Raw genomic sequence first — 115343 nt, 5'->3', positions numbered from 1 at the left:
AGCGCCGTGATCTGGTCGCGGACCAGTTGCGTTTCATAGAAACCATCGCCAACACGCTTTTGCGTTTTCTGCGGATCGAGTCCCAACTCGCCCAGCATGTAATCGCTCGAAATGAACTTTCCGTATTCGGTGAAGCGAGGATCCGTCGCAACCAGATAGGTCTGTCCCGGTGCCGTACGTATTTGGAAAAGCGCGTTACGTGGCAACGTGAGGCCGGGAATGGCCTGCGCGGACGATCCCAGCGTCTGGCGGTTTGCCACCGTGCCGGAAAGGTTGCCCAACCGCGTTCCCGTGGCGTTGCCCCCCGTTACGCCGGCGCTACCGACGGTATTGCCGGAACGGTCAACGCTCGACACTGTGATATTGCGCCCGGAGGACTGAACCGACTGGTTGCCGACGGCAATCGCGGGAAGCGATGCAAGTGTCGTTGGCGGCAGCGGCGTCACTGGATAAGCGACCGTCACCTGATCGTCGTCGCCGCCAGACTTCTGGTGCCAGTAGAAGGTCGACGTCTGCGTCTGTGTCACCGTCTCCTGCAAGGTTATGCCCACGTCGTTGACGGACCCGCCTGTCGCGCGACGAATCAGATCGCGTCCCGCCGTCATCGTTGACGACTGATTGTTGATCGCGCCACCGTCGGCATTGATGCGAATGGAACCCTGGGCCTGGAGCTTCGCTTCGGGAGACGCGCTGATGAGTTCATCGCGCGTTCGCGTCGTCGTGACGACGCGCGTGATTTCGTTGTAGTCGCGCTGATCGATCCCCAGATCGCCGCGCGAGATCGCCTGATCCGGCCGAATCATCGTATTCGGGTCCCAATCCGGCCAGAACACGATTCGGTAACTATCCCCATTGTCGACGAGGCTGTTGAAGTATTGCGTCGGATTCTTGCCGACGTCTCGCGTCTTGGTGGTCGACTCGCATTGGCCATGGTCATCGCACGGCCCCTTTCCTTGCGTCGTCGCGTCCTCATACGACTCTTCGAGCGGCTTGGTCAGACTGAAGGTCTTGGCCGCAAGATCCACATTCGTCACCTGCGACTTCGGAATGTCGACGGTCAACGGTGTCGCAAGCGCTTGCAGCAGGGCCGACGATATCGGCGCGCGTCCTGCGCTCCATTTCCATTCGGGGAACGTCCGGCTCATGTGCATCAGCGTTTGTTCGCCGCTGGGCAACGCCGCCGTATAGAGACCGAAGCTCTGCGTCGTAGACTGCGGCGTTCCCGGCTGCGTCTCGATGCTAGTGCGCGAGTTGTTGATGACACGCGCCGCAATGTCCAGATTGCCGTCGGCAACGATGTTGGCCGAACGATTGGTCAGCAAGGCCATCTGATTGGCGAGCAGCCCCTGTCCGTCGCGTGTGCCATCCCGAGCAATCTCGATATCCCCGGTGCTGTAGAGCAGTGCGCCGTCGTAGTTGGCGACGGAATTCGACGCATACAATGCGAGTCGTCTTGCCCCGCCTATGACTGCCGAGGTGCCGTTGTTCTCGATATCGACAGCATTGACCTGTACGTCGTTGCCCAATACGCCGTAGCCGTTGTAGAAATGGCTCGCGTTGAGGCGTACCGTGTCGCCGCCGATGCTGCCGGAATTGGAGAATAGGCCTGAGGCACTTAACTGTGTCGTGGATGCATTGATCGCGCCATTCGCGTTGTTGACGAACTCTGCGGCGCGAACGTCCAGTGTGCCAGGGGCGCTTAGCACGCCATCGTTGGTGAAACGTCCCGTCGATGTCAGCGTGAGCGTGCCATCGGCCCGTAAGCGGTTGGCTGAGGTATTCGCGTAGTCGCCTACGGCGGAGAACGTGAGATTGCGACCGGCGGTCATCTGTCCGGCGCCGCTCATCGCACCGGCGACGCCGATGTCCCGATTCGAACGGATGATGCCGTTACCGTTATCAAGCGATGTGACTTGCAGTGAGACATCGCCAACACTCTCGATCGTTCCACCCGCATTCGCCACGCGTGTAGTCGCATTGGTCACCGTCACCGAATTGCCGCCAAACAACTGCCCTGCAGAGTTGTCGAGCGCACCGGCGATGCCCAGCAAGACGTCGCCGCCACCGACGATTCTCCCACCGGCAACGTTGCTCAGCGTGGCGGCGTCGACCGTCAATTTTCCGTTGCCACCGATCGTTCCGGCGGCGTTCTGCACGTCGCGAACCGCCGTGACGGCCGTTTCGCCGTCGCCCGCGTTGGTCAATTGCCCCGAGGTATTCGCCAAACTGCCGGCAGTGATCGACAGGGTGTCGTGCGCGCCGTTGGCACTGATGCGTCCTCCGGTGTTCGTCAATATCCCGTCCGCACGGAGGCTGACCGCACCGCCCGATTGCATCGATCCCGCAGTGTTGTCGACATTTGACGCTGCTGAAAGGGTAAGGCCGTTGGTGCCATACACCGCGCCATTGCGATTGACGATGTCAGCCGTCGACGTCAGCCATGTCGCGTTGCCCGCAGTAAGTTCGCCGCCCGTGTTGTCGATGCGGGCCGCATTGATCTTCAGAATGCCGAGGCTGCCGAGCAGGCCCGTCAGATTGGTGACATCGCCGCTCGACAGGACCGTGAGACTCCCTGCGCCGAGGTGGCGGATTTTCCCCTGATCGTTCGTCAGCGCCCCCACGTCCACGGTCAGATCTCTGGCGTTCGATGCAACCGTTCCAGCAGCGTTATTCAACGTGCCGCCAACGTTGATCGACTGGACCGAATCGCCGTATTGCCGGATCTCTCCGGAACGATTCGATGCTTCCCCCGACACTGCCAGAGACAAGGTATCCGCATCGATCAGCCCGTGGTCGTTATCGAGCTGCGCCGCCCTGATGGTCGAGGTCGACGCGGAAATCGCGCCTTGACGATTGGTCAATGTAGTGTCGACCGTCGCATTGATTTGCTCGCCCGAGAGCGTCCCGTTGGTGTTGTCGAGTCTCCCGGCCGACACATGAAGTTGCGTCCCGGCGACAATTTGCGCTGTATTGGTCACTGTGCCCGCGCGGACACTCAATTCACCATTGGCTCCGATGACGCCGCCAGGCGCGCCCGAGGCGCTCGTTCCCCCAGCGTTATTCAGGTCGCCAGCGATATCGACGGATGTGCCATCGCCCGAGAGCGACGCCACACGGCCGCCGGCGTTATCCAGCGAAGCACCTTTGACGTCGAGAAGCCCTCCAGACTGAAAAAGCCCGCGCTGGTTGTCGATGCGACCACCTGTCACGTCAAGGCGCGTGCTCGCAACCGATTGCGCATCCGCATTGTCAATCCGGCCCAACGCGGCCAGCGTGATCGTGTCGGCCGACAACGCCCCACTCGCGTTGAGAATGCCCTGCACTGCCCTCACGCTCAATGCATTCGAAGCCGTTACGATGGCACGTTGAAGATCGATATCGCCTAACTGCGACGTCAGCGAAAGATTGCGACTCGCATCTGTTCGACTGCCGGACAGGTCGAGCGCACCTGCCAGGAAAGACATGTCGCCACGAGCGACGTTACGTCCGGTGGCAGTCATTTTTCCAGACGCAGTCAGCGTAAGGTTTCCCGCGAGCGACGGCTGTCCGTCCGCGTCGATGCCCGCCCCCAGCGTTCCGTGGGACGTCACCGCAATCGCCTGAGCCGTGAGGTCGCCCGCAGCACTCAGCACACCGCCGTTGTCCAGCGTACCGCTCGTTCGTACATCGGCGCGCCCGCCCGCGTAGACACTGCCCTGATTGTCGATGCCGGCCTTCGCGTTGACCAGAACATCGCCTGTGGCTTCCGTCTTTCCCGACGTCACAAGCTTTCCTTCTGTGGTCAACGTCAGATCGCCGGCTTGCGCGGCAATCACCCCCTTGTTGGAAACGCCGACGCCGTTCTCGGTACCGACCAGGAAGATGCGTTGCGCATACATGCCGCCCAACTGGCCTACGTCGAGGGCCACGTCAGGCGCATTGGCGTCCGCCGTCGTCTTCTGTACGGAGAGGGTTTCGTGATCGACTCGGTTCGTCCCCGTCACCACATTGAGTTGCTTCGCGTGCAACGCGGCATTTACCTGAACCGCACGCGCGATGAGATCGACTTGATCGACATTTGCCGCGTTCAGACCGTCGCCTTGAATGACAAGTCGTCCGCCGTTGACCTGATATCCCGACAGGCTGCCGTCCGCCCCCATGATAGGTGTGCCGGTCGTCAACACGCCGCGCGTGGTGTTGATGAAGCCTCCGCCGTCGACCATGATGCCGGCGCTGTTCGCAACCACGACCTGTGCGGCTTTTCCTGCCACCTCCAGATAGCCACGCAACTGGCTGGGCGAATTGCTATTCACCTGATTCAGAATGACGCGCGCCGCCTGATCCCGCGCGAGGTTGGGGTTGCCGTTGACGTACCCCGCCTGCTGCGTATTCACAATGGTCGACGAGTTGTTCAGTATCACGCCCTGGCGCGGCACATCAAATTGCGAATAGACGTTTTTCGACACCCCGGCCGCCGTAGGTGCGGTGATGTTGACCTGCTGCAACCCATTGGCGGTCTGCACGACATTCGGGGCATTGGCGCCCGGCGCCGCCACGACCTGAGCGTGGACCGACACTGGGGCAATGATCTGGGCAAGCACGAGCGCGCGCACCATGGCACGCTGAAGCCCACCTTCCGCCCGACTTCCCCGGGGCACGCCGTGAGCACGGCGATTGACATGTGATTTCATCTGATCTTTGTACGACTATTTATATTAGGGTCTTTGCCCGTCTTGTACTTCTATCGATACAAACTTCGTAGGCCGAATATTACTCATTAATTAAGTATTTGTTTTCGTCTCGAAATCAGTCTTTATAAAATCGACCAAAATCTGTAGCATTCTGGAAAATAAATAATCCAAACTAATTTCAGCGGGGATCATGATAGAGTTCGACGCCTGACCTTGGGCAGTCCGATTCAGGACACGCCTTTCACGCTTGATTTCGCTTTTCGACCCGACACTTCAGGTCTGGATCGGCTCGCCCCGTCGCGGCGGCATCACCTTCGACGTTTCACGATGAATCTCGCTTCGTATCGCTTTGTCACGCCTGTCCGTCGTCTGCTTTTTGTCATCGCATTGACGTCTTCCACGCCCTTTGGCGCGGCCGTCGCGCAAACGCCGCCACCGGCAGTGGACGCGGCGGCGACCAATGCCCGCCAACAACAACTGCTTGAGCAGCAGCGCCAGGCACAGGAGCGAGCCGCCGCAGTCAACGCACCCTCGGTACGCACCGAAGTTCTCGCCGCCGATGGCTTCCCTGCCCTGCCTGAGGAATCTCCGTGCTTTGCGGTGACATCGTTTTCTCTGGAAGTGCCCGCGGCGCTACCACCGCGAGCGCAGGCTGCGGGAGCATCGACTTTGCCACTCGACCCGTTCGCCTTTGCGCATGAATGGCTCGATCATTACCGTGGACAATGCCTCGGCCAGCGCGGCATTGCTGCGATCACGGCCGGTCTGACGAGGTTGATCCTGTCGAAAGGTTATGTGACCACACGTGTTCTGATTCCCGAGCAGGACCTGTCGACCGGCACACTCAGGCTCACGCTGATACCGGGCTTGATCCGCGACATCCGCTTTTCGGATGCATCGCAATACGGCACATGGCGCACTGCTTTCCCTGCATCGCCGGGAGACCTGCTGCAATTGCGCGACCTCGAACAAGGGCTGGAGCAAATGAAGCGCGTGGCAAGCCAGGATGTGACCATGCAGATCGTGCCGGCCGACGCGCCCGGGCAGAGTGACGTCGTCATCGAGGTCAACCGTGCGAAACGCTGGAGCGTCGTCGCATCGGTGGACAACGGCGGCTCGCGCGCCACGGGGAAACTGCAAGGCAGCGTCGCTCTCGGCATCGACAATCCGTTGGGGCTTAACGACATTTTTAATGTCGGTGCGACACACGATCTCGCGTTCGCGGACAAACGTTTCGGCTCGAACGGGTGGAACGCGTTCTATTCGATTCCATGGGGATACTGGACTGCCACGGTTTCGGCCTATGCCAATCGTTATAACCAGCAGATCGCCGGGGTCAACGACACATTCACGACACGCGGCGAATCACAGACCCTCGACTTCAAGCTGTCTCGTGTCATACAGCGTAGCCAGAGCAACGTACTCAGTGCACAGATCCGACTAAGCAAACGCTTTGGGAAAAGTTATCTCGAAGACACGGAAATCGATCAGCAGTATCGCAACAACACTTTTGTCGAGTTCGGCTTCGTGGATCGCCACTATGTCGGAGCCGGACAGTTCGACGGCAGCCTGACGTATCGGCAGAGCGTCTCCGGGCTGGGGGCGGCGTCGGAGAATGCCAGCCCCGGCACACCGACGTATCGATTCGGTGTGGCGGTTCTCGACGCGAACCTCTCACTGCCGCTGGGGCAATCGCCGCTTCGGTACGTGACGACCTTTCATGGCCAATACACAAACGATGTTCTTCACTACATCGACGATCTGACCATCGGCAGTCGCTATACGGTTCGGGGCTTCGACGGAGAATCGTCGCTTGCGGCAGAGAAAGGCTTCTATTGGCGAAACGAGTTGCAGTGGGCCTTGGGTGCGTCCGGCACGTCATTATTCGCCGGCGTGGACTACGGCCGAGTGAGTGGGCCTTCCGCGCAGTACTTGGCGGGAACACAGCTTGCCGGAGCCGTCATCGGAATGCGCGCAAGCGCGAGGCTCCCTGTCGGGTTCGTCTCCGGGGAAGTCTTTGCAGGCACGCCAATTTACAAGCCTTCGTCGTTCCAGACTGCGCACACCACCGTCGGTTTTTCCCTCACCGCTCAATTCTGAGAGTCCGGAGGGCTAACGACCTGATGGCCCCTGAGCCACCGTCAACCCCAACGTCTCGCCCACCGTCGCAGCGAGGAAATCGGCCAGTGCGCGACGCGGTGCCGACGCGGGAGCGCCGCCTTCGACCAGCGCAATCTCGGCAGGCGGCGGCGGGGGCAAGGCATCGCAAATCCGGTGGTCGCTCAACAGCACCGTCTCCGGCAACACCGAAACGCCCAGGCCGGATGACACCGCTGCCTGAATGCCCGTCAGGCTGTGGCTGCCGAACGCCGTGCGCCACGGACGTTGCGCCGCATCCAGACTTCGGATCGCGCGCTGGCGGTAAATGCAACCTTGAGGAAATAGCGCGAGCGGCACCGGCGCATGCGCCAGCTCGTCTGTGTCGGCATTCGCCGCCATCGCCCAGACCAGCGTCTCGGGCCACGCCATCAATGCATCTCCCTGCCCCGGCTCGCGCTTGACGAGCGCAAGCTCGAGGTCGCCCGCACTTAGCCGCTCGCGCAGGTCGACGCTCATGCCCGCTACGATGTCCAGCCGAATGTCGCGGTGCCTCTGCACGAACCGCGACAGCATATCCGCCATGCGGCGCGCATCGATGTCCTCCGGCAGCCCGACTCGCACCGTCGACACGCGAGCGTCGTTCTCCATCGCGTCGACAGCCTCCATCGAGATTGCCAGAAGCTTGCGCGCGTATTGGGCAAGCAGTTCGCCGTGACGCGTCGGGGTGACGTTCACCCCGGAGCGGTCGCGCATCAGCAACTGGCGTCCGACGTCGTCCTCCAGCCGCCGGATCTGCTGACTCACCGTCGACTGCGTTCGGTGCACCCGTTGCGCTGCCCGCGTGAAACTGCCCTCGTCGACGACCGCGACCAGTGTCTTGAGCAAGCCGAGATCCATCATGGCGGCACCATATTTACATGTTCGATAAGTGGGTGATTTTAATTTAATTTCCAAACATCAAAGCGAATGACTACGCTGACGACATTCCCACTTCCTTCGAGCGTCATCATGTCCTCTCCCTGCGCTTCACCCAACGCCTCGCTGCAACACAGCACGCGCGCGCAATGGCTCACCTTCGACTGCTACGGCACCCTCATTCAGTGGGATGAAGGCCTGCGCGACGCCGTCACACGCATCCTGCAGAGCAAGCCCGGTCACAACATCCGGACGGCAGACCTGATTGCGACCTTCGATCGGCACGAGCACGCGCTGGAGCAAAGCCCGCCGCATCGCCGCTTCCGTGACGTCGCGGGCGAGGGGCTTCGCCTCGCGTTACAGGACCTCGGGCTGCAAGCCTCGCCGCAAGACATCGAAGTGCTGACGGGCAACATCTGTGCGATGCCGCCGTTTCCCGAAGTCGTGCCGACGCTCGCAGCCCTGAAGGCGCGTGGCTACCGGCTGTGCATCATCTCGAACACGGACGACGACATCATTGCGGGCAACGTCGCACAACTGGGCGGGCACATCGATCGCGTCATCACGGCGCAGCAAGCGGGGGCGTACAAGCCGAACCGACGCCTGTTCGATTACGCACACGCTCAGCTCGGCGTGACGAAAGACGACGTGGTGCATATCTGCGCCAGCCCCCATCTCGATCACGCCGCCGCGCGCGACATCGGGTTCCGGTGCGTGTGGGTGGATCGCGGCACGGGCCGCCGTCCGCTGCCCGATTACACGCCCGACGCCACCGTCGCCACGCTCGACGCCGTGGTACCGTTATTCGATTCGTTCGGGTGGTGACGGTGGTGACGGACTGACTTTGCTACGTCAGTTCCTCAGCCCGTACGACCGAATGACCGAATGACCCTGCGAACCCGTGAACCCGTGAACACGAGGAGACCGACATGGCGCATACGCTCTCGTTGAGTAACAACGGCGCATCCCTTCACATCGACAATATCGACCTGGATTCGCCTGACGTACGCACCGCCCGTGAAGAACTCGCAGCGTGCTTCCGGCTCGCTGCGATGCACGGCTTCGAGGAGGGCATCTGCAATCATTTCTCGGCGATGCTGCCGGGTAGCGACCGATGGTTCCTGGTCAACGCTTTCGGACTGGCGTTCGAAGAGATCACGGCGTCGAATCTGCTGGTGTGCGACGTCGACGGCCATGTCGTGGCCGGCGACGGTGTGCCCGAAGCCACGGCCTTCTACATCCATGCGCGGCTGCACAAGGCAAACCCGCGCGTGCGCGCCGCCTTTCACACCCACATGCCGTGGGCAACCGCGCTCGCGATGAGCGAGGGCGAACCACTCGTCTGGGCGGGACAGACCGCGCTCAAGTTCTACGGCCGAACCGTCGTGGATACCGATTACAACGGTCTGGCGCTGGGCAACGAGGAAGGCGACCGCATCGCTGCGGCCATGGGCGACGCCGATATCGTGTTCATGAAGCATCACGGCGTAATGGTCGCAGGAACGAGCATTGCCGAAGCCTGGGACGACCTCTACTATCTCGAACGGGCCTGCGAAGTGCAATGCAAGGCGATGAGTACCGGGCGCGAGCTGCGACCGGTCGCCGAAGCCATCGCCCGACGCACGGCCGCGGAAATGCGTGCGGGCGACCCGCACAGCGCCCGCGCGCATCTGGACAGCGCAATGCGCCGTCTTCGGGCGGCCGGGGTGCCGTTCGACCGCTAAGGCCGATACAAGACAAACGCAAGACCGGAAAGATCCCCGCAACAGGCGCCCGACGATTCGGTCGGAGCGGGCATCTCACCCAGTGAGAACGCCCGCCCAGCAAGGCCCACGGGCCGACGAAAGACACACAACAGGCCAACAGCAGACCGACAATCGCCCCGCACCTGTCGTGAGCGGCTCACAAGCGCACGTGCGGCACTAAGCAAAGCAAAAAGCATCAGTTGGACTGACCCCGGCACGCTTCTAGAATGGGCAAGTCGTCCATTTTCTGCCGGGAGCTGTCGTGTCCAGTCGTTCTGTTTCGGGTGTGTTCGTTGCCGCCACCACCCTCACCGCCCTCACCGCCTCAGTCGCGTTTGTGTACCCTACCTCCATCGTTTCCTTCCCGCATCAACGCATTGGAGGTCTGGCATGAGCAAGCTCCCCGCACCGGTTCTCGATCACGTCGTCATCAACGTCAAGGGCGAACTCGAAGCATCCGTCGACACCTACCGCCGGCTGGGCTTCTCGCTGACGGAAAGAGGTCATCATTCGCTCGGCACCAGCAACCATCTGGCGATCTTCGGCGAGAACTATCTTGAGCTGCTCGGTTACGAAGCCGGCAAATCGACCGCCCGACCGGACGTGACGCAAGCCCCGCTCGGCCTCACCGGTCTCGTCTTCAAGACACAGGACTCGCTCGGTCTGTTCACCGAATTGCAGGCGCGCGGCATCGGCGTGGAAACGCCCGCCGAGTTTTTCCGTCCGGTGCGCCTGCCCGACGGCACCACGCAGGACGCCCGCTTTCGCACCGTTCGACTGGCCAGCGAACTCGTGCGCAATGGCCGCACCTTCTTCTGCCACCACTTCACCCCCGAGCATGTCTGGCGCGACGAATGGCGCGACCATCCGAACGGGGTGACGGACATCGTCGGATTCGTGATCGCGTCGCCAAATCCGGCCGTTACCGCAGCGCTCTACGACCGTGTCTTCGGCCCCGGCATTCTGAGCGCCAGCGGCGACAAGGGTTTCTCGTTCACCGCCGGTCGCGCCCGCGTGCACTTCGTCACGCCGACAGAAGCCGAGCAGCGCTTCGGCCGTGTCGAGACGACAAACGACGGCAGCGAGCGCAGCGTCGCACTGATTCTGCGCACACGCTCGCTTGCCCAGACGCAAGCGACACTGCGCGAGAATGGCGTGCCGTGGACCACGCTCGACGACGGCTCGGTACTCGTCGCCGCAGCCGACGGTTTCCACGTCGCGCTTCAGTTCGTGGAAGGGGAAGCGGCATGAGCGGACAACCAACCTGGTGGCAGGCGTTCGGCGTCGACTATGCGGACGCGCGCCAACGCTTTCGCAGTGCCGCCGACCGTGCGGGCGCGAGCCTGACGAGCTACGTCCACCCCGACGCCAAAGCGCCTGACGGCAGCGAACTCAGTGTGGATGTCGCGCGTCTCGGGCCAGCGCACGCGGCGCATCAGTTGCTCGCCATCAGCGGCACGCACGGTCTCGAGGGCGGCGCCGGCTCGGCGGTGCAAACGGCCTGGCTCGCACACGCCGCCGACACGTTGCCGAACGACGTCGCGGTGACGTTCGTGCACGCGATCAACCCTTACGGCTTCGCGCACGCCACGCGTACCACGGAAAACAACGTCGATCTGAATCGCAACTTCATCGACCATGGTTTACCGCATCCGGTCAACCCGCACTACGCATCGCTGCACGAGCATCTGATTCCCGCGCAGTGGACAACCGAAGGTCTCGCGCAAAGCGCCCGCGCCATCGACGCATTTCGCGCCGAGCATGGCCCGGATGCCCTCTTCAACACGCTCGCCAGCGGTCAGTACACGCACGCCGACGGCCTTATCTATGGCGGCCGTGCGCGCGAATGGTCCAACGTCACGTTGCAGACCATTGTCGAGCGCGAGCTCTCGCAAGCCCAGCGCATCGGCCTGATCGACTGGCATACGGGGATCGGCGAATACGGCGAACCATTCTTCCTGTGCTTCAACGCCGAAGGCAGCGAGTCGCAGCGCGAAGCCGCTCGCTGGTGGGGCGCCGAACGTGTGCTGGACCAGCGCCCGCACGGGCTGCAGCGTCCCGACTATCAAGGACTGGTGTTCCGCGGCGTGGAGCAGTTTGCCCAGGGACGTTCGGTCATCGGAGCGGTCGTGGAGTTCGGCACGCGTGGCTCGAACGCCAGTCAGGCGAACCGGCTCGACCAGTGGCTGCGCTCGCGCGCCAAGCACCACCCCGACGCCGTTCGTGATCGCCAACTGCGCGCCGACGTGCTCGACGCGTTCGTGCCCGTCTCGTCCGTGTGGCGCAACAGCGTGCTCGCGCATGGGTTGCAGATCACGGCACAAGCGCTGCAGGGGCTCGCCACGCGCGCATAGGTTCAGGCACGCGCAAGCGTACAGAACGACCTGACTCTTTCCGTTTTTTGACAAGCATCGGCGTCTGCCCGAGGGAGACGCTCATTCTGAAATTGACACTCGAATCGACATGAAAGCCATCGTATTGCGTGAACACGGCGACAACAGCGCCCTGAAATTCGAAACCGACTTTCCCGATCCCGTGGCGGGCGAAGGCGAAGTGGTGCTGCGCGTGCGCGCCTCGTCGCTGAACTACCACGACGTCTTCACGCGCCGCGGCATGCCCGGCATCAAGCTGCCGTTCCCGGTCATCATCGGGCTCGATGTCGCAGGCGAGATCGCGAACATCGGCCCCGGCGTTCAGGGTTGGTCCGTGGGCGATCGCGTACTGGTCGACCCGATCAATCGCGTGACCGGCGGTCTTGTCGGCGAAACGACGCACGGCGGGCTGGCCGAACTCTGCCGCGTGCCCGAGCATCAGCTGGTGCGACTGCCTGATGGCGTGTCCTTCGACGACGCTGCGGCGCTGCCGGTCGCCTACGGCACGGCACTGCGCATGATGCAGCGCATTGGTCAGGTCAAAGCCGGTGAGCGCGTGCTGATTCTCGGCGCGAGTGGCGGCGTGGGGGTGTGTGCGGTGCAACTCGCCAAGCTGGCCGGCGCCGAAGTCATCGCCTGCGCCGGTTCGCGCGAAAAGGGCGAGCGTCTGCGCGAGCTGGGCGCGGACGACATCATCTACTACACCGAGGAAGACTTCGTCGAGGTGGTGCGCACGCGCTACGGCAAGGCCGCGCGCCGTCGCGGCGCGGCGAACAACGGCGGCGTCGACGTCGTGGTGAACTTCACCGGCGGCGACACCTGGACACGCTCGCTGCGCACACTGCGTCAGGGCGGGCGAGTGCTGACATGCGGCGCGACGGCAGGCTTCGATCCGAAGGAAGATCTGCGCTTCATCTGGACGTTCGAATTGCAGATTCGCGGCTCGAACGGCTGGGAGCGCGAAGACCTGCACGAACTGCTCGATCTGGTCGCCAGCGGCAAGCTGCGCGTGCTGGTGGACAAGAAGTGGCCGCTCGAAGACGGCGCAAAGGCGCTCGCGTCGCTGGAGAACCGCCAGATCGTTGGCAAAGTGCTGGTGGGCGCATGAGTACGACGACCCACACATCCCAGACGTCCCAAGCGACGCATTCGACGCAATCGACGCAATCGCCCTCCACCCTGTCTGTGGAGCAGGTGCAGAAGGCGTTCGATCATTCGACGTTCATCGCCTGGCTCGGCATGCGCGTGACGTCGCTCGATCACGACGCGCAGGTCATCGAAGTCGAAATCCCGTTCCAGGATGCCTTCGAGCGCGGTAAAGGCACGCGTCAATGGCACGGCGGACCGCTCGCCGCGATCATCGACACGGTCGGCGACTTCGCCGTCGGCATGCTCGTCGGACGCGGACTGCCGACGGTCAACTTTCGCGTGGACTACTTGCGCCCGGCCATCGACACAGATCTTCACGCGGTCGCACGGGTGCGGCGGCTCGGCAAAAGCATCGGGGTCGCCGACGTCGACCTGTTCAATGCGAAGGGTGCGCTCGTCGCCATCGGGCGCGCGAGCTACGCCACGTTGCCGACCAATTAAGGAAGCCGGGCGGACCGAGCCGTCGGTCGCGCCATCTGCCATCACGGCCTAGCCGATTGAAGGCGCCTCGCGAGATCGCCCGGGCGCCGAGTTTTCCGGAGTTCATCATGCGCAAGTCCCGGGGCCTGTCCCGTCGTCAGTTTCTCTATCGCAGCGCCAGCGGCACGCTGGCTGCCACCTCCGCCGTGCTCGCGGGCACCGCGGGTTGGCTGGTGTCTCCCACGCGCGCCGTCGCAGCGGACGGCGTACCGCGTCGCGGCGGCACGCTCGTGGCAAGCTGGGGCGGGCTCGAACCGCAGGCGCTCTTCGTGCCGGGTGGTGGCGGCTCCAGTCCGTTCATGACGTCGACCAAGATTCTCGAGCGTCTGCTCAAGATCGACGAGAAGCTCGCGTTCCAGCCGGTGCTGGCCACGGACGTACGCGCCTCAGCCGACTTCAGGACGTACACGGTGTCGCTTCGCAAGAACGTGCTTTGGCACGACGGCAAACCGTTCACCGCCGACGACGTGGTCTACAACGTGCAGGAGCACTGGAAGCCGATCGCAGCGGGCGTTGCGCTGAAGTCGCTCAAGCGGGTAAGCGCGACCGACGCCCATACCGTCAAGCTCGAATTCTCCAGCCCGGTACCGGAGTTCTTCTTCAAGTCCATCCTTGCCGGTCAGTATCAGGTGGTCGTGCCGAAGCATCTCTATGCGGGCAAGGACATCATTACGAACCCACTGAACAACACGCCGGTCGGCACGGGACCGTGGAAGTACGGCCAGTGGGTGCGCGGCAGCCACGTCGCGTACACGCGCAACGAGCAGTACTGGAACACGGCCCAGCCCTACCCCGAAAAGCTCATCATTCGCTGGTGGGGCGATCCCGCGTCGCGCTCGGCTGCGCTGGAGACCGGCGAGTTGCAGGTGGCCTTCTCCAACCCGGTGCCGGCACGCGACATCGACCGGCTCGTGAAGACGGGCAAGGTCGCCGTCGACACCCGCGGCTACGAGAATGCCGCCTGGACGGTGACCGCGGAATTCAACCAGCGACGCGAGCACGTGAAACGTCGCGAAGTGCGCCAGGCGATTCTGCACGCCATCGACCGCAAGTTCATCATCGACACGATCTACTTCGGTCGTGGCAAGCCGGCCGTCTCCCCGATCTTCCGCACCAATTCGTTGTTCTTCACCGACGACGTGCCGAAGTATCCCTTCGATCCCGCCAAAGCGAATGCGCTGCTCGACGCCGCCGGTCTGCCGCGCAAGAACGGCTCGCGCTTCTCCGTCAATCTGGTCGCTGCCGCGTGGTTCGAAGAAAACGCCAAGCTCGGGCAGTACCTCAAGCAGGCATTGCAGGACATCGGCATCACCGTGAAGCTCGATTCGCTCGATCGCGCGACTGCGCTCAAGCGCATTTACAGCGATTACGACTACGACATCGCCGTCTCCAACTTCACCGCGCCGCTCGAACTCGTGCCGGTCGTGACGCAGTTCTTCACCACGGACGGCATTGTCAAAGGTGCGGCGTTCCGCAATGCCACCGGCTATTCGAATCCGGCGATGGATGCGCTCGTCGACAAGCTCACCGTCGAGACCGACAACGCCAAGCGCCAGAAGCTCGCACACGAGTTCGCACGCCTGGCCGCGACGGACGTGCCGCTGGTGCCGCTCGTCGAGATGGAGTCGTTCACGCTCACGCGCACCAACGTGCGCAGCGCCACGACGAGCGCCAACGTGCAGGGCGACGCGCTGGCCGACGTCTGGCTCGCGTCTTGAGGAGACGGCTGTCATGGTGACGCGTCTGCTGCTGCGCCGGGTCCTCCAGGCAGTGCCATTGCTGCTGGGGGTGATCGTCATGAACTTCTGCCTGATCCAGTCGGTGCCCGGCACGTTGCTCGACGTGATGACCGCCGAGCAGCAGGTGACCGACCCCGCGCTGATCGAGCGCTTGCGCGTGACCTACGGCATGGACAAGCCGCTGTGGCAGCAACTGCTGCACTACATCAACTCGGTCGTGCATCTCGATCTCGGGTATTCGTACCGCCACAACCTGCCGGTGTTCGACGTCATCATGGCTCACCTGCCGGCCACGCTGGTGCTGATGCTCGCGAGCCTGCTCATTGCCGTCATCGTCGGCGTGACTGCAGGGGTCATCGCAGCGGTCAATGTCAATACGTGGCGCGACACGCTGGTGTCGGTGGCGGCGGTGGCGTGCTTCGCCGCACCCAGCTTCTGGCTCGGCATCATGCTCATCATTCTGTTCTCGGTGAAGCTCGGCTGGTTCCCGGTCGGCGGCATGACGACCATCGGCATGGATTACGGCACCGGCTTCACGGGGGCATGGCATGCATCGCTCGATGTCCTGCATCACCTCGCGTTGCCTGCCCTCACGCTTGGCCTCTTCTACGCCGCGACGTACGCGCGCGTCATGCGCGCCTCGATGCTCGAAGTGGCGCGACAGGATCACGTGCGAACCGCTCAGGCGAAGGGCCTCACCCGCCGCGCGGTCATCACGCGCCACATGGTGCGCAACGCGATGTTGCCGGTCGTCACGTTGCTCGGACTGCAACTCGGGACGGTGCTCGGCGGCAGCATCGTCGTCGAGGCCGTTTTCAGTTGGCCCGGCATCGGAGGCGTGTTGTTCGACAGCGTGATGAGCCGCAACTATCCGGTCGTGCTCGGACTGCTCGTACTCAGCTCCGCCCTGGTGATCGTCGCGAATATTGCCGTCGATCTGATTTACACACGGCTCGATCCGCGTATTCGTACGCACGCTGCTTAATGTTCTCGTAGCGTCCTCCTTCTCATGCGCTTGTCATGCTCTCGCTTCGTCGAAACGAACTGGTTTTTGCTATGACGCCTTCCGTCGACTCCACTCTCGATGCGCTCACCGCGAGCGCCGCCTCCGATTTACCGCGTGCGCCACGGCGCGGCGTGCGTGCATGGCAACAATTCGCGCGTCATGGCGGCGCCGTCGCCGGCGCGCTGATGCTCGCGCTGATCGTGATCGTCGCCCTGTGTGCCGGATGGTGGTATCCGGGCGACCCGCTGCGAATCGTCGCTGCGCCGGAGATCTGGCCCCTGGAACAGTGGCAATACCCGCTGGGCACCGACTCGCTCGGACGCGACATCGCCGCCATGCTCGCGCACGGCGCGCGGGCAACGCTCGCCATCGGTCTGGTCGCGAGTGTCGCCGCCACGCTCATCGGCGTGTCGATCGGTGCGATGGCCGCCTGGTGGGGCGGCTGGATCGACGAAGTCCTCATGCGCGTGACGGAACTGTTTCAGATCGTACCGAACGTGGTGTTCGTGCTCACGGTCGTGGCCATTCTCGGCCCGCGCATCGAGAACACGATCATCGCCGTGGCGCTGGTGTCATGGCCCGCCATCGCACGACTGACCCGCGCCGAATGCCTGTCGTTCAAGTCGCGCGAATTCGTGCAGGCCTGCCGCACGGTCGGCCTCTCGCCGTGGCGCATCGCCCTGCGCGAAGTCTTGCCGAACGCGCTGCCGCCGGTGCTCGTGATGGGCACGCTGGTCGTTGCCGGGGCGATTCTCTACGAGTCGGTCGTGTCGTTTCTCGGACTGGGCGATCCCAACATCGCGAGCTGGGGGCGGCAGATCGGTGAAGGCCGCACGCTGATCCGCTCCTCCTGGTACCTGTGCGCCGAGCCGGGCGTGGCCATCATGCTGGCCGTGCTGGCCCTGAATCTCGTGGGCGACGGCCTGAACGACGCCCTGAATCCGACGTTGCGCAAGCGCTGAGCGCTTTCCATCGCCCCTGTTTCACGAAATTCCATGTTCCTTCGAATCCTATGACGCACCGCTGGCACAACCTGGGCGACCTCGTCGACCGGTCTCTCGATCTGGACACGACGGCCATCGTCGACCTGCGAGACGACACCCATCCGCACACTTACACCCATGCCGACATCGACCGTCTGGCAAACGGCGTCGCGGCAACCCTGCGCGCGCGCGGTCTGCCCGACGGCGCGCACGTCGCCATCGCCTCGCTCAACCGCGCGGAGTACCTGATCGCCTACTTCGGCATCATGCGCGCGGGCTACGTGGCGGTGCCGATCAACATCAAGCAGTCGCGCGAGATCCTGGACTACGTGATCGACGACGCCGGCATCTCACTGGCCTTCGTCGACGGCGCACGCCGTGACGCCCTTGCCGCACGCGTGCCCGTCATCGACTTCGACGACGCGGGCCCTGCGGGCTTCGCCGCGCAAATCCGGCCGACGGATTTCGACTCTGTGCGTCCCGCCGACGATCACGTCGCACAGATGCTCTACACGTCGGGCTCGACGGGTAAGCCCAAGGGGGTACCCCTCACGCACGCGGGACAACTCTGGGCATTGGGCGCCACCTATGTGCGCCCCGAGAATCCGGCGACAGAACGCTACCTGCTGGCCCAGCCGCTGTTTCACATGAACGGGCTGTTCATGGCCAAGCGCGCGTTCTCGGTGAACGGCACGCTGGTGATCCTGCCGTCGTTCGACGTGGCGTCGTACGTCGACGCGCTGGAGCGCTATCGCATTACCGTGCTGACCGCCGTGCCGACAATGTTCGCGCGTCTGGTCAAAGACCCGCAGACGCTTGCCGGGCGCGACGTGTCGTCGCTCAAGCGGGTGATGCTCGGCTCCGCGCCCATGAGCACGGCGTTGCTCGCCCGTATTCAGGCGGCGTTCCCACAGACCCATATCCACCACGGCTACGGGACCACCGAAGCCGGACCGAGCATCTTTGGTTCCCACCCCGACGGCATTGCGCTGCCGCCGCTGGCGCTCGGCTATCCGCTCTCGCCGGATGCGGTGAAGCTCGTCGACGGTCCCGATGCGAATCAGGGCGTGCTCTGCATGCGCAACCCGGCGGTCATGCGCGGCTATCACCGTCTGCCGGAAAAGTCGGCGCAAGTGCTCGACGACGGCTGGTACTACAGCGGCGACGTGATGCGTCGCGACGCCAACGGCTCTTACTACTTCGTGGGACGCGCCGACGACATGTTCGTCTGTGCCGGCGAGAACATCTATCCGGTCGAAGTGGAAAAGCTGCTGGAGGCCCATCCGGAAGTGCGACAGGCAAGCGTTGTGCCGTTACCGGACGAGGAGCGCGCCGCCGTGCCGGTGGCGTTCGTGGTTCGTCAGCCCGGCAGCACGCTGAGCGTCGACGCCCTCAAGCAACACGCGCTCGCGAACGGTCCGGCATATCAGCACCCGCGTCGCGTCGCCTTTGTGGCCGAGCTGCCGTGGGCCGGAACCAACAAGGTCGACCGGCACGCACTGCTGCAACAGGCACGGGCACTTGAGGCCGCGCAGGCATGGAGCGACCAACGAGTCCATGCGCCCTCGCTCACATCTCTCACGTCTTCTACCGGAGTCATCCGCTCATGAGTCAGTTGTCCGAATCCCAGGATCCGATCCTTCTCAACGGCAAGGTCGCGCTGGTCACTGGCGCAAGTCGCGGCATCGGACGCGCCATCGCCACGGCGCTCGCCTCGCGTGGCGCAAGCGTCGCCGTGCATTACAACGCTGCGGCCGATGACGCCGAAACGCTCGTTGCACAATTGCGCGCCAGTGGCGCCCGCGCCTTCGCCGTGCAGGCCGATCTCTCGTCGCCGGACGGCGCGCGTCTGCTCGTCGAACGCTTCGTCGAGGCGCTGGCCGCGCACGACCTACCGCCGCAGTTCGACATTCTCGTGAACAACGCCGGGGTCGGCCTTCGTGCGCGCATCGACGCCGTGACGCCGGACGATTTCGACCGCGTGCTGCAAGTCAATCTGAAGTCGCCGTTTTTTGTCATCCAGCATGCGCTCGGGCATCTGAAGTCCGGCGGGCGCATCGTCAACGTCTCATCGATCGGCACGCGCGCGGCCTACCCGGAGATGAGCGTCTACGCGCCGGCGAAAGCCGGACTGGAAGCCCTGACGCTCTCGCTCGCCGCCGACCTCGGTGCACGCGGCATCACCGTCAATGCCGTGCTGCCCGGCGCCACCGCAACCGAACTGAACAAGCGCGCCAGCGATCCTGTTGCCAGCCAGGCGATTGCGCAGACGGTGGCGCTCGGACGTGTTGGCGAGCCTCGCGACATCGCACAAATCGTGGCGTTTCTCGCCAGCGATGCCGGTCGGTGGATCACCGGTCAGGCCATCGATGCGAGCGGCGGCCAACGCCTCTGAGCTTGCGCCGAGACCACTCCGGGACCTTTCCTCCGGGACCTTTCCTTTTTGTCGCGAACCTTACGGACCGCCATCATGACGACACTTCTGGACGTCGAACACCTCACGCTCGACTTGCCGCCCAATGCGGATCGTCCGCATGCGCTTCACGACGTCTCGTTCTCGCTCGCGCGCGGCGAGATCCTCTGTATGGTCGGGGAAAGCGGCTCGGGAAAATCGATGACCGCCAGTACCCTGCTCGGTCTGCTGCCCCCGGGCGTACGGGTGAGCGGCGGACGCATCGCGTGGGAAGGCGCGGGCAACCTGCTGGCGCTGCCCGAGGCAGAGCGTCGGCGCTGGCGCGGCTCACGCATCGGCATGATCTTTCAGGAGCCGATGACGGCGCTCAATCCGCTGCGCACCATCGGCGATCAGATCGCCGAGGTCTATCGCACGCACACCCGCCTGCCCGGCAGCACGATTCGGGCGCGCACTCTGGAATGGCTGGACGCCGTGCAGATCCCGTCGCCCAACGACGCCGCCAAGCGCTACCCGCACGAGTTGTCCGGCGGTCAGCGTCAGCGTGCCATGATCGCCATGGCGCTCGCGCTCGAACCCGAGTTGCTGATCGCGGATGAGCCGACGACCGCGCTCGACGTCACCACGCAGGCGCAGATCCTCACGCTGATCCGCGACTTGCAGCAACGCAAGGGAACGGGCGTGCTCTTCATCACGCACGACTTCGGGGTGGTGGCGGAAATTGCGGACCGCGTGGCGGTCATGCGCCACGGCGAGATCGTCGAACAAGGGACCGCGCAGACGATCCTGACGCAGCCGTCGCACGAATACACACGCACACTGATCGCGGCGGTGCCTGCATTGCCTGCATTGCACGCTTCGTCGCGCACGGGCGCGGCCGTCGCGCCTGCGCTCGCCCCGGCAGTCGCCGAGACCGCACCGCCCGTCCTACGCATCGAACAGGTGCACAAGACGTACGCCAAGCACGGATGGCTCGGCAAGAAGGCGCAGGCGCACAGCGCGGCATTGCGCGACGTCACGCTCGATGTCGGCAACGGCAGGACATTGGGGATCGTCGGCGAAAGCGGCTCGGGAAAGTCGACGCTCGCACGCTCGATACTCCGGTTGATGACGCCCGATGCCGGGCGCATTCTCTATGGCGACACGGACCTCGCCAGCACGTCGCTCGACGCCGGGGCGCGTCGCAGGGCGCTCGATATTCAGATGGTGTTTCAGGACCCGTTCAGTTCGCTCAATCCGCGCCGGCGTGTGGGCGACATCGTCACGCAAGGGCCGATCGCACGCGGTGAGCCGGCGCGCGAGGCGCACGCGCACGCGCTGGAACTATTCGAACTCGTCGGTCTGAGTGCGGACGCCCTCGATCGTTTCCCTCACGAGTTCTCCGGCGGACAACGTCAGCGTATCGGCCTTGCCCGAGCGCTGGCGATGCGCCCGAAAGTACTCGTTGCCGACGAGCCGGTGTCCGCGCTCGACGTGTCCGTACAGGCGCAGGTGCTGCGCTTGCTCGCTCGGCTCAAGGCCGATCTCGGGCTATCGATGATTTTCATCACGCACGACCTGCGTATCGCCGCGCAGTTGTGCGACTCGCTCGCCGTGATGAAGTCGGGCAGCGTGGTCGAGTACGGCGACACGGCAACGCTCTTTCGCGCGCCGTCGCATCCGTACACACGCGCGCTGCTCGACGCGATTCCGGGCCGACGCCGCGAACTTCAGGCGGCCGCCTGATCATTTGCGCAAGTCGGCAATCGAGAGGTAGGGCAGCCACGTGCCCGAGGCCGACAGGCTCGCGAAGACGTGTTCTTTCGTCTGCTGGAGAAACGTCTCGATGTGTTGTCGGGCAAGCGCCTCCGCGCGCGGCGCGTTGCCGGTGACCAGCGCGCCGATGATGCTCTCGTGATCGTGTTCGATGCGCGGGCGCACGCCCTGTACGCCGAAGCCCAGCGAGACGAGGCGCGCCATGTCGTCCATCAGCCCGGCAAGCGTGCGATACAGACGCGCATTGCCGCTGGCCGCGGCAATCGTCAGATGGAACTTGCGGTTGGTGTGAAGGAACCATTCGATCTGATGATCGATGGGCTTGTCCGCGAACGGCGCTTCGCACGCTTCGTCGAGCCGCTGAAGGAGTTCGGTGTCGACGTTGCCGCACGCGAGCCGCGCCGCCATCGGCTCGATCTGCGCGCGCAACGTGAATATTTCCTCGACGTCCGCCAGCGTGATCGGCGAGATCCGGTACCCCTGGCGCGGAATCGCCCGGGCGAATCCCTCGTGAACCAGTCGCACGAGCGCCACGCGGCAACTCGTGCGGGCAATGCCGTAACGACGCATCAGCTCCGCCTCGCTCACCACGGCGCCCGGCATGATCACGCAGGTCAGCACGTCGTGGCGGATACGTTCGTAAGCGTCGTCGCCTCGCGCAAGCGCGACGGCTTCTTCGCTGTCGTGTGACGCGACCGGCGATGCCGAGACGCGAGACGATGGTGAGGATGAAGAGGATGGCGAGGCAGGAGACATGCGTCAGTATCCTTTGTGCACGTCGTAGACGAACGGCAGCGGTGCGCCACGCGCATGTGCCCCCAGCACATCCGCCACCTGACGCGCCCTTGCCGCATACGACACGGTCGAAGCGATGTGGGGAGTGACAAGCACCTTCGGATGCCGACGCAGGGCGTCTTCCGGTGGCAAGGGCTCCAGATCGAAGACGTCGACGACTGCCGAGCGCAACCGGCCGCTATCGAGCGCATCGAGCAGCGCCTGACGGTCGAGATGCGCGCCGCGTCCGACTTGAATCAGACTCGCGCCGCTCGGCAACTGTGCAAACAGCTTGCGGCCCAGAATGCCGCGCGTCGCCACGGTGTCGGGCAACAGATTGACGAGAATGTCGGTCTCGGCGAGGAGCGCATTGAGTTGGGGTTCACCGGCAAAGACGTTCACACCCGGGATCGATTTCGGTGTGCGCGCCCAACCGTTCACGCGGAATCCGTTGGCCTGCAGACGTGCCGCGACGGCACGGCCCAGCTCGCCGAGACCGAGCACGCTCACGCGCGTGTCGCGTGCGAGCCGTCCCGTCAGTTCGTTGGCCCAACGTCCGTCGCGCTGCGCGGCCACCAGCGCCGGCATGTCCCGCACGATAGCCAGCGCGGCGAACGTCACAAAGTCGCTCATGCGCTCGCGCGTCTCGTCGGTGACCATGCGCACGATGGGCACGTTCGCCGGCAGCGCCGGATCGGCGAGGATGTGATCGACGCCCGCCGCAGCGCTCAGAATCAGCTTCAGACGGGGATAGTGCGCGAGACGCCCATGATCGGGCTGATAGACCAGCGCGTACTTGACGTTGCGCGGATCGATGAACGGGTCGTCCCAGCCGTAGACGCGCAGGCCCGGGAGCAACCGCGCGAAATGGTGCTGCCATTCGGTCAGCGCGGCAGCGCCGCCCGACTTGATCAATAACGTATCGCCTTGCATGACTTCGGGGGATCGCGCCTCGCGCCATGGCGCAAGGGCTTCAGGATGGAGCGGCATCTCATCGTAGCGGCCACCCCGCGCTGCGCTAAGCATTTGTTATCGAAAAGCTTATGAATCGATGCCGGAAATGCACCTGGCATCCCGGCATAAGGGACACAAGTCCTCCATCCGCAGACAAATTTGCATGGGAATTCATCATTTTTCGGAAGCCGTAGCACCTCCCAAAATCAGCAGGGGATCTGCGTAGACGTCCGTCCCATGGGCGTCATCACCATGCTGCGACGCAACAATTGAATCGATTGTTTCTATATTCACAATAATCGATCCATAACAAGGGCATTGTCTGCCCCCACTGACACCCGCTATAGTTGGCCCGCCCCCGCGACGCGATGGCCCATTCCTTCACATCGGAAGCACCGGTGAGGTGCACGGGCCTGTCAGCGTCATGTTGCAAACGTGGTAATTAATGCGATGCCCCCATCGCCAGTAGAAATGAGAGAGACAGCGACAAACAATGCCGGAATCGGCAACACGCCCCCCACGCCCGAAGAAGTCCGCAAACGCGTATTCGCGATTGTGGCGGCGTCGTCGGGGAACCTGGTCGAGTGGTTCGACTTTTACATCTATGCCTTCTGCGCGATCTACTTCGCCCCGGCGTTCTTCCCCAGTTCGGATCCCACGGCGCAGTTGCTCAACACCGCGGGCGTGTTTGCTGCGGGTTTCCTGATGCGCCCCATCGGCGGCTGGATTTTTGGCCGTATCGCGGATCGTAACGGCCGCAAGAACTCGATGGTCATCTCCGTGATGATGATGTGCTTCGGCTCGCTGCTGATCGCGGCACTGCCGACGTACGCGAGCATCGGCAACTGGGCGCCGGCGCTGCTGCTGTTCGCACGTCTGCTGCAAGGCCTGTCGGTCGGTGGCGAATACGGCACGACGGCAACTTACATGAGCGAGGTCGCGCTCAAGGGCCGTCGCGGCTTCTTTTCCTCGTTCCAGTACGTGACGCTCATCGGCGGTCAGTTGCTCGCCGTGCTGGTGGTCGTGATTCTTCAGCAATTGCTCAGCGAAGCGGAACTGAAGGCATGGGGCTGGCGCATTCCGTTCGTGGTCGGGGCGATCACGGCCGTGGTCGCGCTGATGCTGCGCCGTACGCTGCATGAAACGTCGACCGCGGCGAGCCGTAACAACCGCGACGCGGGTTCGATCGCCGGTCTCTTCCGTCATCACAAGGCCGCGTTCTTTACGGTGCTCGGCTACACGGCCGGCGGTTCGCTGATCTTTTACACGTTCACCACCTACATGCAGAAGTATCTGGTGAACACGGCAGGCATGCCGATCAAGACCGCGAGCTACATCATGACGGGCTGCCTGTTCGTCTATATGTGCATGCAGCCGATCTTCGGCATGCTCTCCGACAAGATCGGCCGTCGTAACAACATGCTGCTGTTCGGCGCACTCGGCGCCATCGCCACGGTGCCGATCCTCACGGCGCTCAAGACGGTGCAAAGCCCGACCGCCGCGTTCCTGCTCATCTGCCTGGCCCTGGCGATCGTGAGCTTCTACACGTCGATCAGCGGTATCGTGAAGGCGGAAATGTTCCCGATCGAAGTCCGCGCGCTGGGCGTGGGTCTGGCCTACGCCGTCGCCAACGCCATCTTCGGCGGCTCGGCCGAATACGTCGCCCTGGGTCTGAAGAAGGCGGGCATGGAGCCGACGTTCTACTGGTACGTGACGGGCATGATGGTGCTCGCGTTCCTCGTGAGCCTGCGCCTGCCGCGTCAGGCGAAGTACTTGCATCACGAACATTGACGGCGACGGGCGGGCGCGTGCATCGAGCAACGCGTCTGCCCTGAGCGCAATGGATCGATCGGATACCTCGTGCGCATGCGTGGGCATGCGCACGACGGCCAAATACCTCTGCTGTCCCCTGCCCGCCAGATCCTTCTTGTCCTTTCTGTCCCCGCTTGTCAGGCGTCGTCGCCGGCGGCCGAACGCGCACTTTGCCAGATGGCATCGAGCACGTGATGCGGCTGGTGACGCCGTCGGTATAGCGCAATGTCGAAGCCGATCTGCCAGTCCTTGCCGCCGACGATGGCCAGCGTGCCGCGCGACACGTCGTCGGCCACCAGACGTTGCGGCAGCCACGCGATGCCCGCCCCGCGTCTGGCCATCGCGAGAATGGCTTCGTATGAATCGGCCTGATAGACGGGTTTGAGCGTCGGACGATTCGGCATCTCCGCCAGATGACGGGCGAGCACGGCACGCAGTGTCAACGTGCGGGTGAAGGCGAGCCATGGAATGGGAGACGGGCCGGCGGATAAGCGATACCGGGCGCGCCCCCTGGCATCGAGCGCACTCACGGGCACCAGCACTTCGCGCGCCACGCTAAGCCAGTCGAAGCGTTCCTGGTCGATGAGCAGGCGCGTGTGGGCACTGGAGTAGACGATGAGCAGATCGACCTCTCCCGCCGCGAGCCGAAGGATGGCTTCCTCTGCGCCGCCGGTCGAGAGCGTTGCCGTAAAGAAGCCGATGCGCGCGACGGTTTCGTCGTACCAGTCCGGAAAGAAAGTGGCGGCCAGCGTGCGGCCGGTCGCGATTTTCAGGTTGTTTTCGAGCGTGGGAGCGGCGTCCTGCAACTGCGTGCGGGCGCTGTGAAGAATGTCGAGCGCGTTCGTGGCCGCATCGAGAAACACGGTGCCGGCGGCGGTGAGTTCCAGCGGTTTGCTGCGCTCGACGAGTCTCGTGCCGACCCACTCTTCGAGTGCGCGAATGCGTCGACCGAATGCCGGATGCGTGACGAAACGGTTTTCCGCCGCCCGCGTGAAGCTGCGCGTGCGTGCCAGTTCGACGAAGTCTTCAAGCCATCGCAGTTGCATACCGTCTCCTAGCGAGCGATCCGCGCACCTGTGCGCACGACTGTCGGCCATGCGGCGCGTAGTGCTTCGGCGCGTCAGTGCATCCGTGCGTCAGTGCGTCGTGGATGCAATCGCGAAATTACCCGAGCGAAGCTGATTAAGCGTGGTTAAGCCCGGTTAAGCCTGGTTAAGCCTTCGAGAGGGACTTGAGCGCGTGCTTGATGCCGTCGGAGACCGTCGTGCCTTCGGGCACGGTCTTGACTGCCGCGAGCGCTTCCTTGTCGGAGTAGCCCAGCGCCAGCAGCGCGTTGACGACGTCGCTCTTGTGATCGTGCGGCGCAGCGGCGCCCGCGACCGTGCCGAGTTGCGCGCCGAGCTTTCCCTTGAGCTCCAGCAGCAGCCGTTCGGCCGTCTTCTTGCCGATACCGGGGATCTTCGTCAGACGCCCCGACTCTTGCAGCGTCACTGCCTGCGCAATGTCGGCGACGCTCATCCCGGAGAGAATCGCCAGCGCCGTGCGCGCACCGACCCCCGAGATCTTGAGGAGTTCGCGAAAGGTGTTGCGCTCGTCCGGCGAACCGAATCCGAAGAGCAGCTGGGCGTCTTCGCGCACGATGAACTGCGTGAGCAGCGTGACGCGCTCACCGACGTTCGGCAGATTGAAAAAGGTGCTCATCGGCACCGAGATTTCATAACCCACACCCTGGCAATCGACCAGGATGTGCGGCGGATTCTTTTCCAGCAGCGTGCCGGAGATGCGACCAATCATTGGTGCCCCGAGAGAATGACTTCGACAGGCGGCAAGTTTAGCAAACCGCCCGATTCGCTTTGGGGTTTGTCATGCGGCTTTGCGTACGCGACACGGCAGGCATGGGCAACGTCGGATAAACGAACACTTCAGGCCAACGCTAAGCCCTTGAAGCGTATGCGATTTCTGGGGAACGAGCGACGTTCGAGTGTCAGCGCGGACGGGGCATCCTTGCGAGACTGTGCGCTCTCTTCAATTACGGATCTCGACGTGATGAATTTGCAGTCCTGGCAGTCGCGGTTTCTGCAACATTTGGCGCCGCATGCTCGCCCCCCCATCTCATCCACGCAGGAGCGAAAAATGGTTAAGCGTCTGGTGCTGTTCAACCCCAGCGGCGGCGTAAGCAACACGATGCCGATCTATAACCTCGGCTGGTCGCTCGCAGAGAAATATCGCGTGCTGCTGGTCGATGCGGATCCGAAATGCGATCTGACCAGCTTGATTCTGCGTGACGACTTCGATGCGCATTACTCGAACGAGCGCACGCGTCGACACAACCTGAAAGACGGCACCAGCGCAGCCTTCGTCATGGACCCGCTGCTCATCAAGCCGATCGACTGTCCGGCAGCCTCGCGATCTTCGAATCTTCGCGTGCTGGCCGGTCATCCGAATTTATCCGACTGCGACCTCTATCTGACGCTCGTTCAGGACGCAGGCGACAGACTTCCTTCAATTCAGAACACCCCCGGCGCGTTCAACCGGCTGATCGAATTGAGCGAGCGCAAATACGACATCGACATCACACTCATCAACCTCGCGGCGGGACTCAGTGCCATCAATCAAAATCTCTTCCTGCACAGCGATTACTTTGTGGTGCCGATAACGTTGGATCGATTCTCGTGGTTAGCGCTGAAAAAGATGAAATATACGGTTTCGCGCTGGCTTCAGTGGAAGCGCAATACCTTCCGCGAACTTGAAGACGCTATCTATGCGCTTCGCCCCGGCACGCCGAAGTTCGCCGGGATACTGTTTCATCAAGTAGATAACCGCATCGGACGGACGAAAGCGCCTGCTGGGCACACCATCGATGACATCAAGTCGGTGGTGCTCGATGACTTCTTTCCCCATATTCGCGACCGGGGCATGACCCTTGCACCTGAGCAGTATTCACAAAGGTGTCATACGAACGGATACGTTCTCGAAGAGATTGTGGACTTCAGTGGATTGCTTGCCAAAGCCATCGACGTTGGCATTGCGCCCCTCGCGCTCACGGATCAGGATCTTGAGGACATCCGACATCATGTCCCGGACGGCAGTGCCCGGCGCGACCTTTTGCGATCCCAATTCCAGAATCTGACTGCCGCACTCGACGCTTTAATGGAATATGCATAACGCACTGGTTTCCTTCCGATCCAACATGGACGATGTGGACGCGCTCACCAGCGTGTACGACTACGTTCGCCAAAACCGCCTCACACGAGGCGGCGCGCCCCCATCCCTAACCCGCAACCGCTAACGCCCTCACCCTTAGCCTTCATCACCCTCAGCCCTCACCCCTCCCCCCCGATCCCCTCGATGAAGTCCCCGGTCGATCGGGTCGCCGCAGAGCGCAGGCATTCGAGGGCTTCGGCCACGGCCGCGCGATTTGCGCCGTCGTCGCGCCAATACATCGAGACGCCGCCGAAGCCCGCCAGGCGTAACGGCACGATGCGCAGCGCGCCTAACGCCTGGAGCCGACTCGCCGTGCGATGCGATGCCAGGCCGATCATGTCGCTGTTGTTGAGCAGCGTGAGATTGAGAATGGTGGAATTCGATTCGACCGTGTCGTTCGGCAACGGATACCCGGCCTCGGCCAGCGCCGCCTCCAGCGCGTTGCGAATCGGCGTGCCGCGCGGCCAGACGACCCAGCGGTAACGCTGCATGTCGGACCAGTCGACCTGCGCGATCGAAAACACCGGGTGCCGGGCACGCGCCACGAAGTGCAACGGCTCCAGGTACAACGCCTGCGCGCGCACATTGCGGTCCTGCAACTCAGGGGCCGAACGCCCGACGACGATGTCGATCTCGCTGTGCGCCAACTGGTTCATCAACCGATCCATCGTGTTTTCGACCACCCGCGCCTGAACACGTGGCATCCGCTGCAAGAGCAGCAGCACCGCCAGAGGCACCGTGTCCGCCGAAGACGCCCCGGACGTGCCGATCGCCACCAGTCCGCTGCCGCCCTCGCGCATGGCGTCGAGATCGTCGCGCGCGGTATCGAGTTGCGCTTCGATACGCCGTGCATGCTGAATCAACGCCTCACCATAAGACGTCGGACGCAGCCCCCGCGCCTGACGCTCGAACAGCGGCAGGCCGATATCGTCCTCCAGATCCTTGAGCCATTTGGAAAGCCCGGGCTGGGTCGTATTGAGCAATGCCGCAGACTGGCTCATGTTCCCGGTCTGCGCGAGTGTCAGCAGCATCTGCAAATTACGCAAACGCAATCGGTGCGTCCAATCCATACGCGATCTCCCAACTCCTCCGCGATACCCCTAAATCACCCAACCCATATGATTTTTCGTATGGATCCGATGATTTATTCATTTCAAATAATATGTCTCGCCGAGTATAACGCTATCCATAGACCCGAAAGCCACGGCCAGTCCGCATGGCAGCGCTCGCTAGACGAGCAGACCGGGCTCCCATCCAACATGGAGACAAGCATGTCCGATCGCGCCCCCAGCGCCGAACGCGCCGCCTATTACGAACACATCGGTCGTAACCACATGGCTCCCCTGTGGGAATCGCTCCACAGTCTCGTGCCGCCGCAACCGCGCCCGCGCGTGGTGCCCGCCATCTGGAAATACAACGAAGTGCGTCCGCTGGTCATGGAAGCGGGACGCGTCATCAGCGCCGAAGAAGCCGTGCGACGCGTGCTGATTCTGCAAAACCCGGGCACGCCCGGCTCGTCGAGCATCACCGGTTCGCTGTACGCCGGTCTGCAACTGATTCTCCCGGGGGAGATCGCGCCGAGCCACCGTCATACCCAGTCGGCGCTGCGCTTTATCGTGGAAGGCCGTGGCGCGTGGACCGCCGTCAACGGCGAGCGCACCACCATGCACCCGGGCGATTTCATCATCACGCCGTCGTGGACGTGGCATGACCACGGCAACCCCGCCGACGGCGAGCCGGTCGTGTGGCTCGACGGACTCGATATTCCGCTCGTTCAATACTTCGACGCCGGTTTTGCCGAAAATTACCCGGAATCGCAACAACCGGTGCAGCGCCCCGAAGGCGACAGCTTTGCCCGATACGGCTACAACATGCTGCCCGTGCACCACAAGGTGAGCGATCCGACTTCACCGATTTTCAGCTATCCGTACGCGCGCTCGCGCGAAGCGCTGGATACCCTGTTCCGCAACGGCGAACTCGATCCGTGGGACGGCATCAAGCTGCGCTACGTCAACCCGGCGACCGGCGGCTGGCCGATGCCGACGATGGCGACGTTCATGCAATACCTGCCGGCCGGTTTCCAGGGCAAAACCTACCGCAGCACCGACGCGACCGTCTTCTCCGTGGTCGAGGGGCGAGGCACCGCACGCATCGGCGACGAGGTCTTCCAGTTCGAGCCGCGCGATCACTTCGTGGTGCCGTCGTGGGCGCCCGTGCAGCTAGCCGCGCTCGACGACGCCGTGCTGTTCAGCTATTCCGACCGCCCCGTGCTCGCCGCGCTGAACCTGCTGCGCGAGTCTCGCACCTGAGTCGTTCACCTCCGAGTCGTGCACTTGAGTCGTACACCCGAGCCGTGCGTTTGAGCGACACACCCCTTCGCACCAGCTAAACACCGGCCGCCCGGGCGGCCCCCGTCTTCTCCTTCATTCGACGAGTCAACCACCATGTCCTACGTCTTCACTCCGCCGGCCGTCGTCGGCATTCCCGTTGTCGGCAGCCAAGACCTGTTCGCCGTGCGCCGCGTGTATTGCGTTGGCCGCAACTACGCCGCGCATGCCCGCGAAATGGGCTTCGATCCGGATCGTGAGCCGCCCTTCTTCTTTTGCAAGCCCGCCGACGCGGTAGTGCCGGTTGCGTACGGCGACACGCTCGAACTGCAGTACCCGGCCCAGACGAGCAACTATCATTACGAAGCCGAACTGGTCGCCGTCATCGGCAAGGCCGGCTCGGACATTGCGCTCGATCAGGCGCTGGAGCACGTGTGGGGGTATGCCGTGGGTCTGGACATGACGCGTCGCGATCTGCAAATGAAAATGCGCGAGATGGGCCGTCCGTGGGAAATCGGCAAGGCGTTTGATGCCTCGGCGCCGATCGGTCCGATCCATCCCGTGTCGAGCGTCGGTCACATCGAGAAGGCCGGTATTTCGCTGACGGTCGACGGCGTTCAAAAGCAAAAGAGCGACATCACTCACCTGATCTGGTCGGTCGCCGAGACGGTGTCGTATCTGTCGCAATTCTTCCGACTGGAGCCCGGCGACCTGATCTACACCGGCACGCCCGAAGGCGTAGGCCCGGTCAAGGCCGGCGAGACGATGGTCACCGCCGTCGAAGGACTCGGCGAAATCACGGTGCGCGTGGTCTGAGGTTCGTCCATGCAGCTCTACAGTTTCTTCAACAGCTCGACTTCGTACCGCGTGCGCATCGCGCTCGCCCTCAAGGGGCTGGCCTTCGACACCGTGCCGGTGAATATCCGTGTGGGTGAGCATCGTGCACAACCGTACGTCGACGAGGTCAACGCGTCGGCAACGGTGCCCGCCATCGTCGACGGCGATTTCTCGCTGGGGCAGTCGCTGGCGATCCTCGACTATCTCGACGCGAAGTACCCGCAGACGCGACTGGTGCCGCAGGACATCGAGGCGCGTGCCCGCGTGCTCGAACTCGCAATGCTCATCAGTTGCGACATTCATCCGGTGAACAACCTGCGCATTCTCAAGTACCTGCAAGGGCCGCTCGGGCTGTCTGCCGAGCAGAAAGACGCCTGGTATCGCCATTGGGTGGCCGAGGGCATGGCCGGAGTGGAACGTCTGCTCCTCAGGCATGGTCATGGCGCGTGGTGCTTCGGCGACGCGCCGACGCTCGCAGACGTCTGCCTGATTCCGCAGATTGCCAACGCGCAACGCATGGGCTGCGACCTGTCGCCGTATCCGCGCGCGATGGCGGTCTACGAGAAGGCGGTGACGCATCCGGCATTCATCGCGGCAGCGCCGAGCCGTCAGCCGGACTACACGGCATAAGTATGAGCAGCGAGGGCCGCAGAGTGCCCGAGGAGACAAGCATGACGCAATCCCATCAACCCAAAGCGCTCGTGGTGGGCGGTGGCATCGGCGGTCTGGCCGCCGCGCTCGCCCTCGCCAATCAGGGGGTACGCATCGAGCTACTGGAACAGGCCGAGACCATCGGCGAGATCGGCGCCGGCATCCAGCTCGCCGCCAACGCGTTCGCTGCGCTCGATGCGCTCGGCGTTGGGGAAGCGGCGCGTGGGCGTTCGGTCTTTACCGATCACATCACCCTGCGCGACGCCATCGATCGCAGCATCATCGCTCAGGTCGACGTGGGTGCGCCGTATCGCGAACGCTTCGGCAATCCGTACGCGGTGATTCATCGCGCCGACATCCATCTGTCGATTCTCGAGGCCGTGCAGCGCAATCCGCTGATTCAGTTCCGCACGGCAACGCGCGTCGTCTCGCTCGATCAGGACGCCAACGGCGTCACCGTGACGGATCAACACGGCGAGCGCCACACCGCCGATGCCGTGATCGGCTGCGACGGCGTGAAGTCCGCCGTTCGCGCTGCGCTGATCGGCGACGAACCCCGCGTGACGGGTCACGTCGTCTACCGGGCCGTGGTCGACGTGGAGAACATGCCGAAGGATTTGCAGGTCAATGCGCCCGTCGTCTGGGCGGGCCCGCACTGCCACCTCGTGCACTACCCGTTACGCGGCGGCAAGCAATACAACCTCGTGGTCACCTTCCACAGCCGCGAGCAGGAGGTCTGGGGCGTGCGCGATGGCAGCAAGGAAGAAGTGCTGTCGTACTTCGAAGGCATCGATGCGCTGCCGCATCAGATGCTCGATCGCCCGACGTCGTGGCGTCGATGGGCCACTGCCGACCGCGATCCGGTCGAGCAGTGGAGCTTCGGTCGCGCGACGATCCTGGGCGACGCAGCGCATCCGATGACGCAATACATCGCGCAAGGCGCCTGTCAGGCGCTGGAAGATGCCGTCACGCTGGGCGCCGCCTACGCGGCGACGCGCGGCGATTTCACGCAGGCGTTCCAACACTACGAGCGCGCCCGGATCCCCCGCACAGCCCGCGTGCTGTATGGCGCGCGCGACATGGGGCGCGTCTACCACGCGAAGGGCGTGGATCGCTGGGTGCGCAACTCGTTGTGGAAGGGCCGTACGCAAACGCAGTTCTACGACGCCCTGCAATGGTTGCACGGCTGGCGCGCCGAAAACTGCCTGTCGCAGACCCCGTGGCTGACGAGCGAGTAAGTCGGCGCGTGTAGCACTGGCTTCCCCCGTATCACCCATTGCGCGGAAATCAAAAACAACAACCGCCGATGGTCCCCGCAGCGCGACGCGCGCTTGCCGTCGCGCTGCTTCTGGCACCTTAGAGGAGACAACCATGCCAGCCAGTCCCATCAACGTAACGGCGTTCATCGACCGGCATCGCATCTCGCGGTTCCAGATGATGATCGTCGTGCTGTGCTTCCTGATCGTGGCCATCGACGGGTTCGATACCGCCGCCATCGGCTTCATCGCGCCGGCCATCCGCGCGGAATGGTCACTCACGCCGGCCCATCTCGCGCCGCTCTTCGGCGCAGGTCTGGCTGGCCTGATGGCCGGTGCGTTCCTGTTCGGACCGCTTGCCGACAAGCTTGGCCGCAAGACGATTCTCATCTTCTCGGTACTGTTTTTCGGCGTGGCAAGCCTGGCGTCGGCGTGGTCGGTGGAACTCTGGCAACTCATCGTGTTGCGCTTCCTGACGGGACTGGGCCTCGGCGGTGCGATGCCCAACGCGATTACGCTGACCTCGGAGTACTGCCCCGACTCACGCCGCTCGTTCCTCGTGACGACCATGTTCTGCGGCTTCACCCTCGGATCGGCGCTCGGCGGGCTCGCCTCCGCCGGCCTCATCGAAGCCTTCGGCTGGCGCTCGGTGCTGATCGTCGGCGGTGTCATGCCGATCGCGCTCGCCGTGATTCTGATGCGCGCCCTGCCCGAATCGGTGCGCTATCTGGTCATGGCCGGCAAATCGCCGGAACGCGTGGCGGCCTCGCTCCAACGCATTGCACCGCATGAGGATTTGCGTGGGGCAACGTTCAATGTGGCGACGAAGCCCTCGACCACGTCGCCCGTGCGTCATCTCTTCAAGCCCGAACTGCTGCGCGGCACGCTGCTGTTCTGGGTCACGTTCTTCATGAGCCTGCTGGTGATCTACCTGCTCTCGAGCTGGCTGCCGACGCTGCTTCGCACGAATGGACTGACGTTGCGCAACGCGGCCATTGTCACCGCGATGTTCCAGGTCGGCGGCACCCTGGGCGCCATCGTGCTCGGCTGGTTGATGGATCGCTTCAATCCGCACTACGTGCTCGCGGCGGCCTATGTTCTTGCAGGCGTTTGCGTGGCAGCGGTCGGTCCGCTGGCGAGCTCGCCGGTGCTCGCGTCGGTCGCGGTCTTCTGGGCGGGCTTCTGCGTATCCGGCGGTCAGGTCGGCGCGAACGCGCTCTCAGCCGAGTTCTACCCGACGGATTGCCGTGCCACGGGCGTGAGCTGGGCCAACGGGGTTGGGCGCATGGGGTCGGTGGTCGGATCGGTCGGCGGAGCCTCGATGCTGGCCATGGGCTGGTCGATGCCGGCACTGTTCGCAGCCATCGGCGTGCCGGCCGTGCTCGCCGGTCTCACGATGCTCACGCTCGGCCGCTTGCGTCACCGTCAGGCCACCGTCGCGATCGGCGCGGCCGTTTGATGTCGGGTCGAATGGGAAAGCGAACGGCAGAGCAGCGCTGAGCGTTTCGACACGCGCAACCCACTACAATCCGTTCACCTCGACGTTGAACCCCAAACGGGCGTCATGCGCATCCCGCGATGACGCCCGTTGGCTGTCGGGTCTGCGTCGGGTCGCCGCAATTCCGTGCAGCGAGCCATGGGCTTCGTGTTGCGTCGCGCAATTCGTCGCGGATAGGGATAGAGTGTCGTCTGACGGCGAACGCGAGTGGCCCGCGCGGCCCCGACGCCGTCAATCCCAATACCCCCAGACGGAGATTGAAGGTGTCGCTGCCCCCCTTGCTGGTCATCATCCCGATGCACCCCGAGCAGTTGTCCGAACTGCAAACCCGTTTCGAAGTGATCTATCGCCCGAGTCACCATTCCACGCCGGAAGGCTGGGGTGCAGAGGGCCAACGTGCGCGCTTCGTGCTCACCAACGGTTCGCGCGGTATGAGCGCGGCCGAACTGACGCACCTGCCGAATGTGGAGCTGGTCAGTGCCTTGGGCGCGGGCTTCGAGAATCTGGATGTGCCTGCCATGCGGGCGCGCAACATCGTTGCCGTCAACGGCGCCGGGGCAAATGCGCCGACGGTGGCGGACCAGGGCTTTGCGCTGCTGCTTGCCGCGATGCGCCGCATCCCGGAGTACGACGCCGCTTGCCGCAAGGGCGTGTGGCGCGACGCGCTGCCGATGCAACCGGGCGTTGCGGGCAAAAAACTCGGGATCATCGGCCTGGGCGCGGTAGGACGCCAGTTCGCCAAGCGCGCCGAAGGCTTCGACATGCAGATCGGTTACCGCAACCGAAATCGCCGCGACGATCTGCCGACGCACTACCGCTACTTCGATGATGTGCTGTCGCTTGCCACGTGGGCCGACATGCTCGTCGTGACGGCGCCCGGCGGCGCGGAGTCGCACCACATGGTCAACGCCGATGTGCTGCGCGCCCTGGGCAAGGACGGCTTCCTCGTGAATCTCGGGCGCGGCAGCGTCGTCGACACCGCTGCGCTGGCCGACGCGCTGCGCAACGGCATCATCGCCGGGGCGGGCCTCGACGTCTACGAAGGCGAACCCGCGCCGCCCGCAGCACTCATCGACTTGCAGAATGTCGTGCTGAGTCCGCACGTGGCTGGACGCTCGCCCGAGGCGGAAGCGGCGACCGTTACGATGTTCCTTGAGAATACGCGCCGACACCTGGCGGGCGAGCCCGTGATGACGCCGCTCTGAGCGCACCTGAGCCCGTTCTGAACGGTGACGCGCGCTTCATGCTCGTTCATACTCGTTCATGCGCGTTCATGCACGCTTAGTGATTGTCGAGCCCGTCGAGACTTCTTTCCGGTGATGGTGAGAGCGTCACGCCGTCGTTGACGGGCTCGAACTCGATGCTGCTGCGCGCAGTGCCCGTCGCGAAGCGCGTATTGCACGTCGGGCATTTCACTTCGGCTTCCGAATGGAGATAGTCGTACAACGACTGGACGCTCGGCTCACTTGCGGCCACGGCAAAGCGCGCCTTGCAGGTGGGACATACGACGAAACCGGTGTGGATCGACAACATGGTCTAACTCCTTGGCGCTCATCGGGTGTTGCGGCAGATGTTACAGCCAGTCGGTGCGCCGAGGGCTTCGGCGCGTGGCGTCGGAACGATCGCCGGATTCGCCGTATCCTGCGGATCCGCTGGATGCTGCCGGCGCCACGGTACGGTCGTTCGCGGCAACGCCCACGGTGGGCTCGGCGCGTGCGGCCTGAGCGCTCGACACGCGCTCGTCCGGCAGGTCGTGCGCGCGTTTGACGGGATCGAAGTCGCGCCATTCGCCGCCTTCCCATACACCGTCCGCCTGCTCGATCTCGGCGGCGCCAGCATCGCGCAGCACGGCAATCGCCGTGCCGACCGTCGACTCGCTCACGTGGGTGGCAAGCATCACGCCGGCGTCTCTCATCCCCGCCTCGCGTGCCGACACACGCTCACGGCTGCGCATGCGCTGCAGCGCACCAAGAAACGCGCCGAGATAGGCGCCAGCCATCATGCCCACGACGGGCACCAGCCAGAAGCGCCAGACGGCCGCGAACAGCAGCGCGCCCAACGCGAGTCCGAACGCGCCGCCCGCGATCACGCCCTGCGCCGCGCCCTTGCCCGCAGGGCGGGCGGCCGCGTCTGCGTCGACGTCGCCCCCTATTGGAAATCTGGCGTGCTGACCGGTGGGATTCAAGAAGAAGACTGAAACATCGGATGGCCGGAACGCACGGTCGTATAGCCGGCTGGCCACGAGGTTTGCCTGATCGAACGTCGTAAAGCGTCCTGCCACGATCATCGCCATCACCACCTCCCTAAGCTGGTTTCGTGAATACGTGAATCGATTCCTGTGGGATGGAGCCGTCACCCGTTTGTTTCATCAAGGAATTCTGTTGGTCACCGATCAGGCATTGAGAAAATCAATGCAGGGGAACCGTTCCCCGCTGCGCTGGATCGCATCGACATGCGGCAAGACCTTCGCATCGAACCCCACCTTGGGAGCATCTATGGCTCGCGCGATATGGAAAGGTGCCATCAGCTTCGGGCTGGTCAACGTCCCGGTCACGCTGTTTCCTGCGTCGACAACGCACAAACTCGATCTCGACTGGTTGGACAAACGCACGATGTCGCCGGTCGGGTACAAGCGCGTTAACAAGGAAAACGGCAAGGAAGTGCCTCGCGATCAGATCGTGCACGGGTATGAATACGAGAAGGGCAATTACGTCGTATTGAGCGACGACGAAATTCGCGCGGCGAATCCTGCCGCGACGCAAACGGTCGACATTCTCGCGTTCGTCGATGCGTCCGACGTCTCGTTCATGTATCTCGACACGCCGTATTACCTCGTTCCCGAGCGTGGCGGCGCGAAGGCTTACGCGCTGCTGCATGCGGCCCTCGTCCGCGCGGGAAAGCTCGGCATCGCGCGCGTGGTCATGCACACCCGTGCGCATCTGGCCGTCCTCGCCCCTGCAGGCGACGCGCTCGTGCTCGACACGCTGCGATGGCAGGACGAGATGCGCGACCCCGCCGAAGTCGGCCTTACCAAGGAAAAGCTGGGGAAGCTCGCCGCCCCCGGCGATCGTGAGCTCGACATGGCGATCCGGCTGATCGACGAAATGTCCGGGCCGTGGCGCCCCGGCGATTATCACGACACGTTCCAGGATGACCTCAAGGCGCTCATCGACCGCAAGATCGCATCGGGTCAAACGCGCGAAGTCGCGCAGATCGAGGCCAGTGCGCCCAAGCTCTCCGGCGGTAACGTGACCGACCTGATGGCGCTGCTCAAGCAAAGCCTGGGCACGAAGGGCAAGCGCGAGAGCGCCACACTCGACGCCGAAGACGTGGAAGAGAAGCCGACGAAGAAGACCAGCAAAAAGACGGCAGCCGGGAAGACAGCAGTCAGGAAAACGGCAGCGGGCAAGGCCGCGTCCAAACGCACCAAAACTGCAAAAAGCCGGTGAGCGCGACCATGCCAAGACACAGCACAAGCACGCCCTCCGAAGCCAAGGCAAAGGTGAAGGCGAAAGCGCAAGCGCAAAGAAAAGCGAAGGCGCGACGCGCCAGTTCGGCCGACCCGCTCGCGGCCTATGACGCCAAGCGCAACTTCCGCGCGACACCCGAACCGCGCGGCAAGCGTGCGGCACGTGGGCCGGCGCTGCGCTACGTGATCCAGCGCCACGACGCGAGTCATCTGCACTACGATTTCCGCCTTGAGCTCGACGGGACACTCCGCTCGTGGGCGTTGCCCAAGCAACCGAGTCCGGACGTGAGTCGCCCGCGTCTGGCCGTTCAGGTCGAGGATCACCCGCTCGCCTATGCAGACTTTGAAGGCGACATTCCTGCAGGTAACTACGGCGCAGGACACGTCGACATCTGGGATAGCGGCACGTGGACACCCGACGGCAACGCGTCGCGCGACTACGCGAACGGCAAATTGTCGTTCACGCTGCATGGCAAACGGCTGAGCGGACACTGGACGCTGGTGCGCACCGACAAGCCCGCGCGACAGTCTCAGTGGTTGCTGATCCATCGACATGACGACGCCGCATCGGCGCCCGTTGCGAAGACGCCGGAGACACCAGTCAACGCGCGCAGGTCTTCGACAATGCCGCCTGACGACATGCGTCCCATGTTGGCGACGTTAGTCGATCAAGCCCCCAACTCCGACGGATGGCATGCCGAGATCAAGCTCGACGGCTATCGCGTACTCATTCGTATCGCGGGCGACGACATTCGGGTCTTTACCCGCTCGGGACAGGATTGGACGCATCGCTTCCAGCCCGCAGTCGACGCATTGCGAAAACTCAGGTTGCGCGGGTTGCCCAATGCGTGGCTCGACGGGGAGGCCGTCGTCGCGAACGAACACGGGCTACCGGACTTTCAGGCGCTGCAACGCGCGTTCGACGAAAACGCCCAGAGCGATATCGTCATTTATGTTTTCGATCTGCCATGGTGTAACGGACAGGATCTGCGCGAGACGCCCCTGCGCGAGCGACAGTCCATGCTCACCGCGCTCTTCGACGGCAAGCACACGGATGCTGTGCGCGTGCTCCAGCCGGTCGCCGGCGATCTCGTCTCGCTGTGGCATGGCGCTTGCGAGGCCGGGCTGGAAGGCATCATGGTCAAGCGCGACGACTCGCCTTATGTGAGCGGACGAAGCGATGCCTGGCGCAAACTGAAGTGCTCGCAACGCCAGGAGTTCGTGGTGGTCGGGTTCACGGATCCGACAGGCGCCCGGCAAGGCTTCGGCGCACTGCTGCTCGGCTATTACGATGACGACGGCAAGACGTTGCGCTACGCCGGCAAAGTCGGCACCGGCTTCGATACCGACGCGCTGCTGCGCCTGCGAAAGCAACTGGACGCCGCCGAGACGACAACGCCCCCCTTGTCGCCAGCACCGCGGCCGGGCGGCCGGGCGCGGGTGCACTGGTTACGGCCGACACTCGTTGCCGAAGTCCGTTTTGCCGAATGGACGCGCGATGCGCACGTGCGTCAGGCCTCATTCGTCGCACTGCGCAACGACAAACCGGCGAAGGACATTCGTCGGGAGGTGCGCCGCCACGGTTCTGCCGGTTCTGCCGGTTCTGCCGGTTCTGCCAATTCGAAGGAGACGCCTGCCATGCCCAACGCCGCGACCAAGGCATCAGCCAACACAGCGAAGACCACCACCACTACGGCAACGCGCACCGCCTCGTTGCCCATGAAGATTTCGCACGGCGATCGCGTCATGGACACGCATTCGGGCGTGACGAAGCTGGCCCTGGCCGATTACTACAACGCCGTGAGCCGGTGGATGCTTCCTCATCTGGCGGACCGTCCGGTGGCGGTCCTGCGTGCGCCGGAGGGCATCGGCGGCGAGATGTTCTTTCAGAAGCACGCGGCGAAGACGATGACCGGCGTGCGCATGCTGGACGCATCGCTCGATCCGGATCATGAGCCATTGATGCAGATCGACGACGTGACGGGTCTCGTCGGTGCCGTGCAGATGGGTTCGGTGGAATTTCACACGTGGAATGCACGCAGTGACCGGATCGAGCGTCCGGACCGGGTGATCTTCGATCTGGATCCGGGCAAGGGTGTCGAGTTCGCACAGATCGTGGAGGGCGCACAGCTCATTCACGGACTATTGGACGAACTGGGCCTCGCGGCCTTCGTGAAGACGAGCGGGGGCAAGGGCCTGCATGTGGTGACGCCGCTTGCGCGCCGCCATACGTGGGACATGGCCAAGAGTTTTGCGGAAGCCATCGCCAAGCACATGGCGCGAGTCTTCCCGGATCGCTTCACGGCTACGATGGGGCCGAAGCATCGCGTCGGGAAGTGTTTTATCGACTATCTGCGCAACTATCGGGGTGCGACGACCGTGTGCGCTTATTCGGCCCGCGCCCGCGAAGGCATGGCCGTATCGATGCCGGTGCATTGGGAGGAATTGTCCGATTTGCCCGGCGCCGACGCGTGGAACGTGCACAACGCCGTGGACCGTCTCGAAGCCTTGAAACGCGACCCGTGGGCGGACTACGAGAAGGCCTCGCAGCAACGGGTGACGAAAGCGGTGCTGGACCGGTTGGCGAAGTGAAGTCGGTCAGGTACGGCCGCTAACGCCCATCACCCCCGCGTCGTGCCTGCGTCGCCCTCCTGCAACCAGCGCCGCTTGTCGCGCAGCGGGGCCTCCCCGAACACTCGGGCGTATTCGCGGCTGAACTGGGACGCACTCTCGTAACCGACCGCCTGTGCCGCTGTCGCCACCGCAATATCGGCGGCGAAGATCAGGCGCCTCGCCTCCTGCAAGCGTAGTTGCTTCTGATACTGCAGCGGGCTCATCGCCGTCACGAGCTTGAAGTGGTGGTGCAGCGACGACACGCTCATATGCACTTCCTGCGCCAGCGCCTCCACGCGCAACGGCTGCGCATAATGGTCGCGCAGCCAGCGCACTGCGTTCGCGATGCGATTCATCTGACTGTCCTGCAACGCCATCTGACGCAACAACACCCCCTGCCCGTTCATCAACAACCGATAGATGATTTCGCGCTTGATCATGGGCGCGAGAATCGGAATGTCGCGCGGCGTGTACAGCAATCGCAGCAGACGCAACACGGCATCGAGTAACGCCGCATCGAGCCGGTTGACGTACAGCCCGCGGGCCGTCGACGACGGCGCCGGGGGCGGCAGATGCTCGTCGCCGATGAGCGAAGTGATATCGTCCGCGACCAGATCGAGACGCATGCCCAGATAGGGCGCCTGCTCGCTCGCGCCGCAGACTTGGGCCACCACCGGCAGATGCACCGACGACACGAGGTAATGCATCGGATCGTAGGCATAGTGCTCGTCGCCGATCTGCAGGCGCTTCTCGCCCTGCGCGATGACGGCGAACGCCGGCTGCTGCAGGACCGGCCTTGGCCCGCCCGGATGCAACACACGGTTCACGAACAGGCCCTGCACCGCCGTCGGCGAGGTGCCCTCAAGGCCGTGCGTCGCGCCTTCGAGCAACTGCACCAGTTCGGCGCGCGCCGCACGCGACGGGTCATCCGCGTGCGCACGGGTCGGCAGCGCGTCGTGAGGGGATGTTTTGACGAGATGCATGCCGAAGTCCTCGATCCTTGATCCTTGTTCCGCTTGATCTGTTTGGGCGCACAGACGACGGCAATCGGGTTGCGCGCCCTCAATTCGTGACAGCATACGCTCGTCGCGAGAACTTGCCCGATTCTCCGCCATCAGATGGGCACGATCAGGCACGAAATTCAGAGAATCCAACCAAAAATGCGGAAGACACCGCGGCATCGGACTGCGATGCCCCGGCGACACGCCCCCCGAACGCCCCGCCGCTCAACGCTTTATCTCGCTTTTCCCCTGGGTTCGCGGCGAGCCAACCACGGGCTTGCAGAATCAGGCAAAAAATGTGCAGGAACAGGTACTGCTTGCCCGATACCCCGCGCCGCATAATGCATCCCATCCCGTGCAAGCCGTCACTCTTCCGGCGGCCTCCTGCGACGGGCGGCAATTTCTACGGAGCGACGCAATGCGACAACGCAAACTCGGCAACACCGGCCTCTTCGTCTCGGAACTGTGCCTCGGCACGATGACCTTCAGCGGACAGGGCGACTTCTGGAGCAAGATCGGTCAATTGCAGCAGAACGACGTCGATGCGCTCGTCGGCCGTGCGCTCGACGCGGGCATCAACTTCATCGACACCGCCGACGTCTACTCGGAAGGCCAGTCGGAAGTGCTTACCGGCCAGGCGCTGCGCAATCTCAAGGTGCCGCGCGACAGCGTGGTCGTGGCAACCAAGGTCTTCGGTGTCACCGGCGCGCAAACGAGCAATTCGCGCGGCCTGTCGCGCTATCACATCATGGACGGCATCAAGGCCAGCCTCAAACGCCTGCAACTCGATCACATCGATCTGTATCAGGTGCATGGCTTCGATCCCGCCACGCCGATCGAGGAAACGCTCGGTGCACTCGACACGCTGGTGCGTCAGGGCCACGTGCGCTACATCGGTGTATCGAACTGGGCGGCATGGCAGATCACGAAGGCGCTGGGCATTTCGGCGCGCCTGAATCTCGCGAGCTTCGCCTCGCTTCAGGCGTACTACACGGTCGCGGGACGCGATCTCGAACGCGAAATCGTGCCGATGTTGCGCAGCGAGAATGTGGGTCTGATGGTGTGGAGCCCGCTCGCAGGCGGTCTGCTCTCCGGCAAGTACACGCGTGACGGTCAGTCGGAAAACGGCGCTCGCCGCCAGACCTTCGACTTCCCGCCGGTCAATGTCGAGCGCGCTTACGACGTGATCGACGTGATGCGCGGCATCGCAGCCGAGAAAGGCGTTTCCGTGGCGCAGATCGCGCTGGCCTGGCTGCTCGCGCAACCGGTGGTCTCGACCGTCATCATCGGCGCGAAGCGTGCCGATCAGCTCGACGACAACATCGCCGCCACACGCGTGACGCTCAACGAACGCGAATTGTCGGCGATCAACGCGGCCAGCGCCCTGCCCAGCGAGTATCCGGGCTGGATGCTCTCGCGCCAGGGTGACCCGCGTCGCGCACAACTCGCCGAAGCCGGTCTGGTGTGATGCGATGTGATGTGATGTGAGCGTTGAAACATCGCCCATGAAAAACGGCGCACCGGACTCACCGGTGCGCCGATTTTCGTTCCTTGCCAGTTCCTTGCTCGTTCATCTGCCCACTGCGGGTTCAGGACATCAGAACGTATGTCGCATGCCCACGTTCACGCCCAACTGGCTCGTGCCGGGGGTCGGTGAACCACCCGCACCGCCCGAGCTGACGGAATACGCGGCATGCTCGCTATTGCCCAGCCATGCGAGCTGCGTATAGACCGCCGTGCGCTTCGAGAGGAAATACGTACCGCGCAGGGTCGCCATCGTCGCCCGGGCGTTCTGACGCGAGTTCAGCATCCGAAAGACCTCGCCGTCGACGGCGAACGTCGGCGTAAATTGATACAGCGCGCCGAGGTAGAACATGTCGGAGTTCACGTCTGCCACCGCCGCCGACGCTGTCTGCACGCGACGACCGAGCCAGCCCGCCCCCGCCTTCCAGTTGCCGCCCTTCACATAACCGTTCAGTTGCCAGCGCGTGTCCTTGTCCGACGAACTCGTGAGCGGCACCGCCGCCGCGCCGTTGAAGAAACTTGCCGCAGCGCCGGCACCGCCGCGCTGCTCGTCCCATGCGCCCGCCACGCCGAACCATGCCGTGTCGTACTTGAGCATTGCCGAGACCTGACGGCACGCAGTCATCTGTCCCGGCGTCTGTCCTGCACACGTGCCTTGCCCCGGCGAGTTGCCGGTGCCGCCGCTGTCGCGGCCGAACGAGTACGTCGCGCCGACGGTCAGCCCCTGAAACACGCCCTTGTAGGCGACCGTGTTGTCGCTGCGCGCGTTGGGAATGTAGCTGTCGAGCGAACCGCTGCCGTAAAGGTCCGGCCCGAGAATGTCCGCATCCGCCATGACCCAGAACGTCATCGAATACTGACGCCCGAACGACAGCGTGCCGTACCGGTTCGACAACCCGACCCACGCCTGACGGCCGAACAGGCGTCCGCCCTGATTCAGGTCGCCCGCACGCACGTTGAAGCCGTTCTCGAGCGTGAACAACGCATGCAGACCGCCGCCGAGATCTTCGTCCCCGCGCAAGCCCCAGCGAGACGGCAATGACCCCGTGTTGGCGGGCATGCGCACGAGCGAACTGTTGTTGGCGCCGGCGTGCGAGATATATTCGACGCCGGTATCGAGAATGCCGTAGAGCGTCACGCTCTGGGCCGAGGCGGAAGTGGTGGCCAATGCGAGGCCGGCAGCCAGCGCGAGCGCAGGCAGTCCCTTGTGGATCACGGTGATGTCTCCGAAGATGCGTGTGGTGGCCTGACCTGTGCCGGTCAGTTTGCAGCGCCGCCGCATGATCGTCGGGGGACGAGCGTCGCGGCGGGTCCTTCATGGGCGAACGAGTGTCGCTCGCCCCGGTGCTCTCGTCAGACGTGGCCCGTCGCCGGGTTCGTCGGCGGCTTGGTGGCCGATGGGGTGGCCGATGGGGTGGCCGATGGGGTGGCCGACGCGGTTGCCGATGGGGCAAGCGATCCGCTGCGCGCGACGCGACGACGCATCACCAGCATGAGCCCTGCCGCCAGGAAAGCGGGGATAGCCACGATCTGGAACGCCTGCGCCGTGCTCGACGCCGTTGCGATCAGCACGCCGCCGAGGCTCGAACCGAGGATGGAGCCCAGACGCCCCACCCCCAGCGCCCAGGCCACCCCGGTCGCGCGCGAGGCCGTCGGGTAGTAGGCCGCCGTCAATGCATTGGCGCCGGTCTGCGAGCCCGCAACACCGAAACCCGCGAGGAAGACGACGATCATCAGCCAGCCGGCCTGATGCGTCACCGAACCCAGCACGCACAGTGCAATGCCCGCCATGACGTATGACGCCGCGAGCACACGATACGGACTCGTGCGGTCCATGGCAAAACCGATCAGCACCGCGCCCACCGTGCCGCCAAGGGGCAGCATCGCGCCGATACGTGCCGCTTGCGCGAGCGTATAGCCAGAGTCCTTGACGACCAGCGGCAGCCAGCTGGTGAGCAGGTAGAACGCGCACAACGTGCAGAAATACGTCGCCCAGAGCAGCATCGTGCCCACCACATAGCGGCGCGTGAACAGGCCACCCACCGCCGAACTCGCCGCACCGGCCGGTGCGACTTCCGGATCGATACGTGTGACCGTCGGATCGATGTGGCGCGCAATATCCAGTAATTGGTCCGCACGGTCGCCGCGCGCTGCGAGATAGCGCATCGATTCCGGCAGCCAGCGCATCAGCACCGGCACGACGAGCAGCGGCACCACGCCACCGGCGATCAGCACACCACGCCAGCCGATATGCGGCAACGTTTGCGCGACGATCTCTCCGCCGATGGCGAATCCGAGCGTAAAGCCGCAGAAGGTAGCCGTGACGAGCAGCGAACGCATGCGCTCGGCGCAGTATTCCGAACTGAGCGTGATGGCGTTGGGCATCGCGCCACCCAGTCCGATACCGGTGATGAAACGCAGAACGGCGAGCTCCGTCGGGCTATGGACGAACGCCGAGGCAATGCTGCCGAGCGCGAACAGCACCACCGAGAGAATCAGCACGCGCTTGCGCCCGATACGGTCCGCGAGCGGGCCGAAGATGAAGCAACCGAGCATCAGGCCGCCGAGGCCTGCACCGAACACCGTGCCGAGACTCGTCGTCGCCATCGCCCACTCGCTGCGGATAGCCGGTGCGAGATAGCCGATCGCGGCGGTATCGAAGCCGTCCAGTGTGACGATGAGAAAGCACAGGGCAATCACGCGCCATTGGAATGGCGTGATGCCCCTGCGATTCATCAAAGCGGATATTTCCATGTCTGTCTCCTGTGCGGCAACTACCGCAGACTGAGCGACGGGTCGTGGCGTCTGTGTCGGTGCACGACGCTCTATGTCGACGCCGCCGCCGGTTGGGGGCGATTACATCGAGAACCTTCGGGTGACGGGCGCGCGGCGCCCGGCGTGCGTGACGCTTGCAGTGCTTACGACGTTGACGGCACGTTGGCGGCATGGGTGGCATGGGTGGCACAGGTCGCATGCGCACCGGACAGCTCCGGGTCCCCTGCCGACAGGTACTCCCACATCCGCTCGATGATCCGGCCCGAGCGCGTGGCCCGCGCGCGGCATTGCGCGTCGTCGAGCACCGCTGCCGCGAACTTGCCTTCGAGCGCGAGTACGTCGAGATCGACGCGCGCAGCGTCTTCCAGATACCAGGTGAGGGCGACCATCGCTTCGAGCGTGTCGGCAGCGACCACTGCGCCATTGCCACGCATGACAACGGCAGCGTTCGTGCCCATGCACGCAACGACCGCCGCCGCCTGTTCGTCCGAGCGGATCAGTTGCGGGTCGTCCCACAGCGGCACGCCCGGTGCGAAATAGGTGCCCGGCCCGTGCAGCGCACGCGGTGTGCGGCGCAGCGTCGAGAGCGACATCGTTTTTGACGGCATCGTGCGCGCGACTGCGCCGATCTCCGGGCGCGCGCGGTAAATCTGCTGATGCAGGCGCACTTCCCCCAGCACGCCCTCAGGCAGCGGACCGTCGATGGGCACGACGGTACCCGTCTCGCCGACACCGATCAGTCCCATCGGACGTGCGGCGCAGACGACGAAGTGAGCGTCGTCGATTCGCGCGCTGCAATGGCCATACGCGTGGGCGAGTCCGGCGCGCGCCAGCGTCCGCGCGGCCACGCGCACTGCGCGGTCGAGTGCGGCGACGCTCGCGATATCCGGCATGCCGGCGGTGGGAAGCGTAGTGTGAGTCATGGGGATACCGCCGGGCATGTCAGGACGAAAACTCGGGAATCTCGGGCTTGGCGCCCCACATGCAGAATCCGGTCGGATCGAACGGGAACTGGCGCGGCACGTACGTCGCCTCGTCCTGCGGCGCGATCTTGCGCACGCCGGTCGAGTACTCGTAGACCATGCCGTCCGGTCCGGCGAAGTACAGGAACATCGCATGCGACGTCGGATGACGCCCCGGACCGAAGCGAATGGGTACGCCCTGCTCGCGCAGGAAATACCACGACCGCATCAGGTCGTCGATGCCGTTGACCTGAAAGTTCACGTGCTGAATGCCCGCGCGTTTGGCCGGAAACAGCGCGATCTTGTGATGCACGTCGTCGATGCGCAGCAGCGGTGCGTCGCCGATACGGTCCGACACCCGGGCGTTGCATACGCTGGTCCAGAACGCTTCATCGCGGCGCGCGTCGGTCGTACACAGCCCAACGTGACTGAACGAGTCGATGCCCGCGTCGCGCTCGCCGTGATAGCCGCGACCGGTCTGGGCCGCGCGCAGCACGAGTTCGATCTGGTTGCCCGTGGGATCGCGGAATGTGAGGAAGTCAGCCACGCGACGCATGTCGGCTTCGTCGCGCGTGCCGCGACGAAATGCGATGTGCATCGCTTCGAGTTGCGCAGCGGCCGCATCGAAATGCGCATCGCTCGCGATGTCGAACGCCACCGTGTGGTCCGTGGGGTCGCCTTCGAAGTAGCACACCGAATGGTCGCGGCTGTCGCTGCGAAGGAATACGTAACCGGCCTCGCGACGCACTTCCTGCAACCCGAGAATGGTGCGCGCATAGCGTGTGGCACCTTCGAGGTCGCGCGTGCCCAGCCGCACATAACGAATGTCGTGCAGATTGATCACCGCTTGTCTCCTGCGGATGTTGTTCGTGTCCCGGACTGCCGTCCGGCGACGTCGGTTGGACGACGTCGGTCTTGTGAGGGATACGATAAGGATGCGCGCCGCATGACGCCAACAAATTACGTAAATGTCCGGTATTTACGCTGTGAATTGGGTGTGCAGCATTGGGGAATGCGCGCGCTGTCGAGGCAAGGGACAAGGCACTTCGACGCGGCGGCAGTGCGGGCGCTCGGCAACGTGCGTGCCGGCTCGGGATTCAGTCTTCGCCGTGGAACAGTTGGAAGATCGTGTTGCGCAGCCAGCGATGGCCGGCGTCGGTGTGAAAGCGCTCGTGCCAGAGTTGCGAGATGTCGAACTCGGGGCTCTCGAACGGCAGCGCGTAGGTTTGCAGGTCGGCGTTGGCGCTCAGGGCGCGGCCCAGCCGCGTCGGCACGCACACCACCAGATCGCTCGCGGCGATGAGCGCGGAGAGCCCCATGGAATGCGCCATGCGCAGCGCCACGTGACGCTGGTGCCCCGAGCGGGCAAACCACTGCTCGACTGCCGTCTCGAATACGTCGTGGTGGCCGGCAGTCGGACGATAGACCGCGTGCGCGGCATTGCGGAAATTCTCGACCGTCAGTTCGCCATGGATCGTCGGATGCCCGTCGCGCACGAGCGCGACGTAATGCTCGCGAAACAGCCGCTGCTGATGAAACCCCGACGAGAACCGCGTGAACAGCCCGAGGGTGAGATCGATGTCGCCCATCGCCATGGCGCTTTGCGCTTCGCGCGGGGTGGTGTCGACCGTCACGATGCGCACGCCCGGCGCCTGCGCCGCCAGCGTGGCCATGAGTTTCGGCATGAAGATCAGCTGCCCGATGTCGCTCAGATACAGGCGGAAGGTGCGTTGCGCCTTGGCGGGAACGAAATCCTGCGGCGCTTCGATGGCGCCGCGAATCAGCCCAAGACCTTCGGTGACCGGTGACGCCAGCGAGGCGGCGAGGTCGGTGGGAAGCATGCCTTGCGGTGTCTTCACGAACAGCGGATCGCCAAACGCCAGCCGCAGTCGCTTGAGCGCATTGCTCACCGCCGACTGCGTGAGGTTAAGTTCCTCGGCCGTGACCGTCGTGCTGCGCGTACGCAGCAACGACTCGAACACGAGCAACAGATTCAGATCGAGCGAGCGTAAGTTCATCCCCAGCCGTGCAGTTCTGCCAAAAGCGTCCCGCATTTTAGGCAACGAGCCGCAACGCGCGCAGTGCGGGAAACCCCGCCCCTGCGCGATGTCGCGATCATGGTATTTACGTGCGCGCGCTGGCGTGCAGACGCGCGATCACTTCCAGTACCTCCGGACGCCGCTCGCGTTTGGCCGTCACGATGTGGTACCGCAAGGGACATTCGACTTCCACGTCGGACAGTCGCACGAGCCGGCTGCGAGCGATCCAGTCCTGCGCGAGCGGCGCGCGCGCAAGCGCAATGCCCAGCCCCGCCTCGGCCGCCGCGAGCACCACCGTATAGTCTTCGAAGCGTCGATCGCGCGCACGAGGACGCAGCGACACGCCCTGCGCCCCGCACCACGCGCGCCACCCCGTCAGATCGGAGTCGTGCAGCAACGGCATCGTCAGCAGTTCGGACGCACTCGCGCCCTTCAGACGCTGCGCAATTTCCGGCGACGCGATCGGATACAGCGTCTCGCGCATCAGCGGCTCGGCATCGACGCTCGCCCAGCCACCACGACCGTAGCGCAGCGCAATGTCGACTTCACCCGCGCCCACGTCCGCATTGCGGTGTTCGGTGGCGACCTGAATGTCGATGTACGGCTGGCCCGACTGGAGCGATTGCAGCCGCTCCAGCAGCCAGAGTTTGGCGAACGACGGCACCACGCTCAGCCGAACGGCAGGCACCTTGCGCGACTGATGCCACTGATCGGCAGCGGCGTCGATGACGTCGAACGCGTGCTCGATGCGCCCCAGAAAGCGCTGCCCGTCGCACGTCAGACTGACGCCTCGCCCGTGACGCTCGAAGAGCGCGCAGCCGAGCCAGTTTTCGACGGCCCCGACCCGGCGGCTGATAGCGCCGTGCGTGAGTCCGCTTGCCTCGGCGGCGGCGGTGAACGAACCGTGCCGCGCCACCAGGCAGACGGTTTCCAGATTTGCCAGCGGCGGACGGGCGCGGTGCTCGGATGTCATGGACAGGAACGGCGACGGAAATTGGGGGTGAGCCGGAACGCAAACGGCGGCAATGAGCTGTGATCCTGGCTCACAGCTTGCCATCGATTTGTGCAGTAGCTTATCACCGCGCGGGTGCGGCAAGATAGGCGTCCGGGAGGCCTTTGCCTTCGCATCCTTTCCGCATGTTCCGCTACAGGAGTTCACCGTGTCAGCCGCTGCCCCCGCATCGTTCACGCTCTACGTCGACGCACAGTTCACCAGCCCTTATGCACTGTCGGTTTTCGTCACGTTGCGCGAGAAAGGAATTCCGTTCGATCTGCGCACCGTGGACCTCGATCAGGGCGCCCATCACGAAAGCGGATTCGCTGACCTGTCGATCACACGTCGCGTGCCAACGCTCGTGCATGGTGATTTCACGTTATCCGAATCGTCGGCGATCGACGAATATCTCGAGGCGATTGCGCCGGAGGTTCCCGTGTATCCGGCCGACGTGCGCGACCGCGCCCGGGCCCGTCAGGTCCAGGCCTGGCTGCGCAGTGATCTGGGCGCCCTGCGTGAAGACCGCTCGACGCAGGTCATTTTCTACCGCCCGTCCGACAAGCCGCTGACCGACGCCGGTTACGCTGCCGCAAACAAGCTCATCGCCATCGCGCAAAGTCTGTTGCCGGACGGTCGCATGTCGCTGTTCGACAAGTGGTGTATCGCGGACGTCGATCTCGCCGTCATGCTCAACCGTCTCGTGTACAACGACGACGTGGTGCCGCAGAACCTTGCCGAATACGCCCGTCGTCAGTTCCAGCACCCTGCGGTGCAGGAGTGGCTTGCCATGCAACGCCCGCCGCTCGCCTGATCTCACTACGCTGCCGACCGACGGCAGCCTGCGCCGATCAGCGCCGACGAACGCAGACACACACGGATTAACGCGGATTAACGCGGATTAACGCAGATTAACGCGGACCAACGCCGGAACGCCGTCACAGCGCGACCATCGCCAATTGCTGGCGATGGATGCGCAGGTGAAACAGGACAAGCAACCGGTGTGGGCAGTCCTCGCGTACCGCGACCGTGCGCTGTCGGCTCTCGCCGCCCAGTGTCACGTGGCGGCTCGCGAGCGCCGCCTCATAGGCGGCCTGCGCCACCGAGCGCGCCGCGAGCACCAGCAGCAGCAATGACCCGGCCATTGCGATACGAAAATCGCCCGAGGTGAAGATACGCTGCGGTACGTCGAACACCAACATGGCGATCACCACGCAGGCGTCGATGCACATGGCCCCCAGCGACGCCACGAGCAGGTAAGCGCGCAACATCCGAATCGTCGTCGACTTCATGCGTCTCCTCTCCCTTTGCGCATATCGGGTGGGAACGTCCAGCGCGCGGCGATGCGGTCGCAGAAGGCAACCGTTGCGCGACTTCAACGCCAGGAGCGTCCCCGACATGATGCGCTTTCGATATTAAATGTCGAGCGCAGTCCGCCTCGTGGTCGGAAATGTTTTTTTACACACTTTTGACCCGACCCGGGAAGCGCCGCGGCGCCTCCGAGAGCGAAAATTCCGGCTAACGGCGCAGAATTCCAGCAAAAATTCGCCAATTTTCGACATTTTCCGGCACAAATTCCGAAAGAAGCCCGCCGTGACGTGAGAAGCGGTGAATTCAGTCGACAGGCAGGCCCCGAAAGGAGGAAAATATGCCACCTTGCCGTTTACGTTAACGGCACAGACGAATCAAGCCACCTCTGCCGAGACACTGAAGAAACATGAGCGCTGACAACCAATTGCGTTTTGTCGTGGAGCCGCACGCCAACCCCACCCCCGCCGACCAGATCACCGCCGCGCTGGCGAATCCGGTGTTCGGCCGTGTATTCACGGATCACATGGTCACGATCCGCTGGACCGAAGGCAAGGGCTGGCACGACGCGAAGGTGGAAGCCCGCCGTCCGTTCCAGATCGACCCCGCATGCGCCGTGCTGCACTACGCACAGGAAATCTTCGAAGGCATGAAGGCCTATCGGAGCGAGGACGGCAAGATCTCGCTGTTCCGTCCGCAAGCCAACGCGAAACGCTTCCGCGAATCGGCCCAGCGCATGTCGATGGCCGACCTGCCGGAAGCCGTGTTCCTGGAAGCCGTAGAAAAGCTCGTCGACATCGACCGCGCATGGATCCCGGGCGCCGAAGGCAGCAGCCTCTACATCCGTCCGTTCATGTTCGCCTCGGAGAGCTTCCTCGGCGTGCGTGCCGCACATGAATACATCTTCTGCGTGATCGCCTGCCCGGTCGGCCCGTACTTCAAGGCCGGCAAGTCGGCCGTCACGGTGTGGGTGTCGGACCAGTACACGCGGGCCGCCCCGGGCGGCACCGGCGCCGCCAAGTGCGGCGGCAACTACGCCGCCAGCCTGATCGCGCAGACGGAAGCGAGCGCCAAGGGCTGCGATCAGGTCGTGTTCCTCGACGCCGCACAACACCGCTGGATCGAAGAACTCGGCGGCATGAACGTTTTCTTCGTCATGGACGACGGTTCGCTTCAGACGCCCCCCCTCTCGGGCACGATTCTGCCGGGCATCACCCGCGCGTCGATCATCGAACTGGCGCGCCGCGAAGGCCTCACGGTCAACGAAGCGCCGTACGAATTCGCCCAGTGGCAGGCCGATGCGGCCAGCGGCCGCGTGAAGGAAACGTTCGCCTGCGGCACCGCTGCGGTCGTCACGGCGATCGGCCAGGTGCGTCACGCCAACGGCGAATTCAACATCGCCGACGGCGGCGAAGGCCCCGTCACCAAGCGTATCCGCGATCAACTGACGGGCATTCAGCGCGGCAAGATCGCCGATCCGTTCGGCTGGGTGCACCATATCGCCTGATCGCGCGTTGTATCGGTCAATTACCGCATCGACATAACAAGCTGTGAAGCTGCGCGTCGCCCGAGACAGCGACGCGGGAAATCTCTGGCGGCGTGTCACGACAACAGGAGAGTCGGGCGCGCCGTCCTGTTGTTCCTGACTTACAGATCATGAAACACGACACGGGCGCCGTATCCGGCGCCATTGCGGCAACCGACACAATCGGCGTTCCGCACTCCGTGCTCGAAGACATCTATGCGATGGTCATCGGCATGGCATTCGTGGTGGTCGGTTTGGTGCTGCTCAAGGCTGCCGGGTTGGTCACCGGCGGCGTGGCAGGCATCGCACTGCTCGCCTCTTACCTCTTTCCGCTGCCGGTGGGCACCATCTTCACGCTGGTGAACATACCGTTCTTCCTCTTCGCGTATTTCACGATGGGCGCGCGCTTTGCGCTCAAATCAACGGTCGCGAGCTTCGGTATCACCTTCGCCCTCGCGGCCATGCCGCAGACGTTCAACGTCGCCTTCGTCAACCCGCTGTTCGCGGCGTTCGTGGGTGGCACGCTGTGCGGCATGGGCATTCTGGCGCTCGCGCGTCACGGCGCGGGCGTTGGCGGCACCGGCATCGTGACGCTGTGGCTGCAACGCCGACGGGGCATCAACGCCGGCATCACGCAGGTGTGCATCGACACGACGATTCTGCTCGTCTCGCTAAGCGTCATCCCCTCGGGCCGCGTGGCCTGGTCGGCCCTGTCCGCCATCGCGATGAGCGCCATGGTCGTGGCATGGCACAAACCGGGACGCTACACGGGACGCTGATACAGCGCACGCCGCCCGAACCTAGCCAGGCCGGTAGTCGGGACGGTACGTCGGCCGATAGGCCTTGGCCTGATCGAGCAGCCACTCGCGAAACACGCTGAGGGGTTGTCCGTGCGTAAGCTCGGTCGGATAGACGAGGTAATAGGCCGACTCGGCCACACTTTTCACGTCGAATGGAATCGTGAGGCCGAGCGTCGCCAGTTGCCCCTCGACGAAGAACTTGGGCACCAGCGCAATGCCCAGCCCGGCCGCCGCGCCGGCGATCAGCATCGTGTGCAGTTCGTAGCGCACGCCCTGCAACGCGCGATGGTCGTCGATGCGCTGTTCGGCGAACCACTGCGTCCAGGCGCTCGGGCGCGTGGTCGAGTGCAGCAACGGATACGTCAGCAAGTCGGCGGCCGTGCGAACCGGCCCTTTCAATATCGACGGTCGACAGACCGGCACGACCTCTTCCCCGAACAGGTAGTCCGACGATGTGCCGGGCCATGTCGGCTGCCCGAAGTGAATCGCCGCCTCGAAGTGCGTCTCGCCAAAGGCGAAGAGGTCGGTGTGCACGCCCATGTTCACGCGAACGTCCGGGTGTCGGTCGTCGAAGTCCTTCATGCGCGGAATCAACCATTCCGACGCGAATGTCGGCAGCACCGCCAGTTCGAGAGACCCACCGCCGCTGCCGTGCGCCATGATCGCCAGCGTGTCGCGATCGAGTTGCTCCAGCGTACGCCGGACCTGTGTGCCGTACAGCCGGCCGGCGCGCGTGAGCACGACGCGCTGCTTGGCGCGTACGAACAGGCGTACGCCCAGTTGCGTCTCCAGCGTGGCGATCTGACGCGAGACCGCGCTCTCCGTGAGAAACAGCTCGCGCGCCGCGTGGGTGAAGCTTTCGTGCCGGGCAGCGGCCTCGAAGGCAAGCAGCGCCGCCGTGCCGGGGGTCTTGAATTTGCGCATGTTGATTCCAAAAACGCATCAAGTGGCAATTTTATCTCGCTTTACGGGCAAGCCATCCGTTCCAATAATGCTGTCACTGCAAGATGGCATGGCGCGATGGTCCTGTGATTGCATCATGTCCTTCATGCCCTCCCCTGATACCCTGCGGCGCTGACGAAGACGGCGCCCCTGCCTGTGAGACTCACCGATGCGCAATGCCAACGTGGAGTCGCTGCTGGTTTCCCTGATCGGGAAGGCCCGTACCGACGCCCTTTTCGCCACGCTCAACGCTCCGTCGATCCTCGCCGACTTCGAATTCGGCCGCGTCACCCGCGCCGAACTCGCGCAAGCCATGAACATGGCGCTGTTCGAAGGGCTGCTGGAGCGCTCGCAGAACGGCCGTACCTATACCGAAGAGACGATTGCCACCGGCGGCAGCGTGTACTTCGACCATGGCGCGCTGCGCACCGTGCGGTGGGACGAGAACGGCGCGCTGCCCCCGGGAGAAGCCGCGTTCACGCGCATTCTGCGCCCGCTCGGCTTCCGGCTGAACGGTCGCTACCCGCTCGACCGGCTGGGCATGACGGGCCGCGCCTACGCCCACGAAGACTGTCCCGACGAAATCTCGCAGTTCTTTGTGAGCGAGTTGCACCCGGAGCGCTTCTCGGAGACGTTCCAGCAAGCCGTGTCGCGCGTGGTCGGCACGTCGAAAGACCCGCTCACGCCGACGGCCGTCGCTCAGCTATGGGAACTGGAGCGCGACGGCACGCTGCCGCTCGAACGCGCCCAGAGCCTGCTTCCCGTCATCGTCGGCGCATTCGCCCGCCAGCATGATGTGCCGAGCGAAGCCGACTACGAACTGTTGCTCGCCGAATCGGCCGAAATGGCATGGATCGCGACGGAGGGCAACGCTTTCAACCACGCCACGGACCGCGTGGAAGACGTCTTCGCCCTGTCGGACGCCGAGAAGGCAAAGGGCCGGCCCATGAAACCCGAAGTCGAGCGCTCGCGCTCGGGGCGCGTGTTCCAGACCGCCTACCGCGCCGACACCGTGCGTCGCGAATTCCGTGGGAAGAACGGCGAGATCGTCACGCGCGACGTGCCGGGCTCGTTCTACGAATTCATTACGCGTCATCGCGAGTACGACACTGCCGGGCGTTGCTGGAAACTTGACCTGCGTTTCGACGCAGGCAACGCCCAGGGCATTTTCAAGATGACGGCGAACGCCAAGTAACGACCAACGCGCAGATTTTCAGCAAATTCCAAAAGGATATTCACGTGAACGCGACTTCCATTCTCAACGAACTGGGCATTGCCAAACTGGCCGAGACGGGCGACATCGCCGTGCACTCGCCGATCAACGGTGAGCTGATCGGCCGCGTGGCGAGCGCCTCGGTGGCCGATGCACAGGCCGCGCTCGCGCGCGCGCAAACCGCCTTCACCGCATGGCGCAACGTGCCGGCCCCGCGTCGCGGCGAGCTGGTCCGCCTGCTCGGCGAAAAGCTGCGCGAGCGCAAGCAGGCGTTGGGCGCGCTCGTCACCCTCGAAGCGGGCAAGATCCTGCAGGAAGGCCTGGGCGAAGTGCAGGAAATGATCGACATCTGCGACTTCGCCGTGGGCCTGTCGCGTCAGTTGTACGGTCTGACGATCGCCTCGGAGCGCCCGGGCCACCGCATGGCCGAGACGTGGCATCCGATGGGCGTTTGCACCGTCATCTCCGCCTTTAACTTCCCGGTCGCCGTGTGGTCTTGGAACGCTGCGCTCGCCCTCGTGTGCGGCAACGCGGTCGTGTGGAAGCCGTCGGAGAAGACGCCGCTGACCGCCCTCGCCGTCAATAAGTTGATGGAAGAAGTCATTGCCGAATTCGGGGACGCCCCGCAGGGCCTGACGGCGCTCGTCATCGGCGGTCGCGACGTCGGTGAGGCCCTCGTTGCCGACCCTCGCTCGGCGATCGTGAGCGCGACGGGCAGCACCGAAATGGGCCGCAAGGTCGGCGTGGAAGTCGCGCGCCGCTTCGGTCGTTCGATTCTCGAGCTCGGCGGCAACAACGCCGGCATCGTGACCGAGAGCGCCAACCCGGAACTCGCCCTGCGCGGCATTCTGTTCTCGGCCGTCGGCACGGCCGGTCAGCGCTGCACCACGCTTCGTCGCCTGTTCGTGCATGAAAGCGTGTACGACAAGACCGTCGAGCGCCTGAAGACGCTGTACGGCAAGGTCGCCATCGGCAACCCGCTCGAGCGCGGCACGCTGATGGGACCGCTGATCGACGAAGGCGCATTCAAGCGCATGCAAAGCGCGCTCGATCAGGCGCGCGCCCAAGGGGGCAAGGTGACGGGCGGCGAGCGTCATGTCGTCGCCGGCAACGAAGGCGGCTTCTACGTGAAGCCTGCCATCGTCGAAATGCCGTCGCAAACGGAGGTCGTGCTCACGGAGACGTTCGCGCCGATTCTCTACGTGCTCAAGTACAGCGACTTCGCACAGGCCATCGACGCCAATAACGCGTCGTCGCACGGCCTGTCGTCGTGCGTGTTCACCAACGACCTGCGCGAAGCCGAGCGCTTCACGTCGTCGGCCGGTAGCGACTGCGGCATCGCCAACGTCAACATTGGTCCGAGCGGCGCGGAAATCGGCGGCGCATTCGGCGGGGAAAAGGAAACCGGCGGCGGCCGCGAGTCGGGCTCGGACGCGTGGAAGGGCTACATGCGCCGCGCGACCAACACCGTGAACTACTCCTCCGCCCTGCCGCTCGCGCAAGGCATCGACTTCTCGATCGAGTAAGTCGCGCCGGCAGCGCCGGGGCGCCAATCATCGTCCCTCGCGATGATGCACGATGCCCCGGCGCTGCCGCACCCTCTGCCGCACCGTCGGCCGTGCCGGACGCCCGATGGCGTTCGGCCACAACGCTCTCTCACCAGCCTTCTCACGTCACGCTTCGATCAGCGAGGCCCCCATGTACGCTTTCACGTCTTCCTTCGCCAATCCGGCGGGTTCGCCGATTCGCGAACTGTTCAAGTACCTGTCCGAGCCGGGCATGATCTCGTTTGCGGGCGGATACCCGGCGAGCGAGCTGTTCGACGTCGATGGTCTTGCCGCCGCACAAGCCCGCGCCTTCTCCCTGCCGACGCGCTGTCTGCAATACGGCCCGACGGACGGACTCGCGGAACTCAAGGCACAACTCATCGCCTTGATGGCGCAACGCGGTTCGCCCTGTGCCTCGGAAGAACTGCTGGTGACGACGGGCTCGCAACAGGGCCTCGATCTGCTGTTGCGCGTCTTGGTCGCCCCGGGCGACGTGGTGGTGACCGAGCAACCGGCCTATCCCGCCACGTTGCAAGCGCTGCGTCTGCAGCAGGCGACGATCGTGACCGTGCCGGTCGACGCCGACGGACTGGACGTCGGCCATCTGGAAGCGCTACTGCGCGAAGGGAAGATCGCCACGCCCAAACTGCTCTACACCGTGCCGACATTCGCCAATCCGACCGGCGCGACGCTCTCGCGCGAACGACGTCTCGCGTTGCTGAAACTGGCGGTGGAATTCCGCTTCGTGATTGTCGAGGACGATCCCTACGGCGACCTGCGCTTCGCTGGCGAGGCCGTACCGACGATGCTCGGCCTGACGGCAGAGGTGCCCGGCTCGCGCGACTGGGTCGTGCACTTCTCGAGCCTGTCGAAGATCGTGGCGCCGGGATTGCGGGTGGGCTGGACGGTGGCGCCGCCGGAGATCGCGCGACGCTGCGTGGTAGCCAAGCAGACCGTCGATCTGTGCAGCGTGCCATGGACGCAGGCGGTGGCCGCCGAGTATCTCGCGGAAGGCTCGCTCACGCGCCACCTGCCGAAGATCACCGAGGCTTACCGTCTCAAGTGCGACGCCCTGTGCCAGGCGCTGCAAGCCAAACTCGGCGACGCCATCCGGTTCCATATCCCCCAGGGCGGGATGTTCGTGTGGGCGCGTCTCGCGGCGCTCAAGACAAGCGAACTGCTGCCCAATGCGATTGCGGAAAAGGTGTTGTTCGTGCCGGGCACGGCGTTCTTTGCCGAGCAGGCCGACGAGGCTTCGCTGCGACTGTCGTTCGCGGCACCGGCCGTGACGGCGATCGAAGAAGGCGTGACACGTCTGGCACGTGCGATGCAGGTGACACTCGGGTAAGTCAAACTCGTATAAGACAGGTAAGCGCCCCGTCGTAACGCAAGGGCCTCGTCAGCTCCCCAAGGGATGGCTGACGAGGCCCTTGGCGCTTTCATGTGCGCTGCTTACAGCTTCACGCAGACGTTGCGCAGTTCGGTGTAGAACTCCAGCGAGTGCACACCGCCTTCGCGACCGATGCCCGACTGCTTGGCGCCGCCGAATGCAGTGCGCAGATCGCGCAGGAACCATGCGTTGATCCAGCACACGCCGACTTCGAGCGCGGCGCCCATGCGGTGCGCCCGACTCACGTCCGACGTCCACACAGTGGCCGCCAGACCGTACGGCGTGGCGTTCGCCATGGCAATCACTTCCTCTTCGGTATCGAACGGTGCGATGTGGCAGCACGGTCCGAAGATTTCTTCACGAATGACCGAGGCCGTTTCCGGCAGCCCCGTCCAGATCGTGGGCTGCACCCATGCACCGTCCTTCATCGACGCCGGCATGTCGGGCACCCCGCCGCCGGTCACGACCGTCGCCCCTTCCGCACGGGCCTTCTCGTAGTACGACAACACCTTTTCGCGATGGACCTGCGAGACGAGCGGACCGAAGTTCGTGCCTTCGGCGTACGGGTCGCCGATCTTCAGCGATTCGGCGCGCGACTTGAGCGCCGCCACGAAGCGCTCGAAGATCGGGCGCTGCACATACACCCGCTCCGTGCCCAGGCACACCTGACCGCTGTTATCGAATGCCGAACGCGTGATGCCTGCCACGGCCTTGTCGAAGTCGGCGTCCGCGAAAACGATGCCCGGATTCTTGCCGCCCAGCTCGAACGACACCGGGCGCACGCCGTTGGCCGCGGCTTTCATGATGGCTTCGCCGGTGCGTGTCTCCCCGGTGAAGGTGATGCCGTTGACGCCCGGATGCTCGGTGAGGAACGCGCCCGCCGACTCGGGGCCGAAGCCGTGCACGACGTTGTACACCCCGGCAGGCACTCCGACTTCGTTCATTACCTCGCCCAGCAGCGTTGCCGTGGCGGGCGTTTCCTCCGAGGGCTTGACGACCACCGTATTGCCGAACGCGAGCGCAGGACCGACTTTCCAGGTCATCAACAGCAACGGCAGGTTCCACGGGCAGACCACCGCGATCACGCCGCGCGGCGTGCGTACGCCATAGTTCAGCGCGTTGCCGCCGTCGGGGGTCGTCATCGCAAACGATTCCGTCGGCACGTTCTTGATCATGTCCGCGAACACCTTGAAGTTCGCGGCGCCGCGCGGGATGTCGAGATGGCTCGCGAGGCCATGCGGCTTGCCGGTATCCGCGATCTCGGCGGCGAGGAAATCGTCGAAGCGACGGTTAATGCCGTCGGCGACGGCGTGCAGCAATTCCACTCGCTGCGCGACCGTCATGCTGCCCCAGGGACCTTGCAGCGCCGCGCGGGCCGCACGCACCGCGGCGTCGACTTCGTCGCGTCCGGCTTCGTGGACGTGGCCGATCAGGCTGTTGTCGACAGGGTTGCGGTTCTCGAAGGTACGGGCGGTGGCGACCCACTCGCCGTTGATGAAGTTGCGGAAATCCTTCATGTCTCACTCTCGCTGATGTCTTGGATGGATGCGGGCGACGCCGCCGCCTCACGAGAGAAGCGACGCCGACATGACGCACACGATAAATCCGCCGACCGATTCCCGTCAATATTTTCTCGAGAATTTTTTATTATCTCGATTATTTGTCAACTTTGCGAAAATCCCCCGGAAGCTCCGTATAATCTCGACACGCCGCGCCGACCGGCACTTTCCTCCTGAACCGCCGTAACACCGCTTACCCATGCACAGTCCCCAGTCCTCCGTTCCGAGCGCCGATGCCACGCTGGCCCAAAGCGCCTACCTGCGCTTGCGCAGCGACATCGTCGACGGGCATCTCGCGCCGGGGGAGAAGCTGCGCGTCGAGCACCTGAAGGATCGTTACGAAGTGGGCGCGGGAACCTTGCGCGAGGCGCTGGCGCTACTGGTCGCAGACGCCCTCGTGGTCCAGCACGGACATCGCGGCTTTCGTGTCACGCCCATCTCGCTGGCCGACTTCATCGACATCACCGAGACACGCGTGCAGTTGGAGACCGAAGCGCTTCGTCAGTCCGTGGCGCTTGGCGACGACACGTGGGAAGCCGACCTGACGAGTGCCTTCCATTTGCTCACGCTCGCCGAGGAGCGGCTGGGAGATCCGGCGAACGACAAGACCGGCGACGGCGGCCGGTTTGCCCAATGGGAGACGCGCAACCGCGCGTTTCACGAAGTGTTGATTCGCGCGTGTCCGTCGCGCTGGCTGCATCACTTTCTGGCGATTCTCTATCGCCAGTCGGAGCGCTATCGCCGCCTGTCGATCACGCACCGTCCGGTGCCGCGCGACGTGCATGAAGAGCATCAGGCGATTTTCGACGCCTGTCTCGCACGCGACGCCGACAAGGCGGCGGCGTTGCTTGCGGCACACATTCGCAAGACGCTCGAAGCGGTGCGCGAGTTGCCCGACGCCGTGATCAACGCCGGGACCGTACCGCTCGCGACCGTTCGCTAACGGCCGCAGCCACCGCTCCCGCTACCGCCCCGCAGCCGTTCAGCGCGGCAGACTGTCGCGCACGATCTGTGCGAAGTAACGCGCGCCGAGCGGCAGAATCGCGTCGTTGAAGTCGTAGCAGGCGTTGTGCAGCGGAATCGCCCCCGGTTCGTCGCCACTGCCGTTGCCGATGAAGGCAAAGTTGCCCGGCACGTGCTGCAAGAACACACCGAAGTCCTCCGACGCCATCACCGGCGCGACGTCTGCGTCAACCATCGCCTCGCCAGCGACGACCGTGGCGGCACGCACGGCCAGCGCCGTGTTCTCCGCCCAGTTCATCGTCGGTGCGAACTCGTGCGTGTACTCGAACTCGCAATGCGCGCCGTGCATGGCGCAGATACCCATGCAGATCTCGCGCATGCGCGTCTCCAGCAGTTGCTGCACGTGGGGTGTATAGCTGCGTGTGTCGCCTTTGATCACGACGTTCGTCGGGATCGCATTGCGGATGCCGTCCGTGATGAACTCGGTGCACGACACCACCGCCGATTCCCCCGGGTCGACACTGCGCGATACCACCGTCTGTAGCGCCACGACGATCTGCGCGCCGATCACCAGCGGATCCACCCCCATGTGAGGCCGCGCCGCGTGCGTGCCCCTGCCGCGGATGCGGATGACAAAGTTGTCCTCGCTCGCCATGATCCCGCCGGTGCGCGTGGCAATGCGTCCCGTCGGTATGCCGGGCATGTTGTGAACCCCGTAGATTGCATCGATGGGGAAGCGCTCCAGCAGGCCGTCCGCGATCATCGCCTTCGCGCCACGGCCGTGCTCCTCCGCCGGCTGGAAGATGAAGCGCACGGTGCCGTTGAAGTCGCGCGACTCGGCGAGCAATTTCGCCGCGCCCAGCACCATCGACATATGGCCGTCGTGACCGCATGCGTGCATCTTGCCGGGCACTTGCGACGCGTAGCTGCGCCCCGGCGCGTGCTCGGCGATCGACAGCGCGTCCATATCGGCGCGAATGCCGATCGCTCCGTTGCCGCTACCGCTTCCGTCCGCATTACCGACCCGCAGATTCGCCACGATGCCCGTGCCGCCAATGTGCCGATGCACGTCCAGCCCGAGGCTTTCGAGAATCGTCGCGACCGTGTGCGACGTCGAGACTTCCTCGAATCCGGTCTCCGGCTGACGATGAAAGGCATGCCGCCAACCGGTGAGCGCCTTTGCGAAATAGGTGTCTTGCACGATGTCCTGACGCATCCCTACCCCCTGCCGTGATCGATGGTGACATCGATGGTGATGTTAACGTGCCAGCCACGCCTGCTGGCGTTGCGTGACCGACGATGCCGACTCTCCCACGAGCGCGGCATAGACCGACGGCGCTGTCGCGCCCTCGGTACTGATGAGCAGCACGCGCGCGTCAGGCGTGAGGCCCAGCGCCGCCGCCGTCGCCGGTGTTGCCGCCGCGTGCATCAGTCCGGCAAGCCCGGCAACACCCGATTCGCCCGCGACGAACGGCACGTCGTTGTCACTGCCGCGCGCGAGTTGCTTCATCGCCTGCACGGCCTGCGCATCGGTGACCGTCATGAACGCATCGACCGACGATTGCAGGAAGCGCCAGGCGAGCGGCGATGTTTCGCCGCAAGCCAGCCCCGCCATCACGGAATCCACCGATCCGGAAGCCGATGCCGGCTTGCCTGCCAGGGCGCTCTGATACAGACAGTCGGCCTGCTCCGGCTCCACGACCACGAACGTCGGGCGCCACGCACCCCATCGCTCCCAGAGATAACTCACGGCCCCCGCCGCCAGGCCGCCCACGCCGCCTTGCACGAAGACATGCGTGACCGGGCACGCCGCGTCCTGTTGCGCCGCGCCGTGCGCCAGCGTCTCGCAGACCTCCGCCGCCACGATGCCGTAGCCCTGCATGACGTCGCGCGGAATGACCTCATATCCCTCGTAGGACGTATCGGATACGACATACCAGCCGTTGCGCGCGGCCAGCGCCGCCGCTTCGGCGACGGACTCGTCGTAATTGCCCGCGATACGTACGATCTGCGCGCCGTACGCGGCAATCGCCTGCTCGCGCTCGTCGCTGACATGCGCGTGCAGGACGATGACACAGCGACAACCGATGCTTTGCGCCGCTGCGGCCAGCGCGCGGCCGTGATTGCCGTCCGTGGCGCTGATCGCCGTAAATCCGCTCAGTGCGTCGCGATGCTCGCCCCTGAACAGCGACCGGGCCGTGAAGCCTTGCCCTTCGAACCGACGCAACAGCAGGCGAACCAGCGCGATGGGCGCACCGAGCGCCTTGAAGCTGCCGAGCGCGGCGCGCTGCGCCTCGTCCTTGACCAGCACGCTGCGCACCCCGAGCGACGCCGCCAGATCGGGCAACGAACGCAGCGGCGTGCTGCCGGGCGTCAGACCGTCCCAATGCGAAAGCCATTCGCGGCTCTGCCCGGCGCGGGCAATGCTCATGATGTCCTGAAGATCGGACGGATATGGCGCACGCGCGGCATGCGGATTGAGGTAAAGCATTCGGGGGGCTCCGGTAGGGCGAGAGATACGAAAAACGCTCACGCAATTACTACGCGATTACTGCGCGACGCCGAGACGTCGGGCCACGACATCGAGCAGCACTTCGGCACCGCGTACGAGCTGATCGTCGTCGGTATGCTCGCGCGGGTTATGGCTGATGCCGCCCCGGCTCGGCACGAAAATCATGGCGGCAGGCGCGATGCGCGCGATCATCTGCGCATCGTGACCCGCGCCCGACGTCATGCGCCGGTACGACAGCCCCATGCGCTTCACGCTGGCCTCGATGGCATCTGCCAGTTCGGCATCAAAGACAACCGGCGCGAATCGCGCGAGCCGCTCGGTCGATACCCGAACCCCTTCCTGGGCCGCCATCCTCGCGAGAAAATCGGCCAGCATCGCTTCGCTTTGCGTGAGACGTTCGTCGTTCGGGTCGCGCATGTCGACCGTGAATACCGCCTTGCGCGCAATTACGTTGATGACACCCGGCTCAAACTTCATGGTGCCCACGGTCGCGAGCGTCGTGCCGGACTCGACCGCAATGCGCCGAAGTTCGGCCACGGCCGCGGCGGCGACGTAACCGGCATCGTGACGCAGGTGCGTCGGTGTGGTGCCCGCATGGTTCGCGTTGCCCTGCACCGTGATCTGTTGCCACGAGATGCCCTGCAAACGTTCCACGACGCCGATCTCCAGCCCTTCCGCTTCCAGAATCGGGCCTTGTTCGATGTGTAGTTCGAGATATTCGTGCGGCACGAGCGTGCCAGGCTCCATGTCGCCGGCATAGCCAATGCGAACGAGTTCGTCGCCCAGACGAGCGCCATCCGTGCCGATCGCGTCAAGCGCCTCGTCGACCGACAAGCCCCCCGCGTGCACCAGCGACCCCATCATGTCGGGGTGAAAGCGCGCGCCTTCCTCATTGGTGAATGCCGCGACCGTGATCGGACGCGACGGCACGATGCCCGCCTCGCGAAATGCCCGCGCGACGGCCAGACCGCCGAGCACGCCATAGCAGCCATCGAGCGCACCGGCGTTGATGACGGTATCGATGTGCGAGCCCATCATCAGGGGGCGCGGCTTCGCTCCGGAGGCGTCGCGCGCACCGCTCTCGCCCGGCAGCGTGCCGAAGATGTTGCCGATGCGGTCGATCTGTACATCGAGATCGAGCGCGCGCATCCACGCAACGACGCGATCGCGACCCGCCTTCTCGTCATCGGTGAGCGCAACGCGCGTACGGCCGCCTGCCACCGGGTCGGCACCGATTTCGCCGAGTTCGCGTAGTTGCTGCAACATGACGGGGCCGTTCAGACGGAGGGCGCAGGCTTTCGTGTCGGACATGAGTCGGTCGTTGTACTTGTCGGAATGGGAAGACGTTCAGCAAATGCCGCAGATGATGTGCCACTGCGGCGATCCGCGAAGTTACCGCTAGCGGAGTATCATCCGGCTGCCTGAATAATATTCCGGAGAGCGCGTACGATTTTCGCGTTTTTGGCGTCCCGATCGAATTTTTATTGCGCACCATGAGCCTCGACAGCTACGACATCGCCCTGCTCGCGGCGATCCAGCAAGACGCGACGACACCCCAGCACGCGCTCGGCGCGCAGGTGAATCTCTCGTCGGCCGCCGTGAACCGGCGACTGAAGAAACTGGCGGACGAAGGGGTGACGCGCAAGACGGTGTCGCTCGTCGACCCGGAACAGGTGGGCTATCCGCTCACGATCATTACGGAAGTCGAGGTCGAGAATGAGCGCCTCGACCTGCTCGACGCGATGAAGCGCAGCTTTCTGGCGTGCCCGCAGGTGCAGCAGTGCTATTACGTCGCAGGCGAATGCGACTTCGTGGTGATCATGGTCGTGCAGAACATGGCGCAATACACGGCGCTCACGCGAGCGCTGTTCTTCGAGAGCAACAACGTCAAGCGCTTCAAGACGCTGGTCTCGATGAGCAACGTCAAGGTCGGGCTGGAAGTGCCGCTCGACGCCGTCGCCGCGCGCTGACGGGCACTGGGCGCAGAGCGCCGATATCGATCGACGAGCGGCGGCCGGCGAGCAAAACGCCGCGAAGCGCGCGCTCAGGACGTAGCGCCGATTTCCTCTCGCAGCATCTCGACGAACGTGCGCATCGTTGCGACGCGTCGCCGCGCGATGGCCTTGCTCGCGTTCGTCGTGAGCCCGTCCTCAAGATGAAAGAGCTTTGCCTCGAAGTGATCGAGTGCGAAGCGGCGATCTTCCAGCGCCCGGTCCCCGGCAAACGGATCGATCGGGTCGTACAGGCGCGAGCCCATGCGCCCCGCGACATAGAACGTGCGCGCGATGCCGATGGCGCCGATGGCGTCGAGCCGGTCGGCGTCGCGCAGGATACCGGCTTCGCGCGAGTTCGGCGCAATGCCCGCCGAAAAGCTATGCGCCTCGATGACGTGCGCCGTGGCGTCGATACGCCCGGCCGCCCAGCCCATCGCCTGCAGGATGCCGCGCGCCTTGTCGGCTGACAGGCGCGAGGCCTGCGCGCGACGCGGATCGTTCTTCTCGACCGCCACGCAATCGTGCAGCAGCGTGGCCACTGCGAGCATTTCCAGATCGATCGCCGATTCAGACGATTCGGACGATTCGGACGATTCGGACGATTCGCGCGCGTCGTACGCTTCACGCGCTTCCTGCGCCGCGATCTCCTTGACCAGCGTCCACACGCGAATGAGATGCGACCAGTCGTGCGAACCGTCGTCGCTGTCGGCGTGTGCCGCCATGCCCAGCGTGTCCAGCACGGCGGTAATCGTCGACTCGTAGGGGGTGAAGGCGTGCGCGAGCATGTGATGTAAAGACCGTCGATGCAAAGCACACGATTTTACCCGCGGACAACGAAAAAGCCCCGAAGACCTTCCGATCTTCGGGGCGCGTCCAACGTTACCTGCCGTTGTACGTCAAAGGCGCTTTGCCTGACGAATGCTGCGCAGGAACGCGCGCGTGCGCTCCTGCTGCGGATCGCCGAAGATCTGCTCCGGCGGCCCTTCTTCGCAGACCGCTCCGTCACACAGGAAGCAAACCTTCGACGCCACTTCGCGTGCGAATCCCATCTCGTGCGTGGCGAGCAGCATCGTCATGCCTTCTTGCGCCAGATCGCGCACGATGTTGAGCACTTCGGACACCAATTCGGGATCGAGCGCCGACGTGATTTCGTCGAGCAACAACACCATCGGATCCATCGCCAGCGCGCGTACGATGGCCACGCGCTGCTGCTGTCCGCCCGACATGCGGTCAGGGTACTCGTTCGCCTTGTGCGCAAGACCGAAGCGTTCGAGCAACGCCATCGCACGGGCCTGCGCCTCGCGCCCGGGTTGCTTGAGCACGCGGATCGGTGCAAGGGTCACATTCTCCAGCACGGTCATGTGCGGGAACAGGTTGTAGCCCTGGAACACGATGCCGATATCGCGGCGCAGGGAATTGACGTCCACACCCGGGCCGGTAATGCGCTCGCCGTGCACGAGAATCTCGCCCGCGTCGATCGGCTCCAGGCCGTTGATACAGCGCAGCAGCGTCGACTTGCCGGAGCCGGACGGCCCGATGAGGCAAACCACCTGATGCTCTTCCACCGTCATCGCCAGACCGTTGATGACCGACACGTCGCCATACGACTTGGCAATGTCGCGAATCTCGATGAATGACATGGTCGTTCGCTCCTCAGGCGCCACCCGCACGCATGCGGGCACGGTCGCGTTTTGCCATCCGTTCCACGAAACGCACCTGCGGAACCGAGATGATGATGAACAGAATGGCTACGGTCGTTGCCGCCGACAGGTTGTAGTGGTTCGACGCGATCACCATCGACTGATTGAAAGCGTCGATCACGCCGACCACGTTCACGAGCGCCGTGTCCTTCTGCAACGCGATGAAGGCATTGAGCAGCGGTGGAATGATCTGACGAATGCCCTGAGGCAGCACCACGAAGCGCAGCGTCTGCGTGTACGACAGGCCGAGCGAGCGGGCTGCGGCGACCTGAGACCAGTGCACGCCCTGAATGCCGGCGCGATAGATCTCTGCGACGTAGGCCCCGACGGTCAGCGTCAATGCGATCACCACGTAGGTGGTCAGCGACAGATCCTTCAGGATCGGCACGCCGGTGAGCGGCAGACCGAAGCCGACCAGATAGATCACCAGCACGGCAGGCATCGCCCGGAAGATGTCCACATAGGCCGTGGCGATGAAACGTAGCGGCTTGCCGGCATTGCCAGGGGCGAACATCGCCAGCGCAACGATCAGTCCCCAGATCAGCACGAAGACTTCCGCAATCAGGAAAATCTTCACGTTCACCCAGAAGGCTTCGAGCACGAGCGGGAACGTCTTGACGATCAGCGGCACGAGGAAGAATGTCTTCGCCACCGCCAGATCGTTCGCCAGGACGAACTGCAACGCGAGCACGACGATCAGTTGCGCAAGCGTGTAGCCCAGCGTGATCCAGCTTTGCACCCCGGCTTCCGACTTCGCGACGCGCGCCGCCACGACATCGCGCCGCGACGTGGCGCGCCCGAAGTCCCGATAGCGCGCAAACGCACGCGCGAGCGGCCAGAGCACGACTAGCGACGCCACTCCGAGCACGCCGGTGCCCACCGGCACCCACCAGCCGCCGAGCTGATTGGCAAGCAGCCCCTCACGAAACGCGATGATCGTATAGATGCTGCTGGCGATGGCGAGCGCCGCCCCCAGTAGGGCACACAGACACAACACCGTGGGCGCGGCGGGCATGCCGCCGATGTTCAGGCGACGCTCCCGGCCCATGCTGCCGAGGATCGCCCCCGGCGCCTTTTGCGTGGATTGGCTCATGGTCGTGGCGACCTCACGGCGTCAGGACAGGCAGCTTGGCGGGATCGGCACCGAGGCTCGGCACGAGATACTGCGTGGCCAGACGGTCGAACGTGCCGTCTTTCTTCATCTCGGCGATCAGTTTGTTGAACGCCGCGAGATTCGGCGAGTCCTTGTTGACGAGGCCGCCCCATTGTTCGCTGGTGTCGTAACGGCCCACCACTTCGAAACGGCCTTCCGACTTCTTCGCGATGGACAGCACGTTCGGCGTGTCGTACAGCACGGCATCGACCTGACCGGCAGCAAGGGCGGCGTACATGGCGGCGGCGTCGGTGTAGACCTTGGGATGCTCGGCGACCTTCACCTTGTCCGTCAGGTACGGCAGGATCGTGGTGCCCTGCTTCACGCCCAGACGCATCTTCTTGATGCTGTCCTTGTCGACCTTCGTGCCGGTCTTCACGAGAATGCCCTGATCGGAGCTGAAGTACGGATCGGTGAAATTCACGACCTTCTTGCGCTCATCGGTGATGGTGATTTCGCTCAGCGCGATATCGAAGCCCTTGGCCTGTCCTGCCACCACCTGCGCAAACGAGCGGTTGACGACGATCACGCGATCGAGACCGGCGCGGTGGGCCATGTTGGCGGCCATGCAGTACTCGAAGCCGTCTTTGATGGTGTCGGGCGAGTCGCCGTTCCACCAGCCCGGCGCCGGTAGCACGGGACGCACCGACAGTGCGCCCGGCGTTACCGTTTCGAGCTTGACCGAACCGCGCGTGCCGGTGACCTGACAGTTGCCGTAGTCGGGAGCCGCCGAGGCTGCCGTCGACAACGCACAGAGGCCGCCCAGCATGAGCGGAATGAGCAGTGTGCGCAGCGGGGCGGTCTTGCGGATTGCGCGTTTCTTGTCCTGCCGTTCGATCGGGGTCATGGGGAAGTCTCTCCTTGCGTCTTGCGTTTGTGGGTCCGGCGCTGCGAGCATCGCCGCATCGCAGCGTTGCAGGGGCACAGCATCACAGGGTCATGGGGTCTTGGGGGATTGGGGTTACAGGGGCAACGCGGCGGCGGGTTGGGCAATGCCGCCATGCGGCTTGCCGGCGCCGACGTCGCCCCACAGGACGGCGTGGTCTTCGGGCAACGCGCGCGAGTTCGGCATCGACAGCCACAGACGCATGAGCATGCGATCCTGACCGGTCTGCACGTCGTCCACGAAGGCGGTGCGGCCGTGGTACACGATGTGATTGTTCAGCAGTTGAATGTCGCCCGGGGCGAAGCGCATCTGGAAGCACTCTTCTTCGGCCAGCGCCAGGAGCATCTGGATCGCTTCATGCTCGGCGTCGCTGAGCTTGCGCACGCCCGGAAGCATCTGGGCGTTCTCAATATAAGTGAGCGAGAAGTGGCTCGTCAGCTTGCCGTCTCGCACGCCGAAAATCGGCAAGTCGTAGGCAATGTGCTCGCCGCCGGCTTCTTCGCCGAAGCGGCTGCGCGGGATCGGCTTGCACAGCAGAGCGTGCAGGTCAGGGCGACGCTTGAGCATCTCGTTGTAGACGGTCGCACTGCTGGCGAGCTTGCTCACACCGCCTTCTGACGCCTGACGCACACACAACAGGCCCACGACGTCGCAACGATCGGTGTGAAAGCGCAGTTGGCCGGGAGACAGCGTACGGGCGCCCGACGAGAGGAACTGCTTGCCCGAGCTGTCGACGGTCGCGCCATACAGCTTCGCGCCCACGCCCATGCCTTCGTCCTTGATTTCGCGCATGACTTCGCCACGGCAGTTCTGGAACATCGGCGTGCCCAGATGCGCACCGAGCGCGTACCAGATGCGACGCAGTGCTTCGGCGTCGTAGCGGCTCACGTCGAGGCCGCGGATCTTCACCATGCCCGAACCGTTTTCGAGTTCTTCGCGAACGTCGTCGAAAAATGCGCCCGCGTCGGGCAGCGGAAAGTTCTGACGATTGATGTCGCGCCAGGCGACGTTGCGCGTCTGTTCCACCGCCGCATCGATCTGATTGAGCACCACCGCCGGGAACGTCTTGACCCAACGGTCGTTGTTCAGCATTTCGGCACCGCGCCACACGGCAGCCCCCTGAAGACGCTTCGATTCAGACATGAAATCCTCCTGATAGATGTGGATGAGTCGTTCGCCCTACGTTGTATATACATGTAAAGACATTACACCCAGGTTCTCGATTCCGGCAATCAGGGGTTGCGTCGGATCAGGGAAAGTCCTAGCCCTGGAAAACAACACAGCGGCGAGGTGTCCTGGATACGCTTCACATGGCCACGCGGGCGCACACAGCGCCTCGTCGGCACACAACGGGCGAGACAGGTGACGGGCTCGACATCCCACGCGGGACGGCCCGACCGCCCGGGCACACATGACCCGGGTCACCCGGACTATACGCGAACAAAAATGGGGCCGTATATTATTTATTCATTTCGTATACGATTTGACGCAACCGACGACCGCCGGGAGTCATGAAACCGTATGACGAAAAGACTGGGGTAACGCTTACGCCTTCGCGTTCAGCCGGAAGAACGCCATCACTTCGCGTTGCGTTTGTTCGAGGTGTTTGCGCAGTAGTCGGACAGCGGTTTTGGTGTCGCCGGCGGCACAGGCCCGATGGATGGCGATGTGCTCGTCGGTGGAGCGCTGGTGATCGTTGACCGCAGACAGATGCGCGCGCAGAAATCGCCCCATGCGTTCCTGAGCGGCATATGCCGTGGCAACCAGACGCGGACGATTGGCCGGCGCGTACAGCGCCTGATGGAAGGCGAGATTCAGTTCGCTCCACGACTGTGGCGTGTCCGCGTTCGCATAGCGTTGGAGCCACTGCTCCGCTACGGCCAGATCGCTGGGCGCCATGTTGGGCACGGCCAGTTCCAGCGCGCGACATTCGAGCGCGATACGCATGTCGAGCATCTCGACGCAGTCCGTCACCGTGAGCGGCGTGACAAACGCCCCGGCATTGCGCCTGAGGACCACCCATCCTTCCGATTGCAGACGCATCAGCGCTTCGCGCACCGGAATCTTGCTCACGCCCAGATGCGCCGCAATCTCGTCCTGACGAATCGGCGCGCCCTCGGACAGTTCGCCCGACAGAATCTGCCGACGAATTTCCGCATAGGCGCGTTCTGCCGTCGATAGCGAGGCGGTATCGCTGTTGGCGGGCGAGTGCGCGGGAATGAATCGGGTCACGGAGACGTCGGACAAGGCCGGAGTGAATGGCACGGGGATTATACAGTTGCGCCATTCCGTATACGTTTGAGTACCCGACGGAGCGTCTGGCTTCGTCATGTCGCGAAGCACCGAGCGCGGGTGCAGGACGTCGAGGGACGCAACGCCGGAGATCGGTGGCTCGCGGCGTCGGTCGTTCTCGCTGACATCAGCCGCGACGCGGCGTCTCGACGGGTGGGGTGCCGTCGTGAAAGAGCGTTTTCAATTGTGATCGAAGCTCGGGGGAGTCGGCGTGCTTGTGGACCGTCACCGCATGCTGAACGGCAGCCTCCAGCAGCTCGCTCTCCGAGTCCGCGCTGAGGGCGACGGAGCAGTTCGTTTCACTTGGAAATTCCCGGCAATCGATGTATTTGCGGGTCATGATGGTCTCCTGATACCGAACGAAGCGACGGGGCGAGCGAACACGGCGTTCGCTCAAAAAAAGTATAGGTCGCAGGCGCCCCGCGCGACACTCGTTGCGCTCGGGGCACTTCGTGGTATTCGCGGCTCACCTCGCCCAGACGACGAGCAGATGCAGAGGCAATGTCACCGCAGCGGTCAACGCGACGCCCGCGCACCACAGGGCAACGAACCATAACGCCTGTCGACGTCGGCGTCGGGTCCTTTCGTGAATATCGTCGGCATGTCTCATCGTGCATCTCCCGGCATCGCGCGGGCCATCAGAATCTCCGGCATGCATTTTCGGATCTCATCGACGGCCAGCCGAATCCGCAAAGGAAACGGATGCTTCGACTGGATCAGAAGATGCAGGTCCAGCGGACGCACTTCGTAGCCGGGAAGCACCGGCACGAGGCTGCCGTCTCTTAGCGAATCGATACACGCGGGCACTTTGACCACGCCGATGCCCGCCGCGCTGCGCAGCATGTCGTACATCGGCCGCCAATGGCTCGTCGTCATTGCCGTGCGAATCGGCGTGGCGCGTTCGTGCCCCCAGGGATCGACCAGCGGCAGCAGTTCGTTGTCGAAATCGCCTTTGATGCGAATGAACGGGTGGTCCGCCAGGTCGTCTTTCCCGTGAATGGCGCCAGCGCGTGCCAGGTACGACGGCGCGGCCACGAGCATGCGTGGCACCTGCCCCAGCTTGCAGGCAACGAAACTCCCGTCCGTCAGTCGTCCAAGTCGAAACGACAGGTCCACCCCTTCCGAGATCAGGTCCAGGGCACGATCCTCCAACACCAGGTCGAAGGTCATCGACGGGCAAACGTCACGCAGGTGGCGCAACGCCTCGGGAATGATGCCTTCGCCGAGGCAATGCGGCGCAGATATCCGGAGGTACCCCTTCAACAGCGCATGGTCTCGCGACACTTCGGAAACCGCTTGCGCGGCGGCCTCGACCACCTGCTTGCTGTGCGTGTAGAAAATCTCCCCTTCCGGCGTGCACTTGAACGCCCGGGTACTGCGTTGCAGCAACTGACAACCGAGAAACTGTTCGAGACGCTCGATGCGCTCGCTCACTGCCGATTGTCCGATGCCGAGATCGCGTGCCGCACTCGAAATGCCGGCACGCTCGACGACGCGCGTGTATACGCGCATGGCCTCAAGCAGGTTCATCGCAACCTCCCGCTGTGGGCGTTCGAACGGGAACGGGCAAGCCCGCTCGCGTGATTTTCAGTCGTCCTTTTCCGGTTGCCATGATCGTGCCTTCGATATCTGTTGACTGAAGGTTAGCGCTCGAAAACCGATGTGTGAGTGCACAAAAACGGCGACATCCGAAGAGTACAGTTCTGATAGAGTTGTGCGAGCCCCGCGCAGACCATCGGAATCCGGGGCGCAGGGCGGGACGTCGTCAGGGAGCGAGCACGAAATGAGACTTTACGAGACGCTGGCAGGCGACATCGAAGGCCAGATCCGCAAAGGTGTCTATCAGCCCGGGGAACGTCTGCCTTCGGTGCGGCAAACGAGCCAGCAGCGCCAGATCAGCATTACAACGGTGATCCGGGCCTACCTGCTGCTCGAAAGCCGTGGCCTGATCGTCAGTCGCCCGCAATCGGGATACTTCGTCAGCCCGCACGAGGGCGGCGGCGCGCAACTCGCCTCACCGGCCAGCCCAAAACCGATCGCCATTTCGGCTTCCGTCGACGTGAGCCGGCTGGTGCTGTCCACGCTTCGATCGATCTCCGCCAACGACGCCGTTCCGCTGGGGTCGCCCTATCCGGACCCGGCCGCGTTTCCCTTCGAGAAGCTCAACCGCTACGCGTACGCCGCCGCGCGCGACGATTCGTTGCGCGGCATGAAGAACGCACTGCCTCCCGGTCACCCCAAGCTGATCCGACAGATCGCCAAGCGCTACTCCGAGAAGGGGGTGAGCGTCGATCCTGCCGAGATCATCGTGACGGTGGGCGCGACGGAAGCCATCAATCTCTGCCTTCAGGCCGTGGCCAAACCGGGGGACGTGGTGGCCGTGGAGTCGCCGACCTTCTACGCCATGCTGCACGCGATCGAGCGCATGGGCATGAAGGCCATCGAGATTCCGACCGATCCGGCGCGCGGCATCGACGTGCAGGCGCTCGCCGCCATCGCGAAGGAACAGCGCATCGCCGCATGCATGGTCATGCCGAATTTCCAGAATCCGCTGGGTTTCGAGATGCCGAACGATGCCAAGCGGGCCCTGGTGGCGCTGGCCACCGAGCTGGAGATGCCAATCATCGAAAACGGCGTATACAACGAGCTGTATTACGGCGAGTCGTATCCGACAACGCTCAAGCAGTTCGACACCGCCGGACTGGTACTGCATTGTTCATCGTTTTCGAAGACGCTGGCGTCGGCCTACCGTATCGGCTGGGCGCTGCCGGGACGATACCGGGATCAGGTCGAGAAACTGAAGTTTCTGAACACGCTCACGACGGCGTCCATCCCGCAGATCGCGATCGCGGAGTTTCTGGAGCGCGACGGATACGAGCATCATCTGCGCCGACTTCGCAAGACCTACGCCCAACAGGCCAATCTCATGAAAGCCATCGTGACGCGCTTTTTCCCCGAGGGGACGCGGCCTTCGAATCCTGCCGGCGGCTACGTGCTGTGGGTGGAGTTGCCCCGCACGGTCGACGGCATGAAGCTCTATGAGCAGGCGCTCGAACGCGGCATTACCATCGGGCCCGGATACATGTTCTCGGCCTCCGGCAGCTACCCCAACTTCATTCGCCTGAACTACAGCACACCGTGGTCGCCCGAAATCGAGCAGGCCGTCATTACGGTCGGCAAACTGGCAGGCACCTGCGCACGCCAGCGCGTGCCGACGCCGGGCGCGCGGTGAACGGTGAACAGCGAGCGGTGAGCGGTCTCATCGCTCGCGATTCGCGCGCATGGATCGCAACACGCCTGAGGGGACGAGGCATGCGCTACGGCCACCTCAGCCGCCCACCAATGACATGCGAATCGTCGGATACTGACGTCTGTCGCCGTGCGCGCCGCGCTGGCCCCTACGTTCGGAATAGTTGTCGCCGCGTGACTGCCAACGGGTGCGAACCGCCTCCGCGAGTCGCGCCGGCGACGCCCCGTCGCTCAGCCACGGCCTGAGGTCCATGCCCTGGGTGGCGAACAGACAGGTATAGAGCTGCCCGTCGGAGGAAACCCGCGCCCGTGTGCAATCGCCGCAAAACGGTTGCGAAACGCTGGCAATGAAGCCGACTTCCGACACAACTTCCGAGCCGTCGTCCTCATGCCGATAATTGACGGACGTGCTGCCGGGTCTCACGGTGTCCGTCGCCACGAGCCGATACATCGAAGCCACCGTATCGCGCACTTCTTCGGCCGTCATGACACGCGACATGTCCCAGCCTTCGGCACCACCCACATCCATGTATTCGATAAAGCGAAGCGCCACCCCGGTGCCTTTGAAGTAGCGCACCAGCGGCACAATCTGACTGTCGTTCACGCCGCGCTCGATCACCGTATTGACCTTGACCGGTGAGAGCCCCGTCGCACTGGCAGCGGCGATACCCTCCAGCACCCGTGCGACCGGCGTATCGGTGTCGGTCATGCGCCGAAACACGGCGTCGTCGAGTGCATCGAGACTCACGGTCACGCGGGTGAGTCCGGCATCGCGCAGGGCACGCGCCTTGTCCTTGAGCAGCACGCCATTGGTGGTCAACGCAATCTCCATAGGTCGGCCGTCCCATGTCGGAATACGGGCAAGCCGCTCGATCAGATGTTCGACACCGCGCCGCAAAAGCGGCTCGCCGCCGGTAATGCGGATCTTGTCGACGCCCAGCGACGCAAAGGCGCGTGCAAGCGTCTCCATCTGATCGAACGACAGGCGCGCCGACGCCGGGAGGAAGGGATACCCGGCGCCAAACGTGTCGCGCGGCATGCAATAGGTGCACCGAAAATTGCATTGATCGATGACGGACAGACGCAGATCGCGAAGCGGCCGCCCGCGCAGGTCCGCGACGGGCGCGCCGTGCGCAACCGGTTGCGCTGACGCAGCGGACACGGAAACAGGGAGGGCTTCGACGATGGCGTTCACGAGACGGACCGTATTCGGCTAGACAAGAGGAGTGATGTCCACAGCATAGGCGCGCCATCCGTTACCAAGGATGACAATTCGCCGCTGCGTGGCGAAGTACAGTTGCGCCCCGCCATCCGGCACCCGCTCAGGTCAGCTGATAGGGAAACCTCGGGGTCACGGGGTCAGGCAACTCACGCCCGCAGAGTTCGAACACCGAACGCTCGATATTGCGTGTCATGGCGTCGAGCGCCAGCGCATTCGGCGCAACGCTGAACGGTTCGGCCACCTCGTTGGCGATCGCCTCCAGCGCGATCAGCGTGTAAGAGATGAACACACACAGCAATGGCGTAAAAAATTCCGTCGAATCGACCAGACCGAACGGCAGCAACATGCAGTAGGTGTAGACCGTGCGGTGCAGCAGCACGCTGTAGGCGAAGGGAATCGGCGTCGACACAATGCGCTCGCATCCGCCAATCGTCTTGCCGAGGTCGACGAGTTGCGCGTCGACGGTCCAGAACTGCGCGTCCGTGAGCACCCCCTGCGCGTGCGCGCGGGTCACGCGCTCACGCAGCAGGTGAAGTATCGCCATGGGGCGGTACTTCCGGTTGCCGAGCCAGGCCGCCTGCCCCGGTCCCAGTAGCTTGCTCAGGTCGTCATAGGGGTCGCTGTCGCGCAGTTCGTGCTTGAGCGCGTAGGTCACGGCCACGGTGAGATCGGCCAGACGCTGCGCCTCGCCACCGGCAGGCAGGTAGCACAACAATTGCGACACGAGCGCGCGTGATGCGATCAGCGCATTCCCCCACAGGTGACGCGCCTCGTTGAAGCGCTCGTAGCTGGCGTTGTTGCGAAACGCCAGAAAAATGGCGAGCGTGAGCCCGAACAGCGTGAGCAGCGTGGTGTTGAGCGGGATCTTTTCGCCGAAGATTCGCCCCTGCGTGAAGACGGCGAGACTGCTGACCGCCCCCATGAACAGAAGCTGAGGAATGATCGACTGCAAGACGGAACCGTTCCAGACGAACAGGAGACGGAACCAGCTTTGTTTGGGCCGGACAATCATGACAGCGTGAATTCAAAAGTTAGTGATAGCCGGCGTCGTGCTCGCGGACCTTGCCCCGGAACACCCGGTACTGCATCGCGTTGTAGACGAGAATGATCGGCAGCACGATGGCCGTGCCCACGAGCGCGAACCGCTGGCTCTGCGGGCTGGACGACGCCTGCCAGATCGTCAGCGACGGCGGCAGAATGTTGGGCCAGATGCTGATGATGAGCCCGCTATATCCGAGAAAGCACAGGGCAAGCGTCAACACGAATGGCGCGGCTTCATGACGCAGACGCACCGAACGGAAGATCCCTGCCACACAGGCCACGACCAGAATCGGCACGGGCAGGAACCACCCCAGCATGCCGCTGGCGAACCAGCGCTGCGCCACACCCGGCAAGCCGAGCACGGTCCACAGGCTCACCAGCGCGACCATGCCGAGCAGCACCGTGACCATGGGGCGCATGAGCAGGCGCATCTTGCGCTGCAACTCGCCATCCGTCTTGAGGATGAGCCAGCCGCACCCCAACGTTGCATAGGTCACGAGCACGCCCATGCCGCAGAACACGCTGAACGGCGAGAGCCAGTCGAACGGACCGCCGGCAAATTGCTCGTTCACGATCCGGATGCCCTGCAACAACGACCCCAGCACGACGCCCTGACAAAACGCCGCGAGCGCCGAGCCACCGATAAAGGCGAGGTCCCACAGATGTTGCGTACGGCGTGCCTTGGCGCGAAGCTCGAACGCGGCGCCACGAAAGATCAGGCCGACCACCATCATGATCAGTGGCAGGTAGTTTGCCGGGAGCAGTGTCGCGTACACGACAGGAAACGCGCCGTACAGCCCGGCGCCGCCCAGCACCAGAAACGTCTCGTTGCCGTCCCACACCGGTGCGACCGTGTTGAGCATGACCTGACGCTCGCTCTTGCTGTCGAAGAACGGAAACAGCAGACCGATGCCGAGATCGAAGCCGTCGAGGACGACGTAGATGAACACGCCCAGGCCGATAATGGCCGCCCAGACCACAGGTAGATCGATATGCATGACGTCACTCCCCCTGAACGGCTTCGAACGGTTCCGACAACGCGCGGTTGTTCAGCCCCGGATGCTTCAGACGCACGAAATACTCCGCTCTCTCGCTCGGCCCCTGCTTCATGAGCTTGAGCATGTAGTACACCCCCATGCCGAACACGAGGAAATACACGACGACGAGGATCAGCAGCGACACGCCGACTTGCTGTGCGCTCACCGGCGAGACGGACTGTGTCGTGCGCAGCACGCCGTAGACGGTCCACGGCTGACGCCCGACTTCCGTCGTGATCCATCCGGCGAGCAATGCGATCAGCCCCGAAGGCCCCATGCACAGCACCATCCACTGATACCAGCGGGTCTCGTAGAACTTTCCGCGAATGCGCAGCCAGACGCCGAGGAGCGCCGTGAGCAGCATGAGCATGCCGAGGCCGGCCATGATGCGGAACGTCCAGAAGATGACCGGCGAATACGGCCGGTCCTGCGGGGCGAATTCCTTGAGACCCCGGATTTCGCCGTCCCATGAGTGCGTGAGGATCAGGCTGCCCAGATGCGGCACCTTGACGGCATAGCGCGTCACTTCCGCGTCCATGTCGGGCAGGCCGAACAGGTTAAGCGCGGTGCCGCCCTTCTCCGTTTCCCATAGCCCTTCGATGGCCGCGATTTTGGCGGGCTGGTATTCGCGTGTATTCAGGCCGTGCGCGTCGCCCACAACGATCTGAATCGGCGCGAGCGCCAGCAGTATCCAAAGTGCCATCGAAAAGCTGCGCTTGACGGGCTTGTCGCGACGCCCCTTGAGCAAGTGCCATGCCCCGCACGCCGCGACGATGAAGGCCGCCACGATAAACGCCGCGATGGTCATGTGAGCCAGCCGATAGGGGAACGACGGATTGAACACCACCTTGAACCAGTCGACCGGCACGATGCGCCCGGCCTCGATGGCATAGCCCTGCGGCGTTTGCATGAAGCTGTTCGACGAGAGAATCCAGAACGTCGAGATGAGCGTGCCCACGGCGACCATCAGCGTGGCGAAGAAATGCGCACGCTCGCTCACACGCTCCCATCCGAAGAGCATGATGCCGAGGAACCCTGCTTCGAGGAAGAACGCGGTGAGCACTTCGTAAGTCAGCAGCGGCCCCGTGATGTTGCCCGCCACATGTGAGAAGCCGGCCCAGTTGGTGCCGAATTCGTACGCCATGACGACACCGGATACGACCCCCATGCCGAAGCCGATGGCGAAGATCTTCGACCAGAAGAGAAACATGTCCTTGTAGGCTTCGTCGCCAGTGGCCAGCCAGCGCCATTCGAGCACGGCGAGAAAGCTCGCCAGACCGATGCTGATCGCAGGAAAAACAATGTGAAACGAGACCGTGAATGCGAACTGCAATCGGGCCAGTTGTAGGGCATCTAACATGTCCATGAGCGTTCTCTGAAGTGAGGCAACGGCCGGGGCGCAGGCGACACCGCGCCGCACCCGTTCGCTCACGGGTGGTGCGATGGCTCGGCGGCGCCGGGCGGTTGAATGAGCGCTTCGCCGCGCACGGGCCGATGTCGGCGTACGCGCGCGGCGCTCGGGGTCAGCAGGTCATGAGGCGGCCAGTGTTGCAGCCGGTGTTGCAGCTGATGCCGCAGCAGGCGTCGCACCGGCTTCGACGGGCTGCGCACTGCGCAGGACACGAACGGGAATCGACTTGTACGACGGCGTTCCGCTGTCCTCGTCGATGTAATCGAGCGGCACCAGCACGTTGGCTTCCGGGTAGTAAGCGGCGACCGAGCCCGGTGCGATGTTGTACTCGATCACCGTGATGCCCGTGAGTCGGAGCGCGCGCCCGGACGAGATCGTCTCGATGTCGACGAGATCGCCGTGTTCCAGCCCGTGTGCGGCCAGGTCGTTCGGGTGCATGAACAACACGTCACGACGGCCGAACACGCCGCGATAACGGTCGTCCAGCGCATAAATCGTGGTGTTGTACTGATCGTGGCTGCGGATCGTGATGAGACGCAGCACGTCGTCCGCCCACGGTTCGTAGTTCTCGCGTACGCCCTTGAACACCGAGAAGATCGCCTTGCCCGACGGGGTATCCCATTTGCGCTCGGTCGGCGGCAGCGGCATGCGAAAGCCACCGGGCACACGAATGCGCGTGTTGTAGTCGTCGAAGCCGGGCACCGTGCGCTCGATGAGATTGCGAATGCGGTCGTAATCGTCGACAAGCGACTGCCAGTCGACTTTGCTCGCCGGCAGTGTCGCCTGCGCCATGCCTGCCACGATGGCCGGCTCCGAGCGCAGATGCGCCGAGGCCGGTTTGAGCCGGCCGGCAGACGCGTGCACCATCGACATCGAATCTTCGACAGTGATCGATTGCGGGCCGGTGGCCTGCACGTCGAGTTCGGTACGGCCGAGCACCGGCAAAATGAACGTTTCTTTCGCCACGAGCAGGTGCGTACGGTTGAGTTTCGTGCCCAGATGCACGCTCAGGTCCAGCGTTTTCATGGCGGGAAAGCACAGATCCGGATCCGGCAGCGCGACCGCGAAGTTGCCACCCAGGCAGATGAGCGCTTTGGACGATCCGTCGACCATGGCCTGCATCGCCTTGACCGCGTCGTGACCGTGTCCGTGCGGCGGCGTGAAGCCGAAGACGTTTTCAATGCGCTTGAGGAAGTCCTCAGACGGTTTCTCCGTGATCCCTACCGTCCGGTTGCCCTGCACGTTCGAGTGACCGCGCAGCGGGCAGATGCCTGCACCGGGTTTTCCGAAGTTGCCACGCATGAGCAGCAGATCGGCGATGAGGCGCACGTTGGCCGTACCGGTGTTGTGCTGAGTGATGCCCATGCCATACGTCACGATCGTGGCGTTCGACTTGGCGTAGGCGACGGCGACCTGCTCCAGTTCGTCGCGCGTCAGACCGCTTTCCTTTTCGATGTCGGCCCACGACGTCGCTTCGAGGTCGGCGGCGAGCGCGTCGAACCCCTCGGTGTGGGTCGCGATGAAATCGCGGTCGAGCACATTGCCCTGCGTGGCTTCGAGCGCGAGCAACGCCTTCATGATCCCCTTGAGCGCCGCCGCGTCGCCCCCTGCCTTGACCTGGAAGTAGGTCGACGCGATCTTCGTGGAACTGTACGTCGCCATCTCGATGATGTTCTGCGGGTCGGCGAAACGCTCCAGTGCCCGCTCGCGCAGCGGATTGAAGACGATGATCGGCACGTTGCGACGCGCGACTTCGTGCAGCGTGCCCATCATTCGCGGATGGTTCGTGCCCGGGTTGTGGCCGATCGAGATGATGAGTTCCGTCTCGTCGAAGTCGTCCAGCGAGACGGTGCCCTTGCCGATGCCGATGGACATCGGCAGTCCGACGCTCGTCGGCTCGTGACACATGTTCGAGCAGTCGGGAAAGTTGTTCGTGCCGTACTCGCGGGCGAACAGCTGGAAGAGGTACGCGGCTTCGTTCGAGGCGCGCCCCGACGTGTAGAACTCGACCTTGTCCGGCGAATCGTAGCTGCGCAGGATCTCGCCGATGCGCGCGAAGGCGGCGTCCCACGCCACCGGTACGAACTTGTCGGTGGCGGCGTCGTAGGCCATCGGGTGGGTCAGACGGCCGAAGTCTTCGAGTTCATAGTCGGACATGGCGAGCAACGACGACACCGTGTGCTGCGCGAAGAATTCCGGCGTGACGCGCTTGGTCGTGGCTTCCCACGTCACGGCCTTGGCGCCGTTCTCGCAGAATTGAAACGTCGAGCGATGCTCCTTGTCGGGCCACGCGCATCCCGGGCAATCGAAGCCCGTGGGCTGATTGGTACGCATGAGCACGATGGGCGCCTCGAAGCTCTCCATCTGCTGGCGCACGGCGGTAGCGGTAGCGCGCAGTGCGCCCCATCCGCCTGCGGGTCCGTCGTAGGGGCGAATGCCCGGTACTTCGCGTCGCTTGCTCATTTTTTCACTCCGTGCACCGGTCAGGATGCTGCGTTTCTTGGGGGGCTACGACCGCCATGCGGCCGCGGATTGTCGTGCCATTCGACTATAGGGATTTACGGCTCGGCGCGAAGCATGCAGTTCAGCGGTTCGGCAAAGAGTACAGTTGCGATCACACGGGCGCGATCGGCGCCACGATTCCAGTTCATTTTATTTTTTATGCCGGAACGCCGGAACCTCGGTTCGCCCGATAACATTTATCGGTATTGCCGGACGCCGGGGTCGAAGTTCAGCGTTGCCTCATTCATCAGCCGTGTCGCGCAGACTTGCTCGGACGCCCCGCCGATCACGATTTGCGCGCGAGGCACGAGCTGAGCGCCGACGGCAATCAACGTTTCATTCAACTGCGCCTACGCGCACACCCCGCATCGCAAGCATCTTGTCCATCCAATTGAGCCCATGTCGGCTCTCACGAGCCTGGTTCGTTTGCAACGGGTGCGCGCCTGTTCAGCGCCCTGCTTACACCGGCGGAGCATTGCATCTCCACCGGTTCATGGGATTGGATTTTATTCTGCCGAGGGGCAAATCGCGCCTCGTTTTCCGTGAAAAAGACTTAACCGGTATTTGGTAGGAATCCGGCGTTGCGACGAACGATCGGATGCGCTCAAATGCACGCGCGGGTCGGCCAATAAGCGTTTGGCCGACCCGCGCAATCGAAACGTTTCACCCATCAATACAAGGTCGCCAAATCGGCCGGTTTGAAGCCTGCAAGCGGCTCGCCCTCGCGCAGCTTGTGTACCCACGCGGGGTCGCTCAGCAAAGCGCGACCGACCGCGACCAGATCGAACTCACGACGCTCCAGCCGCTGAATCAGGTTGACCAGACTTGCCGGTTGCGACGTCTCGCCACCGAACGCCCCAAGGAAATCTCCCGACAGCCCGACCGACCCCACGGTAATCGTGGCGGCCCCCGTCAGCTTTTTGGCCCAACCGGCGAAGTTGAGGCCGCCCGCGCCATCGATTTCGGGAAATTCGGCGTCCCAGAAACGTCGCTGGGAGCAATGCAGTATGTCGACGCCGGCCTCCACGAGCGGCACCAGCCACTCGGCCATGGCATCGGGAGACTCCGCCAGCCGCACGGCGTAATCCTGCTGCTTCCACTGGCTCAGGCGCATGACGATGGGCATCTCCTCGCCCACCGCCCGCCGGACCGCGCGAACCACCTCGACGGCAAAGCGTGAACGCGCCTTGAGCGTGGCGCCGCCATACTGATCGGTGCGCCGATTGGTGGCGCCCCAGAAGAACTGGTCGATCAAGTAGCCATGCGCGCCGTGAATTTCAACGACATCGAACCCAAGTCGGCGCGCATCGGCCGCCGCACGCGCAAAGGCTGCGATGGTGTCGGCAATCGCCTCCTCGGTCATCGCGACGCCCCGGGTCTGAGTCGCATCGACCAGACCCGACGGGCTCTCGATGCCTGAGGCCGGCACCCAGTCGGTCATGGGGCTCCGGACCGATCCCACATGCCAGATCTGCGGCCCCATGGCGCCACCCACTGCATGAACACCATCGATGACGCGTTGCCATCCGGCCAGAGCGGCATCGCCGTGAAAATGCGGAATGTTGGGGTCGTTGCTCGATGCGGGACGGTCGATCACGGTGCCTTCGGACAGAATCAATCCGACACCGTGGCTCGCCCGGCGGCGGTAGTACTCGGCAACGTCCCCGCCGGGTACGCCTTCGGGCGAAAAAGAGCGCGTCATGGGCGCCATCACCACACGATTGCGGAGCTTCAGGGATTTGAGTTCGAACGGCTGGAACAGGGCATCAAGCAAAACTTCCGTCATCACGTCTCTCCAAAAAGGTTGACGCGACCCATAGTATATTTTCTATACTTAATTTCAATTACGCACTTAAAATAGACCAGGTATATCGGAGGAAACCGTGATGCCAATACATGAGCCGCAACGATTTGCCGTGGATTGTCCGAGTCGAATTCTGTTCGATCAGATTGCAGACAAATGGTCGATGATGGTTTTGACGGTGCTTGATGCCCAGCCGCTTCGTTTCAATGAAATCAGACGGCGACTGGAAGGGGTCTCGCAGAAGGCTTTGACGGAATGTTTGCGCCGTCTGGAGCGCAATGGGCTGCTGACTCGACATGTATTGGCGACGTCACCCGTTTCCGTCGAGTACGAAATCAGCGCGCTCGGTCGAAAGCTTCAGAAGCCGTTCAAGGCACTGTATGCCTGGACGGTGGAGTACCTGGATGAAGTGGAGGCTGCACGCCGGGCGTACGACGCACGCACAAAATCGGCGAATGACGCCCGACGGGAACGGCAACCGGGATGAGACAGGCACGCACACACGTGCCTTCGAACGACTAAAAGGCGCTCCAGTCGCCGTCTGCCGTCGCCGGCACGGGCTCGCGGCGCGCCGGCTTCCGTTTAGGGGCGGCAGGCGCACGCACCATTGACAGGGAAGGCCTCGAAGACGCCGTGCGAGGGGCCGTGGCGCCCGCACCCATCGACTCCGCCGCCGCGTCGTCCGCACGCACCGCCGCGCCGATGTTGAATACCGACACGAGTTCGCGCAGCTCCTTGGCCTGGGCGGACAGTGACTGCGCCGCTGCTGACGCTTCCTCCACGAGCGCGGCGTTCTGCTGCGTGACTTCATCCATCTGCGTGACAGCCTGATTGACCTGCTCGATGCCGGTGCGCTGTTCGCCCGACGCCGCCGAAATCTCGTTCATCAGATCGGCAACACGCTTGACCGACTGAACGATTTCGCCCATGGTGCGCCCCGCATCGTCCACGAGCGTGGTGCCGTTGTTGACCCGCTCGACCGATACCGTAATGAGCTCCTTGATCTCGCGTGCCGCGGTCGCGCTGCGCTGCGCGAGCGTGCGGACTTCGCCCGCCACCACGGCGAAACCGCGCCCCTGTTCGCCCGCGCGCGCCGCTTCCACCGCGGCATTCAGGGCGAGAATATTCGTCTGGAATGCAATGCCCTCGATGACGGAAATGATCTGCGCGACCTGCTCGGAGCTGTTGGCAATCTCGCGCATGGTGTCAACCACTCGGCTCACCACCTCGCCGCCTCGCGTCGCCGTTTGCGAGGCCAGATCGGCGAGCGAGTTGCCTTGCGTCGCGTTGTCGGCGTTCTGCTTTACAGTGACAGTAAGCTGTTCCATGCTCGCCGCCGTTTCCTCCAGTGAGGCGGCCTGCTCCTCGGTCCGCTGGCTCAGATCCGTGTTGCCCGCCGCGATCTGCGCCGATGCCGTCGCAATGCCCTCGCTACCCGTGCGCACCCGCCCCACGAGATCGACCAGACGCTCGTTCATGTGACGCAGCGCCCCAAGTAACTGGCTCGCCTCGTCGTTGCCATGCACTTCGATACGCGTGCTCAAGTCGCCACGTGCGACCGTCTCGGCCACCTGCACCGCGCGCGCAATGGGCCGCGTGATCGAGCGGGTAGTCACCAACGCGATTGCCACACCAAGCGCAATGGCAACGGCAATGAGGCCGACCGCCCAGGCAAACGCCGTCTGGTAAGCGACCTTCGCGGCGGCGACTTCCGCCGACGAACCCTCGCGATTTAGCGCCACATCCTGATTGATGATGTCCAACACCGACTGAAACGATTGCGTCGATGCCGTTGACGCCGACGCGCGCGCGTCGACGGCGCCGCCTTCGGCCGAATTGGCGAGCTCCTCCGCTTTCGTATCCTCCTCGCGATATTTCGCCCAGGCGGTGCTGATCGATTCGAATATCCGACGCTCCTCCGTCGACGAGACGAGCTTCGAATACGCGTCGAGCGTCTTGGCAAACTGGCCGACCATTTGCGTGTGGCGCTCGCGCAGCGACGCTCGCTCGGCAGGGTCGGTCGCAAGCAGCATGCGCAGCGACGTGCCGCGCACTTCCTGAGCGACATTGCGCAGGTCGCCCAGCGTCTCGACACTCGGCAGCCAGTTCGTGCCGATGACTTGCGTTCCCTCGAAGATGCGCGTTGCCTGAAGCAGTCCGATGCCGCCGATGGCACCGAGCAGAAGCAACACAATGGCAAAGCCCGCGCCGAGACGCGTGCCGATCCTGATTCTGGTAAGGAATGACATAGGGACTCCGTAAGGCGGGATCGCCTGTTGGGCGATCATGGGTTGCGGCGCAACAAGCCCGAATAGGGCGGAGTAAGCCGAATTGAGCCGGATTCAGGCCGAATAAGCCTGAACAAGACAGAATGACGACATCGCCATCATTAAAATTAGGAGTACTTATTTACGAAGCGGGTTAAATTTCGTCGCCCATGCTTGTCACCCTTGCCTTACGTCATCCCTGCGCGCACGCGCATTCCCTTGTCACGGTGAGAATGCCTTCGGGGAAGTGGTTCAGGCTATGCAAATCGGCCGCAACCGGTGTTCGTTATCGCGCCTGAAGGGGGGATGCCATGCGGGTTTCGATACCGGACGGCCGGGCACGAGGCTGACGACTCGGGTGCCCGGCGTTGGAGATTTTCCGCAAATTGAACATATGACCAACTAGGTTTACCACGTATACAAATATATTAACTATTTGTTTAATTCTGCGGTACGATCGACGTTCCGCGGCGACGGCTTATCTACGGAGCAAGACATGAATGCAGGGAGCGCGAAGCTGGCGGCTAGCGAGCGACGAACCACCCGAGCGCGCATCATCGCAGCTGCCGAGCCGCTTTTCGCGCAACTGAGCTACGACGGTGTCTCGCTGCGAAATATTGCCCAGCATGCCGACGTACCCGTGGGCCTCGTGAGCTACCACTTCGGGGGCAAGCTCGGGGTATATGAAGCAATCTTCGAACTCCGCATACCTGCGATGGTCGAGCAGCGCAAGGCTGGGCTGGCGTTAGCCGCGATGGAGGAGAACCTCGAGCGCCGACTGGAGATGATTCTCAAAGCCCTGATGCTGCCGATGCTGAGTTTGCGCGCGACGGGGAGCGAAACCCATTTCGGCATCATCGCGGCGCGTGAGATCAACGACCCTGGCGCGTCCGAGCGCGGGATCGTCCAGAAAATGCTCGATCCGCTCGCCGTCGCATTTGTCGAGCAGTTGCGTATCGCATTGCCAGACCGCAGCGAGGCCGAGATCCACTGGCTTTTCCAATCCGCGCTAGGTGTCATGGTCTACGTCATGGTGGATGTGGGCCGCATCAGTCGACTAAGCGCGGGCAAGGCAGACCCCGACGACGTCGATTCGACGTTGCGTCATTTGCTGTCGCTCCTGCTGAACGGCGTTACAAGAAAGTGACGAGAGGCGATGGGTATCGTACCGCCTCGGCGAGCGCGGCATCCTGAGAGCCGGTGCACCGAGCGACGACGGTACCTGATCTAGCGCCCGCTGCCGGTCACGACGATCAGCACTTCTGTGTCTGTGCCTACGCTACGGATACGGTGTTTCACATGACCGGGGAATTCCGCGAAGTCGCCTTCACGCAGGAGAATCGACTGGTCGCCCAGTTCGATCTCGATGGCCCCGCTCAGGACGAAAAAGATTTCGTCGCCCTTGTGAAAAGCGGCTTCGCTCACTTGCGCGTCGGCGGGCAGTCGGAGCACCAGCGCGGTCGGCCCCTCGGCATCGCTGCCTGCTTCGCCGCTCGCGCGACTCAACGCCGCATAGCGGTAATCGGCGCCGCTCTGATTGCGGTAGTGACGCTCCCCGGCGCGTACGACATGCACCATCCCCCTGTCCACCTGCTCGCCCAACAGCGATGCGGCGGAAGTCCCCAGCGCCTGCGCGATGCGCAGCAGCGCCGCCAGCGACACCGTCTTCTCTCCACGCTCGAAACGCGACAGATGGCCTTTGCTCAGTCCAGCATCGAGGGCGAGTGCATCGAGCGTCATGCCGCGGCGCTGCCGCAATACCCGAACCAATTCTCCCGGATGGTCGTTTTGCGCCTCGTGGGCGGGTGTCTCCTCACGTGAGGGCTGTGAGGGCTCATATCGGTGCCGTGTCTCGCCGGTCGCGCGCTTGCGCGCCGGCTGCCGTGGCTTCTGGGTCGACAAAGTTGTCTCTCAATAAACGTAGGTTGTCCACACCGTGGAACGAGGTTCGTCCACGTAAACACCTATTTTGAACGGGATGCGCAAACGATTCTAAACGACTAGACTTCGAGCCAAAGGACAACAAAGTTGTCCATTAGACAACCAAAGACAACACGAGCTGCGCAGGACCACCGAAACAGCGGCAACCGATAGGCGTAGCAACGATACAAGGCGCCTCACGGACTGGACATTTCACTCGACAGGGACATCAAATGACCACGGTAAAGCACGACGCGCCAGTCATGGCGCATGGCAGCCACACGGTGGACCGCCGCATGGCACGGGTCGCGTTCGCGTCCATGGCGGGCACGGCCATCGAAGCGTTCGACTTTCTCGCCTACGGCACGGCGGCCGCGCTCGTCTTCAACAAACTTTTCTTTCCAAGCCTGGACTCGGCCACGGGCACCCTGGCGGCCTTCGGCGCGTTCGCCTCGGGGCTCTTCGCGAGGCCGCTCGGCGGCATCATTTTCGGCCACTTCGGCGATCGCGTCGGCCGTAAGTCCATCCTGATTGCGAGCCTCGTGCTCATGGGGTTGTGCACTACGCTCATTGGCCTGCTGCCAACGTACGACGACATCGGCATCTGGGCCGCCGTGCTGCTCGTGGCGCTGCGTATCGGCCAGGGCGTGTCGTTCGGCGGCGAGATGGGCGGCGCCGTGCTCATGGCGGTGGAACACGCGCCGCCAAAGTCGAAGTCGTTCTACGGCAGCTTGCCGCAAGCGGGTGCGCCGATCGGCATTCTGCTGTCGACGGGCGCCTTCGCCCTGGTCAACTTGCTGCCCAACGAGAGCTTCCTGCAATGGGGCTGGCGCATTCCGTTCCTGGCCAGCGCCGCGCTCATCGTCATCGGCGTGTTCATTCGCATGAAGGTCGAAGAGTCGCCTGACTTCACGGCGGTACAGGCGCAGCGGAAAGTGTCGCGGTTGCCGGTGCGCGACGTGCTCGTGCATCACTGGAAACCGCTCCTGCTCGCCATCGGCGGCAAGCTTGCCGAGGTCACGCTCGTCTACACCATCATCGTGTTCTCCATTTCGTATGCCACGGGAAATCTCGGTTTCACGCGTGCAGACGCCCTCAACGCGGTGATGATCGGCTCCGTGTGCCAGATCGTGACGATCCCGTTCTTCGGCTGGCTTGGCGATCGCGTCGGCGCTCGACGCCTCTACATCGCAGGCACGCTGCTTCTCACCGTCATGGCCGTGCCGCTGTTCCACGCGATGGGCACCGGCTCGCTGCCGATCTACACCGCAGCGGCCGTCGTGGCGCTGGCGCTGAACTACGCCATGATTTTCGGGCCGCAATCGAGCCTCTATGCCGCGCAATTCCCGCCGGAGCTGCGTTACTCGGGCATTTCCATCGGCATTCAGGTAGCGGCGGCCATCGGGGGCGGACTCGCCCCGCTCATCGCTGCCACGCTGGTGGCGAGACTTGGCGGCATCGGCTCGGTCGGCATTTACCTGAGCGTACTGGGCCTGATCGGCGCAGTCAGCGCGTGGGGCATGAAGCCGACGGCGTCGGACTGAAGCGCCTGGAGCGCCCGTAGCGCTCAATGACAAGCAACTTTACGTGGAGGAATTTCATGCTGGACGAGGTCAAACAGGCGGTCACCGACCGCGCGCTCGACGACATGCGAACGCGTCTGGATATGGGCAACTGGACCGACAGGGAAAAGGTCGTGCTGACCTGTCGCATGCTTGCGATGGAGAACCATTCGGAAACGCTGGCGGGACAAATCACCGTGCGCTGCGACGACGGCACCTATCTCACCACGCCGCTGGCGGTGGCGTTCGACGAGATCGAACCGCGCCATGTCATTCGCGTGGACGACTCGCTGCGTCTGCTCGAAGGCAACGGCATGGCCAACCCCGCGGTGCGCTTTCACCTGTGGGTCTACCGGCGGCGGCCCGACGTGCGCAGCATCGTGCATACGCATCCGCCTTATGTCTCGACACTCTCCATGACGGGACGCCCGCTGCGCGTGGCCCACATGGACGCCACGCCGTTCTTCGACGACTGCGCGTTCCTGAAGGAGTGGCCGGGCCTGCCGATTGCCGACGACGAGGGCGAGATCATTTCGTCTGCGCTCGGCACGCGCCGCACGATCCTGCTCGCACACCACGGCTTTCTGGCCGCCACGTCGTCCATCGAAGAGACAGCGTACCTGTCGATGCTGATCGAGCGCGCGGCGCGCAATCAACTGATGGCAGAAACGCTCGGCCCGGTGAAGGAACTCGACCCCGCGCTCGCGAAGGAATCGCATGACTTCCTGCTGCAGCCGAGCATTGTCAAGGCGAGCTTCGCGATGTTCGGGCGGCGCGTCCTGCGACACGCGCCGGACGCCTTGCGAGGCACTTTCGCGTAAGCATCGATGCGGCGATGCCCGTCGCGGGCGGCGCCGGACATCTGTGGACCACAAAAAAAGCCCGCATCCATAAGGAATGCGGGCCCTAGCTTTTCGATTGACGGAGAGTGCGCGTCAGAACGGAATATCGTCGTCCATGTCGTCGAAGCCGCCGCCCGACTGCTTGGCCGGGGCTTGCTGACGACCACCGCCGCCACCACCACCGCCGCGCGAGTAGCCGCCACCACCGCCTTCGTCACCGCCGCCGCCGCGCGAGTAGCCACCGCCACCACCGCCGCCGCCCTCACCACCACGGCCGCCGAGCATCTGCATCTGGTCGGCCACGATTTCCGTGCTGTAACGGTCCGTGCCGTCCTGCGCCTGATACTTGCGCGTGCGGATACGGCCTTCGATGTACACCGACGAGCCCTTCTTCAGGTATTCGTTGACGATTTCCGCAAGGCGCCCGAAGAACGACACACGGTGCCATTCGGTCATTTCCTTGAACTCGCCGGACTGCTTGTCCTTGTAACGATCGGTCGTCGCCAGACGAATGTTCGCAACCGCATCGCCGCTCGGCATGTAGCGGACTTCGGGGTCGGCACCCAGATTGCCGACCAGAATCACTTTGTTGACTGATGCCATAAATCTTTCTCCGGTATTGCTGAAATCCGATCAGGATTGACGAGGCGCTGGCGTCCTCATCGGTGCGGCGATTATAAGCCACACGACCGCACCGGCTGCGCAAGTCAGGAAGATTGCGTTTTGACCGTAGTGGGTCATCAGAAAACCCCCTAGTGCCCCACCGCAGAAAAGACCGAGTGCCTGCGTCGTGTTATACACCCCGACCGCCGCCCCCTTGCGCTGTCCCGGCGCCAGTTTCGACACCAGCGACGGCTGCGACGCTTCGAGCACGTTGAAGCCCAGGAAGTACACAAACAGCACCACGGCAATCACGCCGACCGTCGGCGGCAAGCCACCAAGCGCGACCTGCGCCACGGCGACCAGCGCAATCGCCGAGAGCAGCACGGCCTTCATCTTGCCGCGCTTTTCCGCCGCGATGATCGCAGGCACCATCGCCACAAACGACAGCCCCATCACCGGCAGATAAATTTCCCAATGCTGTGCGACCGGCAGACCCGCCGCGACCAGCATGCGCGGCATCGCCACGAAGAGCGCCGTCTGCGTCGCGTGCAGGACGAACACGCCGAAATTCAGGCGCAGCAGTTCCGGGTTATGCAGCACTTCGGAGAACGGCGCAGGCCCGGCCTTGGCGTGCACGGGCGGTGTGGGCACGACCCAGAGCACCACGAAAATCGCCAGCACGGCCAGAACGCCGATGGCCGAGAACAATCCGCTCATGCCCAGCCAGTGATACAGGAAAGGCGCACACACGATCGCCACGGCAAACGACACGCCGATACTGCCGCCGATCATCGCCATCGCCTTGGTGCGGTTCGCGTCGCTCGTCAGGTCCGCCACACAGGCCATGACCGCCGAGGAGATCGCACCGGCGCCCTGAATCGCGCGCCCGACGATGATCCACGTCAGGTCATGGGCCATCGCCGCCACCAGCGAACCGATGGCGAAGACGACGAGGCCGAAAATGATGACAGGCTTGCGCCCGAGCCGGTCGGACGCCCATCCGTACGGGATGTAAAGCAACGACTGCGTCAGCCCGTAGATACCGATGGCCAGTCCCACGAGAAACGTGTCGTTGCCACCCGGAATCGTCTGCGCGAAGACCGAGAACACCGGCATGATCAGAAACAGACCGAGCATGCGCAATGCAAAAATCCCCGCGAGCGACGCGCTGGCGCGCACTTCTAGCGGGGTCATGCGGCCACCTCGGCCGCGTGTCGAGGCAGGAGAAGCGGAAGTCACGGAATCAGTAGACATTACGTCCTGAGAGATGGAAAAAGCGCGTGCAGCCTCGGAATTGTCTGATGATTGCGCCCGGACGCGGGGGCTTCGGCCGCCCATCGGGCTTGCGCCGGGCATGCGAACCACCGTCTTCCGTCCTATGAGCTTCGGGTGGGCGCCAGCCTCTGGAAATCGGGCGGTTCGTCCCCATCTGTCTCCCTTGCCGGCCGGCCGCCCGGGACAGCCTGTCAGCAGGGATCAGCCCCGGCAATCAAACTTAGGTATATTAGCAGGTTTAGCCGCCCTGATTTCCCCCCAGCGGCCCGCCCGACCGCTCCCGCCGCCTGCTGCGTCGACGCCCGGCCAACGCCGTGCCGACGCGGCCCGACGTCCCGGGAAATTCAGGCGCTTGGGGGCCGGAAGCCGCCCCGCGACATTTCGCCGCGCGGATTCCTCGGCGACGACCCGGAACCGTGAATGGAAACCATCCGTATTCGTGGGGCGCGTACCCACAACCTCAAGAACGTCAATCTCGACTTGCCGCGTCACCAGCTCGTGGTGATCACCGGCCTGTCGGGCTCCGGCAAGTCGTCGCTCGCATTCGACACGCTCTACGCGGAAGGTCAGCGTCGCTACGTCGAAAGCCTCTCGGCGTACGCCCGGCAGTTCCTGCAATTGATGGAGAAGCCCGACGTCGACCTGATCGAGGGGCTGTCGCCGGCGATCTCCATCGAGCAAAAGGCGACCTCGCACAACCCGCGCTCGACGGTCGGCACCGTCACGGAAATTCACGACTACCTGCGTCTGCTCTACGCCCGCGTGGGCACGCCCTACTGCCCCGATCACGGGCTGCCGCTCGAATCGCAAAGCGTCTCGCAGATGGTGGACGCCGTATTGGCGCTTCCCGAAGACACCAAGCTCATGATCCTCGCGCCCATCGTCGTCGATCGCAAGGGCGAGCATGCGGACCTCTTCGAGTCGATGCAGGCACAGGGCTTCGTGCGTTTCCGGATCCGCTCGGGCGGCGGCGCGGCCAACGAGGGCACGGCGCGCGTGTACGACATCGAGGCGCTGCCCAAACTCAAGAAGACGGAAAAGCATTCCATCGACGTGGTCATCGACCGCGTGAAGGTGCGCGCCGATCTGAAGCAACGTCTGGCCGAGTCGTTCGAGACGGCGCTGCGTCTGGCCGACGGCCGGGCCATCGCGCTGGAGATGGATACCGACAAGGAGCACGTCTTCAGTTCGAAGTTCGCGTGCCCGGTGTGCTCGTATTCGCTGCAGGAGCTCGAGCCGCGTCTGTTCTCATTCAACAACCCGATGGGTGCGTGCCCGACGTGCGACGGTCTGGGCCAGATGACGTTCTTCGATCCGAAGCGCGTCGTCGCCTTCCCGGCACTCTCGCTCGCGTCCGGCGCGATCAAGGGCTGGGACCGCCGCAATCAGTTCTACTTCCAGATGCTGCAAAGCCTTGCCGCGTTCTACGACTTCGACGTCGACACGCCGTTCGAGGAACTCGCGGAAGACACGCAGAAAATCGTGCTTTACGGCTCCGGCGAGCAGGAAATTCCCTTCACCTATGTGAACGAGAAGGGGCGCACTTCGGTTCGCTCGCATGCCTTCGAAGGCATCATCCCGAATCTGGAGCGCCGCTATCGCGAAACCGATTCGGTCGCGGTGCGCGAAGAGCTTGCAAAGTATCAGAACAACCGCGCCTGCCCCGATTGCGAGGGCAGCCGTCTGCGGCGCGAGGCGCGATTCGTCAAGGTCGGCGAAGACAAGCAGGCGCGCGCCATCTACGAGATCGGCAACCTGCCGCTGCGGGAGACACTGGGTTACTTCCACGAACTGGTGTTGCACGGGGCCAAGCGCGAGATCGCCGACAAGATCGTGAAGGAAATCGTCGCGCGCCTGACGTTCCTGAACAACGTCGGCCTCGACTATCTGTCGCTGGAGCGCAGCGCCGACACACTCTCGGGCGGCGAAGCGCAGCGGATTCGTCTGGCGTCGCAAATCGGCTCGGGCCTCACCGGCGTGATGTATGTGCTCGATGAGCCCTCGATCGGGCTGCATCAGCGCGACAACGACCGACTGATCGGCACGCTCAAGCATCTGCGCGATCTCGGCAACTCGGTGATCGTGGTCGAGCACGACGAGGACATGATTCTCGCGAGCGATTACGTCGTGGACATGGGTCTGGGCGCAGGCATTCACGGCGGGACCGTCATCGCACAGGGCAGCCCGGCACAGATCGAGCAATCGGCCGAGTCGCTGACCGGCCAATATCTGTCGGGCGCGCGTCGTATCGAGGTGCCGGCGGAGCGTCGTGCGCCGGGCGAGGACTATCTGCGTATCGTCGATGCGACCGGCAACAACCTCAAACACGTCAATCTGGACCTGCCGATCGGCCTGCTGACGTGCGTGACCGGCGTGTCCGGTTCGGGCAAGTCGACGCTGATCAACGACACGCTGTATCACGCCGTGGCGCGCCATCTGTATGGCTCGTCTGCGGAGCCGGCTCCCTATGAGCAGATCGACGGCCTGGAGCATTTCGACAAGGTCATCAACGTCGACCAGTCGCCCATCGGGCGCACACCGCGCTCCAACCCGGCCACGTATACCGGGCTGTTCACACCGATTCGCGAATTGTTCGCGGGCGTGCCGGCGGCCAAGGAGCGCGGCTACGATCCGGGCCGGTTCTCATTCAACGTGAAGGGCGGACGCTGCGAAGCCTGTCAGGGCGACGGCGTGATCAAGGTCGAAATGCACTTCCTGCCGGATGTGTACGTGCCGTGCGACGTCTGTCACGGCAAACGCTACAACCGCGAGACGCTGGAAGTGCAGTACAAGGGGCGCAACATCTCGGAAGTGCTCGACATGACGGTCGAGCAGGCGCACGAGTTCTTCAAGCCCGTGCCGGTGGTGGCGCGCAAGCTCAAGACGTTGCTCGATGTCGGCCTCGGCTACATCCGTCTCGGCCAGTCGGCCACGACGCTCTCGGGCGGCGAGGCGCAACGCGTGAAGTTGTCGCTGGAGCTGTCCAAGCGCGATACGGGCCGCACGTTGTATATCCTTGACGAACCGACCACCGGGTTGCACTTTCACGACATCGAACTGCTCCTCACCGTGATTCACCGGTTGCGCGATCAGGGCAACACGGTCGTTATCATCGAACACAATCTCGACGTGATCAAAACGGCGGACTGGGTGATCGATCTCGGGCCGGAAGGCGGGGCGGGCGGCGGGCAGATCATTGCGCAGGGCACGCCGGAGCAGGTGGCGGCGAGCAAGGCCAGCTTTACCGGCAAGTATCTCGCGCCGCTGCTCAAGCGCGGGAAGTAAGCAGGACGCCGTCAGGCAGCATCGGCCAAGGGCAGCGCACCGGCGCCGCCCGTGTGTCTTACCGGCGTAGTTGGGCAATAGTGACAGTAGAAGCCGTAGAGGCCGCCCAAGGTATTTTTAAGGACGTCATTTCATGGAACCGCGCTCTGGCTGGACTCCGGACCGCAACTTCTGGGTCGAACTGGCAAGCTACGTCTTCGCCGCCGGGGCCCTTTGGCTGATTCTTCACATCCATCTGCTCTCGGCGGTGCTCGCCGGCATGGTGGTCTACCAATTGGTCCATGTGCTGGGGCCGCGCCTGCAACTGCGCATCTCCAGCGAGCGGGCGCGACTGGTCGCAGTGGCGCTGCTCTCGGCCGTCATCGTTGCCCTGATGACGGCGCTGATCTTCGGCGTCATCACGTTCTTTCGCAGCGACGCCGGCCATCTGGAACACATCAACGGCCGCATGATGGAAGCGGTCGAGCAGGCGCGTTCGCAATTGCCGATGTGGGTCACCGATCGTTTGCCGGCGGACGGCGAAGACATCCATCAGGCCGTGACCGGATTCCTGAAGGATCACACGCAGGAGATGTCGCTCGTCGGCAAGGAAGCGCTCAACGCCATGGTCCATATTATCGTCGGGCTGGTGCTCGGGGCGCTCGTGGCACTTTCGTCCGTTCGCCCGGTGCATCACATGCAGCCGCTGGCCGCCGCGCTCACTCGCCGCGTAACGCTGTTCGGCGACGCGTTTCGTCGCATCGTCTTCGCACAGGTCAAGATCTCCGCGATCAACACCCTGTTCACGGCCATCTTCCTCGTGGGCGTTCTCCCACTTTTCGACATTCACCTGCCGTTGCGCAAGACGATGATCGTCGTGACGTTCGTGGTCGGGCTGCTACCGGTCGTGGGTAATCTGATCTCGAATACGTTCATTGTAGTGCTCGGCCTGTCGGTGTCGCTGTACGTGGCAATTTCGGCGCTCGTCTTTCTGATCGTCATTCACAAGCTCGAATACTTCCTGAACGCTCGCATCGTCGGCACGCAAATCCAGTCGCGCTCTTGGGAACTGCTGTTGGCGATGATCGTTCTGGAGGCCGCCTTCGGGTTGCCGGGCCTGATCGCCGCGCCGATCTACTATGGCTATCTGAAGAGCGAGTTGGCGGAAAAGCAGCTCGTCTGACTCACAGCGTTGCACCGTTCGCAACGTGCAACATCCGCAGTAGCTGCCCGCGCGTCGGCGCGCCCTCCCCCGCGAGGTCAGCCGGTAGCGGGCATTTTTCCGACCGCGGTTTGACATTTCGTCATCGAATGACATAATGTCAAATCATGATATCCGCCAAATCCACCACTACCAGGAAGCTCGACGAGAACACGCTGCTTTTGCGTGAGGGTCGCAAAATCGTCGAAGCGCTCGGCCAGACGTTCGCGCCGCTCGTCGAAGTGGTGCTGCACGACCTGACCGACCCGGACCACGCCATCGTGGCCATCGCCAACAATCTGTCGGGCCGCGAGCCGGGCGACGCGGTAACGGAAATGGGACTTGCGCGCATTGCGGATCCGGCGTTCCCGGAGGTCATCGCAAACTACGCCAACCGGTTTCCCGACGGGCGTCCGGCCAAAAGCACGTCCATCGGGTTGAAGAACAGTCGCGGCGAGTATGTCGCGGCCATCTGCCTGAACATGGACATTTCGATGCTGGCGGCAGCGGCGGCAAGCGTCCAGCAGTTGGTGAACGTGCCGAATCAGGCGCCGGCGTCGGTCAGGGAGACGCTCTCGAACCGACGTCTGGATGACATCGCACCGCTGATCACCGCGTTTGCCGCGCAGCGCAACACCACACCGCAGGCGCTGACCCTTGCGCAACGCCGCGAAGCGATCCGCCTCGTCGAAGCGCGCGGCTTGCTCGATTTGCGCCAGGCGCATGCCGAAGTCGCACGGACGCTGGGCATTGCGCGCTCGACCGTCTACACCTACCTCTCCGACCCGAAAGGTGCATCATGACCACCCCCACGCAGGCCACATCGTCTTCTCTCGCGATCACATATGGCGATGTCGTCGCCGCTCACGATCGCATTCGCGAGGCCGCACACCGTACACCGGTGCTCACGTCACGCACCGCAGACGCAATGACCGGCGCCAGCCTGTTCTTCAAGGCGGAGAACTTTCAGCGCATGGGCGCGTTCAAGTTCCGCGGCGCATACAACGCGATTTCGCAATTTACCGCCGCGCAACGGCGCGCTGGCGTGCTGGCGTTCTCCTCGGGCAACCATGCGCAGGCGATCGCCTTGTCGGCACGCGAACTCGGGGTGCCGGCCGTCATCCTCATGCCGCAGGACGCCCCGCAGGTGAAGGTCGAAGCCACACGTGGCTACGGCGCGGAAGTGATTCTGTACGACCGCTACACGGAAGATCGCGAGGCGCTGGCCCGGCGACTGGCGACCGAGCGCGGCATGACGTTGATCCCGCCGTACGACCATCCGCACGTGATGGCCGGTCAGGGCACGGCCACCAAAGAGCTGATCGAGGACGCGGGCGAACTCGACATTCTTGTCGTGTGTCTGGGCGGTGGCGGCCTGCTCTCGGGCAGCGCAGTCGCCGCGCGCGCGCTGAATCCGAACATCGAGATTTACGGCGTGGAGCCCGAAGCCGGCAACGACGGTCAGCAGAGTTTTCGCACGGGCGAGATCGTGCACATCGACACGCCGCGCACCATTGCGGACGGCGCGCAGACGCAACATCTGGGCAACCAGACGTTCCCGGTCATCCGCGCACTGGTCGACGACATTCTCACGGTCACGGACGACGAACTCGTGCAGGCGATGCAATTCTTTGCAAGCCGCATGAAAATCGTGGTGGAGCCGACCGGATGTCTCGCCGCAGCCGCAGTGTTCCAGGGCAAGATCGACGTGCGCGGCAAGCGTGTGGGCATCCTGCTCTCCGGCGGCAACGTCGATCTCGCGCGTTTCGCAAAACTGACACTTGGGGAGGTCGCATGAGCACGCAGGAACGAGGTATCGAATCGGTGAACGTATCCACGCTGCAACCGCCGCGCGGACACTATTCGCATGGCGTTTGCGCCAACGGCTTCGTATTCGTCTCGGGTCAGCTGCCCATCACGCCGGAGGGCGAGCGCCTCGTGGGCGCGCCGTTCGAAGTCCAGGCGAAGCAGGCGCTGGACAACGTCGCGGCAATTCTCAGCGCGTGTGGCTCCAGCGTGAGCCGGTTGGTGCAGGTGCGCGTGTACATCACGAACGTGGACCATTGGGGACCGTTCAACGACGTCTATGCCGCATGGGCCGGCGATGCGAAACCGGCGCGTTGCGTGGTACCGGTACCGGCGCTGAGTCATGGCGTGGCCGTGGAGATCGAGGCGACGGCACTGGCGGGCTGAGCGCCACATCGATGTGGCAAGCCGGGTCATGTTCCCGCTTTCGGGCGTGGCTTGAAGACATCCGGGATTTTTGGCGCCGTGAATCCGTCCGACGGTTACACTTCGCTCCACGAATTCACGTTCTTCAAGCCATGACGACGCCTGATCTTCCTACGCCGCAGCCCGCAGCCTCCGACATTCCCACCGCCCGAACACAGCAACGCGTCGACGACGAGCCGTTGCGGCTGGTCACCAGCTTTAACGATATCTTCGTCGTGATCGCCTCGTGGCTGCTGTCCTTCGGGATCGTGTGGCTCACCGTTGCACTTCCGTCGTGGCTCCAGATGCTCGTCGCAGCCGCCATGACCTGGGGGCTCTCCGAAATTTTCGTGCGACGCCGCCGCATGGCGTTGCCCGCGTTGTGTTTCTCGTTCAGCTTCGTCAGTACCTGCGCGTTGCTCGGCTTCGGCAATGCGTCGCTGCTGCATCAGGGCGGCGAAAGCGTGCGCGCGTCGATGAGTGCGTGGACCCTCGTTGCCACATGCCTGTGCACGGCCCTTGGGGCCGCCCTCTTCTGGTGGCGTTTCCGCGTGCCTGCCGTCATTGCGATGGGGCTTGCCGGTGTCGTGATCGTCGTGTGGGCGCATGCCATCGTGCTGCTCGACGACAACGTCGGCGTATGGCTGCTCGTCGGCAACGTCGTGGCAGGTCTGGCGATCTTCCTCTGGGCACTGCGCTGGGACGCTCAGGATCCGCAACGCACCACGATCCGCTCCGACGTCGCCTTCTGGCTTCATCTGCTCTCGGCCTGCATGGTCACGCATCCGATCTTCTGGATGCTCGCCCCCCACCATCCGGGCGCGGTCGTCGCCGTGTTTGCGGTGCTCACCGTCATCTCGCTTGCCATCGACCGACGCGCGCTCATGCTCTCGTCGTTGCTCTACGTGATGAGTGCAATCCTGCGCCTGTTCATGACATCCCCGGCAAGCGACGGCGAGTTCTACACGGCGTCCAGCGCGTCGCTACCGGCGACCGCCGTTGTCGTGGGCGGCGTGCTGCTCTTGCTCTCGGTCTTCTGGCAGCCCTCGCGCAAGGCGGTACTCCGGCTGCTGCCCGCCGTCTGGCGCGCCCGGCTGCCGCGGTAACCTTGCTGACCATGCTGATCTTGCAGACTGCCCCGCGCAGCAAGGGCATCCGTTGAAACGACGAGGCCGCGCCGAATCTCTCCGGCGCGGCCTCGATTGCTTTGCGCAGCGAGCAAGCGGGCAAGCAGGCATTACTGGATCGTCACGCGCTCCAACACCTTCATGTAGTGATCGAGCGACGGTGTCTGCATGCCGGCGACCTTTGCCCGGTCGTCCCAGCGACGCAGGCGCAGCGCCGCCTGTGCGTGATCGCGCGCCAGGAATGTCGTCGCCTCCTCGTCGCTGAACACCCCGCCCTGCAATGCCAGGCTGCGCACGGAATCGACCGAGAGCTTGCCGTAGTACTCGGGGTCGATCGCGCACAGGCACCGCTTCGCGTCCACGTGCAGACGAATGGGATCGAGGACCGCGTCGCCAAAGAGCGGCCTCAGGAACGGCAATGCGAAGTATTGATGCAGATCGTCGATGCCGCGCTCGGTGGGCGTTTCGCCCTGAAGATTGAGCAGGTGGCCGAGATCGTGGAGGAAACTGGCCGCGACGAGCGCCTCGTCGGCGCCCTCGCGCTCGGCGAGCGCGCCGCTTTGCAGCGCGTGCTCCAGTTGGGTGACGGGCTCGCCGCTGTATGCGATCGAGCCGAACTTATCGAACAGGGTGCGGATGTCCGGCAGGCTCAGGGCCATCGTGAGAACTCTCGTTGTCGTCGCGAGAACTTGAGGCGGAGCCGGCGGCGGCCGTCGCGACTTCGGCAAGCGCCGCCAGTTTCGACGCCTTGACTTCCTTCGGCGCCTTCGGATCCTTGGTGTCCTTCGGCTTGTCTCGCATGCGACTCTTGCGCAGCGCGCCGGCATCGTCGAGCACCGGATAGGCGGTCGAGCAGAACAGCGAATTCAGACGCTTCATGTCGCTGATGATGTCCAGATGCAGCGAACTCGTCTCGATACTCTGCACCGACTGTCCCGCCAGACGATTCAGGTGTGTGTACGAATACGCGCGCTCCAGATCGCGGAAGCTCTCCTTCTCCGCCATGAGCCGCTGTGCACTCTTGAGGTCGGTGTTCAGGAACACGGACAGGCCCAGTTGCAGATTCGTCACCAGCCGCGCATGCATGTCGCAAATCTCCTGCAACCCCGCTTCGGAGAACGAGAGCTTGTGCGAGATCTTTTTCTCTTCGACTTCGACGACCATGCGCTCGATGATGTCGCCCGCATGTTCGAGATTGATCGTGAGCGAAATGATGTCGGTCCAGCGACGGCTGTCCTGCTCGCTCAGATTCTCGCGCGACACACGTGTCAGGTACATCTTCACGGCGGTGTAGAGATGGTCGACGTCGTCGTCCAGCCGACGGGTCTCGCGTGCGCGGGCAACGTCGTTGCTCTTGATCACGTCGAGCAATCCGTTGAGCATGCGCTCGATGATGTCGCCCATGCGCAGCGTCTCGCGCGTGGCATTGGCCAGCGCGAGCGACGGCATTTCGAGCGCGCTCTCGTCGAGGTGACGCGGACGGGTCACGCCGTCGGTTTCCGGCTTCTCGGCGAGCAGTCGCACGCACAGGCGGGCCATGGGTTCGGTAAAGGCCAGGCACACTACGCAGCGCACCAGGTTGTATAGCACGTGGAAGTTCACGACTGCTTGCGCCGGCGCGTCCGAGAGCCAATTCACGAGCATGGGCGCGTAATCGACGAACGGCAGCACGATCAGGCAACCGATCAGCTTGAAGAGCAGGCTGCCGAATACCACGCGACGACCGGCCGCGTTCTGCCCGGCCGAGGTCAGCATGGCCAGCATGCCGCTGCCGAGATTCGCGCCGATCACCAGACACAGCGCCACCTTGAGCGAGATCACGCCCGAAGAGGCGAGCGTTGCGGTGAGCAGCACCGCCGCAAGACTGGAATACGACACCATCGCGAACAACGCGCCGATGAGCGTATCGAGCATCACGTCGCCGGTGAGCGAGCCGAACAGTACCTTGACGCCGGCGGCTTCCGTCATCGGTGTCGTCGCGCCGACGATCAGCTGCAAGGCAAGGATGATGAGGCCGAGGCCGATCGACACGCGACCCAGTTGGCCCGCGCGCGTCTGCTTGCGTGACAGGAAGAAGATGACGCCGAAGAAGATCAGCAGCGGTGAAAGCCAATGCAGGTCGAACGTCAGGATCCGCGCCATGACCGCCGTACCGACGTCTGCGCCCAGCATGATGGACAACGCCGGCGCCAGCGCGATCAGCCCTTGCGCACCGAACGACGACACGATGAGCGCCGTCGCATTGCTGCTTTGCACGAGACCGGTGACAAGCACGCCCGCCGCGAAGGCAAGGAAACGATTCGAGATGCTGTGCGACAGAATCCGTCGCAGATCGGCACCGTAGACGCGAAGGACCCCGGTGCGCACGATATGTGTGCCCCAGATCAGCATCGCCACGCCGGAGAGAAGGTTGAGCAGAGTCAGCATGCCAGTGTTCCGTGTCTTATTGTCGACGGGACAGGCAGCGCCTCGCGCCACCCACATGACGCGTGCACTGGTTTGCCAAAACCGGCATCCCGCGTCAGTCCTACACTGGCGTCGGGATGCGTATGAAGTCTGCGCGTCATGCGTATCCCCAATCGGTACACCGTACACCAAATCGAACACCGCAACAATCGCGTCATCAATTTGTCACAATTTTTGCGCGCATTCTGCTAAGCCTTGTTGCATCAGGGAAACAGACCGGCTGCGAGGGCCGCCGACCGGTCGTCCCGGCCGATGCGAACCGCAGCCCGTCTGCTCCCTTCGCCTGTGGATAACGGCTTCAGATTCCCCACGGCAGCGTGAAGGTTTTTGTGTTCGTGAAGCTTTTCATCGCTTCCTGAACCCCTTCCTTGTAACCCAGACCGGAATCCTTGATCCCCCCGAACGGCGTCAGTTCGATGCGATAGCCCGGCACTTCCCATACGTTGACCGTGCCCACCTGCAACTCGTTGGTGAAGCGCGTCACGTAGTCGAGCCGGTTCGTGCATACGCCCGACGACAACCCGAACGCGGTGCCGTTGGACATGGCGATCGCCTCGTCGATGCTGCCGAACGTAAGAATGGGCGACACCGGTCCGAATGTCTCCTCGCGCACGACCGTCATTTTCGGATCGACGCGATCGATCACCGTGGGCGAATACAGCGCCCCTTCGCGCTTGTTGCCCACGAGCAACCGAGCCCCCTGTGCCACGGCTTCGTTCACGCGCGCTTCGAACAGCCGCGCCGCCGCTTCGTCGATGACCGTTCCCATATCGTTTCCATCATCGGCCGGATCACCGTATTTCCACAGCCGGGTCTTCTCGACGACAAGCTCGGTGAACTGCGCGGCGATGTCACGATGAACGAGCATGCGCTTGACCGCCGTGCATCGCTGACCGGAGTTCTTGTACGAGCCCTGCACGGCGAGGTCGGACGCACGATCCAGATCGGCGTCTTCCATCACGATGAGCGGATCGTTGCCGCCCAGCTCCAGCACGATGCGGCGATAGCCCGCCTTCGACGCGATGTACTTGCCGATCGACACGCCGCCCGTGAACGTGATCATGTCGATGTTCTCGTTCGTGATCATCTCGTCGGCGATCTCCATCGGATCGCCCGTGATCACTTGGAGCATCTCCGGCGGCAGGCCGGCTTCATAGAGCGTATCGGCGAGATAGTAGGCGGACAGGGGCACCTTCTCGGAAGGCTTGAGGACCATCCGGTTGTTGGTCGCAATGGACGGCGCCACCTTGTGGGCCACCTGGTTCATCGGGTGATTGAACGGGGTAATGGCCGAGATTGCGCCGAGCAGCGGCTCTCGCTGCGTGACCACCCGGCGCTTCTTGCCGTGCGGCGTGAGATCGCAGGAGAACGCCTGTCCGTCGTCCTTCAGCGCTTCGCCCGCAGCGAAGCCGAGCACGTCGGCCACGCGCCCGATTTCGTAGACGGCGTCCTTTTTGCACAGTCCCGACTCCATCGTGATGATGGCGGCAGCCTCGGCAGTGCGCGCGCGCAGCAATGCCGCCGCCTTGTCGAGAATGTTGGCCCGCTCGAAACGCGTGAGCGTCGAGCGGTACTGCTTGGCGATCGAGAATGCGCGGCGAACGTCGTCGAGCGAAGCCTTCGGCACGGTGCCGACCAGATCGCCCGAGTACGGATTGAACACTTCGATGATCCGTTCGCGGGTCACTTTCTCGCCGCCGATGCGAAGCGCTTCGGCGCGGAACTCGGGATGCAACTTGTGCGGCGCGTTCATGGGGTTCTCCACAGCATCTCCAACAGGACTTGGGCCGGACGTCATCTCACGATGGGATTCGGTCGACGCCGGCGCTTATTTCATCGGACTGGCGCAGCCATCAGACGTGGTTGAGCGCCACGTCGAGAATGTCGAAATTGCGCAGGCGCGCCTTGCCCGGAATGCCGTCGGTCTTGCGGTTGAAGAGCAACGGCACGGTCTGCTCCGAAATCCCGCCATGCGAGCGCAGCGGCACCGTCAATCCCGACAGATCGTGACGGCTCGCACTCGTGCCCAGCACGACCGACTGGCGGCTCACGACCACCAGATCGCCTACGCGATCGGGCGGCAATTCGAAACGCGCACATGCTTCCGAATTGGTGAGCACCACTTCGATGCCCGGCATTGCCGAGAGGCGCGAGCGAATGGCGTCGCGATCCGCGTCGGCCGGCAGATAGATGGTCGCGTACGAACCGAGCGCGCCGTGGTGCACCACGTACGGATCGGTAATGGGCAGGATCACGCGAGCGCCACCCGCCTCCACGCCTTTGCCGAACCAGTCGTCGAGCAGGTCTTGCAGATAGATGACGTTGGGCTCGCCGGTTGTCGGATCGTGCTTGGCGTTCATGCCGTGATCGGCCGTGAGCCCGATGACCGCGCCGAGTTCGTCCATACGGGCAAGGTACTTGTCCATCATGGCGTAGAAGGCGTTCGCGCCTTGCGTGCCCGGCGCCCACTTATGCTGAACGTAGTCGGTGGTCGAGAGATACATCAGGTCGATGTGGCGCGTCTCCAGCAGCCGCACGCCTGCCGCAAACACGAACTCGGAGAGCTCGGCGCTGTAGACGTCGGGTACCGGCATGCCGACCAGACCGAGCACGTCTTCGATACCGTTCTCTTCGAGCGTGACCTGATCGGCCTTTTCCGACGAGAAGCAGATGCCCTTCATGCGATAGCCGAGCAACTTGCGCAGCTTGTCCTTGGCCGTGATGACGGCGAGGCTCGCCCCTGCGTCGGCCGCTGCGGCGAACACGGTGCCTGCGCGCAGGTAGGCAGGGTCGTTCATCAGCACTTCCTTGCCACGGCCGCCATCGGCGTCCGGGTCGAAGAAGTAGTTGCCGCAGATGCCGTGCACGGCGGGGGGCGCGCCAGTCACGATCGAGAGGTTGTTCGGGTTGGTGAAGGACGGCACGACACAGTCGCCCTTGAACACGGCGCCTTCGGCCAGCAGACGCTTCAGATAGGGGGCGACGCCTGCGGCGGCAGCGGCTTCGATGTATTCGAACTGGCAACCGTCGACGCATACGATGACGGTCGGTTGCTGTGGCAAGCGGTATTGACGGCCGTTCACCTGGATCTGTGCGGGCTGATTCACGTCGGTTCTCCTCAAGAACAACTCGAATGACCGTGGCAGTTCTCGCGTGTGCGGCGACATCCTGCTGACGGTCGAATTTTCAACAAGACAACATCCCTCAACACTCAGCCGGCCTTCGCCTGCGCCACGGCGCCGGGCGCGCGCGACAACATCTCGCGAATGCGCGTGCGGCCACGCACCAGGTGCTCGCGCGTGACCTGCGCGGCACGCTCGGGGTCGCGCGATGCGATGGCGCTCACGATGTCCCGGTGTTCGCGCTCCGACTTTGGCGGCGCCGACGAATCGCCGGTCAGCGCGTCATGACGGAACAGACTCAATTCCTTGACCAGACGACGGTAGGTCTCCAGCAACTTACGATTGCCGACCATCTCCACGAGCGTGTCGTGGAACACGAGATTCAGGCGGTAGTACGCCTCGCTGTCCCCCGCTTCCACCGCGTGGTGCATGGCTTCGACAGACTCGCGCAGGCGCGTGAGCTGATCCGACGTAATCGACTCCGCCAGCGTGCGGGCAACGTATTCGTCGAGCACGCCGCGCAGCGCGTAAATCTCTTCGGCCTCTTCCAGCGCGATCACGCGCACGAACACGCCGCGATTCTTTTCGGTGCGCAACAACCCGGCTTCCTCCAGCGCACGGAATGCCTCGCGCACCGGACCACGGGAGACGCCAAGGCTGCCGGCGACTTCGATCTCGTTGAGCTTGGTGCCGGGCGTGAGCGTGCCCGCCATGATCTGGCGCTCGATCTCGTGCTGGACGAGTGTCGTGAGCGACTGACTCTGCAACAACTCGATCGCGCTCGGCGAGGTGGGCTTCGGGGTCATTCCGGTCTTCCTTATCTCTGGACGCTGGCGCTATCGCGTCACGCCCGTCACATCGGGGGGCAAACCGCCATCGCGGCATCGCGTGGCAATTTGTGGCATCACGTGATTTTTTTTGTTGTTGACATTCAAGCACAGCAATTTGTAGATTGTCAACAAAACACATCCGACATTGCAGACAGATTTTGCAACACCGTCGGGGTGAGTCGGTTGCGGCAACGACAAAACCCTATCTGAATCAATGATTTCCATACTATTGGAGGTATTTGACGAACAGATGACAACATCGCGGGGTTTCAAGAAAACGACATAATTTGCCAATAATATGCAACAAATCGCCTCAGTTAAGGCGTTGACCGTACTCACAACGCGACCGTGATCGCGACCCACAGGAGCCATCCATGAACTCATCCTTGCGCCGTGCCATGCGTGCCGCCGCCGTCCTGGCCACAGGACTCTTCTGCGTCGCGCAGGCCGCTCCCGCGCTCGCCAAGACCACGCTGACCGTCTATACCGCGTGGGAAGTCGAAGTCATGCGTCCGTATGCCGAGGCGTTCCAGAAGGCCAATCCGGACATCGAGATCAAGTACGTGCGCGACTCCACGGGCGTTGTCACGGCGAAAGTGCTCGCAGAAAAGGCCAATCCGCAGGCGGACGTCATCGCCGGGCTGGCGGCCTCGAGTCTCGAACTGATCAAGCAGGAAGGGTTGCTCACGCCGTACACGCCCAAGGGCTTCGACCAGCTCACGCGCGCGTACAGCGACAAGGCCAACCCGCCGTCGTGGGTCGGGCTGGACGTATGGGGCGCCACGGTCTGCTTCAACACCGTCGAAGCGGCCAAGCGCAATTTGCCGAAACCCACCTCCTGGGAAGATCTGGCAAAGCCCGTCTACAAAGGAATGATCGTGATGCCCAACCCGGCCACCTCCGGCACGGGCTTCCTCGACGTGACGGCGTGGCTGCAAATGTTCGGCAAGGACGGCGGCTGGAAGTACATGGATGCGCTCGACAAGAACATCGTCAAGTACACGCATTCGGGCTCCAAGCCGTGTCGTGACGCAGGCGCGGGCGAGTATCCCATCGGCATCTCGTTCGAATTCAATGCCCATCGCACGAAAGACGCCGGCGCGCCGATCGACCTCGTATTTCCGAAGGAAGGTCTCGGATACGACATCGAAGCCGCAGGCATCGTGAAGACGACCAAGAAGCTCGACGCCGCCAAGCGCTACATGGACTGGCTCGCCAGCAAGGAAGCGAACCAGATGTACGCCAAGGACTGGGCCATCGTGGCGTATCCGGGCGTGGCGAAGAAATTCGACACGATTCCGGCGAACTACCCCGATCTGCTCGTGAAGAACGACTTCACCGAGATCGCGAAGAGCCGGGAATCGGTGCTGGCCGAGTGGCAAAAGCGCTACGGCGCGAAGTCCGAGAAGAAGTGACAGGAAGTGAGCTCCGGCGGACATCCGAAGGGTGTCCGCTCGACTACGCTATGCCACGTCATGCCATGCCACGCCCAGGCAACAACGAGCGGGAGGTCCTCCGAATGAGCGACGATCAGCATCAAAGCACTTACCTGAAACTTGCCGGCATCCACAAGCGGTTCGACAACACCGTGGTGCTGCAAGACATTCACCTCGCCGTGCGACGCGGTGAAATGCTCTGCTTCCTCGGCCCGTCGGGCTGCGGCAAAACCACGCTGTTGCGCATCATCGCCGGGCTGGAGGCACAGACTCAGGGGACGTTGTCACAAAACGGAAGAGACATTTCCCGGCTTCCGCCGATGCAGCGCGACTACGGCATCGTCTTTCAGTCGTACGCGCTGTTTCCGAATCTGAGCGTCGCGCAGAACGTCGCCTACGGACTCACGAACCGCCGCGTGCCTCGCGCCGAACGCGACGCGCGCGTGGCCGAACTGCTGGCGATGGTCGGGCTGCCCGACGCCGGGAGCAAATTCCCCGGCCAGCTCTCCGGCGGGCAGCAGCAGCGCATTGCGATTGCCCGGGCGCTGGCGACGTCGCCCGGACTGCTGTTGCTCGACGAACCGCTCTCGGCACTCGACGCCCGCGTGCGCGTGCGTTTGCGCAGCGAGATCCGCGCGTTGCAGCAGCGGTTGGGCATCACCACGATTCTCGTCACGCACGATCAGGAAGAGGCGCTGTCCATGGCCGATCGCATCGTGGTCATGAATCAGGGCGTGATCGAGCAGATCGGCACCCCCGGCGAGATCTATCAGCATCCGGCCACGCCATTCGTGGCGGACTTCGTGGGCAAGACGAATATCCTGCCCGCGCGTCTGGGCGACGCCGGACGTGTGCGCGTCGGACAGTACGAACTGACCTGCGGCACGCTCAACGGCTGTCGCACCGGCGAGGACATTCGGGTCTTCTTCCGGCCTGAAGACGTCCGCGTGCGTGATCTGGACGACCTCGACGACGAGGCGAACGTATTCGACGGCGCCGTGGAGAAGATCGAATTCCTCGGCGCATTCTCGCGCGTGACGCTGCGCATGCACGCCTGCGATCACCCGCTGTATGCCGACCTCTCGCCTGCGGACATGCAGGCCCTGCAACCGGCCACCGGCGGCGCGCTGCGCTTTGCCGTGCCGAGCGCCGCCGTGCGCGTGTTCCGTCAGGGGTAGCCACGATGAGTTCCGTATCCACGACACTCGACAGTGCGCAGCGCGCGCAACCGCAAGCCGGTCAGCCGCCGACGACGGCGGCCGATCGCCCGCCGCCCTGCGCCGTGCGCCCGGTGCGGCTGGCTTCGCACTGGACCGATCGTCTCGCACAGGGCCTGCTGCTCATCGCCGCGGCCGCCGGTGTGTTGTTTCTGCTCGCCCCGATGGCGGCGATTCTCGTCAAGAGCGTGCAGGACAACGAAGGCCACTTTGTCGGTCTGCGCCATTTCCGCGAGTACTTCCACTCGCCTGCCCTGTTGGGCTCGATCTGGAACAGCGTGTGGATTTCGATGGTGACGACGTGCATTACGGTGCCGCTCGCCTTCCTCTTCGCGTATGCGCTCACGCGTAGCTGCATCCGCCACAAGACACTGCTGCGCAACATCGCGTTGATTCCGATTCTCGGCCCCACGCTGCTGCCCGCCATCTCGTTCATCTTCTGGTTCGGCAATCAGGGACTGCTTCGGCCCTTCATGGGCGACGTGGACATCTACGGGCCGCTCGGCATCGTGATGTCGCTCGTGAACGCCACGTTTCCGCACGCGCTGATGATCCTGATCACGGCGCTCTCGCTCACCGACGCGCGGCTCTACGAGGCCGCGGACGCGCTTGGCACGCCCGCATGGCGACGTTTCTTCACCATCACGCTGCCTGGGGCGAAGTACGGTGTCATCAGCGCGGCGATGATCGTCTTCACCTATGCGATTTCGGATTTCGGCATCCCGAAGGTCATCGGCGGCGACTTCAACGTGCTCGCCACCGATATCTACAAGCTCGTCATCGGTCAGCAGGACTTTTCGAAGGGGGCCGTCGTCGGGCTCGTGTTGCTGGTGCCGGTAGGGATTACGTATCTCGTCGATTCGGTCGTGCAACGCAAGCAGCAGGCGTTGCTTTCTGCGCGGGCCGTGCCTTACGCACCGAAGCCGTCGCGCGGCTTCGACTGGCTGATGGCGACGATGTGCTGGGCGATGGCCGCGATCATGCTCGCGATTCTCGGCATGGCGGTGTACGCGTCGTTCGTGAAATTCTGGCCTTACAACTTCAGTCTCTCGCTGGGGCATTACCGTTTCGGTCTCATCGAAAGCGGCGCGGTGGACTCGTATCTCAATAGCGTGGAGATGGCGTTCTGGTGCGCGATCTGGGGGACGGCGGCAATCTTCGTCATCGCCTACCTGCTGGAAAAGACGCGCGGCATGGCATGGCTGCGCGGCTTCATTCGCATGATGGCCGTGTTGCCGATGGGCGTGCCGGGGCTGGTGCTCGGTCTCGGCTACATCTTCTTTTTCGTCTCCGAGGCCAACCCGCTGCACAGCCTGTACGGCACGCTCGCCATTCTCGTGATCGTCAACGTCGTGCACTACTACTCGTCGAGTCACCTCACGGCGGTCACCGCGCTCAAGCAGATCGATCCGGAATTCGAATATGTGTCCGCCTCGCTCAAGGTGCCGTTCTATCGGACCTTCTGGCGTGTCTCCGCGCCCATCTGCCTGCCGTCGATCATCGACATCAGCCGGTACCTGTTCGTCAACGCCATGACGACCGTCTCCGCTGTCGTGTTTCTTTATTCGGCCGATACGTCGCTCGCGTCCGTCGCCATCGTCAACATGGACGAAACCGGCTCGATCGGACCGGCCGCGGCAATGGCCACGCTCGTGGTGCTCACGTCGATGCTCGTATGCCTGCTTTATCACGCGGTGCAGATCGTCGTAGAACGCTACACGCAGGCGTGGCGACGCCCATCGGGTATGACAACGCGTCATGGGCGCTGACATCACTGACATCACTGACATCACTGACATCACTGACATCAGATTCGCCGCAATGGATCACATTCGTTCATCCCGTTGCTCAATCGTTTCACCCCCCGCTTGATAGGAGGCGGTCATGATTCTCGGTCAGGAACCGATTCTGCTTACCCCCGGCCCGCTCACCACGTCGCCGGCCACCCGACAGGCCATGTTGCGTGACTGGGGATCCTGGGACGCCCAGTTCAACGCGATCACGGCGTCGCTGTGTCGCGATCTCGTGGAGATCGTGCATGGCGGCAACGACTATGTCTGCGTGCCGCTGCAAGGCTCGGGCACGTTCTCGGTCGAAGCCGCCATCGGCACGCTGACACCGCGCAGCGCCCGCATTCTCGTGCCGGACAACGGCGCCTACTGCCAACGCATTCTGAAGATTTGCCGCTATCTGGGACGCGACGCCGTTGCGCTGCCCATCCCCGAAGATCAGGCCGCCAGTGCCGCCGCGATCGACGATGCGCTCACACGCGACCCGTCGATTACCCATGTGGCGCAGGTGCATCTGGAGACCGGCGCCGGCGTGCTCAATCCGCTCGCAGAGATCGCACGTGTGTGCCAGAAGCACGGCAAGGGGCTCATCGTCGACGCGATGAGCTCGTTCGGCGCCGTGGAGATCGACGTTCGCTCGATGCCGTTCGACGCACTCATCGCGGCGAGCGGTAAGTGCCTGGAAGGGGTGCCGGGCATGGGGTTCGTCATCGCGAAACGATCCGTGCTCGAAGCGAGCAGCGGTAACAGCCACTCGCTGGCGATGGACCTTCACGATCAGTATGTGTACATGCAAAAGACCACGCAGTGGCGCTTCACCCCGCCGACACACGTGGTGGCAGCGCTGCGTGCCGCCGTCGACCAGTTTCTGGCCGAAGGCGGCCAGCCGGTGCGCGGCGAGCGCTACCGTAAAAACTGCCAAACGCTGGTCGACGGCATGGCCTCGCTGGGCTTTCGCGCATTTCTCGCGCCGGAGGTGCAGGCACCCGTCATCGTGACGTTCCACGCCCCGGCGGACAGCAAGTACGACTTCAAGGCGTTCTACGCCGCCGTGCGCGAGCGCGGTTACATCCTCTATCCGGGCAAGCTCACGCAAATCGAGACATTCCGTGTGGGCTGCATCGGCGCCATCGACGACAACGAGATGCGCAATGTCGTCACCGCGATTTCGCAGTCGCTGGCGTCGCTGGGCATTCGTCAGGATGCGCCGCTCACGCGCGCGGCTTAGTCGGTGCGTTGACGTTGCATCGGGAATCGCGTCGTTGGCGAGTTGTCGCGGCGCGGTTTTCGATGCCGGCTACGGCCACCTCCGGTAAGCTTTCGGGTACTGCGCCATCGCGCGCTGTCCCTCCGGAGGTTGTCCCCCATGCCGTCGTCGAAAGCCACCGCTACAACACGGGCAAAAGCCCACGCCGCTGCGAACGACAAGTCGGCCACGCCTGCGCTCACCGATGCGCCCGCGGGCAAACGCAGTCGCGCACCCTTCGACATCCGCTTCAAACGGGCATACGACGCCCCCGATCCTGCCGACGGCCAACGGATCCTCGCCGACCGCCTGTGGCCACGCGGCCTTGCCAAAGTCAAAACGCATATCGACTTCTGGGCGAAAGACGCGACGCCGAGCACCACGCTGAGGAAGTGGTTTCACGAGCACCCCGAGCAGTTCGACGCGTTTCGCCAACGCTTTCTCGCCGAACTTGCTTCGCTCGACGCGGACCAAAACGCGACGTTGCAAGCACTGCGCACGCGCGTGAGCGAAGGCACGGTGACCTTGCTCACCGCCGCGCATCGGCTCGAAGACGACGAGGCGCACACGCACCTGCATGTGCTGCGCGACTTCCTGGCATCGCGCCGGTAGTGGCGCGAGGGTGTCTCGCGTATTGAGACATGAGACAGTATTCCGCCTCTCAAAACGACGGTTGTCGAAGCGATACCGTCGCGCAAGTGCATGAATGCTGGCTTTGCAAACGACCGAGACAGGACGTCTCGAAGTTTGCTATAACGCATGAGCGACTGCCGAGCCCACGCTTGCCCACTGTATTGCCGACTTTCGTTGCCCGCACGGCAACGTCCCGACCTCATGCTGGTTCCACTGATCGTTGCCTGCGCGCTGTTCATGGAGAACATGGATTCCACCGTGTTGTCCACCTCGTTGCCGCTGATCGCACAGGATCTCGGCGAGAGTCCGATCACGCTCAAGCTTGCCCTCACGACCTATCTCATCAGCCTCGCGGTTTTCATACCCGTGAGCGGATGGATTGCCGACCGCTTCGGCACGCGCAACGTCTTTCGCACCGCCATCGGCGTATTCGTCCTGGGCTCCATCTGCTGCGGCATTTCGACGACCCTACCCGAGCTGGTGATTGCGCGCTTCGTGCAAGGTGTCGGCGGCGCCATGATGGTCCCGGTCGGGCGGCTCGCCCTGCTCAAGTCCGTGGAGAAGCGCGACATGGTGCGCGCGCTCAACTACCTCACCATTCCCGCGCTGGTGGGCCCCGTGCTCGGCCCGCCGCTCGGTGGCTTCATCACCACTTACTGGCACTGGCGCTGGATCTTCTTCATCAACATTCCCATCGGGGTGCTCGGCTTCGTGCTCGCGACGAAGTTCATTCCCGATCTCTATGAAGATAACGTGCCGCCGCTCGACATCAAGGGTTTCCTGCTGTCGGGCTTCGGTCTGTCGATTCTGATGCTCGGGCTCTCGACCATCGGCCGTCACCTGATTCCGACGCCACTCGCACTCGCGCTGGTCGCCATCGGCGCGGGTCTGCTCGTGGCGTACCTACGCCACGCGAAGGGGCTCGCGCATCCGCTGCTGCGCCTCGATCTCTTTCGGATCGCCACGTTCCGCGCCGGGGTAGGCGGTGGCACGCTGTTTCGTATCGGAGTTGGGGCGACGCCGTTTCTTCTGCCGCTGATGCTGCAACTCGGCTTTGGCATGACACCGCTGGAGTCCGGTGCGCTGACGTTCATCTCGGCCGCAGGCGCCATGTTCATGAAAACGCTCTCGCTGCGCATTCTGAAGCGTTGGGGGTTTCGTCGCGTGTTGATGACGAACGCACTGATCGCTGCGGCGACGATCGGCGGTTATGGGCTGTTCACCGAGCAGACGTCACATCTGGTCATTCTCGGCACGCTGCTGTTCGGCGGCTGCTTCCGATCGCTGCAATTTACGAGCCTCAATGCGATCTCGTATGCGGACGTTCCCGCCCATCGCATGAGTCAGGCGACCAGTCTGGCGAGCGTCGCACAACAGGTGTCGCTCACGCTCGGCATCACGATCGGGGCGGCGGTGTTGCAGGCATCGTCCTGGTTGCACGGACGCGATCACGTCACGGCGGTGGACTTCCCGTGGGCGTTCCTCGTGGTGGGGCTGATCGCCGTGAGTTCGACGATCTCGATTGCACGTCTGTCGCGCGATGCGGGCAGCGAGTTGGCGCAGCGCACGTGAACCGCCGAACGCCACACGCGCCCGCAACCGTCATCAGCGGAAGATCACCGTCTTGTGGCCGTTGAGCAGAATCCGGTGTTCCGCATGGAAGCGCACGGCGCGTGCGAGCGCCACGCATTCCACGTCGCGACCGATGGCGGTGAGCTGTTCCGGGTCCATCGTATGGTCAACGCGCTCGACCTCCTGCTCGATGATCGGGCCTTCGTCGAGATCGGACGTGACGTAATGCGCCGTCGCCCCGATCAGCTTCACACCGCGATCGAAGGCCTGGTAGTACGGCTTCGCGCCCTTGAAGCTCGGCAGGAACGAATGGTGGATGTTGATCGCACGGCCTTCGAGCTTCTTGCACAGATCGCTCGATAGCACCTGCATGTAACGGGCCAGAACCACGAGATCGATGTGGTTGTCCTGCACCAGTTCCAGCACCTTGGCTTCCTGCGCCGCCTTCGATTCCGGCGTCGCGTTCATGAGCGGCAGGTGATGGAACGGAATGTTGTAGCTGGCCGCCAGCTGATAGAAATCCTTGTGGTTTGAGACGATCACCGGAATTTCGATGTTGAGCTGGCCGGTCTTGTAGCGGAACAGCAGATCGTTCAGGCAGTGACCGATCTTCGAGACCATCAGCATGACGCGCGGCTTGATCGAGGCGTCGACCAGTTCCCACTGCATCTCGAACTGCTCGGCCAGCGGCGCGA

Annotated in this window: 95 protein-coding genes (2 of these 95 only partly in view); 49 read left to right on the top strand and 46 right to left on the bottom strand. The window is 63.7% G+C overall.

The window, feature by feature from the left end:
* Positions 1 to 4670, bottom strand: the 5' portion of a protein-coding gene (locus tag PCA31118_RS09380; protein ID WP_150624942.1) for a hemagglutinin repeat-containing protein. The gene continues 4252 nt to the left of window position 1, outside the view; only the first 4670 of its 8922 coding nucleotides appear in the window; it begins with the start codon at positions 4668 to 4670; its stop codon lies beyond the left edge, outside the window.
* 327 nt (positions 4671 to 4997) lie between these two features.
* On the opposite strand from PCA31118_RS09380, the gene PCA31118_RS09375 reads away from it, so the two are divergent.
* Positions 4998 to 6770 (top strand): ShlB/FhaC/HecB family hemolysin secretion/activation protein, encoded by a 1773-nt coding sequence (locus tag PCA31118_RS09375; RefSeq protein WP_150624941.1) that lies wholly within the window; start codon positions 4998 to 5000, stop codon positions 6768 to 6770.
* Positions 6771 to 6782: 12 nt separating this feature from the next.
* On the opposite strand, the gene PCA31118_RS09370 is transcribed toward PCA31118_RS09375, so the two are convergent.
* Complete coding sequence (locus tag PCA31118_RS09370; RefSeq protein WP_150624940.1) at positions 6783 to 7670, bottom strand: LysR family transcriptional regulator; 888 nt, start codon at positions 7668 to 7670, stop codon at positions 6783 to 6785.
* 108 nt (positions 7671 to 7778) lie between these two features.
* Here PCA31118_RS09370 and PCA31118_RS09365 point away from each other — a divergent pair, with 108 nt between their 5' ends.
* The 12 genes from PCA31118_RS09365 (at position 7779) to PCA31118_RS09310 (ending at position 21297) form a co-directional block, all read left to right on the top strand.
* On the top strand, positions 7779 to 8510 hold the full coding sequence (locus PCA31118_RS09365; RefSeq protein ID WP_150624939.1) for a haloacid dehalogenase type II: 732 nt from the start codon (positions 7779 to 7781) through the stop codon (positions 8508 to 8510).
* 104 nt (positions 8511 to 8614) lie between these two features.
* Positions 8615 to 9409, top strand: coding sequence for an aldolase (locus tag PCA31118_RS09360; RefSeq protein ID WP_150624938.1), 795 nt, complete (start codon positions 8615 to 8617; stop codon positions 9407 to 9409).
* 411 nt (positions 9410 to 9820) lie between these two features.
* On the top strand, positions 9821 to 10681 hold the full coding sequence (locus tag PCA31118_RS09355; protein WP_150624937.1) for a VOC family protein: 861 nt from the start codon (positions 9821 to 9823) through the stop codon (positions 10679 to 10681).
* Positions 10678 to 11784 carry a M14 family metallopeptidase gene (locus PCA31118_RS09350; protein ID WP_150624936.1) on the top strand — a complete coding sequence of 369 codons (1107 nt, stop codon included), beginning with the start codon at positions 10678 to 10680 and terminating at the stop codon, positions 11782 to 11784. The genes PCA31118_RS09355 and PCA31118_RS09350 overlap by 4 nt, the downstream gene beginning before the upstream one ends.
* 109 nt (positions 11785 to 11893) lie before the next feature.
* Positions 11894 to 12910: a quinone oxidoreductase family protein gene (locus PCA31118_RS09345; protein ID WP_150624935.1), complete on the top strand. Its 1017-nt coding sequence runs from the start codon at positions 11894 to 11896 to the stop codon at positions 12908 to 12910.
* Positions 12907 to 13392, top strand: coding sequence for a PaaI family thioesterase (locus PCA31118_RS09340; protein WP_150624934.1), 486 nt, complete (start codon positions 12907 to 12909; stop codon positions 13390 to 13392). Before PCA31118_RS09345 ends, PCA31118_RS09340 begins: the two co-directional genes overlap by 4 nt.
* A gap of 107 nt (positions 13393 to 13499) precedes the next feature.
* Entirely contained in the window at positions 13500 to 15149 is a 1650-nt protein-coding gene (locus tag PCA31118_RS09335; RefSeq protein ID WP_150624933.1) for an ABC transporter substrate-binding protein, read from the top strand.
* A 13-nt stretch (positions 15150 to 15162) separates the two neighbouring features.
* Positions 15163 to 16155: an ABC transporter permease gene (locus PCA31118_RS09330; protein ID WP_150624932.1), complete on the top strand. Its 993-nt coding sequence runs from the start codon at positions 15163 to 15165 to the stop codon at positions 16153 to 16155.
* 71 nt (positions 16156 to 16226) lie between these two features.
* Complete coding sequence (locus PCA31118_RS09325) at positions 16227 to 17138, top strand: ABC transporter permease (RefSeq protein WP_150624931.1); 912 nt, start codon at positions 16227 to 16229, stop codon at positions 17136 to 17138.
* A gap of 50 nt (positions 17139 to 17188) precedes the next feature.
* Positions 17189 to 18769, top strand: coding sequence for a class I adenylate-forming enzyme family protein (locus tag PCA31118_RS09320; protein WP_150624930.1), 1581 nt, complete (start codon positions 17189 to 17191; stop codon positions 18767 to 18769).
* Positions 18766 to 19554: an SDR family oxidoreductase gene (locus tag PCA31118_RS09315; protein ID WP_150624929.1), complete on the top strand. Its 789-nt coding sequence runs from the start codon at positions 18766 to 18768 to the stop codon at positions 19552 to 19554. The genes PCA31118_RS09320 and PCA31118_RS09315 overlap by 4 nt, the downstream gene beginning before the upstream one ends.
* 75 nt (positions 19555 to 19629) lie before the next feature.
* Positions 19630 to 21297 (top strand): ABC transporter ATP-binding protein, encoded by a 1668-nt coding sequence (locus PCA31118_RS09310; protein ID WP_150624928.1) that lies wholly within the window; start codon positions 19630 to 19632, stop codon positions 21295 to 21297.
* On the opposite strand, the gene PCA31118_RS09305 is transcribed toward PCA31118_RS09310, so the two are convergent.
* Positions 21298 to 22083 (bottom strand): GntR family transcriptional regulator, encoded by a 786-nt coding sequence (locus PCA31118_RS09305; protein ID WP_150624927.1) that lies wholly within the window; start codon positions 22081 to 22083, stop codon positions 21298 to 21300.
* 3 nt (positions 22084 to 22086) lie between these two features.
* Positions 22087 to 23127 carry a 2-hydroxyacid dehydrogenase gene (locus PCA31118_RS09300; protein ID WP_246190148.1) on the bottom strand — a complete coding sequence of 347 codons (1041 nt, stop codon included), beginning with the start codon at positions 23125 to 23127 and terminating at the stop codon, positions 22087 to 22089.
* 399 nt (positions 23128 to 23526) lie between these two features.
* Here PCA31118_RS09300 and PCA31118_RS09295 point away from each other — a divergent pair, with 399 nt between their 5' ends.
* Positions 23527 to 24846, top strand: a complete 1320-nt coding sequence (locus PCA31118_RS09295) for an MFS family transporter (protein ID WP_150624926.1) — start codon at positions 23527 to 23529, stop codon at positions 24844 to 24846.
* A gap of 158 nt (positions 24847 to 25004) precedes the next feature.
* On the opposite strand, the gene PCA31118_RS09290 is transcribed toward PCA31118_RS09295, so the two are convergent.
* Positions 25005 to 25913 carry a LysR family transcriptional regulator gene (locus PCA31118_RS09290; RefSeq protein WP_150624925.1) on the bottom strand — a complete coding sequence of 303 codons (909 nt, stop codon included), beginning with the start codon at positions 25911 to 25913 and terminating at the stop codon, positions 25005 to 25007.
* Positions 25914 to 26079: 166 nt separating this feature from the next.
* Positions 26080 to 26661, bottom strand: coding sequence for a Holliday junction branch migration protein RuvA (gene ruvA / locus PCA31118_RS09285; RefSeq protein ID WP_044453971.1), 582 nt, complete (start codon positions 26659 to 26661; stop codon positions 26080 to 26082).
* A 339-nt stretch (positions 26662 to 27000) separates the two neighbouring features.
* Here ruvA and PCA31118_RS09280 point away from each other — a divergent pair, with 339 nt between their 5' ends.
* A complete protein-coding gene (locus PCA31118_RS09280; RefSeq protein ID WP_174990404.1) occupies positions 27001 to 28032 on the top strand; it encodes a ParA family protein in 1032 nt (343 codons plus the stop codon).
* 158 nt (positions 28033 to 28190) lie between these two features.
* Here PCA31118_RS09280 and PCA31118_RS09275 read toward each other — a convergent pair whose 3' ends face one another.
* Positions 28191 to 29141, bottom strand: a complete 951-nt coding sequence (locus tag PCA31118_RS09275; RefSeq protein WP_150624923.1) for a LysR family transcriptional regulator — start codon at positions 29139 to 29141, stop codon at positions 28191 to 28193.
* A 201-nt stretch (positions 29142 to 29342) separates the two neighbouring features.
* On the opposite strand from PCA31118_RS09275, the gene gtdA reads away from it, so the two are divergent.
* From gtdA to PCA31118_RS09245, 6 genes are all read left to right on the top strand, one after another.
* Positions 29343 to 30380 (top strand): gentisate 1,2-dioxygenase, encoded by a 1038-nt coding sequence (gene gtdA / locus PCA31118_RS09270; RefSeq protein WP_150624922.1) that lies wholly within the window; start codon positions 29343 to 29345, stop codon positions 30378 to 30380.
* A 135-nt stretch (positions 30381 to 30515) separates the two neighbouring features.
* Positions 30516 to 31214, top strand: coding sequence for a fumarylacetoacetate hydrolase family protein (locus PCA31118_RS09265; RefSeq protein ID WP_150624921.1), 699 nt, complete (start codon positions 30516 to 30518; stop codon positions 31212 to 31214).
* A gap of 9 nt (positions 31215 to 31223) precedes the next feature.
* Entirely contained in the window at positions 31224 to 31865 is a 642-nt protein-coding gene (gene maiA, locus PCA31118_RS09260) for a maleylacetoacetate isomerase (RefSeq protein ID WP_150624920.1), read from the top strand.
* Positions 31866 to 31906: 41 nt separating this feature from the next.
* On the top strand, positions 31907 to 33124 hold the full coding sequence (locus PCA31118_RS09255; protein ID WP_150624919.1) for a 3-hydroxybenzoate 6-monooxygenase: 1218 nt from the start codon (positions 31907 to 31909) through the stop codon (positions 33122 to 33124).
* A gap of 133 nt (positions 33125 to 33257) precedes the next feature.
* A complete protein-coding gene (locus tag PCA31118_RS09250) occupies positions 33258 to 34601 on the top strand; it encodes an MFS transporter (protein ID WP_150624918.1) in 1344 nt (447 codons plus the stop codon).
* A gap of 302 nt (positions 34602 to 34903) precedes the next feature.
* Positions 34904 to 35845 carry a 2-hydroxyacid dehydrogenase gene (locus tag PCA31118_RS09245; protein WP_150624917.1) on the top strand — a complete coding sequence of 314 codons (942 nt, stop codon included), beginning with the start codon at positions 34904 to 34906 and terminating at the stop codon, positions 35843 to 35845.
* Positions 35846 to 35921: 76 nt separating this feature from the next.
* Here the strand turns inward: PCA31118_RS09245 and PCA31118_RS09240 are convergent, their stop codons facing one another.
* Together PCA31118_RS09240 and PCA31118_RS09235 are read right to left on the bottom strand one after the other, a co-directional pair.
* Entirely contained in the window at positions 35922 to 36173 is a 252-nt protein-coding gene (locus tag PCA31118_RS09240; RefSeq protein ID WP_150624916.1) for a hypothetical protein, read from the bottom strand.
* Positions 36174 to 36213: 40 nt separating this feature from the next.
* Positions 36214 to 36933, bottom strand: a complete 720-nt coding sequence (locus PCA31118_RS09235; protein WP_246190147.1) for a hypothetical protein — start codon at positions 36931 to 36933, stop codon at positions 36214 to 36216.
* A 202-nt stretch (positions 36934 to 37135) separates the two neighbouring features.
* Between PCA31118_RS09235 and ku the strand changes: the two genes are divergently transcribed.
* Together ku and ligD are read left to right on the top strand one after the other, a co-directional pair.
* The gene (gene ku / locus PCA31118_RS09230) at positions 37136 to 38089 is read left to right on the top strand and encodes a non-homologous end joining protein Ku (protein WP_150624915.1); all 954 of its coding nucleotides are present in this window, start codon (positions 37136 to 37138) and stop codon (positions 38087 to 38089) included.
* 8 nt (positions 38090 to 38097) lie between these two features.
* Positions 38098 to 40701, top strand: coding sequence for a DNA ligase D (gene ligD / locus PCA31118_RS09225; protein WP_150624914.1), 2604 nt, complete (start codon positions 38098 to 38100; stop codon positions 40699 to 40701).
* Between the two features lie 29 nt (positions 40702 to 40730).
* Here the strand turns inward: ligD and PCA31118_RS09220 are convergent, their stop codons facing one another.
* The gene (locus PCA31118_RS09220) at positions 40731 to 41705 is read right to left on the bottom strand and encodes an AraC family transcriptional regulator (RefSeq protein ID WP_150624913.1); all 975 of its coding nucleotides are present in this window, start codon (positions 41703 to 41705) and stop codon (positions 40731 to 40733) included.
* A gap of 436 nt (positions 41706 to 42141) precedes the next feature.
* On the opposite strand from PCA31118_RS09220, the gene PCA31118_RS09215 reads away from it, so the two are divergent.
* Complete coding sequence (locus tag PCA31118_RS09215) at positions 42142 to 43191, top strand: aldo/keto reductase (protein WP_150624912.1); 1050 nt, start codon at positions 42142 to 42144, stop codon at positions 43189 to 43191.
* 129 nt (positions 43192 to 43320) lie between these two features.
* Here the strand turns inward: PCA31118_RS09215 and PCA31118_RS09210 are convergent, their stop codons facing one another.
* The 6 genes from PCA31118_RS09210 to PCA31118_RS09185 all read right to left on the bottom strand — a co-directional run bounded on the left by PCA31118_RS09210 (position 43321) and on the right by PCA31118_RS09185 (position 49996).
* Complete coding sequence (locus PCA31118_RS09210) at positions 43321 to 44463, bottom strand: porin (RefSeq protein ID WP_246190146.1); 1143 nt, start codon at positions 44461 to 44463, stop codon at positions 43321 to 43323.
* Between the two features lie 137 nt (positions 44464 to 44600).
* Positions 44601 to 46001, bottom strand: coding sequence for an MFS transporter (locus PCA31118_RS09205; RefSeq protein WP_150624910.1), 1401 nt, complete (start codon positions 45999 to 46001; stop codon positions 44601 to 44603).
* A gap of 164 nt (positions 46002 to 46165) precedes the next feature.
* A complete protein-coding gene (locus PCA31118_RS09200) occupies positions 46166 to 46945 on the bottom strand; it encodes a class II aldolase/adducin family protein (RefSeq protein WP_343043271.1) in 780 nt (259 codons plus the stop codon).
* Between the two features lie 19 nt (positions 46946 to 46964).
* The gene (locus tag PCA31118_RS09195; protein WP_150624909.1) at positions 46965 to 47828 is read right to left on the bottom strand and encodes a VOC family protein; all 864 of its coding nucleotides are present in this window, start codon (positions 47826 to 47828) and stop codon (positions 46965 to 46967) included.
* A 253-nt stretch (positions 47829 to 48081) separates the two neighbouring features.
* Positions 48082 to 49002 (bottom strand): LysR family transcriptional regulator, encoded by a 921-nt coding sequence (locus PCA31118_RS09190; RefSeq protein ID WP_150624908.1) that lies wholly within the window; start codon positions 49000 to 49002, stop codon positions 48082 to 48084.
* Positions 49003 to 49108: 106 nt separating this feature from the next.
* On the bottom strand, positions 49109 to 49996 hold the full coding sequence (locus tag PCA31118_RS09185) for a LysR substrate-binding domain-containing protein (RefSeq protein WP_174990403.1): 888 nt from the start codon (positions 49994 to 49996) through the stop codon (positions 49109 to 49111).
* 187 nt (positions 49997 to 50183) lie between these two features.
* Between PCA31118_RS09185 and yfcF the strand changes: the two genes are divergently transcribed.
* The gene (gene yfcF, locus PCA31118_RS09180; RefSeq protein WP_246190145.1) at positions 50184 to 50828 is read left to right on the top strand and encodes a glutathione transferase; all 645 of its coding nucleotides are present in this window, start codon (positions 50184 to 50186) and stop codon (positions 50826 to 50828) included.
* A gap of 124 nt (positions 50829 to 50952) precedes the next feature.
* Here the strand turns inward: yfcF and PCA31118_RS09175 are convergent, their stop codons facing one another.
* Entirely contained in the window at positions 50953 to 51306 is a 354-nt protein-coding gene (locus PCA31118_RS09175) for a hypothetical protein (protein ID WP_044453934.1), read from the bottom strand.
* Positions 51307 to 51731: 425 nt separating this feature from the next.
* On the opposite strand from PCA31118_RS09175, the gene PCA31118_RS09170 reads away from it, so the two are divergent.
* Together PCA31118_RS09170 and PCA31118_RS09165 are read left to right on the top strand one after the other, a co-directional pair.
* A complete protein-coding gene (locus PCA31118_RS09170; protein ID WP_150624905.1) occupies positions 51732 to 52829 on the top strand; it encodes a branched-chain amino acid aminotransferase in 1098 nt (365 codons plus the stop codon).
* Positions 52830 to 52978: 149 nt separating this feature from the next.
* On the top strand, positions 52979 to 53626 hold the full coding sequence (locus PCA31118_RS09165; protein ID WP_150624904.1) for a YitT family protein: 648 nt from the start codon (positions 52979 to 52981) through the stop codon (positions 53624 to 53626).
* 21 nt (positions 53627 to 53647) lie between these two features.
* On the opposite strand, the gene PCA31118_RS09160 is transcribed toward PCA31118_RS09165, so the two are convergent.
* Positions 53648 to 54571: a LysR substrate-binding domain-containing protein gene (locus tag PCA31118_RS09160; protein ID WP_150624903.1), complete on the bottom strand. Its 924-nt coding sequence runs from the start codon at positions 54569 to 54571 to the stop codon at positions 53648 to 53650.
* Positions 54572 to 54758: 187 nt separating this feature from the next.
* On the opposite strand from PCA31118_RS09160, the gene PCA31118_RS09155 reads away from it, so the two are divergent.
* The 3 genes from PCA31118_RS09155 (at position 54759) to PCA31118_RS09145 (ending at position 58697) form a co-directional block, all read left to right on the top strand.
* The gene (locus PCA31118_RS09155) at positions 54759 to 55784 is read left to right on the top strand and encodes a DUF1338 domain-containing protein (RefSeq protein WP_150624902.1); all 1026 of its coding nucleotides are present in this window, start codon (positions 54759 to 54761) and stop codon (positions 55782 to 55784) included.
* A gap of 44 nt (positions 55785 to 55828) precedes the next feature.
* The gene (amaB, locus tag PCA31118_RS09150) at positions 55829 to 57328 is read left to right on the top strand and encodes an L-piperidine-6-carboxylate dehydrogenase (protein WP_150624901.1); all 1500 of its coding nucleotides are present in this window, start codon (positions 55829 to 55831) and stop codon (positions 57326 to 57328) included.
* A 172-nt stretch (positions 57329 to 57500) separates the two neighbouring features.
* Positions 57501 to 58697, top strand: coding sequence for an aminotransferase-like domain-containing protein (locus tag PCA31118_RS09145; protein WP_150624900.1), 1197 nt, complete (start codon positions 57501 to 57503; stop codon positions 58695 to 58697).
* Between the two features lie 104 nt (positions 58698 to 58801).
* On the opposite strand, the gene PCA31118_RS09140 is transcribed toward PCA31118_RS09145, so the two are convergent.
* Entirely contained in the window at positions 58802 to 60256 is a 1455-nt protein-coding gene (locus PCA31118_RS09140) for a 2-hydroxymuconic semialdehyde dehydrogenase (protein ID WP_150624899.1), read from the bottom strand.
* A gap of 241 nt (positions 60257 to 60497) precedes the next feature.
* Between PCA31118_RS09140 and PCA31118_RS09135 the strand changes: the two genes are divergently transcribed.
* Positions 60498 to 61241 (top strand): GntR family transcriptional regulator, encoded by a 744-nt coding sequence (locus PCA31118_RS09135; RefSeq protein ID WP_150624898.1) that lies wholly within the window; start codon positions 60498 to 60500, stop codon positions 61239 to 61241.
* A gap of 39 nt (positions 61242 to 61280) precedes the next feature.
* Here the strand turns inward: PCA31118_RS09135 and PCA31118_RS09130 are convergent, their stop codons facing one another.
* From PCA31118_RS09130 to PCA31118_RS09120, 3 genes are read right to left on the bottom strand one after another with little or no spacing between them, the layout of a single operon-like run.
* Positions 61281 to 62477, bottom strand: coding sequence for a M20 aminoacylase family protein (locus PCA31118_RS09130; RefSeq protein WP_150624897.1), 1197 nt, complete (start codon positions 62475 to 62477; stop codon positions 61281 to 61283).
* Positions 62478 to 62519: 42 nt separating this feature from the next.
* A complete protein-coding gene (locus PCA31118_RS09125; RefSeq protein ID WP_150624896.1) occupies positions 62520 to 63752 on the bottom strand; it encodes a diaminopropionate ammonia-lyase in 1233 nt (410 codons plus the stop codon).
* Positions 63753 to 63809: 57 nt separating this feature from the next.
* Complete coding sequence (locus PCA31118_RS09120) at positions 63810 to 65084, bottom strand: Zn-dependent hydrolase (protein WP_150624895.1); 1275 nt, start codon at positions 65082 to 65084, stop codon at positions 63810 to 63812.
* Between the two features lie 182 nt (positions 65085 to 65266).
* Between PCA31118_RS09120 and PCA31118_RS09115 the strand changes: the two genes are divergently transcribed.
* Positions 65267 to 65743 carry an Lrp/AsnC family transcriptional regulator gene (locus PCA31118_RS09115; protein ID WP_044453918.1) on the top strand — a complete coding sequence of 159 codons (477 nt, stop codon included), beginning with the start codon at positions 65267 to 65269 and terminating at the stop codon, positions 65741 to 65743.
* 74 nt (positions 65744 to 65817) lie between these two features.
* On the opposite strand, the gene PCA31118_RS09110 is transcribed toward PCA31118_RS09115, so the two are convergent.
* The 8 genes from PCA31118_RS09110 to PCA31118_RS09075 form a co-directional block, all read right to left on the bottom strand.
* Positions 65818 to 66552 carry an HD domain-containing protein gene (locus tag PCA31118_RS09110; RefSeq protein ID WP_150624894.1) on the bottom strand — a complete coding sequence of 245 codons (735 nt, stop codon included), beginning with the start codon at positions 66550 to 66552 and terminating at the stop codon, positions 65818 to 65820.
* Positions 66553 to 66663: 111 nt separating this feature from the next.
* Entirely contained in the window at positions 66664 to 67407 is a 744-nt protein-coding gene (locus PCA31118_RS09105) for an amino acid ABC transporter ATP-binding protein (protein WP_150624893.1), read from the bottom strand.
* A 13-nt stretch (positions 67408 to 67420) separates the two neighbouring features.
* The gene (locus tag PCA31118_RS09100; protein WP_150624892.1) at positions 67421 to 68560 is read right to left on the bottom strand and encodes an amino acid ABC transporter permease; all 1140 of its coding nucleotides are present in this window, start codon (positions 68558 to 68560) and stop codon (positions 67421 to 67423) included.
* Positions 68561 to 68573: 13 nt separating this feature from the next.
* Positions 68574 to 69467, bottom strand: a complete 894-nt coding sequence (locus PCA31118_RS09095; protein WP_246190144.1) for an ABC transporter substrate-binding protein — start codon at positions 69465 to 69467, stop codon at positions 68574 to 68576.
* Positions 69468 to 69581: 114 nt separating this feature from the next.
* Positions 69582 to 70649 (bottom strand): TauD/TfdA family dioxygenase, encoded by a 1068-nt coding sequence (locus PCA31118_RS09090; protein ID WP_150624891.1) that lies wholly within the window; start codon positions 70647 to 70649, stop codon positions 69582 to 69584.
* 402 nt (positions 70650 to 71051) lie between these two features.
* Positions 71052 to 71738 carry a GntR family transcriptional regulator gene (locus PCA31118_RS09085; protein ID WP_246190143.1) on the bottom strand — a complete coding sequence of 229 codons (687 nt, stop codon included), beginning with the start codon at positions 71736 to 71738 and terminating at the stop codon, positions 71052 to 71054.
* 187 nt (positions 71739 to 71925) lie between these two features.
* Positions 71926 to 72138: a DUF1059 domain-containing protein gene (locus PCA31118_RS09080; RefSeq protein WP_150624889.1), complete on the bottom strand. Its 213-nt coding sequence runs from the start codon at positions 72136 to 72138 to the stop codon at positions 71926 to 71928.
* Positions 72139 to 72404: 266 nt separating this feature from the next.
* Positions 72405 to 73328 (bottom strand): LysR family transcriptional regulator, encoded by a 924-nt coding sequence (locus PCA31118_RS09075; protein ID WP_150624888.1) that lies wholly within the window; start codon positions 73326 to 73328, stop codon positions 72405 to 72407.
* A 253-nt stretch (positions 73329 to 73581) separates the two neighbouring features.
* Here PCA31118_RS09075 and PCA31118_RS09070 point away from each other — a divergent pair, with 253 nt between their 5' ends.
* The gene (locus tag PCA31118_RS09070; RefSeq protein WP_150624887.1) at positions 73582 to 75030 is read left to right on the top strand and encodes an aminotransferase-like domain-containing protein; all 1449 of its coding nucleotides are present in this window, start codon (positions 73582 to 73584) and stop codon (positions 75028 to 75030) included.
* A gap of 96 nt (positions 75031 to 75126) precedes the next feature.
* On the opposite strand, the gene moaA is transcribed toward PCA31118_RS09070, so the two are convergent.
* The 6 genes from moaA to PCA31118_RS09040 form a co-directional block, all read right to left on the bottom strand.
* Positions 75127 to 76242 (bottom strand): GTP 3',8-cyclase MoaA, encoded by a 1116-nt coding sequence (gene moaA, locus PCA31118_RS09065; protein ID WP_150624886.1) that lies wholly within the window; start codon positions 76240 to 76242, stop codon positions 75127 to 75129.
* 127 nt (positions 76243 to 76369) lie between these two features.
* Positions 76370 to 77281 (bottom strand): bestrophin family protein, encoded by a 912-nt coding sequence (locus PCA31118_RS09060; RefSeq protein WP_150624885.1) that lies wholly within the window; start codon positions 77279 to 77281, stop codon positions 76370 to 76372.
* Between the two features lie 19 nt (positions 77282 to 77300).
* On the bottom strand, positions 77301 to 78308 hold the full coding sequence (gene cydB / locus PCA31118_RS09055; RefSeq protein ID WP_150624884.1) for a cytochrome d ubiquinol oxidase subunit II: 1008 nt from the start codon (positions 78306 to 78308) through the stop codon (positions 77301 to 77303).
* 4 nt (positions 78309 to 78312) lie between these two features.
* Complete coding sequence (locus tag PCA31118_RS09050; RefSeq protein WP_044453901.1) at positions 78313 to 79713, bottom strand: cytochrome ubiquinol oxidase subunit I; 1401 nt, start codon at positions 79711 to 79713, stop codon at positions 78313 to 78315.
* A gap of 165 nt (positions 79714 to 79878) precedes the next feature.
* Complete coding sequence (locus PCA31118_RS09045) at positions 79879 to 82221, bottom strand: FdhF/YdeP family oxidoreductase (protein ID WP_150624883.1); 2343 nt, start codon at positions 82219 to 82221, stop codon at positions 79879 to 79881.
* 709 nt (positions 82222 to 82930) lie between these two features.
* Complete coding sequence (locus tag PCA31118_RS09040) at positions 82931 to 84046, bottom strand: NADH:flavin oxidoreductase (RefSeq protein ID WP_150624882.1); 1116 nt, start codon at positions 84044 to 84046, stop codon at positions 82931 to 82933.
* Positions 84047 to 84146: 100 nt separating this feature from the next.
* On the opposite strand from PCA31118_RS09040, the gene PCA31118_RS09035 reads away from it, so the two are divergent.
* Positions 84147 to 84551 (top strand): winged helix-turn-helix transcriptional regulator, encoded by a 405-nt coding sequence (locus PCA31118_RS09035; RefSeq protein WP_150624881.1) that lies wholly within the window; start codon positions 84147 to 84149, stop codon positions 84549 to 84551.
* Positions 84552 to 84582: 31 nt separating this feature from the next.
* Here PCA31118_RS09035 and PCA31118_RS09030 read toward each other — a convergent pair whose 3' ends face one another.
* Positions 84583 to 86313: a methyl-accepting chemotaxis protein gene (locus PCA31118_RS09030; protein ID WP_150624880.1), complete on the bottom strand. Its 1731-nt coding sequence runs from the start codon at positions 86311 to 86313 to the stop codon at positions 84583 to 84585.
* Between the two features lie 514 nt (positions 86314 to 86827).
* Here PCA31118_RS09030 and PCA31118_RS09025 point away from each other — a divergent pair.
* Complete coding sequence (locus PCA31118_RS09025; RefSeq protein ID WP_150624879.1) at positions 86828 to 87478, top strand: TetR/AcrR family transcriptional regulator; 651 nt, start codon at positions 86828 to 86830, stop codon at positions 87476 to 87478.
* Positions 87479 to 87558: 80 nt separating this feature from the next.
* On the opposite strand, the gene PCA31118_RS09020 is transcribed toward PCA31118_RS09025, so the two are convergent.
* Entirely contained in the window at positions 87559 to 88101 is a 543-nt protein-coding gene (locus tag PCA31118_RS09020) for a helix-turn-helix domain-containing protein (RefSeq protein ID WP_281356228.1), read from the bottom strand.
* Positions 88102 to 88484: 383 nt separating this feature from the next.
* Between PCA31118_RS09020 and PCA31118_RS09015 the strand changes: the two genes are divergently transcribed.
* Positions 88485 to 89795 (top strand): MFS transporter, encoded by a 1311-nt coding sequence (locus tag PCA31118_RS09015; RefSeq protein WP_246190142.1) that lies wholly within the window; start codon positions 88485 to 88487, stop codon positions 89793 to 89795.
* Positions 89796 to 89851: 56 nt separating this feature from the next.
* Positions 89852 to 90634: an aldolase gene (locus tag PCA31118_RS09010; RefSeq protein WP_150624877.1), complete on the top strand. Its 783-nt coding sequence runs from the start codon at positions 89852 to 89854 to the stop codon at positions 90632 to 90634.
* 114 nt (positions 90635 to 90748) lie between these two features.
* Here the strand turns inward: PCA31118_RS09010 and PCA31118_RS09005 are convergent, their stop codons facing one another.
* A complete protein-coding gene (locus tag PCA31118_RS09005; RefSeq protein ID WP_150624876.1) occupies positions 90749 to 91258 on the bottom strand; it encodes a single-stranded DNA-binding protein in 510 nt (169 codons plus the stop codon).
* Positions 91259 to 91288: 30 nt separating this feature from the next.
* A complete protein-coding gene (locus PCA31118_RS09000) occupies positions 91289 to 92452 on the bottom strand; it encodes an MFS transporter (protein ID WP_150624875.1) in 1164 nt (387 codons plus the stop codon).
* A 501-nt stretch (positions 92453 to 92953) separates the two neighbouring features.
* On the opposite strand from PCA31118_RS09000, the gene uvrA reads away from it, so the two are divergent.
* The 6 genes from uvrA (at position 92954) to PCA31118_RS08970 (ending at position 100315) form a co-directional block, all read left to right on the top strand.
* On the top strand, positions 92954 to 95818 hold the full coding sequence (gene uvrA, locus PCA31118_RS08995; protein ID WP_150624874.1) for an excinuclease ABC subunit UvrA: 2865 nt from the start codon (positions 92954 to 92956) through the stop codon (positions 95816 to 95818).
* A gap of 133 nt (positions 95819 to 95951) precedes the next feature.
* A complete protein-coding gene (locus PCA31118_RS08990; protein WP_150624873.1) occupies positions 95952 to 96980 on the top strand; it encodes an AI-2E family transporter in 1029 nt (342 codons plus the stop codon).
* Positions 96981 to 97126: 146 nt separating this feature from the next.
* Entirely contained in the window at positions 97127 to 97801 is a 675-nt protein-coding gene (locus tag PCA31118_RS08985) for a helix-turn-helix transcriptional regulator (RefSeq protein WP_150624872.1), read from the top strand.
* On the top strand, positions 97798 to 98796 hold the full coding sequence (locus tag PCA31118_RS08980) for a threo-3-hydroxy-L-aspartate ammonia-lyase (RefSeq protein WP_150624871.1): 999 nt from the start codon (positions 97798 to 97800) through the stop codon (positions 98794 to 98796). The genes PCA31118_RS08985 and PCA31118_RS08980 overlap by 4 nt, the downstream gene beginning before the upstream one ends.
* Positions 98793 to 99191 carry a RidA family protein gene (locus PCA31118_RS08975; RefSeq protein WP_150624870.1) on the top strand — a complete coding sequence of 133 codons (399 nt, stop codon included), beginning with the start codon at positions 98793 to 98795 and terminating at the stop codon, positions 99189 to 99191. The genes PCA31118_RS08980 and PCA31118_RS08975 overlap by 4 nt, the downstream gene beginning before the upstream one ends.
* A 131-nt stretch (positions 99192 to 99322) precedes the next feature.
* Positions 99323 to 100315, top strand: a complete 993-nt coding sequence (locus PCA31118_RS08970; protein WP_150624869.1) for a hypothetical protein — start codon at positions 99323 to 99325, stop codon at positions 100313 to 100315.
* A 131-nt stretch (positions 100316 to 100446) separates the two neighbouring features.
* Here the strand turns inward: PCA31118_RS08970 and PCA31118_RS08965 are convergent, their stop codons facing one another.
* From PCA31118_RS08965 to PCA31118_RS08945, 5 genes are all read right to left on the bottom strand, one after another.
* Complete coding sequence (locus tag PCA31118_RS08965; RefSeq protein ID WP_150624868.1) at positions 100447 to 100995, bottom strand: phosphonate degradation HD-domain oxygenase; 549 nt, start codon at positions 100993 to 100995, stop codon at positions 100447 to 100449.
* Positions 100955 to 102763 carry a Na/Pi cotransporter family protein gene (locus PCA31118_RS08960; protein WP_150624867.1) on the bottom strand — a complete coding sequence of 603 codons (1809 nt, stop codon included), beginning with the start codon at positions 102761 to 102763 and terminating at the stop codon, positions 100955 to 100957. Before PCA31118_RS08960 ends, PCA31118_RS08965 begins: the two co-directional genes overlap by 41 nt.
* A 337-nt stretch (positions 102764 to 103100) precedes the next feature.
* Positions 103101 to 104555 carry a phosphonoacetaldehyde dehydrogenase gene (gene phnY, locus PCA31118_RS08955; protein WP_150624866.1) on the bottom strand — a complete coding sequence of 485 codons (1455 nt, stop codon included), beginning with the start codon at positions 104553 to 104555 and terminating at the stop codon, positions 103101 to 103103.
* A 100-nt stretch (positions 104556 to 104655) separates the two neighbouring features.
* Entirely contained in the window at positions 104656 to 105909 is a 1254-nt protein-coding gene (gene phnA, locus PCA31118_RS08950) for a phosphonoacetate hydrolase (protein WP_150624865.1), read from the bottom strand.
* Positions 105910 to 106013: 104 nt separating this feature from the next.
* The gene (locus PCA31118_RS08945) at positions 106014 to 106730 is read right to left on the bottom strand and encodes a phosphonate utilization associated transcriptional regulator (RefSeq protein WP_150624864.1); all 717 of its coding nucleotides are present in this window, start codon (positions 106728 to 106730) and stop codon (positions 106014 to 106016) included.
* Between the two features lie 398 nt (positions 106731 to 107128).
* Between PCA31118_RS08945 and PCA31118_RS08940 the strand changes: the two genes are divergently transcribed.
* From PCA31118_RS08940 to PCA31118_RS08915, 6 genes are all read left to right on the top strand, one after another.
* Positions 107129 to 108169 carry a putative 2-aminoethylphosphonate ABC transporter substrate-binding protein gene (locus PCA31118_RS08940; protein ID WP_174990401.1) on the top strand — a complete coding sequence of 347 codons (1041 nt, stop codon included), beginning with the start codon at positions 107129 to 107131 and terminating at the stop codon, positions 108167 to 108169.
* 104 nt (positions 108170 to 108273) lie between these two features.
* Complete coding sequence (locus PCA31118_RS08935; protein WP_150624863.1) at positions 108274 to 109368, top strand: putative 2-aminoethylphosphonate ABC transporter ATP-binding protein; 1095 nt, start codon at positions 108274 to 108276, stop codon at positions 109366 to 109368.
* Between the two features lie 5 nt (positions 109369 to 109373).
* Entirely contained in the window at positions 109374 to 111176 is a 1803-nt protein-coding gene (locus PCA31118_RS08930) for a putative 2-aminoethylphosphonate ABC transporter permease subunit (RefSeq protein ID WP_150624862.1), read from the top strand.
* A 115-nt stretch (positions 111177 to 111291) separates the two neighbouring features.
* Entirely contained in the window at positions 111292 to 112425 is a 1134-nt protein-coding gene (locus PCA31118_RS08925; protein ID WP_150624861.1) for a 2-aminoethylphosphonate--pyruvate transaminase, read from the top strand.
* Positions 112426 to 112563: 138 nt separating this feature from the next.
* A complete protein-coding gene (locus tag PCA31118_RS08920; RefSeq protein ID WP_150624860.1) occupies positions 112564 to 113055 on the top strand; it encodes a DUF488 domain-containing protein in 492 nt (163 codons plus the stop codon).
* A gap of 222 nt (positions 113056 to 113277) precedes the next feature.
* Positions 113278 to 114648: an MFS transporter gene (locus PCA31118_RS08915; protein ID WP_150624859.1), complete on the top strand. Its 1371-nt coding sequence runs from the start codon at positions 113278 to 113280 to the stop codon at positions 114646 to 114648.
* Between the two features lie 33 nt (positions 114649 to 114681).
* Here the strand turns inward: PCA31118_RS08915 and purU are convergent, their stop codons facing one another.
* Positions 114682 to 115343, bottom strand: partial view of a formyltetrahydrofolate deformylase gene (gene purU / locus PCA31118_RS08910; protein WP_044453852.1) — the 3' portion only. It continues 211 nt past the right edge of the window; only the last 662 of its 873 coding nucleotides appear in the window; its start codon lies beyond the right edge, outside the window — the gene reads right to left on this strand; its stop codon occupies positions 114682 to 114684.

The organism is Pandoraea captiosa, from assembly GCF_902459775.1.
Taxonomy (GTDB): Bacteria; Pseudomonadota; Gammaproteobacteria; order Burkholderiales; family Burkholderiaceae; genus Pandoraea; species Pandoraea captiosa.
Note: the sequence above shows the minus strand (reverse complement) of the source record. Positions and strands in the feature narration are given on the sequence as shown.

Coding starts and splice junctions, on each gene's coding strand:
- PCA31118_RS09375 (WP_150624941.1), top strand. CDS start 4,998: ATGAATCTCGCTTCGTATCGCTTTGTCACGCCTGTCCGTCGTCTGCTT.
- PCA31118_RS09370 (WP_150624940.1), bottom strand. CDS start 7,670: ATGATGGATCTCGGCTTGCTCAAGACACTGGTCGCGGTCGTCGACGAG.
- PCA31118_RS09365 (WP_150624939.1), top strand. CDS start 7,779: ATGTCCTCTCCCTGCGCTTCACCCAACGCCTCGCTGCAACACAGCACG.
- PCA31118_RS09360 (WP_150624938.1), top strand. CDS start 8,615: ATGGCGCATACGCTCTCGTTGAGTAACAACGGCGCATCCCTTCACATC.
- PCA31118_RS09355 (WP_150624937.1), top strand. CDS start 9,821: ATGAGCAAGCTCCCCGCACCGGTTCTCGATCACGTCGTCATCAACGTC.
- PCA31118_RS09350 (WP_150624936.1), top strand. CDS start 10,678: ATGAGCGGACAACCAACCTGGTGGCAGGCGTTCGGCGTCGACTATGCG.
- PCA31118_RS09345 (WP_150624935.1), top strand. CDS start 11,894: ATGAAAGCCATCGTATTGCGTGAACACGGCGACAACAGCGCCCTGAAA.
- PCA31118_RS09340 (WP_150624934.1), top strand. CDS start 12,907: ATGAGTACGACGACCCACACATCCCAGACGTCCCAAGCGACGCATTCG.
- PCA31118_RS09335 (WP_150624933.1), top strand. CDS start 13,500: ATGCGCAAGTCCCGGGGCCTGTCCCGTCGTCAGTTTCTCTATCGCAGC.
- PCA31118_RS09330 (WP_150624932.1), top strand. CDS start 15,163: ATGGTGACGCGTCTGCTGCTGCGCCGGGTCCTCCAGGCAGTGCCATTG.
- PCA31118_RS09325 (WP_150624931.1), top strand. CDS start 16,227: ATGACGCCTTCCGTCGACTCCACTCTCGATGCGCTCACCGCGAGCGCC.
- PCA31118_RS09320 (WP_150624930.1), top strand. CDS start 17,189: ATGACGCACCGCTGGCACAACCTGGGCGACCTCGTCGACCGGTCTCTC.
- PCA31118_RS09315 (WP_150624929.1), top strand. CDS start 18,766: ATGAGTCAGTTGTCCGAATCCCAGGATCCGATCCTTCTCAACGGCAAG.
- PCA31118_RS09310 (WP_150624928.1), top strand. CDS start 19,630: ATGACGACACTTCTGGACGTCGAACACCTCACGCTCGACTTGCCGCCC.
- PCA31118_RS09305 (WP_150624927.1), bottom strand. CDS start 22,083: ATGTCTCCTGCCTCGCCATCCTCTTCATCCTCACCATCGTCTCGCGTC.
- PCA31118_RS09300 (WP_246190148.1), bottom strand. CDS start 23,127: ATGCTTAGCGCAGCGCGGGGTGGCCGCTACGATGAGATGCCGCTCCAT.
- PCA31118_RS09295 (WP_150624926.1), top strand. CDS start 23,527: ATGAGAGAGACAGCGACAAACAATGCCGGAATCGGCAACACGCCCCCC.
- PCA31118_RS09290 (WP_150624925.1), bottom strand. CDS start 25,913: ATGCAACTGCGATGGCTTGAAGACTTCGTCGAACTGGCACGCACGCGC.
- ruvA (WP_044453971.1), bottom strand. CDS start 26,661: ATGATTGGTCGCATCTCCGGCACGCTGCTGGAAAAGAATCCGCCGCAC.
- PCA31118_RS09280 (WP_174990404.1), top strand. CDS start 27,001: ATGGTTAAGCGTCTGGTGCTGTTCAACCCCAGCGGCGGCGTAAGCAAC.
- PCA31118_RS09275 (WP_150624923.1), bottom strand. CDS start 29,141: ATGGATTGGACGCACCGATTGCGTTTGCGTAATTTGCAGATGCTGCTG.
- gtdA (WP_150624922.1), top strand. CDS start 29,343: ATGTCCGATCGCGCCCCCAGCGCCGAACGCGCCGCCTATTACGAACAC.
- PCA31118_RS09265 (WP_150624921.1), top strand. CDS start 30,516: ATGTCCTACGTCTTCACTCCGCCGGCCGTCGTCGGCATTCCCGTTGTC.
- maiA (WP_150624920.1), top strand. CDS start 31,224: ATGCAGCTCTACAGTTTCTTCAACAGCTCGACTTCGTACCGCGTGCGC.
- PCA31118_RS09255 (WP_150624919.1), top strand. CDS start 31,907: ATGACGCAATCCCATCAACCCAAAGCGCTCGTGGTGGGCGGTGGCATC.
- PCA31118_RS09250 (WP_150624918.1), top strand. CDS start 33,258: ATGCCAGCCAGTCCCATCAACGTAACGGCGTTCATCGACCGGCATCGC.
- PCA31118_RS09240 (WP_150624916.1), bottom strand. CDS start 36,173: ATGTTGTCGATCCACACCGGTTTCGTCGTATGTCCCACCTGCAAGGCG.
- PCA31118_RS09235 (WP_246190147.1), bottom strand. CDS start 36,933: ATGGCGATGATCGTGGCAGGACGCTTTACGACGTTCGATCAGGCAAAC.
- ku (WP_150624915.1), top strand. CDS start 37,136: ATGGCTCGCGCGATATGGAAAGGTGCCATCAGCTTCGGGCTGGTCAAC.
- ligD (WP_150624914.1), top strand. CDS start 38,098: ATGCCAAGACACAGCACAAGCACGCCCTCCGAAGCCAAGGCAAAGGTG.
- PCA31118_RS09220 (WP_150624913.1), bottom strand. CDS start 41,705: ATGCATCTCGTCAAAACATCCCCTCACGACGCGCTGCCGACCCGTGCG.
- PCA31118_RS09215 (WP_150624912.1), top strand. CDS start 42,142: ATGCGACAACGCAAACTCGGCAACACCGGCCTCTTCGTCTCGGAACTG.
- PCA31118_RS09205 (WP_150624910.1), bottom strand. CDS start 46,001: ATGGAAATATCCGCTTTGATGAATCGCAGGGGCATCACGCCATTCCAA.
- PCA31118_RS09200 (WP_343043271.1), bottom strand. CDS start 46,945: ATGACTCACACTACGCTTCCCACCGCCGGCATGCCGGATATCGCGAGC.
- PCA31118_RS09190 (WP_150624908.1), bottom strand. CDS start 49,002: ATGAACTTACGCTCGCTCGATCTGAATCTGTTGCTCGTGTTCGAGTCG.
- PCA31118_RS09185 (WP_174990403.1), bottom strand. CDS start 49,996: ATGACATCCGAGCACCGCGCCCGTCCGCCGCTGGCAAATCTGGAAACC.
- PCA31118_RS09175 (WP_044453934.1), bottom strand. CDS start 51,306: ATGAAGTCGACGACGATTCGGATGTTGCGCGCTTACCTGCTCGTGGCG.
- PCA31118_RS09170 (WP_150624905.1), top strand. CDS start 51,732: ATGAGCGCTGACAACCAATTGCGTTTTGTCGTGGAGCCGCACGCCAAC.
- PCA31118_RS09165 (WP_150624904.1), top strand. CDS start 52,979: ATGAAACACGACACGGGCGCCGTATCCGGCGCCATTGCGGCAACCGAC.
- PCA31118_RS09160 (WP_150624903.1), bottom strand. CDS start 54,571: ATGCGCAAATTCAAGACCCCCGGCACGGCGGCGCTGCTTGCCTTCGAG.
- PCA31118_RS09155 (WP_150624902.1), top strand. CDS start 54,759: ATGCGCAATGCCAACGTGGAGTCGCTGCTGGTTTCCCTGATCGGGAAG.
- PCA31118_RS09145 (WP_150624900.1), top strand. CDS start 57,501: ATGTACGCTTTCACGTCTTCCTTCGCCAATCCGGCGGGTTCGCCGATT.
- PCA31118_RS09140 (WP_150624899.1), bottom strand. CDS start 60,256: ATGAAGGATTTCCGCAACTTCATCAACGGCGAGTGGGTCGCCACCGCC.
- PCA31118_RS09135 (WP_150624898.1), top strand. CDS start 60,498: ATGCACAGTCCCCAGTCCTCCGTTCCGAGCGCCGATGCCACGCTGGCC.
- PCA31118_RS09130 (WP_150624897.1), bottom strand. CDS start 62,477: ATGCGTCAGGACATCGTGCAAGACACCTATTTCGCAAAGGCGCTCACC.
- PCA31118_RS09125 (WP_150624896.1), bottom strand. CDS start 63,752: ATGCTTTACCTCAATCCGCATGCCGCGCGTGCGCCATATCCGTCCGAT.
- PCA31118_RS09120 (WP_150624895.1), bottom strand. CDS start 65,084: ATGTCCGACACGAAAGCCTGCGCCCTCCGTCTGAACGGCCCCGTCATG.
- PCA31118_RS09115 (WP_044453918.1), top strand. CDS start 65,267: ATGAGCCTCGACAGCTACGACATCGCCCTGCTCGCGGCGATCCAGCAA.
- PCA31118_RS09110 (WP_150624894.1), bottom strand. CDS start 66,552: ATGCTCGCGCACGCCTTCACCCCCTACGAGTCGACGATTACCGCCGTG.
- PCA31118_RS09105 (WP_150624893.1), bottom strand. CDS start 67,407: ATGTCATTCATCGAGATTCGCGACATTGCCAAGTCGTATGGCGACGTG.
- PCA31118_RS09100 (WP_150624892.1), bottom strand. CDS start 68,560: ATGAGCCAATCCACGCAAAAGGCGCCGGGGGCGATCCTCGGCAGCATG.
- PCA31118_RS09095 (WP_246190144.1), bottom strand. CDS start 69,467: ATGACCCCGATCGAACGGCAGGACAAGAAACGCGCAATCCGCAAGACC.
- PCA31118_RS09090 (WP_150624891.1), bottom strand. CDS start 70,649: ATGTCTGAATCGAAGCGTCTTCAGGGGGCTGCCGTGTGGCGCGGTGCC.
- PCA31118_RS09080 (WP_150624889.1), bottom strand. CDS start 72,138: ATGACCCGCAAATACATCGATTGCCGGGAATTTCCAAGTGAAACGAAC.
- PCA31118_RS09075 (WP_150624888.1), bottom strand. CDS start 73,328: ATGAACCTGCTTGAGGCCATGCGCGTATACACGCGCGTCGTCGAGCGT.
- PCA31118_RS09070 (WP_150624887.1), top strand. CDS start 73,582: ATGAGACTTTACGAGACGCTGGCAGGCGACATCGAAGGCCAGATCCGC.
- PCA31118_RS09060 (WP_150624885.1), bottom strand. CDS start 77,281: ATGATTGTCCGGCCCAAACAAAGCTGGTTCCGTCTCCTGTTCGTCTGG.
- cydB (WP_150624884.1), bottom strand. CDS start 78,308: ATGCATATCGATCTACCTGTGGTCTGGGCGGCCATTATCGGCCTGGGC.
- PCA31118_RS09050 (WP_044453901.1), bottom strand. CDS start 79,713: ATGGACATGTTAGATGCCCTACAACTGGCCCGATTGCAGTTCGCATTC.
- PCA31118_RS09045 (WP_150624883.1), bottom strand. CDS start 82,221: ATGAGCAAGCGACGCGAAGTACCGGGCATTCGCCCCTACGACGGACCC.
- PCA31118_RS09040 (WP_150624882.1), bottom strand. CDS start 84,046: ATGACGGAAGTTTTGCTTGATGCCCTGTTCCAGCCGTTCGAACTCAAA.
- PCA31118_RS09035 (WP_150624881.1), top strand. CDS start 84,147: ATGCCAATACATGAGCCGCAACGATTTGCCGTGGATTGTCCGAGTCGA.
- PCA31118_RS09030 (WP_150624880.1), bottom strand. CDS start 86,313: ATGTCATTCCTTACCAGAATCAGGATCGGCACGCGTCTCGGCGCGGGC.
- PCA31118_RS09025 (WP_150624879.1), top strand. CDS start 86,828: ATGAATGCAGGGAGCGCGAAGCTGGCGGCTAGCGAGCGACGAACCACC.
- PCA31118_RS09015 (WP_246190142.1), top strand. CDS start 88,485: ATGACCACGGTAAAGCACGACGCGCCAGTCATGGCGCATGGCAGCCAC.
- PCA31118_RS09010 (WP_150624877.1), top strand. CDS start 89,852: ATGCTGGACGAGGTCAAACAGGCGGTCACCGACCGCGCGCTCGACGAC.
- PCA31118_RS09005 (WP_150624876.1), bottom strand. CDS start 91,258: ATGGCATCAGTCAACAAAGTGATTCTGGTCGGCAATCTGGGTGCCGAC.
- PCA31118_RS09000 (WP_150624875.1), bottom strand. CDS start 92,452: ATGACCCCGCTAGAAGTGCGCGCCAGCGCGTCGCTCGCGGGGATTTTT.
- uvrA (WP_150624874.1), top strand. CDS start 92,954: ATGGAAACCATCCGTATTCGTGGGGCGCGTACCCACAACCTCAAGAAC.
- PCA31118_RS08990 (WP_150624873.1), top strand. CDS start 95,952: ATGGAACCGCGCTCTGGCTGGACTCCGGACCGCAACTTCTGGGTCGAA.
- PCA31118_RS08985 (WP_150624872.1), top strand. CDS start 97,127: ATGATATCCGCCAAATCCACCACTACCAGGAAGCTCGACGAGAACACG.
- PCA31118_RS08980 (WP_150624871.1), top strand. CDS start 97,798: ATGACCACCCCCACGCAGGCCACATCGTCTTCTCTCGCGATCACATAT.
- PCA31118_RS08975 (WP_150624870.1), top strand. CDS start 98,793: ATGAGCACGCAGGAACGAGGTATCGAATCGGTGAACGTATCCACGCTG.
- PCA31118_RS08970 (WP_150624869.1), top strand. CDS start 99,323: ATGACGACGCCTGATCTTCCTACGCCGCAGCCCGCAGCCTCCGACATT.
- PCA31118_RS08965 (WP_150624868.1), bottom strand. CDS start 100,995: ATGGCCCTGAGCCTGCCGGACATCCGCACCCTGTTCGATAAGTTCGGC.
- PCA31118_RS08960 (WP_150624867.1), bottom strand. CDS start 102,763: ATGCTGACTCTGCTCAACCTTCTCTCCGGCGTGGCGATGCTGATCTGG.
- phnY (WP_150624866.1), bottom strand. CDS start 104,555: ATGAACGCGCCGCACAAGTTGCATCCCGAGTTCCGCGCCGAAGCGCTT.
- PCA31118_RS08945 (WP_150624864.1), bottom strand. CDS start 106,730: ATGACCCCGAAGCCCACCTCGCCGAGCGCGATCGAGTTGTTGCAGAGT.
- PCA31118_RS08940 (WP_174990401.1), top strand. CDS start 107,129: ATGAACTCATCCTTGCGCCGTGCCATGCGTGCCGCCGCCGTCCTGGCC.
- PCA31118_RS08935 (WP_150624863.1), top strand. CDS start 108,274: ATGAGCGACGATCAGCATCAAAGCACTTACCTGAAACTTGCCGGCATC.
- PCA31118_RS08930 (WP_150624862.1), top strand. CDS start 109,374: ATGAGTTCCGTATCCACGACACTCGACAGTGCGCAGCGCGCGCAACCG.
- PCA31118_RS08925 (WP_150624861.1), top strand. CDS start 111,292: ATGATTCTCGGTCAGGAACCGATTCTGCTTACCCCCGGCCCGCTCACC.
- PCA31118_RS08920 (WP_150624860.1), top strand. CDS start 112,564: ATGCCGTCGTCGAAAGCCACCGCTACAACACGGGCAAAAGCCCACGCC.
- PCA31118_RS08915 (WP_150624859.1), top strand. CDS start 113,278: ATGCTGGTTCCACTGATCGTTGCCTGCGCGCTGTTCATGGAGAACATG.